At 71.1% G+C, this 113,268-nt stretch carries 113 protein-coding genes and 2 tRNA genes (1 of these 115 only partly in view); 93 read left to right on the top strand and 22 right to left on the bottom strand.

All coding sequences use genetic code 11. From position 1 onward, the window contains the following. Positions 1-462, top strand: partial view of a phosphoglycerate dehydrogenase gene (serA, locus tag AC1DX8_RS06845; RefSeq protein ID WP_477629165.1) — the 3' end only. 1,125 nt of this gene lie to the left of the window's left edge; the window shows 462 of its 1,587 coding nt (coding positions 1,126-1,587); the start codon falls outside the window, past its left edge; its stop codon occupies positions 460-462. Positions 463-551: 89 nt separating this feature from the next. On the opposite strand, the gene AC1DX8_RS06840 is transcribed toward serA, so the two are convergent. Then, the gene (locus AC1DX8_RS06840) at positions 552-1,091 is read right to left on the bottom strand and encodes a GNAT family N-acetyltransferase (RefSeq protein WP_477629164.1); all 540 of its coding nucleotides are present in this window, start codon (positions 1,089-1,091) and stop codon (positions 552-554) included. Positions 1,092-1,466: 375 nt separating this feature from the next. On the opposite strand from AC1DX8_RS06840, the gene AC1DX8_RS06835 reads away from it, so the two are divergent. The 13 genes from AC1DX8_RS06835 (at position 1,467) to AC1DX8_RS06775 (ending at position 18,575) form a co-directional block, all read left to right on the top strand. Then, positions 1,467-1,556, top strand: coding sequence for a 3-isopropylmalate dehydrogenase (locus tag AC1DX8_RS06835; protein WP_477629163.1), 90 nt, complete (start codon positions 1,467-1,469; stop codon positions 1,554-1,556). Between the two features lie 124 nt (positions 1,557-1,680). Next, positions 1,681-2,748 (top strand): 3-isopropylmalate dehydrogenase, encoded by a 1,068-nt coding sequence (locus AC1DX8_RS06830; protein ID WP_477629162.1) that lies wholly within the window; start codon positions 1,681-1,683, stop codon positions 2,746-2,748. A 105-nt stretch (positions 2,749-2,853) separates the two neighbouring features. Then, positions 2,854-3,963 carry a branched-chain amino acid aminotransferase gene (locus tag AC1DX8_RS06825; protein WP_477629161.1) on the top strand — a complete coding sequence of 370 codons (1,110 nt, stop codon included), beginning with the start codon at positions 2,854-2,856 and terminating at the stop codon, positions 3,961-3,963. Between the two features lie 165 nt (positions 3,964-4,128). Then, entirely contained in the window at positions 4,129-5,721 is a 1,593-nt protein-coding gene (locus AC1DX8_RS06820) for an amino acid permease (RefSeq protein WP_477629160.1), read from the top strand. Next, positions 5,718-6,623 (top strand): phosphotransferase, encoded by a 906-nt coding sequence (locus AC1DX8_RS06815; RefSeq protein WP_477629159.1) that lies wholly within the window; start codon positions 5,718-5,720, stop codon positions 6,621-6,623. Before AC1DX8_RS06820 ends, AC1DX8_RS06815 begins: the two co-directional genes overlap by 4 nt. Next, positions 6,620-9,094, top strand: coding sequence for a GcvT family protein (locus AC1DX8_RS06810; protein ID WP_477629158.1), 2,475 nt, complete (start codon positions 6,620-6,622; stop codon positions 9,092-9,094). The genes AC1DX8_RS06815 and AC1DX8_RS06810 overlap by 4 nt, the downstream gene beginning before the upstream one ends. A gap of 95 nt (positions 9,095-9,189) precedes the next feature. Next, positions 9,190-9,921, top strand: a complete 732-nt coding sequence (locus AC1DX8_RS06805) for a FadR/GntR family transcriptional regulator (protein ID WP_477629157.1) — start codon at positions 9,190-9,192, stop codon at positions 9,919-9,921. A gap of 43 nt (positions 9,922-9,964) precedes the next feature. Then, positions 9,965-11,332 carry a glutamine synthetase family protein gene (locus AC1DX8_RS06800; RefSeq protein ID WP_477629156.1) on the top strand — a complete coding sequence of 456 codons (1,368 nt, stop codon included), beginning with the start codon at positions 9,965-9,967 and terminating at the stop codon, positions 11,330-11,332. Continuing rightward, complete coding sequence (locus AC1DX8_RS06795) at positions 11,329-12,702, top strand: aldehyde dehydrogenase family protein (protein WP_477629155.1); 1,374 nt, start codon at positions 11,329-11,331, stop codon at positions 12,700-12,702. Before AC1DX8_RS06800 ends, AC1DX8_RS06795 begins: the two co-directional genes overlap by 4 nt. 27 nt (positions 12,703-12,729) lie before the next feature. Then, positions 12,730-13,497, top strand: coding sequence for a 3-oxoacyl-ACP reductase (locus tag AC1DX8_RS06790; protein ID WP_477629154.1), 768 nt, complete (start codon positions 12,730-12,732; stop codon positions 13,495-13,497). A 7-nt stretch (positions 13,498-13,504) separates the two neighbouring features. Continuing rightward, entirely contained in the window at positions 13,505-14,242 is a 738-nt protein-coding gene (locus AC1DX8_RS06785) for a gamma-glutamyl-gamma-aminobutyrate hydrolase family protein (RefSeq protein ID WP_477629153.1), read from the top strand. Positions 14,243-14,582: 340 nt separating this feature from the next. Next, entirely contained in the window at positions 14,583-16,163 is a 1,581-nt protein-coding gene (gene cimA / locus AC1DX8_RS06780; RefSeq protein ID WP_477629152.1) for a citramalate synthase, read from the top strand. Between the two features lie 99 nt (positions 16,164-16,262). Beyond that, positions 16,263-18,575, top strand: coding sequence for a putative bifunctional diguanylate cyclase/phosphodiesterase (locus AC1DX8_RS06775; protein WP_477629151.1), 2,313 nt, complete (start codon positions 16,263-16,265; stop codon positions 18,573-18,575). A gap of 50 nt (positions 18,576-18,625) precedes the next feature. Here AC1DX8_RS06775 and AC1DX8_RS06770 read toward each other — a convergent pair whose 3' ends face one another. Together AC1DX8_RS06770 and argG are read right to left on the bottom strand one after the other, a co-directional pair. After that, positions 18,626-19,288, bottom strand: a complete 663-nt coding sequence (locus tag AC1DX8_RS06770) for an RNA polymerase sigma factor (RefSeq protein WP_477629150.1) — start codon at positions 19,286-19,288, stop codon at positions 18,626-18,628. Positions 19,289-19,438: 150 nt separating this feature from the next. Beyond that, the gene (gene argG / locus AC1DX8_RS06765; RefSeq protein ID WP_477629149.1) at positions 19,439-20,857 is read right to left on the bottom strand and encodes an argininosuccinate synthase; all 1,419 of its coding nucleotides are present in this window, start codon (positions 20,855-20,857) and stop codon (positions 19,439-19,441) included. Between the two features lie 244 nt (positions 20,858-21,101). Here argG and AC1DX8_RS06760 point away from each other — a divergent pair, with 244 nt between their 5' ends. After that, positions 21,102-21,803, top strand: a complete 702-nt coding sequence (locus AC1DX8_RS06760) for a PadR family transcriptional regulator (protein ID WP_477629148.1) — start codon at positions 21,102-21,104, stop codon at positions 21,801-21,803. Here the strand turns inward: AC1DX8_RS06760 and AC1DX8_RS06755 are convergent. After that, positions 21,707-22,672 (bottom strand): 3-methyladenine DNA glycosylase, encoded by a 966-nt coding sequence (locus AC1DX8_RS06755; RefSeq protein WP_477629147.1) that lies wholly within the window; start codon positions 22,670-22,672, stop codon positions 21,707-21,709. The genes AC1DX8_RS06760 and AC1DX8_RS06755 overlap by 97 nt on opposite strands. Before the next feature lie 152 nt (positions 22,673-22,824). Next, on the bottom strand, positions 22,825-23,001 hold the full coding sequence (locus AC1DX8_RS06750) for a hypothetical protein (protein WP_477629146.1): 177 nt from the start codon (positions 22,999-23,001) through the stop codon (positions 22,825-22,827). A gap of 83 nt (positions 23,002-23,084) precedes the next feature. On the opposite strand from AC1DX8_RS06750, the gene AC1DX8_RS06745 reads away from it, so the two are divergent. From AC1DX8_RS06745 to AC1DX8_RS06725, 5 genes are all read left to right on the top strand, one after another. Further along, positions 23,085-24,038 carry a GlxA family transcriptional regulator gene (locus tag AC1DX8_RS06745; RefSeq protein ID WP_477629145.1) on the top strand — a complete coding sequence of 318 codons (954 nt, stop codon included), beginning with the start codon at positions 23,085-23,087 and terminating at the stop codon, positions 24,036-24,038. Between the two features lie 42 nt (positions 24,039-24,080). Next, on the top strand, positions 24,081-24,857 hold the full coding sequence (locus tag AC1DX8_RS06740) for a fumarylacetoacetate hydrolase family protein (protein WP_477629144.1): 777 nt from the start codon (positions 24,081-24,083) through the stop codon (positions 24,855-24,857). A 72-nt stretch (positions 24,858-24,929) separates the two neighbouring features. Beyond that, positions 24,930-26,459: a glutamate--tRNA ligase gene (gene gltX / locus AC1DX8_RS06735; protein WP_477629143.1), complete on the top strand. Its 1,530-nt coding sequence runs from the start codon at positions 24,930-24,932 to the stop codon at positions 26,457-26,459. A 116-nt stretch (positions 26,460-26,575) separates the two neighbouring features. Next, positions 26,576-26,647: transfer RNA gene (locus AC1DX8_RS06730), tRNA-Gln, on the top strand. Positions 26,648-26,755: 108 nt separating this feature from the next. Next, positions 26,756-26,831 (top strand) — tRNA-Glu (locus AC1DX8_RS06725). A 241-nt stretch (positions 26,832-27,072) separates the two neighbouring features. Here the strand turns inward: AC1DX8_RS06725 and AC1DX8_RS06720 are convergent. After that, positions 27,073-27,816: an IclR family transcriptional regulator gene (locus AC1DX8_RS06720; RefSeq protein WP_056922488.1), complete on the bottom strand. Its 744-nt coding sequence runs from the start codon at positions 27,814-27,816 to the stop codon at positions 27,073-27,075. A gap of 152 nt (positions 27,817-27,968) precedes the next feature. Here AC1DX8_RS06720 and leuC point away from each other — a divergent pair, with 152 nt between their 5' ends. From leuC to murA, 4 genes are all read left to right on the top strand, one after another. Beyond that, positions 27,969-29,387: a 3-isopropylmalate dehydratase large subunit gene (leuC, locus tag AC1DX8_RS06715; protein ID WP_477629142.1), complete on the top strand. Its 1,419-nt coding sequence runs from the start codon at positions 27,969-27,971 to the stop codon at positions 29,385-29,387. Further along, the gene (gene leuD, locus AC1DX8_RS06710) at positions 29,387-29,980 is read left to right on the top strand and encodes a 3-isopropylmalate dehydratase small subunit (protein ID WP_477629141.1); all 594 of its coding nucleotides are present in this window, start codon (positions 29,387-29,389) and stop codon (positions 29,978-29,980) included. Before leuC ends, leuD begins: the two co-directional genes overlap by 1 nt. 393 nt (positions 29,981-30,373) lie before the next feature. Next, positions 30,374-31,093: an HU family DNA-binding protein gene (locus tag AC1DX8_RS06705; protein WP_477629140.1), complete on the top strand. Its 720-nt coding sequence runs from the start codon at positions 30,374-30,376 to the stop codon at positions 31,091-31,093. Positions 31,094-31,181: 88 nt separating this feature from the next. Further along, positions 31,182-32,498 carry a UDP-N-acetylglucosamine 1-carboxyvinyltransferase gene (gene murA, locus AC1DX8_RS06700; protein WP_477629139.1) on the top strand — a complete coding sequence of 439 codons (1,317 nt, stop codon included), beginning with the start codon at positions 31,182-31,184 and terminating at the stop codon, positions 32,496-32,498. A 63-nt stretch (positions 32,499-32,561) separates the two neighbouring features. Here the strand turns inward: murA and cofC are convergent, their stop codons facing one another. Beyond that, on the bottom strand, positions 32,562-33,419 hold the full coding sequence (cofC, locus tag AC1DX8_RS06695; RefSeq protein WP_477629138.1) for a 2-phospho-L-lactate guanylyltransferase: 858 nt from the start codon (positions 33,417-33,419) through the stop codon (positions 32,562-32,564). A 168-nt stretch (positions 33,420-33,587) separates the two neighbouring features. Between cofC and AC1DX8_RS06690 the strand changes: the two genes are divergently transcribed. Next, a complete protein-coding gene (locus AC1DX8_RS06690) occupies positions 33,588-34,277 on the top strand; it encodes a lysophospholipid acyltransferase family protein (protein ID WP_477629237.1) in 690 nt (229 codons plus the stop codon). Next, positions 34,274-35,272, top strand: coding sequence for an NAD(P)H-dependent glycerol-3-phosphate dehydrogenase (locus tag AC1DX8_RS06685; RefSeq protein WP_477629137.1), 999 nt, complete (start codon positions 34,274-34,276; stop codon positions 35,270-35,272). Before AC1DX8_RS06690 ends, AC1DX8_RS06685 begins: the two co-directional genes overlap by 4 nt. 21 nt (positions 35,273-35,293) lie before the next feature. On the opposite strand, the gene AC1DX8_RS06680 is transcribed toward AC1DX8_RS06685, so the two are convergent. Continuing rightward, entirely contained in the window at positions 35,294-35,503 is a 210-nt protein-coding gene (locus AC1DX8_RS06680) for a DUF6582 domain-containing protein (protein WP_477629136.1), read from the bottom strand. 182 nt (positions 35,504-35,685) lie between these two features. Between AC1DX8_RS06680 and AC1DX8_RS06675 the strand changes: the two genes are divergently transcribed. From AC1DX8_RS06675 to AC1DX8_RS06655, 5 genes are all read left to right on the top strand, one after another. After that, positions 35,686-36,345, top strand: a complete 660-nt coding sequence (locus tag AC1DX8_RS06675) for a Type 1 glutamine amidotransferase-like domain-containing protein (RefSeq protein WP_477629135.1) — start codon at positions 35,686-35,688, stop codon at positions 36,343-36,345. 1,229 nt (positions 36,346-37,574) lie between these two features. Beyond that, positions 37,575-38,099, top strand: coding sequence for an alternate-type signal peptide domain-containing protein (locus AC1DX8_RS06670; RefSeq protein WP_477629134.1), 525 nt, complete (start codon positions 37,575-37,577; stop codon positions 38,097-38,099). 6 nt (positions 38,100-38,105) lie between these two features. Continuing rightward, the gene (locus tag AC1DX8_RS06665; RefSeq protein WP_477629133.1) at positions 38,106-38,696 is read left to right on the top strand and encodes a signal peptidase I; all 591 of its coding nucleotides are present in this window, start codon (positions 38,106-38,108) and stop codon (positions 38,694-38,696) included. Continuing rightward, positions 38,693-39,271, top strand: coding sequence for a TasA family protein (locus AC1DX8_RS06660; protein ID WP_477629132.1), 579 nt, complete (start codon positions 38,693-38,695; stop codon positions 39,269-39,271). Before AC1DX8_RS06665 ends, AC1DX8_RS06660 begins: the two co-directional genes overlap by 4 nt. 4 nt (positions 39,272-39,275) lie before the next feature. Continuing rightward, a complete protein-coding gene (locus tag AC1DX8_RS06655; protein WP_477629131.1) occupies positions 39,276-40,277 on the top strand; it encodes a signal peptidase I in 1,002 nt (333 codons plus the stop codon). A 33-nt stretch (positions 40,278-40,310) separates the two neighbouring features. Here the strand turns inward: AC1DX8_RS06655 and AC1DX8_RS06650 are convergent, their stop codons facing one another. After that, the gene (locus tag AC1DX8_RS06650) at positions 40,311-41,399 is read right to left on the bottom strand and encodes a trans-sulfuration enzyme family protein (RefSeq protein ID WP_477629130.1); all 1,089 of its coding nucleotides are present in this window, start codon (positions 41,397-41,399) and stop codon (positions 40,311-40,313) included. Between the two features lie 74 nt (positions 41,400-41,473). Here AC1DX8_RS06650 and AC1DX8_RS06645 point away from each other — a divergent pair, with 74 nt between their 5' ends. Further along, complete coding sequence (locus AC1DX8_RS06645; protein WP_477629129.1) at positions 41,474-42,604, top strand: D-alanine--D-alanine ligase family protein; 1,131 nt, start codon at positions 41,474-41,476, stop codon at positions 42,602-42,604. 18 nt (positions 42,605-42,622) lie between these two features. On the opposite strand, the gene AC1DX8_RS06640 is transcribed toward AC1DX8_RS06645, so the two are convergent. Continuing rightward, positions 42,623-43,051: a DUF309 domain-containing protein gene (locus AC1DX8_RS06640; RefSeq protein WP_477629128.1), complete on the bottom strand. Its 429-nt coding sequence runs from the start codon at positions 43,049-43,051 to the stop codon at positions 42,623-42,625. 338 nt (positions 43,052-43,389) lie between these two features. Here AC1DX8_RS06640 and AC1DX8_RS06635 point away from each other — a divergent pair, with 338 nt between their 5' ends. From AC1DX8_RS06635 to AC1DX8_RS06620, 4 genes are all read left to right on the top strand, one after another. After that, a complete protein-coding gene (locus tag AC1DX8_RS06635) occupies positions 43,390-43,665 on the top strand; it encodes a hypothetical protein (protein WP_477629127.1) in 276 nt (91 codons plus the stop codon). Between the two features lie 187 nt (positions 43,666-43,852). After that, a complete protein-coding gene (locus AC1DX8_RS06630; RefSeq protein WP_477629126.1) occupies positions 43,853-44,293 on the top strand; it encodes an SRPBCC family protein in 441 nt (146 codons plus the stop codon). A 151-nt stretch (positions 44,294-44,444) separates the two neighbouring features. After that, entirely contained in the window at positions 44,445-45,047 is a 603-nt protein-coding gene (locus tag AC1DX8_RS06625; RefSeq protein WP_477629125.1) for a DUF1326 domain-containing protein, read from the top strand. A 4-nt stretch (positions 45,048-45,051) separates the two neighbouring features. Further along, a complete protein-coding gene (locus AC1DX8_RS06620) occupies positions 45,052-45,876 on the top strand; it encodes a DUF2182 domain-containing protein (protein ID WP_477629124.1) in 825 nt (274 codons plus the stop codon). Positions 45,877-45,948: 72 nt separating this feature from the next. Here AC1DX8_RS06620 and AC1DX8_RS06615 read toward each other — a convergent pair whose 3' ends face one another. From AC1DX8_RS06615 to AC1DX8_RS06595, 5 genes are all read right to left on the bottom strand, one after another. Beyond that, a complete protein-coding gene (locus AC1DX8_RS06615) occupies positions 45,949-46,320 on the bottom strand; it encodes a hypothetical protein (protein ID WP_477629123.1) in 372 nt (123 codons plus the stop codon). Between the two features lie 111 nt (positions 46,321-46,431). Then, complete coding sequence (locus AC1DX8_RS06610; RefSeq protein ID WP_477629122.1) at positions 46,432-46,860, bottom strand: hypothetical protein; 429 nt, start codon at positions 46,858-46,860, stop codon at positions 46,432-46,434. 82 nt (positions 46,861-46,942) lie between these two features. Then, the gene (locus AC1DX8_RS06605; protein ID WP_477629121.1) at positions 46,943-47,743 is read right to left on the bottom strand and encodes a YqjF family protein; all 801 of its coding nucleotides are present in this window, start codon (positions 47,741-47,743) and stop codon (positions 46,943-46,945) included. A gap of 89 nt (positions 47,744-47,832) precedes the next feature. After that, entirely contained in the window at positions 47,833-48,318 is a 486-nt protein-coding gene (locus AC1DX8_RS06600) for a DUF3515 family protein (RefSeq protein WP_477629120.1), read from the bottom strand. Positions 48,319-48,331: 13 nt separating this feature from the next. Continuing rightward, positions 48,332-48,565, bottom strand: a complete 234-nt coding sequence (locus tag AC1DX8_RS06595) for an Lrp/AsnC family transcriptional regulator (RefSeq protein WP_056884115.1) — start codon at positions 48,563-48,565, stop codon at positions 48,332-48,334. A 206-nt stretch (positions 48,566-48,771) separates the two neighbouring features. Here AC1DX8_RS06595 and thiL point away from each other — a divergent pair, with 206 nt between their 5' ends. Then, positions 48,772-49,743 carry a thiamine-phosphate kinase gene (gene thiL, locus AC1DX8_RS06590; protein ID WP_477629119.1) on the top strand — a complete coding sequence of 324 codons (972 nt, stop codon included), beginning with the start codon at positions 48,772-48,774 and terminating at the stop codon, positions 49,741-49,743. 58 nt (positions 49,744-49,801) lie between these two features. On the opposite strand, the gene rpmB is transcribed toward thiL, so the two are convergent. Next, positions 49,802-49,996, bottom strand: coding sequence for a 50S ribosomal protein L28 (gene rpmB / locus AC1DX8_RS06585; RefSeq protein WP_055814433.1), 195 nt, complete (start codon positions 49,994-49,996; stop codon positions 49,802-49,804). A gap of 170 nt (positions 49,997-50,166) precedes the next feature. Here rpmB and AC1DX8_RS06580 point away from each other — a divergent pair, with 170 nt between their 5' ends. From AC1DX8_RS06580 to rsmD, 4 genes are all read left to right on the top strand, one after another. Continuing rightward, positions 50,167-51,852 carry a DAK2 domain-containing protein gene (locus tag AC1DX8_RS06580; protein ID WP_477629118.1) on the top strand — a complete coding sequence of 562 codons (1,686 nt, stop codon included), beginning with the start codon at positions 50,167-50,169 and terminating at the stop codon, positions 51,850-51,852. 2 nt (positions 51,853-51,854) lie between these two features. Further along, positions 51,855-54,101, top strand: a complete 2,247-nt coding sequence (locus tag AC1DX8_RS06575; protein WP_477629117.1) for an ATP-dependent DNA helicase RecG — start codon at positions 51,855-51,857, stop codon at positions 54,099-54,101. Between the two features lie 72 nt (positions 54,102-54,173). Next, the gene (locus AC1DX8_RS06570; protein WP_477629116.1) at positions 54,174-54,950 is read left to right on the top strand and encodes an alpha/beta fold hydrolase; all 777 of its coding nucleotides are present in this window, start codon (positions 54,174-54,176) and stop codon (positions 54,948-54,950) included. Positions 54,951-54,975: 25 nt separating this feature from the next. After that, positions 54,976-55,551, top strand: a complete 576-nt coding sequence (gene rsmD / locus AC1DX8_RS06565; protein ID WP_477629115.1) for a 16S rRNA (guanine(966)-N(2))-methyltransferase RsmD — start codon at positions 54,976-54,978, stop codon at positions 55,549-55,551. Positions 55,552-55,628: 77 nt separating this feature from the next. On the opposite strand, the gene AC1DX8_RS06560 is transcribed toward rsmD, so the two are convergent. Beyond that, positions 55,629-55,922, bottom strand: a complete 294-nt coding sequence (locus tag AC1DX8_RS06560; protein WP_477629114.1) for an iron-sulfur cluster assembly accessory protein — start codon at positions 55,920-55,922, stop codon at positions 55,629-55,631. 145 nt (positions 55,923-56,067) lie between these two features. On the opposite strand from AC1DX8_RS06560, the gene AC1DX8_RS06555 reads away from it, so the two are divergent. The 39 genes from AC1DX8_RS06555 (at position 56,068) to trmD (ending at position 96,647) form a co-directional block, all read left to right on the top strand. Beyond that, positions 56,068-56,625 (top strand): hemerythrin domain-containing protein, encoded by a 558-nt coding sequence (locus tag AC1DX8_RS06555; protein WP_477629113.1) that lies wholly within the window; start codon positions 56,068-56,070, stop codon positions 56,623-56,625. 47 nt (positions 56,626-56,672) lie between these two features. Next, complete coding sequence (gene coaD / locus AC1DX8_RS06550) at positions 56,673-57,200, top strand: pantetheine-phosphate adenylyltransferase (RefSeq protein WP_477629112.1); 528 nt, start codon at positions 56,673-56,675, stop codon at positions 57,198-57,200. After that, positions 57,130-59,310: an acyltransferase family protein gene (locus AC1DX8_RS06545; RefSeq protein WP_477629111.1), complete on the top strand. Its 2,181-nt coding sequence runs from the start codon at positions 57,130-57,132 to the stop codon at positions 59,308-59,310. The genes coaD and AC1DX8_RS06545 overlap by 71 nt, the downstream gene beginning before the upstream one ends. Positions 59,311-59,447: 137 nt before the next feature. Beyond that, the gene (locus tag AC1DX8_RS06540) at positions 59,448-60,068 is read left to right on the top strand and encodes a YceD family protein (protein WP_477629110.1); all 621 of its coding nucleotides are present in this window, start codon (positions 59,448-59,450) and stop codon (positions 60,066-60,068) included. Position 60,069: 1 nt separating this feature from the next. Further along, positions 60,070-60,264: a 50S ribosomal protein L32 gene (gene rpmF / locus AC1DX8_RS06535; RefSeq protein ID WP_056922518.1), complete on the top strand. Its 195-nt coding sequence runs from the start codon at positions 60,070-60,072 to the stop codon at positions 60,262-60,264. Between the two features lie 53 nt (positions 60,265-60,317). Then, positions 60,318-61,076, top strand: coding sequence for a ribonuclease III (gene rnc / locus AC1DX8_RS06530; protein WP_477629236.1), 759 nt, complete (start codon positions 60,318-60,320; stop codon positions 61,074-61,076). A gap of 89 nt (positions 61,077-61,165) precedes the next feature. Next, positions 61,166-62,035, top strand: coding sequence for a bifunctional DNA-formamidopyrimidine glycosylase/DNA-(apurinic or apyrimidinic site) lyase (mutM, locus tag AC1DX8_RS06525; protein WP_477629109.1), 870 nt, complete (start codon positions 61,166-61,168; stop codon positions 62,033-62,035). A 69-nt stretch (positions 62,036-62,104) separates the two neighbouring features. Then, positions 62,105-62,401: an acylphosphatase gene (locus AC1DX8_RS06520; RefSeq protein WP_477629108.1), complete on the top strand. Its 297-nt coding sequence runs from the start codon at positions 62,105-62,107 to the stop codon at positions 62,399-62,401. Positions 62,402-62,609: 208 nt separating this feature from the next. Then, entirely contained in the window at positions 62,610-62,801 is a 192-nt protein-coding gene (locus AC1DX8_RS06515) for a hypothetical protein (RefSeq protein ID WP_344131125.1), read from the top strand. Continuing rightward, positions 62,798-63,124: a chorismate mutase gene (locus tag AC1DX8_RS06510; protein ID WP_477629107.1), complete on the top strand. Its 327-nt coding sequence runs from the start codon at positions 62,798-62,800 to the stop codon at positions 63,122-63,124. The genes AC1DX8_RS06515 and AC1DX8_RS06510 overlap by 4 nt, the downstream gene beginning before the upstream one ends. Before the next feature lie 259 nt (positions 63,125-63,383). Beyond that, positions 63,384-66,956 (top strand): chromosome segregation protein SMC, encoded by a 3,573-nt coding sequence (smc, locus tag AC1DX8_RS06505; RefSeq protein ID WP_477629106.1) that lies wholly within the window; start codon positions 63,384-63,386, stop codon positions 66,954-66,956. A gap of 71 nt (positions 66,957-67,027) precedes the next feature. Beyond that, positions 67,028-67,288: a hypothetical protein gene (locus AC1DX8_RS06500; RefSeq protein ID WP_477629105.1), complete on the top strand. Its 261-nt coding sequence runs from the start codon at positions 67,028-67,030 to the stop codon at positions 67,286-67,288. A gap of 245 nt (positions 67,289-67,533) precedes the next feature. Beyond that, on the top strand, positions 67,534-70,218 hold the full coding sequence (locus tag AC1DX8_RS06495) for a hypothetical protein (RefSeq protein ID WP_477629104.1): 2,685 nt from the start codon (positions 67,534-67,536) through the stop codon (positions 70,216-70,218). 84 nt (positions 70,219-70,302) lie between these two features. Then, positions 70,303-71,526, top strand: coding sequence for a signal recognition particle-docking protein FtsY (ftsY, locus tag AC1DX8_RS06490; protein WP_477629103.1), 1,224 nt, complete (start codon positions 70,303-70,305; stop codon positions 71,524-71,526). Continuing rightward, positions 71,519-72,571 carry a hypothetical protein gene (locus AC1DX8_RS06485; RefSeq protein ID WP_477629102.1) on the top strand — a complete coding sequence of 351 codons (1,053 nt, stop codon included), beginning with the start codon at positions 71,519-71,521 and terminating at the stop codon, positions 72,569-72,571. Before ftsY ends, AC1DX8_RS06485 begins: the two co-directional genes overlap by 8 nt. After that, positions 72,568-73,395 (top strand): phosphotransferase, encoded by an 828-nt coding sequence (locus AC1DX8_RS06480; protein WP_477629101.1) that lies wholly within the window; start codon positions 72,568-72,570, stop codon positions 73,393-73,395. Before AC1DX8_RS06485 ends, AC1DX8_RS06480 begins: the two co-directional genes overlap by 4 nt. A 126-nt stretch (positions 73,396-73,521) precedes the next feature. Beyond that, positions 73,522-74,001, top strand: a complete 480-nt coding sequence (locus AC1DX8_RS06475) for a hypothetical protein (RefSeq protein ID WP_477629100.1) — start codon at positions 73,522-73,524, stop codon at positions 73,999-74,001. Then, the gene (locus tag AC1DX8_RS06470) at positions 73,998-74,975 is read left to right on the top strand and encodes a hypothetical protein (RefSeq protein WP_477629099.1); all 978 of its coding nucleotides are present in this window, start codon (positions 73,998-74,000) and stop codon (positions 74,973-74,975) included. Before AC1DX8_RS06475 ends, AC1DX8_RS06470 begins: the two co-directional genes overlap by 4 nt. 10 nt (positions 74,976-74,985) lie before the next feature. After that, entirely contained in the window at positions 74,986-75,642 is a 657-nt protein-coding gene (locus tag AC1DX8_RS06465) for a maleylpyruvate isomerase N-terminal domain-containing protein (RefSeq protein ID WP_477629098.1), read from the top strand. A 53-nt stretch (positions 75,643-75,695) separates the two neighbouring features. Next, positions 75,696-76,655 carry a hypothetical protein gene (locus AC1DX8_RS06460; protein WP_477629097.1) on the top strand — a complete coding sequence of 320 codons (960 nt, stop codon included), beginning with the start codon at positions 75,696-75,698 and terminating at the stop codon, positions 76,653-76,655. Between the two features lie 107 nt (positions 76,656-76,762). Further along, a complete protein-coding gene (locus AC1DX8_RS06455) occupies positions 76,763-78,217 on the top strand; it encodes an ammonium transporter (RefSeq protein WP_477629096.1) in 1,455 nt (484 codons plus the stop codon). After that, positions 78,214-78,552 carry a P-II family nitrogen regulator gene (locus AC1DX8_RS06450; protein WP_477629095.1) on the top strand — a complete coding sequence of 113 codons (339 nt, stop codon included), beginning with the start codon at positions 78,214-78,216 and terminating at the stop codon, positions 78,550-78,552. The genes AC1DX8_RS06455 and AC1DX8_RS06450 overlap by 4 nt, the downstream gene beginning before the upstream one ends. 282 nt (positions 78,553-78,834) lie before the next feature. Beyond that, complete coding sequence (locus AC1DX8_RS06445) at positions 78,835-81,210, top strand: [protein-PII] uridylyltransferase (protein ID WP_477629094.1); 2,376 nt, start codon at positions 78,835-78,837, stop codon at positions 81,208-81,210. A 77-nt stretch (positions 81,211-81,287) separates the two neighbouring features. Then, the gene (ffh, locus tag AC1DX8_RS06440) at positions 81,288-82,907 is read left to right on the top strand and encodes a signal recognition particle protein (protein ID WP_477629093.1); all 1,620 of its coding nucleotides are present in this window, start codon (positions 81,288-81,290) and stop codon (positions 82,905-82,907) included. After that, positions 82,904-83,728, top strand: coding sequence for an alpha/beta fold hydrolase (locus tag AC1DX8_RS06435; RefSeq protein WP_477629092.1), 825 nt, complete (start codon positions 82,904-82,906; stop codon positions 83,726-83,728). The genes ffh and AC1DX8_RS06435 overlap by 4 nt, the downstream gene beginning before the upstream one ends. A gap of 32 nt (positions 83,729-83,760) precedes the next feature. Continuing rightward, complete coding sequence (locus AC1DX8_RS06430) at positions 83,761-84,597, top strand: class I SAM-dependent methyltransferase (protein ID WP_477629091.1); 837 nt, start codon at positions 83,761-83,763, stop codon at positions 84,595-84,597. A 24-nt stretch (positions 84,598-84,621) separates the two neighbouring features. After that, positions 84,622-85,707 carry an amidohydrolase family protein gene (locus tag AC1DX8_RS06425; protein ID WP_477629090.1) on the top strand — a complete coding sequence of 362 codons (1,086 nt, stop codon included), beginning with the start codon at positions 84,622-84,624 and terminating at the stop codon, positions 85,705-85,707. A 189-nt stretch (positions 85,708-85,896) separates the two neighbouring features. Beyond that, positions 85,897-86,931, top strand: a complete 1,035-nt coding sequence (locus AC1DX8_RS06420) for a sulfate ABC transporter substrate-binding protein (RefSeq protein ID WP_477629089.1) — start codon at positions 85,897-85,899, stop codon at positions 86,929-86,931. Positions 86,932-86,934: 3 nt separating this feature from the next. Further along, complete coding sequence (gene cysT, locus AC1DX8_RS06415; RefSeq protein WP_477629088.1) at positions 86,935-87,858, top strand: sulfate ABC transporter permease subunit CysT; 924 nt, start codon at positions 86,935-86,937, stop codon at positions 87,856-87,858. Then, on the top strand, positions 87,855-88,661 hold the full coding sequence (gene cysW / locus AC1DX8_RS06410) for a sulfate ABC transporter permease subunit CysW (protein ID WP_477629087.1): 807 nt from the start codon (positions 87,855-87,857) through the stop codon (positions 88,659-88,661). Before cysT ends, cysW begins: the two co-directional genes overlap by 4 nt. Further along, on the top strand, positions 88,658-89,668 hold the full coding sequence (locus tag AC1DX8_RS06405; RefSeq protein ID WP_477629086.1) for a sulfate/molybdate ABC transporter ATP-binding protein: 1,011 nt from the start codon (positions 88,658-88,660) through the stop codon (positions 89,666-89,668). The genes cysW and AC1DX8_RS06405 overlap by 4 nt, the downstream gene beginning before the upstream one ends. Positions 89,669-89,771: 103 nt before the next feature. Beyond that, complete coding sequence (locus AC1DX8_RS06400) at positions 89,772-90,236, top strand: RrF2 family transcriptional regulator (protein ID WP_477629085.1); 465 nt, start codon at positions 89,772-89,774, stop codon at positions 90,234-90,236. After that, on the top strand, positions 90,233-91,798 hold the full coding sequence (locus AC1DX8_RS06395; protein WP_477629084.1) for an SDR family NAD(P)-dependent oxidoreductase: 1,566 nt from the start codon (positions 90,233-90,235) through the stop codon (positions 91,796-91,798). Before AC1DX8_RS06400 ends, AC1DX8_RS06395 begins: the two co-directional genes overlap by 4 nt. Positions 91,799-91,805: 7 nt before the next feature. Continuing rightward, the gene (locus tag AC1DX8_RS06390) at positions 91,806-92,846 is read left to right on the top strand and encodes a phosphotransferase enzyme family protein (protein ID WP_477629083.1); all 1,041 of its coding nucleotides are present in this window, start codon (positions 91,806-91,808) and stop codon (positions 92,844-92,846) included. 179 nt (positions 92,847-93,025) lie between these two features. Next, the gene (gene rpsP / locus AC1DX8_RS06385; RefSeq protein ID WP_477629082.1) at positions 93,026-93,619 is read left to right on the top strand and encodes a 30S ribosomal protein S16; all 594 of its coding nucleotides are present in this window, start codon (positions 93,026-93,028) and stop codon (positions 93,617-93,619) included. A 2-nt stretch (positions 93,620-93,621) separates the two neighbouring features. After that, the gene (locus AC1DX8_RS06380) at positions 93,622-93,864 is read left to right on the top strand and encodes an RNA-binding protein (RefSeq protein ID WP_477629081.1); all 243 of its coding nucleotides are present in this window, start codon (positions 93,622-93,624) and stop codon (positions 93,862-93,864) included. Between the two features lie 163 nt (positions 93,865-94,027). Further along, the gene (locus tag AC1DX8_RS06375; protein WP_477629080.1) at positions 94,028-94,879 is read left to right on the top strand and encodes an alpha/beta fold hydrolase; all 852 of its coding nucleotides are present in this window, start codon (positions 94,028-94,030) and stop codon (positions 94,877-94,879) included. 12 nt (positions 94,880-94,891) lie between these two features. Further along, entirely contained in the window at positions 94,892-95,434 is a 543-nt protein-coding gene (gene rimM, locus AC1DX8_RS06370) for a ribosome maturation factor RimM (RefSeq protein ID WP_477629079.1), read from the top strand. Between the two features lie 13 nt (positions 95,435-95,447). Continuing rightward, positions 95,448-96,647 carry a tRNA (guanosine(37)-N1)-methyltransferase TrmD gene (gene trmD, locus AC1DX8_RS06365; protein ID WP_477629078.1) on the top strand — a complete coding sequence of 400 codons (1,200 nt, stop codon included), beginning with the start codon at positions 95,448-95,450 and terminating at the stop codon, positions 96,645-96,647. Here trmD and AC1DX8_RS06360 read toward each other — a convergent pair. Next, positions 96,631-97,431 carry a ceramidase domain-containing protein gene (locus AC1DX8_RS06360; RefSeq protein ID WP_477629077.1) on the bottom strand — a complete coding sequence of 267 codons (801 nt, stop codon included), beginning with the start codon at positions 97,429-97,431 and terminating at the stop codon, positions 96,631-96,633. The genes trmD and AC1DX8_RS06360 overlap by 17 nt on opposite strands. Positions 97,432-97,477: 46 nt before the next feature. Beyond that, on the bottom strand, positions 97,478-98,236 hold the full coding sequence (locus AC1DX8_RS06355) for an ABC transporter permease (RefSeq protein WP_477629076.1): 759 nt from the start codon (positions 98,234-98,236) through the stop codon (positions 97,478-97,480). Positions 98,237-98,415: 179 nt separating this feature from the next. On the opposite strand from AC1DX8_RS06355, the gene AC1DX8_RS06350 reads away from it, so the two are divergent. From AC1DX8_RS06350 to AC1DX8_RS06295, 12 genes are all read left to right on the top strand, one after another. Continuing rightward, a complete protein-coding gene (locus AC1DX8_RS06350; RefSeq protein ID WP_477629075.1) occupies positions 98,416-99,486 on the top strand; it encodes a LacI family DNA-binding transcriptional regulator in 1,071 nt (356 codons plus the stop codon). Between the two features lie 59 nt (positions 99,487-99,545). Continuing rightward, positions 99,546-99,770, top strand: coding sequence for a hypothetical protein (locus tag AC1DX8_RS06345; protein WP_477629074.1), 225 nt, complete (start codon positions 99,546-99,548; stop codon positions 99,768-99,770). 301 nt (positions 99,771-100,071) lie between these two features. Next, positions 100,072-100,431 (top strand): 50S ribosomal protein L19, encoded by a 360-nt coding sequence (gene rplS, locus AC1DX8_RS06340; RefSeq protein ID WP_477629073.1) that lies wholly within the window; start codon positions 100,072-100,074, stop codon positions 100,429-100,431. Positions 100,432-100,503: 72 nt separating this feature from the next. After that, complete coding sequence (gene lepB, locus AC1DX8_RS06335) at positions 100,504-101,247, top strand: signal peptidase I (RefSeq protein ID WP_477629072.1); 744 nt, start codon at positions 100,504-100,506, stop codon at positions 101,245-101,247. Beyond that, positions 101,244-102,563 (top strand): signal peptidase I, encoded by a 1,320-nt coding sequence (gene lepB, locus AC1DX8_RS06330; RefSeq protein WP_477629071.1) that lies wholly within the window; start codon positions 101,244-101,246, stop codon positions 102,561-102,563. The genes lepB (AC1DX8_RS06335) and lepB (AC1DX8_RS06330) overlap by 4 nt, the downstream gene beginning before the upstream one ends. Positions 102,564-102,566: 3 nt before the next feature. Then, positions 102,567-103,298, top strand: coding sequence for a ribonuclease HII (locus AC1DX8_RS06325; RefSeq protein ID WP_477629070.1), 732 nt, complete (start codon positions 102,567-102,569; stop codon positions 103,296-103,298). Further along, positions 103,295-103,612, top strand: a complete 318-nt coding sequence (locus AC1DX8_RS06320; RefSeq protein ID WP_056922553.1) for a DUF2469 domain-containing protein — start codon at positions 103,295-103,297, stop codon at positions 103,610-103,612. Before AC1DX8_RS06325 ends, AC1DX8_RS06320 begins: the two co-directional genes overlap by 4 nt. Positions 103,613-103,822: 210 nt before the next feature. Beyond that, a complete protein-coding gene (locus tag AC1DX8_RS06315; RefSeq protein ID WP_477629069.1) occupies positions 103,823-104,194 on the top strand; it encodes a YraN family protein in 372 nt (123 codons plus the stop codon). Continuing rightward, on the top strand, positions 104,191-105,726 hold the full coding sequence (locus AC1DX8_RS06310) for a YifB family Mg chelatase-like AAA ATPase (RefSeq protein ID WP_477629068.1): 1,536 nt from the start codon (positions 104,191-104,193) through the stop codon (positions 105,724-105,726). Before AC1DX8_RS06315 ends, AC1DX8_RS06310 begins: the two co-directional genes overlap by 4 nt. Then, entirely contained in the window at positions 105,723-106,820 is a 1,098-nt protein-coding gene (dprA, locus tag AC1DX8_RS06305) for a DNA-processing protein DprA (protein WP_477629067.1), read from the top strand. Before AC1DX8_RS06310 ends, dprA begins: the two co-directional genes overlap by 4 nt. Before the next feature lie 222 nt (positions 106,821-107,042). Next, the gene (locus AC1DX8_RS06300) at positions 107,043-107,957 is read left to right on the top strand and encodes a tyrosine recombinase XerC (protein WP_477629066.1); all 915 of its coding nucleotides are present in this window, start codon (positions 107,043-107,045) and stop codon (positions 107,955-107,957) included. 134 nt (positions 107,958-108,091) lie between these two features. After that, positions 108,092-108,922, top strand: a complete 831-nt coding sequence (locus AC1DX8_RS06295; protein WP_477629065.1) for a DUF3152 domain-containing protein — start codon at positions 108,092-108,094, stop codon at positions 108,920-108,922. Here AC1DX8_RS06295 and AC1DX8_RS06290 read toward each other — a convergent pair. The 3 genes from AC1DX8_RS06290 to AC1DX8_RS06280 form a co-directional block, all read right to left on the bottom strand. Next, positions 108,904-109,545 carry a murein hydrolase activator EnvC family protein gene (locus tag AC1DX8_RS06290; RefSeq protein WP_477629064.1) on the bottom strand — a complete coding sequence of 214 codons (642 nt, stop codon included), beginning with the start codon at positions 109,543-109,545 and terminating at the stop codon, positions 108,904-108,906. The two genes, AC1DX8_RS06295 and AC1DX8_RS06290, sit on opposite strands and share 19 nt — an antisense overlap. A 124-nt stretch (positions 109,546-109,669) precedes the next feature. Beyond that, complete coding sequence (locus tag AC1DX8_RS06285; protein WP_477629063.1) at positions 109,670-110,827, bottom strand: pyridoxal phosphate-dependent aminotransferase; 1,158 nt, start codon at positions 110,825-110,827, stop codon at positions 109,670-109,672. Positions 110,828-110,884: 57 nt separating this feature from the next. Next, a complete protein-coding gene (locus AC1DX8_RS06280; protein WP_477629062.1) occupies positions 110,885-112,132 on the bottom strand; it encodes an MFS transporter in 1,248 nt (415 codons plus the stop codon). Positions 112,133-112,388: 256 nt separating this feature from the next. On the opposite strand from AC1DX8_RS06280, the gene rpsB reads away from it, so the two are divergent. After that, a partial coding sequence (gene rpsB / locus AC1DX8_RS06275) for a 30S ribosomal protein S2 (protein ID WP_477629061.1) occupies positions 112,389-113,268 on the top strand: 880 nt, incomplete at its 3' end.

The raw sequence follows: 113,268 nt of genomic DNA, 5'->3' as shown, positions 1-113,268 counted from the left end.
GTGACCGAGGACCCGGTGACCTATGTCAACGCGCCCCTGCTCGCCGAGCAGCGTGGTTGCGAGGTGCGCCTGCTCACCGACCCGACGATGCTGGACTTCCGCAACGTCACCACCCTGCGCGGCACCCTCGCCGACGGGTCGACCATCAGCGTCGCAGGCACCCTCACGGGTCCGCGCCTCATCGAGAAGATCGTGGGCGTGAACGGCTTCGACATCGAGGTCCCGCTCACCGAGCACCTCGCCTTCTTCACGTATGTCGACCGGCCGGGCGTGATCGGCACGGTCGGCCGGCTCCTCGGCGACGCCGACGTCAACATCGCCGGCATGCAGGTGGCCCGCAACGAGAAGGGCGGCCAGGCCCTGGTGGCGCTCACCGTCGACAGCCGCATCCCGGCCGACGTGCTCGACGCGATCGTCACCGAGGTGGGCGCCGACGTGAGCGTCGTCGACCTCGCCGACTGAGCGGTTCACCACCCAGCCACCCGGTATGCCGGTGGGTGCCCCTCGCGGGCACCCACCGGCATACCTGTGTGTGGGGGAGGGGTAGGGACTCAGCTGCGGGGTGGCCCGTCGTGGAGGACGAGGTTGAACAGGATGCTGTCGCGCCAGTCGCCGTCCAGGTAGAGGAAGTCGGGGATCCGCCCGACCTCCTCGAAGCCGCACCGGCGCAGGACCGACTGCGACGGGCGGTTCGCCACCATCGTGCTGGCACCCAGCCGGTGCAGGCCGAGGTCGTGACCGCGCTGCACCAGGTGCTCGACCAAGGCCGAGCCCAGGCCGCGTCGCAGGTGGGCCTGGTCGACCCAGTAGCCCAGGTCGGCCCCGAGCATGGCCCCACGCACGATGTTCTGGAGGTTGGCGGCTCCCACCACCTCGGTGTCGTGCCAGAGCAGCCAGCAGTCGAACAGGCCGAGCTCGACCTGGCGCAGCCGGCCCTCCACCACTGCGCGCTGGCCGGCTTCAGTGAAGAACGACTCGGGACGGGAGGGCTCCCAGGGGCGCAGGTGGTCGCGGTTGCGCTCGGCTGCGGCGGCCAGCGAGGCGGCATCGTCGGGGGTGAGGGGACGCAGGGCGTAGCCGTCGGGAAGCACGACGCAACCCTAGGCGGACAACGGGAATCTGGGGGAGCGGCGTGGGGCCACGTCACGCCGTGGGCCCGAGGGGCCAAGTGCACGCGAAACGCCGCGATTGCCCGCACACCATGAGACGCCGGTCACGTCCAGTCATGTCTCACTGCGTGGGAAACGGCTGTCTTTTAGTTGGACGTCCACGTAACCTCGAAGACATGACGCGGCAGGTCGTAATTCTTATTTGCCGCGGCGAGTTCCGGTAGTCAGCCCACTCGCCGCGGAGATCCCGCGTGCGTGGCTGGCAGTGGCACCCCGTTAACCGGCGAGTGCCCGGTGAGACCACCGAGAACCACCCCAAACCGAACCCTGTTGCGACACAGGGAGATCCGTAGAGGAATGATCATCATGAGCGAAGAGGCCGAGAAGGCACGTCAGGCACTGCAGGAGTCGATGGACCTGCGCGAGCAGGGTCACTCCGACGACTGACCAACGCACCACACGCCTCCGCACCGTCGTGGTGCGACGACGAACGGCTCCGAGCACCTGCTCGGAGCCGTTCGTCATGTGAGACACCAGTATCAGATCGCAAGACCGTCTTTAGGCTGGGCACATGGCTTCCGAGAGCACCGGCAACGACACCGTCAACCTCGCCGTCATCGGCGGCGACGGCATCGGTCCGGAGGTCGTCGCCGAGGGCCTGAAGGTCCTCGAGGCCGTGACGGCGGGCACCGGCACCAAGTTCCACGCCACCGACTACGACCTCGGGGCCCGGCGCTGGCACGAGACCGGCGAGACGCTGCCCGACTCGGTCCTGGAGGAGCTCCGCGGCCACGACGCCATCCTGCTCGGCGCGATCGGTGACCCCACGGTGCCCAGCGGTGTGCTCGAGCGCGGGGTGCTGCTTCCGCTCCGGTTCGCCCTCGAGCAGTACGTCAACCTCCGCCCGGCGAAGCTCTACCCCGGGGTGCTGAGCCCCCTCGCGGTCGAGCGGGTCGCGCCCGACGGCATCGACTTCGTCGTCGTCCGCGAGGGCACGGAGGGGCCGTACGTCGGCAACGGCGGCGCGCTGCGCACCGGCACCCCCAACGAGATCGCCACCGAGGTCAGCGTCAACACGAGATTCGGTGTCGAGCGGGTCGTCCGCGACGCCTTCGCCCGCGCGCAGGCCCGCCCCCGCAAGCACCTCACGCTCGTCCACAAGCACAACGTGCTCACCCACGCCGGACACCTCTGGCGCCGCACCGTCGACGAGGTGGGGGCCGAGTTCCCCGAGGTCACGACGGCATACCAGCACGTCGACGCGGCCACGATCTTCCTGGCCACCGACCCCGGACGCTTCGACGTCATCGTCACCGACAACCTCTTCGGCGACATCATCACCGACATCGCGGCCGCGATCGTCGGTGGCATCGGGCTGGCCGCCAGCGCGAACATCAACCCCGAGCGCACGGCGCCCAGCATGTTCGAGCCTGTGCACGGCTCCGCCCCCGACATCGCGGGCCAGGCCAAGGCCGACCCGACCGCGACGATCCTGTCCGTCGGCATGCTCCTCGCGCACCTGGGCCGCTCGGACGAGGCCGCCCGGGTCGAGCGCGCGGTCGAGGCAGACCTGGCCTCCCGCGGCGCCGCGGTACGCAGCACCTCAGAGGTCGGCGACGCGATCGCTTCTCTCCTCTAGAAGACTGGCTGCATCCGACGTCTCCTGCCCGGGTGGTGTGCCGGGCAGGTAATCTCGGCAGGAGGAACCGCACCCCGACCAGGGGTGGATCATCAGGAGGACTCCATGAGCCAGACCACCGCCCCGCTGACCTTCGAGGTCACCCGCCGCAGCGACCCGCGGCCGGACGCGGAGCGTGAGGCGGTACTGGCCAACCCGGGGTTCGGCACCACCTTCACCGACCACATGGTCACCGCCATCTGGCGCAGGGGGGAGGGCTGGAGCGAGGGCAAGGTCGTGCCCTACGGCCCGATCACGCTCATGCCGTCGGCGGCCGTGCTGCACTACGCCCAGGAGATCTTCGAGGGCATGAAGGCGTACCGCCACGAGGACGGGTCGATCTGGACCTTCCGCCCGGAGGCCAACGCCCAGCGCATGATCCGCAGTGCCCGCCGCATGACCCTTCCCGAGCTGCCGGAAGAGGACTTCATCGCCTCGCTGCGTGCGCTCGTGGAGGTCGACCAGGCCTGGGTGCCGTCGGGGACCAGCGGCGAGTCGAGTCTCTACCTGCGACCCTTCATGTACGCCTCCGAGGCCTTCCTCGGGGTGCGCCCCGCGGCCGAGGTCACCTACTCGGTCATCGCCTCACCCGCGGGCGCCTACTTCAGCGGCGGGATCAAGCCGGTGACCCTGTGGCTGTCCACGGACTACGCGCGGGCCGGCGAGGGTGGCACCGGTGCGGCGAAGTGCGGTGGCAACTACGCCTCCAGCCTGGCGGGCCAGCTCGAGGGCATCGAGAACGGGTGCGACCAGGCAGTCTTCCTCGACGCCTCGACGCACACGTACGTGGAGGAGCTCGGGGGCATGAACCTGTTCTTCGTCACGAAGGACAACAGGCTGCTCACCCCCGAGCTCACCGGCTCGATCCTCGAGGGCGTCACGCGGTCGTCGGTACTGGCGCTCGCGAAGGAGATGGGCCTCGAGCCGGAGGAGCGGCGCATCCCCATCCAGGAGTGGAAGGACGGCGCGGCCAGCGGCGACATCGTCGAGATCTTCGCATGTGGCACGGCCGCGGTCATCACGCCCGTCGGCGAGCTGCGGTGGGCCGGCGGCTCGTGCGACCACCGCAACGGCGTCGACTACGGCGAGGTCACCCGGTCGATCCGCGAGCGGCTGCTCGACATCCAGTACGGCCGCACCGAGGACACACACGGCTGGCTGACCCGCCTGGTCTGACCCAGACCGCCTCCCACCTCACCACCCCGCAACCTGAGCGCCCTCCAGGGCGCTCAGGTTGCGGCGTGAGGCGCGTGGCTTTTGGTTTGTGTTCGGACCATTGACAGGGCCAGCCCGCTGGGTGAAGCATTCGCTCACCTTCGTTGCGTGGACTAGGAGCTTGCTGTGTCCGATGTGCGATCACTGTCCGACGACGAGCGACGGCTCGCCGAGCTCGGCTACAAGCAGGAGCTCGACCGCTCCTGGTCCGGCTTCTCGAACTTCGCGATCTCGTTCTCGATCATCTCGATCCTGGCCGGGTGCTTCACGACCTTCGGACAGGGCTTCAACAACGGTGGCCCCGTCGCGATCTCGTGGGGTTGGCCGATCGTGGCAGCGTTCATCCTCCTCATCGGCTTCACCATGTCCGAGCTGGTCTCGGCCTACCCGACCTCGGGTGGCATCTACTGGTGGGCGAGCAAGATGGGCGGCGCGCGAGCCGGGTTCTTCACGGGCTGGCTCAACCTCATCGGCCTCATCGCGGTGACGGCCTCGGTCGCCTACGGCTGTGCCACCTTCCTCGACCTCACCCTGAGCACCTTCTCGAAGGGGTATGCCGACGGCTACTCGCTGAGCCGGGTCTTCTGGCTGTTCCTCGCACTCCTCGTGCTCGCCTCGGTGCTCAACATCTTCAGCGGCCACCTCATGGCGATCATGAACAACGTGTCGGTCTGGTGGCACGTCGTCGGCGCCTCGATCGTCATCCTGATGCTCATCTTCATCCCGGACCACCACCAGAGCTTCTCCTACGTCTTCACCGAGCGGTTCAACAACTCCGGCTACAGCGGTGGCAGCAACAGCTCGCTCAAGTACTGGTTCCTCGTGCTGCCGTTCGGCCTCCTGCTGACGCAGTACACGATCACCGGGTTCGACGCGTCCGCCCACCTGTCCGAGGAGACGGCGTCCGCCTCCAAGGCGGCCGCCAAGGGCATCTGGCAGTCGATCTTCTACTCCGCCATCGGCGGCTGGATCCTGTTGCTGTGCTTCCTCTTCGCCGTCCCCAACGGTGACGACGGCAAGCCCGACAACGCCGGCGTCGGCGGGGGTGGTGTGGCCTACATCTTCACTCACGCCATGGACAGCAAGTGGGCGGGCACCATCCTGCTCATCTCCGCGGTGGGCCAGTTCTTCTGCACCACCTCGTGCATGACCAGCGCCTCCAGGATGACGTTCGCCTTCAGCCGTGACGGAGCGATCCCCGGCTCGCGGCTGTGGTCGAGCCTGTCTGCGAGCAAGGTCCCGGCCAACGCCGTGATGCTCGTGGCCGTGGTGGCCGCGCTGATCACGCTGCCCGCCCTGAAGGAGGTCAACGTCGGCACGGACAAATCGCCGCTGATCGTGCCGGTCGCGTTCTACGCCGTCGTCTCCGTCTCCGTGATCGGCCTCTACCTCGCCTTCCTCATCCCCATCTGGCTGCGCTGGCGGATGGGCGACGCCTTCGTCCCGGGCAGCTGGAACAACGGCGCGAAGTACAAGTGGATGAACATCCTCGCCGTCCTCGAGATCGCCATCATCTCGGTCTACTTCATCCTGCCGTTCGTTCCAGCGGGCGTGCCGTTCAGTGCCGGCTTCGACTGGAAGTTCGTCAACTACGCGCCCATCCTCACCATCGGCTCCCTGATCATCCTGTGGATCTGGTGGCAGGTCTCGGCGCGCAAGTGGTTCAAGGGGCCGAAGCACACCATCGACCAGGCGGTCGTGGAGGCCTTCGGGGAGTGACCTCGGGCCTGACGCTCGACGAGGCGCTCCACAGGCTGCCCGGACTGGACCCGCCCACGGAGGTCACCGAGCTGCCCGGAGGGCTCACCAACCACAACTACCGGGTCCGGACGGCGACGCGCGACGTCGTCGTCCGGATCTCGCCCCCCGGCACCGAGCTGCTCGCGATCGACCGGCACCACGAGTGGCACAACAGCACGGTGGCGGCCGCGGTCGGTGTCGGCGCACCGGTCGTCGACTACCTCCCGGGAGAGGGTGTCCTCGTCGTCGAGTTCCTTCCGGGGCGCACCTACACGGCGGCCGACGTCGCGGCCAACCTCCCCCGGGTCGCCGCAGCCGCGCGGCGGCTGCATGCCGGGCCGCCCTTCGCGTCGCGGTTCGACATGTTCGCGGTGCAGCGCTGCTACCTGCGGATCGTCCGCGAGCGTGGGTATGCCGTGCCTGACGGCTACGACGCGCTGGCGCCGGCGGCTGCACGGGTCGAGGCCGCCCTGACTGCCCACCCTGAGCCGCTCGTGGCGTGTCACAACGACCTGCTGGCCGCCAACATCCTCGACGACGGAGGAGACCTGCGGTTCATCGACTACGAGTACTCCGGGATGAACGAGGCGTCCTTCGAGCTGGGCAACCTGGTCAACGAGTCGCAGCTCGACCACGACCACCTCGTCGAGCTCGTCGAGGCCTACCACGGGACCTGCACCGCGCAGCTGCTCGCGCGCGCCGAGCTGTGGGGCCTGGCCGGACGCTGGGCCTGGACCCTCTGGGGGGCGATCCAGCACGGGGTGTCGGACGTCGACCACGACTTCTGGGACTTCGCGCTGGAGCGCCACGAGCTGGCCCTCCCGTTGATGACGAGCACCCGCCTGGAGGACCTGCTCGACACCGCCGGTGGCCACCCATGAGCGGGGTCCCGGAGCGCGCGCGCGTCGTCGTCATCGGGGGTGGGGTGATCGGCTGCAGCGTCGCCTACCACCTGACCAAACTCGGGTGGACCGACGTCGTGCTCCTCGAGCAGGGCACCCTGTCGTGCGGGACCACGTGGCACGCCGCGGGGCTCGTCGGCCAGCTCAGGGCCAGCGAGGCCGGCACCCGGCTCGTGCAGTACTCCACCGAGCTCTACGCCAGGCTCGAGGAGGAGACCGGGCTGACGACCGGCTACCGCGTCTGCGGAGGCCTCACCGTGGCACGGACGCCCGAGCGCATGGTGCAGCTGCGGCGCACCGTCGCCAGCGCGGCGGCATACGACCTCGAGTGCGAGCTGCTCACCGCCGCCCAGGCGCTCGAACGCTTCCCCCTCATCCAGGTCGACGACCTGCTGGGGGCCATCTGGCTGCCCGGCGACGGGCGGGCCAACCCCACGGACCTGACCCAGTCGCTGGCCAAGGGCGCCCGCACGGGCGGCGCCACGATCCTCGAGCGGGTCCGCGTCACCGGCATCACGACCACGCGGGGGCGCGTCTCGGGGGTGACCACCGACCAGGGTGACATCGAGGCCGAGGTGGTCGTGAACTGTGCTGGACAATGGGCGAAGGCGGTGGGCGCACTGGCGGCAGTGACCGTGCCCTTGCACTCGGCGGAGCACTTCTACGTCGTCACCGACCAGATCGCCGGGGTGCACCGCGACCTCCCGATCCTGCGCGACCCGGACGGCTACACCTATGTGAAGGAGGAGGTCGGGGGTCTGCTGGTCGGTGGCTTCGAGCCGGTGGCGAAGCCCTGGGTGTCGCCCGACCAGATCCCGTACCCGTTCGAGTTCGCGCTGCTCGACGAGGACTGGGAGCACTTCGAGGTGCTCATGGACAGCGCGGTGCACCGCATCCCGGTGCTCGCCGACACGGGAATCCGCAAGTTCTACAACGGCCCCGAGAGCTTCACGCCCGACAACCAGTTCCTCCTCGGGGAGGCGCCCGAGCTGCCCGGGTTCTTCGTCGGCGCGGGGTTCAACTCGGTGGGCATCGCCTCGGCCGGCGGCGCCGGACGCGCGCTCGCCGAGTGGATCGTCGAGGGCGAACCCACGTCAGACCTCATCGGGGTCGACCTCAGGCGGTTCTCTTCGCTTGCCGGGAGCAACGCCTGGCTGCGGGCGCGGGTGGGGGAGGTGCTGGGGCTGCACTACGCCGTGCCGTGGCCGAACCGGGAGCTGGAGTCCGCACGCCCGCAACGCATTTCGCCGGTGCACGACCTCCTGGTCGCCCAAGGCGCCTGCCTCGGCAGCCGCAACGCCTGGGAGCGCGCCAATGTCTTCGCACCACCGGGGGAGGCGCCGGTGCTCGACTACGCGTGGGAGCGCCCGCGCTGGGTGGACTGGTCGGTGGCGGAGCAGCGAGCCACCCGCGAGGCCGTCGCGGTCTTCGACCAGACGTCGTTCTCCAAGTACGTCGTCACCGGACCCGACGCCGTTCGCGCACTGCAGTGGCTGTGCACTGCTGACGTCGACGTCCCCGTGGGCAGGGCGGTCTACACGGGGATGCTCAACCGGCGCGGCACCTACGAGGCCGACCTCACGGTGACCCGCACCTCCGCCACCGACTTCTTCCTCGTCAGCAGCGCCGCGACGACGGTCCGGGACCTCGACTGGATCCGCCGGCACGTGCCGGCGGACGCCCGCGTCGGCGTCGTCGACGTCACCGGCTCGTATGCCGTGTTCGGCGTCATGGGGCCCCGCTCGCGCGAGCTGCTCGAGGCCCTGAGCGACGACCGCTTCGACGACGCTTCGTTCCCGTTCGGCACCAGCCGTGAGGTCGTGGTGGAGACGACGCTCGTGCGCGCGACCCGGATCACCTACGTGGGCGAGCTCGGGTGGGAGCTCTACGTGCCCACCGAGCTGGCCCGGTCGGTCTACCAGGACCTGTTCCGCGCAGGCGCCGCCCTGGGTGTCGTTCCCGCTGGCTACTCCGCGATCGAGTCCATGCGGCTCGAGAAGGGCTACCGCGCCTTCGCCCGTGAGCTCACCACCGAGACCGGCCCGGTGGCGGCGGGGTTGACCTTCGCCTGCAAGCTGCGCGGCGAGGTCGACTTCCTCGGCCGAGCGGCCGTCGAGGCGGCACGGCTCGTCCCGCCGACGCGACGCGTGGTCTCGCTCGTGGTCGGCGACCCCGCGGCATACCTGTGGGGTGGGGAGCTCCTGCTGCGCGACGGTGAGCCTGCCGGACAGGTCACGAGCGCGGCGTGGGGCGCGACCGTGGGGGCCTCCGTCGGCCTGGCCCTGGTCGGTGACCGAGCCTCCGGCGCCGCGACCAAGGACTGGCTCGAGAGCGGCACGTGGTCCGTCGACCTGGCCGGAGAACGGTGGCCGGTGACGGTGTCGCTGCGCGCGCCGTTCGACCCGGAGGGGCGCAAGCTCGGTCGAGACGGGAACGGGACCACCCCATGAGCCACACCACCGCAGGAACAACACGAGGACAGGAACACCTAATGGTCCTATCCCAGACCATTGACGCGGTGAGGCCGCGGGTATTGGATCGGACGGTGAGCGCCCCCCAGCCGAGGATGTCGCTGCCCCACGTCGTCCTCCGGCCGGCGTCGGGCAACGCCTTCGAGGCGACCGTCGAGCAGCTCGCGACGGCCATCCGGCTCGGCGTCTTCACCGACGGCGAGCAGCTGCCGCCGGAGCGCGAGCTGGCCGACCGGCTCGGGGTCAGCCGCAGCACCCTGCGCGAGGCGATCGCGGCCCTGCGCGACTCGGGCCTGGTCACCACCCGGCGGGGTCGCGGGGGCGGCAGCGTCGTGACGTACGCCGGGCTGGAGCCCGGCAGCCGGGCCACCGGTGCGCCGGTGCGGACGGGCGCCGCACTGGCCGATGCGATCGACTTCCGCCGCGTCGTCGAGCCGGGGGCGGCCGCCCTGACCGCCACGCGTGCCCTGGCCGCCGACCAGCGGGCCTGGCTGGTCGAGAGCGCCAAGGCCGCCCGTGAGGCGCCCGACAACGCCGCGCACCGACTGGCCGACAGCCGCTTCCACCTCGCCGTCGCCACGCTCTCGGGCTCCCCGATGCTTATCGAGGCAGTCACGCGCGCCCAGGCGGCCCTCAACGAGCTGCTGTCGGCGATCCCCGTGCTGCCCACCAACATCGCGCACTCCAACGACCAGCACGACGCGGTCGTCCGGGCCATCCTCGACGGCGACGACACCCGCGCCCGTGCGGCCATGGAGGAGCACTGCGACGCCACGGCCGCCCTGTTGAGGGGACTCATCGGATGACCGCCACCCGCACGATGTCCATGCCAGACACCAGGAGACCCGCATGACTGCTCCACCACAGCTCACCGTCGAGCAGCTCCGAGCCGACATCGCCGCCGGGGTGGTCGACACGGTCATCGTCGCGTTCACCGACATGCAGGGGCGCCTGCAGGGCAAGCGCATCCACGCCCAGTTCTTCCTCGACTCGGTGCTCGGTCACGGCACCGAGGGCTGCAACTACCTGCTGGCCGTCGACGTCGACATGAACACGGTGGACGGCTACGCCATCAGCTCGTGGGAGCGCGGCTACGGCGACATGATGTTCGACCTCGACCTCGCCACCCTCCGCCGCACTCCGGGCCAGCCCTACTCGGCCACCGTGCAGTGCGACCTGTCGTGGCTCGACGGGAGCGGGCTCGTGCGGGAGTCACCGCGGTCGGTGCTCAAGGCCCAGGTCGACGCGGCAGCCGAGCTCGGCTTCGTCGGGCTCACCGGCACCGAGCTCGAGTTCATCGTCTTCGAGGACTCCTTCGACCAGGCCTGGGACCGGCGATACCACGGCCTCACCGGCGCCAACCGCTACAACGTCGACTACTCGATCCTCGGCGGCACGCGCGTGGAGCCGCTGCTGCGCGACATCCGCAACGAGATGTATGCCGCGGGCGTCACCGTCGAGAGCGCGAAGGGTGAGTGCAACCTCGGCCAGCACGAGATCGCGTTCCTCTACGACGAGGTGGTGCGCACGTGTGACAACCACGTCGTCTACAAGACAGCGGCGAAGGAGATCGCCGCCAACCACGGCAAGTCGTTGACCTTCATGGCCAAGTTCGACGAGCGCGAGGGCAACTCGTGCCACATCCACCTCTCGTTGCGCGGCGCCGACGGAGGCATCGTCTTCGCGGACGACGACCGCGACGGTGGACGCAGCCCGGTCTTCGAGCACTTCGTGGCGGGCATCCAGACCACCATGCGAGAGCTCACCCTCCTCTACGCCCCGAACGTCAACTCCTACAAGCGTTTCCAGCCGGGGTCGTTCGCCCCCACCGCCATCGCGTGGGGCACCGACAACCGCACCTGTGCCCTGCGGGTGGTCGGCCACGGCGCCGGCCTGCGGGTCGAGAACCGCGTGCCCGGCGGTGACGTCAACCCCTACCTCGCCGTCGCCGGGATGCTCGCAGCAGGGTTGCACGGCATCCGCGAGGAGATCCCGCTGGAGCCTGCCTTCGAGGGCAACGCGTACGCCTCCGACAAGGACCGCGTGCCGTCGACCCTCGCGGAGGCGCGGGACCTGTTCGCGGCGTCGGAGTTCGCGCGGGGCGCCTTCGGTGACGAGGTGGTCGACCACTACGCCCACGCCGCAGACGTCGAGCTCGCGGCCTTCAACGCCGCGGTGACCGACTGGGAGCGGATCAGGGGGTTCGAGCGACTGTGAGCCTGCACCAGGTCGTCAATCCCGCCACCGAAGCGGTGGTCGCCGAAGTCCCCCTCGCCGACGTCGAGCAGACCGACGCCGCCATCGCCGCGGCCGAGGCTGCGGGCGCTGCGTGGCGCGCGGTGGCGCCCGCCGACCGCGGACGCCTGCTGCGGCGGTTCTCCGAGCAGGTCGACGCCCACAGCGAGGAGCTGGCCCAGCTCGAGGTGGCCAACTCAGGTCACACCATCGGCAACGCGCGGTGGGAGGCCGGCAACGTCAGGGACGTGCTGGCCTACTACTCGGCGGCCCCGGAACGGCTGTTCGGCCGCCAGATCCCCGTGGCCGACGGCCTGGACGTCACCTTCAAGGAGCCGCTGGGCACGGTGGGCATCATCGTCCCGTGGAACTTCCCCATGCCGATCGCCGGGTGGGGGTTCGCCCCGGCCCTCGCCGCGGGCAACACGGTGGTGCTGAAGCCCGCCGAGCTGACGCCCCTGACCGCCATCCGACTCGGTGAGCTGGCCCTGGAAGCCGGGATCCCCGAGGGGGTCTTCACGGTGATCCCGGGCAAGGGCTCGGTCGTGGGGGAGCGGTTCGTGACGCACCCGTCGGTGCGCAAGGTGTGTTTCACCGGGTCGACGGCCGTCGGGCAGCGGATCATGCGGGGCGCTGCAGACCAGGTCAAGCGGATCACCCTCGAGCTCGGTGGCAAGAGCGCCAACATCGTCTTCGAGGACAGCGACCTCGAGAAGGCAGCCGCCACGGCACCCTACGGCGTGTTCGACAACGCAGGTCAGGACTGCTGTGCGCGCAGCCGGATCCTCGTGCAGCGCAGCGTGTTCGACCGGTTCATGGAGCTGCTCGAACCGGCCGTGAAGGGGGTGGTCGTGGCCGATCCCGGCGACGAGGCCACCGAGATGGGCCCGCTCATCAGCGCCGGGCAGCGCGAGACGGTGCGTTCCTACGTCGAGGACGCGACCGAGGACGTCGATGTCGCATTCCGCGGCCAGGCCCCGACCGGCGACGGGTTCTGGTACCCCGCCACCGTGGTCCTGCCGAGGGCCACGACCGACCGGGTCTGGCAGGAGGAGGTCTTCGGGCCGGTCGTGGCCGTCATGCCGTTCGACGACGAGGCCGACGCGGTCACGAAGGCGAACGACACGGCATACGGGCTGTCGGGGTCGATCTGGACCCGCGACGTGGGGCGCGCCCTGCGCGTCGCCCGCGGCGTCGAAGCCGGCAACCTGTCGGTCAACTCGCACAGCAGCGTCCGCTACTCCACCCCGTTCGGGGGGTTCAAGCAGTCGGGGATCGGGCGCGAGCTCGGGCCCGACGCCCTCGACGCCTTCACCGACGTGAAGAACGTGTTCATCTCCACCCTGAGCTGACTCAACAACTTCCTGAGAGGACATCACATGGCAGGCAGGCTCGACGGCAAGGTGGCCGTCGTCACGGGCGGGTGCTCCGGCATCGGTCTGGCGACCGTCCGCCGGTTCGCCCAGGAGGGCGCCAAGGTCGTGGTCGGAGACCTCGACGACGTTGCTGGAGAGGCGCTGGCCGAGGAGATCGGCGGCGCCTACGTCCACTGCGACGTCGCCTCCAAGGACGACGTCGACCGCCTCTTCGCCACCGCGAAGGAGCGGTTCGGGCGGCTCGACATCGCGTTCAACAACGCCGGCATCAGTCCTCCCGAGGACGACTCGATCCTCGACACCGACCTCGAGGCCTGGCGCCGCGTGCAGGAGGTCAACCTCACGAGCGTCTACCTGTGCTGCAAGGCCGCTCTGCCCTACATGCTCGAGCAGAAGTCCGGGTCGATCATCAACACCGCGTCGTTCGTGGCCGTGATGGGTGCCGCGACGTCGCAGATCTCCTACAGCGCCAGCAAGGGTGGCGTGCTGTCGATGACCCGTGAGCTCGGCGTGCAGTTCGCCCGGGACGGGATCAGGGTCAACGCCCTGTGCCCCGGACCGGTCAACACCCCGTTGCTCAAGGAGCTGTTCGCCAAGGACGAGGAGCGCGCCGCCCGGCGCCTCGTGCACGTGCCGATGGGTCGGTTCGGCGAGCCCGAGGAGATGGCCAACGCCGTGCTCTTCCTCGCCTCCGACGAGTCGAGCTTCATGACCGCCTCGACGTTCCTGGTCGACGGGGGGATCTCCGGCGCCTACGTGACCCCGCTGTGAGGCCCGCATGAGTCGACCGTTGATCGGGATCACCTGCTACGTCGAGCCGGCGAGCCGCGGCGACTGGAAGGACGTGCCGAGCGTCGTGCTGCCCCACGACTACGTCAGGCAGGTCAAGGATGCCGGTGGCACGCCGATCGTCATCCCGCCGTGGACCGATGTCGACGACGAGGCCGCGCTGGAGATCGTGGCGCGCATCGACGGGCTGGTGATCGCCGGCGGCGCCGACGTCGACCCCGCTCTGTATGCCGCGTCGGAGCGCCACCCGCACGTCCAGGAGGCCCGTCCGGACCGGGACGCGTCGGAGACCGCCCTGGCCCGCGCTGCAGCCTCGGCTGACCTGCCCCTGCTGGGCATCTGCCGCGGGATGCAGGTGATGGCCGTGGCGGCCGGAGGTGTCCTCGAGCAGCACGTGCCCGACCGTGTCGGCCACGTCGACCACTCCCCGGCGGTCGCGGTCTACGGGCACCACGTGGTCACCACCGTCCCGGGCACCCGGCTCGCCGCCCTGCTCGGCGACGAGACCGACGTGCCCAGCTACCACCACCAGTCGGTCCTGACCCACCCCGGGTTCGAGCCCTCGGCCTGGGCGTCGGACGGCACCCTCGAGGCGATGGAGGACCCGGATGCGCGGTTCCGGCTCGGGGTGCAGTGGCACCCCGAGGTGGGCGACGACCCGAGGCTGTTCGAGGCCCTGGTGGCAGCGGCTCGCGAGCGCCGCGACTCCACCGCCCGGTCGATGTAAACCCGCCGGAGATCACCGGCGGGTTTACATCGACCGAAGGAGGCCGGTGCAGTTTTGACCAGATGGCGGACCTGGGGTTCAGTCGGTGGACCGGACCTGCCACAGTGGTCCCGTGACCTCCTGGCACATGGCTACCACCATGGTGATTATCGACTAGCGCGACGAGACTCCCTCGTCGCGCAGACCTCCCACACCCGGGGGGTCTTTTGCTTTGTGTGGCGCTGCCTCGTGCAGCCGACACGACGCCAGGGCAGCTGCCGGCACAACCCAGCCGGACAGAGGGGCGCGATGACGGGGAGAATGACCACCAGGACAGATGACGACTCGGCGAGGAATGACGATGAGCGACCTGCACGTCTACGACACCACCCTGCGCGATGGCGCGCAGCAGGAGGGGCTCAACCTCTCCGTGTCGGACAAGCTCGCCATCGCCCTGCACCTCGATGAGCTCGGCGTCGGGTTCATCGAGGGCGGCTGGCCCGGCGCGAACCCCAAGGACACCGAGTTCTTCGCCAGGGCCCAGACCGAGCTGCGGCTGCGCAACGCCACGCTCGCGGCCTTCGGCGCGACCAGGCGGGTCGGGGGCCAAGCGGCCACCGACCCCCTGGTGCGCGCCCTGCTCGACAGCCAGGCCCCGGTGGTGACCCTCGTGGCGAAGTCCCATGTGCGCCATGTCGAGTCGGCCCTGCGGACCACCCTCGAGGAGAACCTCGCCATGGTGCGTGACACCGTGTCGTTCCTCGCCGGGGAGGGGCGCCGGGTCTTCCTCGACGCCGAGCACTTCTTCGACGGGTATGCCGCGAACCGCGACTACGCGCTGGAGGTCGTGCGGGCGGCGATGGAGTCGGGAGCCGAGGTCGTCGCGCTCTGCGACACCAACGGGGGCATGCTGCCCGACCAGGTCGCCGACGTCGTCGCCGATGCGGTCGCGGCCACGTCTGCGCGGGTCGGCATCCACTGCCACAACGACACCGGGTGTGCGGTCGCCAACTCCATGGCAGCCGTCGATGCCGGCGCGACGCACGTGCAGGGGACCATCAACGGCTACGGCGAGCGCACGGGCAACGCCGATCTCCTCACCGTGGTCAGCAACCTGCAGATCAAGCGCGGGCTGCCGCTGGTCGAGACCGACCGGCTGCGCGAGGCCACCCGCATCGCCCACTCGATCAGCGAGATCACCAACGTGCCGCCCTACTCCCGGCAGCCGTACGTCGGGGCGAGCGCCTTCGCGCACAAGGCCGGACTGCACGCGAGCGCGATCAAGGTCGACCCCGACCTCTACCAGCACACCGACCCGCAGCACGTCGGCAACGACATGCGGATGCTGGTGTCCGACATGGCCGGGCGGGCGAGCATCGAGCTGAAGGGCCGCGAGCTCGGTTACGACCTGTCTGACGACAACGACCTGCTCACCCGGGTCCTGGCCCGCGTCAAGGAGCTCGAGCTGCGCGGCTACACCTTCGACGCGGCCGATGCGTCCTTCGAGCTGCTGCTGCGCCGCGAGGTCGAGGACGGCGGCTACGACTTCTTCGAGGTCGAGTCGTGGCGGGTCATCACCGATGCCCGGGGAAACGAGGATGCGCTGTCCGAGGCGACCGTCAAGGTCGTCGCGGGCGGCGAGCGGGTGGTGGCGACGGGCGAGGGGAACGGTCCGGTCAACGCCCTCGACCACGCCCTCCGCCGTGCCCTGGCGCCGGCCTACCCCGAGCTCGACAAGCTCGAGCTGATCGACTTCCGGGTGCGCATCCTCGATGCCGCCCACGGCACCGACGCGGTGACGAGGGTCCTCATCGAGACCTCGGACGGTTCGACCTCGTGGGAGACCATCGGGGTGGCCGGCAACATCATCGAGGCTTCGTGGCAGGCCCTCGTCGACGGGGTCACCTACGGGCTGGTCCGGGCCGGGGTGCCGGTCCGGTAGCCGAACCTCCCCCGAGTCGCGCGTAATGCGCGGCCCTCCCAGAACGTCTCAACACGTGGAGATCTCTGGCAGCGGACGAGGGGGGAGGGGTGGACGCCGGTGAGCGGTGCAGAGGTCTCGGGCACCCACGGCATGAAGGAAGAGGTCTTCAGCCGCCAGGTCACCGCGGCCATGCGAGTGGCCTCGCCGGCGAACCTGGCCAACGCCGCGAGCATCATCACGCTGGCGCTCTACGTCGCCCTGCCGGGGCACCCCGTCGTCGCCCTCGTGTGGATGGCGCTGGCCCTGCCGGCGGCAGCCCCGCGAGCCGCGGTCTGGTGGCTGGGGCAGCGCCGCCTCGCGAGGCCGCAGGGTGCTGCCCTCATCCGCCGCTACTACCGCATCACGATCCTCGAGGTCGTGCTCCAAGGCGTGCTCAACACGGTCCTGGTCGGCTACCTCCTGCCCCGGGTCGACACGGGCCGTCAGGTGGTCCTGGTGGCCAGCTTCGCCGGCATCCTCGGCGCGGGGACGGTCGCCCTCTCGACGGTCCGGTCGGTCGGCATCGTGTGGGTCGTCATCCACGTCCTCGGTGCGGTGCCGACCTTCCTGGCCATGGACCGCCCGGCCTACGACGTCCTGACCGCCCAGCTCGTCGTCTACGGCGCCGTCCTCGTCGTCGGCGGCGTCTACCTGGCCAACTCGTTCCGTCGGCGGTCGATCGCCGAGATCGACGCGCGGCACGCGCAGCAGCTCGTCGAGCTGCTCCTCGACGACTTCGAGGACGGTTCGCGCGACTGGCTCTGGGAGACCGACGCCGACGGCGCCCTGACCCACGTGTCGGAGCGCCTCGCCGAGGTGTCGGGGTACTCCGTGGGCGAGCTCCGTGAGCTGGGGCTCGTGGAGGTGTTGGCCCGTCTCGCCCAGCCGTCGGACGACGGTCGGCGGTCCGTCGAAGCGCTGCAGGACCAGCTGGATCGAGGGGTCGACATCCGTGAACACCTCCTGCACGTGCAGGTGCAGGGATCCGATCGGTGGTGGGCCGTCTCGGCGAAGCCCAGGCGGGGTGAAGACGGGGCGGTCATCGGTTGGCGCGGTGTCGGGGCGGACACGACGCAGGCGCACAACCACGCCCAGGAGCTGGTGCGCCTCGCGCAGACTGATCCGTTGACGGGCCTGGCCAACCGGCGACTCTTCCAGGACACCCTCGAGTCGCTGCTCCGTGCCGACCGGTCAGCCGGTGAGGTCCACCTGGCGATCTTCGACCTCGACAACTTCAAGGCGGTCAACGACACCCTGGGGCATTCCGTGGGTGACGAGCTCCTGGTGATGGTCGCCTCCCGCCTGGCCGCGCACCGCAACGGCGACTTCGTCGCCCGGCTGGGTGGTGACGAGTTCGCCGTCGTCACCCAGCCATCGACCCAGCCGGAGTTCCCGGAACTGCTCTTCGCGCCCTACCAGGAGCTTTTCGTCGAGCCCTTCACCGTGCGTGGCAACCGTCTGACCGTGAGCGCCAGCGTCGGCTGCGCCCACGCCGCCCCGCGCAGCATCCCCGCGGACGACCTGGTCGGCATGGCCGACCTGGCCCTCTATGACGCGAAAGCCCTCAGCCCAGGGCGGTTGAGCTCGTTCACGACGGTGATGAGCCTGCGGGCCCGTCAGCGGGCCGCCCTCCTCGCCGACCTCGCTTTGGCCATCCAGCGGGAGGAGTTCCTGTTCTACTACCAGCCCCAGCACGACCTCGTCACCGGGAAGGTGGTCGCCACCGAGGCGCTCCTGCGCTGGCAGCACCCGACGCGCGGCCTGCTCTCCCCGGTCGCCTTCCTCGACGTGGCGGAGGAGTCCGGCCTGCTCGTGTCCATCGGCAGCCTCATGCTCCGCCAGGCGTGCCGGAAGGTGTCGACGCTGGCCGGCGACGTGCGGCTGGCGTTCAACGTGTCGCAGGTGGAGCTGAGTGCGAGCGACTTCCTGGAGGACCTGGACCGCGCCATGCAGGAGTTCGAGGTCGCGCCGGGTCGTCTCGAGCTCGAGGTCACCGAGTCGGCTGCGGCCACTCCCCAGACGGAGGCCATCCTCCGGGAGGTGCAGCAGCTCGGGGTGCGGATCGCCATCGACGACTTCGGGGTCGGCTACTCGTCGTTGGCCCGTCTCCAGCGGATGCCGGTCGACGTGCTCAAGGTCGACCGGGGCTTTGCCGCGGCGTTGCGCTCGACCACTGCGCGCTCGAGCGACGCAGCGCTGGCGATCATGAAGTCGGCCGTCGACATCGCCGCTGCCCTGGGCATCCAGGCCCTCGCCGAGGGCATCGAGGACTCTGCCCAACTCGGACAGGTGCGCAGCCTCGGTTTCGACCTGGCGCAGGGCTACTTCATGGCGACGCCGGCCCCGGACGTCACCCGCCACCTGCGACTGGTCGACCCGCCGCAGGGCTGAGCCTCGGGGCTGACTCGGGGCTGGCTCGGGGCTGGCTCGGGGAGACCGGTTCAGGCGGACCCGCGCGCCGACCTCCGCCCTTCGCGGCCGCCGTCCTCCTCGTCCGAGGTGCGAGCGAGGTATGCCGTGCGCAGCCCGCCCCGGGCGCGAAAGCTCAGCGCCGYAGCGGCATTGGCGTTGAGTCCCATCCGCGCGCCGGCGACGGCCAGCGGTTCCCCGACGATGATCGTGCGCCACAGGATCTCGCGCCACCGGGGTGGCAGCGAGGACAGCACCTCGATCACCAGGTCGTCCTCGAGGACCAGGTCGGCGGCGTCGGCTTGCTGCCGGTCGAGGACCTCGGGGTCTCCGACGAGGAACTCGTGGGCCTCCTTGCGGATGCGGTCGACGTAGAGGTGGCGGATCGTCGTGGCGAGGTAGGGCCGCAGCAGGCGGTCGGGGCCGGAACCGTGCAGCACCGAGGTGAAGACCCGGGAGAACGCATCGCTGACCAGGTCGTCGGCGAGGATCGGCCCGCAGACCCCCCGCGCGGTGCGCAGCGCGGAGGAGTAGTGACGCTCGTAGAGCGCCGACATCGCCGACACGTCGCCCGACCGGAGCGCTGCCAGGAGCACGAGGTCTTCCTCTGTCGCGGGGTCGGCAACGGGCGACGGGCTGGTCTTGACGGCGTCGTCGTGCGACATCGCGCGCACGGGGACCTGCATTCCCTCCATGCACGGTTGACGCATGAAAGGGGGAACTGTGACGCGGGTCACGCCGACCGTGCGGTGGGGAGTCCGGTGGCGCACTCCCGGCGGCGCGCTCCCGACGGCGCACTCCCGACGGCGCCGACCCGGGGTCAGCGTCGGCCGGGCGACGCTCGGTCAGTCGGTGCCGGACTCCATCGCCGCGCGGTCGAGCGCGTCGTCGTCCGCGTCCTGGGCCCTCGGGTTCGACGAGATCGCCGTGGCGCCGCCGGGCTCGAGGTCGCCCACGAGGTCCTGGTGACGCGCGACCAGCTGGCCCTGCGCGGCATACAGCTCGAGCTTGGCGCGCGAGTCGGCGATGTCGAGGTTGCGCATGGTCAGCTGACCGATGCGGTCGACCGGGCCGAACGCGGCACCCTCGGTGCGCTCCATCGAGAGCTTCTCGGGGTGGTAGCTGAAGGCGGGGCCCGTCGTGTCGATGATCGAGTAGTCGTCACCGCGCCGCAGGCGCACGGTCACCTCGCCGGTGACGACGGAGGCGACCCAGCGCTGCAGCGACTCGCGCAGCATCAGCGACTGCGGGTCGAGCCAGCGGCCTTCGTAGAGCAGGCGGCCGAGTCGGCGGCCCTCCGCGTGGTAGTTGGCGATGGTGTCCTCGTTGTGGATCGCGTTGAGCAGGCGCTCGTAGGTGATCCACAGCAGGGCCAGGCCGGGGGCCTCGTAGATGCCGCGGCTCTTCGCCTCGATGATGCGGTTCTCGATCTGGTCGGACATGCCCAGGCCGTGGCGGCCGCCGATGGCGTTGGCCTCGTCGACGAGCGCGACCGCGTCGGGGAAGACCCGACCGTTGATCGCCACCGGTCGACCCTGCTCGAAGCGGACCGTGACGTCCTCGCTGGGGATGGCCACGGACTCGTCCCAGAAGGGCACGCCCATGATCGGGTCGACGATCTCCATGCTCTCGTTGAGGAACTCGAGCGTCTTCGCCTCGTGGGTGGCGCCCCAGATGTTCGCGTCGGTCGAGTACGCCTTCTCGGTGCTCGAGCGGTAGGGCAGGTCACGGGCCTGCAGCCACTCGGACATCTCCGTGCGCCCACCGAGCTCGGTGACGAAGTCGGCGTCGAGCCACGGCTTGTAGATGCGCAGTGCCGGGTTGGCCAGCAGGCCGTAGCGGTAGAAGCGCTCGATGTCGTTGCCCTTGAAGGTGGATCCGTCGCCCCAGATGTCGACGCCGTCGGCCTTCATCGCGCGCACCAGCAGGGTGCCCGTCACTGCCCGGCCCAGGGGAGTGGTGTTGAAGTACGTCTTGCCGCCGCTGCGGATGTGGAAGGCCCCGCACGCGATGGCGGAGAGCCCCTCCTCGACCAGCGCCGAGCGGCAGTCGACCAGGCGCGCGAGCTCGGCGCCGTACGCACCGGCGCGGTCGGGCACCGTGTCGATCTCGGGCTCGTCGTACTGGCCCAGGTTGGCGGTGTAGGTGCAGGGGATCGCCCCCTTCTCCCGCATCCAGGCAACGGCGACAGAGGTGTCCAGACCGCCCGAGAAGGCGATCCCGACACGCTCACCAACAGGCAGGGACGTCAGAACCTTCGACACGGTAGGTCAGCCTACGGGCCGCCCGACGGTCGCGTGCACGGGTCCGCTCCGTGGCTGCTCCCGTCCGCAACCTGAGCGCCCCCCAAGGTGCTCAGGTTGCAGGAACGGGGACGGCGGGCTTGACATCGATATATCGATGAGGGCATGATTCGATATATCGACAACAGACTGTCGACCGTGCGAGAGAGAGCCGCCCGACCAGAGCGACGGCCCCCGCACCACCAGACTTCACAGGAGTGACCCCATGAACCGCATGAACCTGAACATCCAGATGTCCCACCCCCGCCGAGGACGCGGCGCCTCGGTCAACGGGCCCGGCGCCGGCTTCGGACCCGGGGGCGGCTTCGGCCCGGGCCACGGCACCGGTTTCGGTCCGGGATTCGGCGAGGGCCGCGGTCCTCGTGGCGGCGGCCGTGGCCCGCGTCGCGGGCGCCGCGGTGACGTCCGCAGGGCGATCCTCGCGCTGCTCGCCGAGGAGCCGATGAACGGCTACGGCATCATCACCGCCATCGCCGAGCGCTCCGACGGCTCGTGGCAGCCCGGTCCCGGATCGGTCTACCCCGCGCTGCGCTCGCTCGACGAGGAGGGGCTGATCGCCCCCGATGAGTCCGACGAGGACCCGCGCCGCAAGGTCTTCGCCCTCACCGACGACGGTCGCGCGTACGCCGAGAACCATGGCGACGAGCTCGCCCGGGCCTTCGCCGACGCGACCACGCCGCGGCGCGGCTTCCGCGAGATGCGCCGCGAGATCGGTCAGCTCGTCGTCGCGGTCGAGCAGGTCGTCGTGGCCGGGCAGCCAGCCCAGATCGAGGCGGCACAACAGGTGCTCGCCGAGGCCCGCCGCTCGCTCTACCGCATCCTCGCGGAGGACGTGCCCGTGACCGGGACCTCCGCCGAGTCGCCCGAGTCCACTGCGTCCCGCGAATCCACCGAGTCCGCCGAGTAACCACCGTCGACCGCGTCCAGGGCCTGCAGGAGTCGCTCCCGCAGGCCTTGTCCGCGTGCAGCGAAGTCGCGCTGCGCAGCGGCATACTCGGCCCGGCCCTGCGGGGTCTCGATGGCGACGGGCAGGTAGCCGAGGGCGCTGAGGTCGTACGGCGACGCCCGCATGTCGAGCTCGCGGATCTCCCTGGCGAGCTCGAAACAGTCGAGCACGAGGGCGCTCGGCACGGCGGGCACGAGCTTCATGCACCACTTGTAGAGGTCCATGCCGGCGTGGAGGCATCCCGGCTGCTCGAGGGCGACCTGGTCGTCGCGGGTCGGCTGAAGGACGTTCAGCGACCTGGCGGGTGGTGTGTAGAACCGGAACGCGTCGAAGTGGGTGCACCGGATCTGCAGTGCGTCGACGACACCGTCGGTGCCGGTCGGCCCGAGCCGCAGGGGCCAAGCGGCGTGCCGCACCTCGTCGGGCGACTGGCGGTAGACCATGGCCCACTCGTGCAGCCCGAAGCACCCGAGCTGCGCCGGCCGCGCGTGGGTCGCCGACACGAGTCGTCGCACGAAGGCGACGGTCGTGGCCCGCGCCTCGAGGTATGCCGCCGTGTCGAGCACGCTGCCGCCGTCCAGGTTGCGGTAGAACCGCCACGACCCGCGGTCCAGCTGGGCGGCACCCGCGAGGACCACGTCGGGTCCCGGGTGCCAGCGACGCAGCTGGGACGGCTTGAACGGGTAGTAGGTGAAGAGGAAGTCCTCGACCGGGTGGGCGGTGCTCGTCTGGCGACGGGCCCGGTGGCCGGCGGTGGCGGCGTCGACGCGGTGGGCGTGGTCGGCCTCGAGGGCCTGCCACGCCGACTGCTCGAGCACCGCGGCGACCATGGGCACCAAGGCTAACCGCGCGGCATACCGCTCAGTGTCCGGCTCCGCGCCGGAGGACAGCGGCCGCCGCAGGCAACACGGCCGTTGCTCGATGRAACGGGATCTGTGGACGCCGTTTCGTCGAGCAACGACCGTCTTGCGGGCGCGGGCGGTCACGAACGGGCGGTGACGTCGTGCAGGACGCGGTCCCAGTCGTGGTCGAGGTCGCTGAAGGCGATGGTGGAGTCGGCTCCGTGCGGTGCGTGGGGGAGCGACCAGGTGCGGCGGTGGTGACGCTCGATGGCGAAGACCAACGCAGTGACAAAGGCGATGAGAACGATGATTTCCATGTCTGTAATCATGCGCTCACCCGAATGCAGCCACGAGTGGCAGAACTGACGCGAGGGGCGGTTTTTCTGCCATACTGCCGTGCATGGCCCTGTCCACGATCGCCGCACTCATCACCGACCCCGTCGCCATGTTCGAGACCGCCATCGCGTGCGAGGTCTTCGGGTTGGACCGCACCGACGACGGGGTGCCGCCGTTCACCTTCATGATGTGCGGCGAGACTGCCGGTGCGCCCGTCCCGACGACCAGCGGCGGCGCCCTGACGCCGACCCACCAGTGGCAGGACGCCCTCGACGCGGACCTCGTCGTGATGCCCGCCGGTGGGGTGCGCGACTCCTACCCGGAGGAGCTGCTCGACGTGATCCGCGGAGCCCACGCCCGCGGTGCCACCATCCTGTCGATCTGCACGGGGGCGTTCATCCTCGGCGAGACCGGACTGCTCGACGGGCTGACCGCGGTGACGCACTGGCGGTATGCCGAGTCCTTTGCCCGGCGCTTCCCCAAGACCACCGTGTCGATGGACGTGCTCTACCTCGACCACGGGCAGATCGTCACTGGCGCCGGCACGGCGGCGGGCATCGACGCGGTGCTCCACCTCGTGCGGCGCGAGCTCGGCTCGACAGTGGCCACACGGATCGCGCGCCGGATGGTGGTGCCCCCGCAACGGGACGGGGGCCAGCGCCAGTACGTCGAGGCGCCTTTGCCCGAGACCGACTGCGAGAGCATGCAGCCGGTGCTCAACCACATCACCGAGAACCTCGACGCTCCCCACACGGTGCCCGAGCTGGCCCGCCTCGCGATGATGTCCGAACGCACCTTCGCCCGCCGGTTCGTCGCCGAGACCGGCACGACGCCGCACAAGTGGCTCGTCCAGCAGCGGGTGCTGCGCGCGCGCGAGCTGCTCGAGTCGACCGACCTGCCGGTGGAGTCTGTCGCGTCGCACAGCGGGTTCGGGTCGGCAGCGTTGCTGCGCACCCACTTCCAGACCGTCGTGGGCACGTCACCGCAGCGCTACCGCCGCGAGTTCTCGGCCCGCTGAGGGTGTGCCGCAGCGGACCCGGAGCCCGGATAGGCTCCACGGGTGCGCATCGCGAGATACACCACCGGTGAGGACCCCTCCTACGGCATCGTCGAGGGGGAGCCGGGCCGAGAGTTCATCGCCCAGGTCCAGGGCGACCCGCTCTACCAGCCGATCGTGCTGACCGGCGAGACCGTGCCACTCGAGGAGGCCCGACTCCTCGCACCGGTGATCCCGCGCAGCAAGGTGATCGGCATCGGTCGCAACTACGCCGACCACGCCAAGGAGATGGGTGGCGAACCCCCGGCGCAGCCGTTGATGTTCCTCGTCCCCAACACCGCGGTCGTCGGTCCCGGAGACCCCATCGTCATGCCTGCCGGCGCCCAGGAGATCTCCTACGAGGGCGAGCTCGCCGTCGTCATCGGCCGGATCGCCAAGGACGTCCCTCGCGAGCGGGTGTCAGAGGTCGTCTACGGCTACACCTGTGCCAACGACGTGACCGCGCGTGACTGGCAGCGCGGCGACGGACAGTGGGCCAGGGCCAAGGGTTTCGACACCTCCAAGCCCTTGGGTCCCTGGATCAGCACCGACCTCGACGTCTCCGACCTGCGCATCCAGAGCCGGATCGACGGCGAGACCCGCCAGGACGGCCGCACCGCGGACATGATCTTCGACGTCGAGACCCTGGTGTCCTACGTCAGTGCGGCCTTCACCCTCCTGCCCGGTGACGTGATCCTCACCGGCACGCCGGCGGGAGTCGGGCTCGTCGAGCCGGGCCAGCGGGTGGACGTGGAGATCGAGGGCATCGGCACGCTCAGCAACACCTTCGTGCGCCGCTGAGCGGAGGTATGCCGCGCGGCCGGCCACGCGGCATACGGCACCTGTGTGCGTGGTCCCTAGAATCGGGGCACCATGACTGAGACGCCCGCCACCGCACCCCGCCTCCGCGTCGCGCCGTCACCCACGGGTGACCCGCACGTCGGCACCGCCTACATGTCGCTGTTCAACCTGGCTTTCGCGCGACAGCAGGGCGGGTCGTTCGTGCTGCGCATCGAGGACACCGACCGGGCGCGGTTCCGCGAGGACAGCGAGAAGCAGGTCTTCGAGACGCTGCACTGGCTCGGGCTGCAGTGGGACGAGGGCCCGGACGTCGGCGGTCCCTACGCGCCGTACCGGCAGTCGGAGCGGCTGGACACCTACCGTCCCTACGTCGAGCGGCTGCTGGCCGACGGTCGTGCGTACCACTGCTGGTGCTCGACCGAGCGCCTCGCGCAGATGCGCGACATGCAGCAGAAGCTCAAGCAGCCCACCGGCTACGACCGGCTCTGCCACGGCAAGACCCGCGAGGAGCGGGCCGACCTGCCGGGCTTCAACGAGACCCCCGTCGTGCGGATGCTCATCCCCGAGGACGTCGAGCTGACCTTCGACGACCTCATCCGTGGCCGTGTCTCCGCTCCGCGTCCTGACGACCAGGTGATCCTCAAGGGCGACGGTTTCCCGACCTACCACCTCGCCGTCGTCGTCGACGACCATGAGATGGGGATCACCCACGTCGTGCGCGGTGAGGAGTGGATCTCCAGCACTCCCAAGCACATCCAGCTCTCCAAGGACCTCGGGCTGGAGCCGCCGAAGTTCGCGCACATGCCGCTGCTGCGCAACACCGACAAGTCCAAGATCTCCAAGCGCAAGAACCCCGCTGCGCGCCTCACGTGGTTCAAGGAACAGGGCTACCTGCCCGAAGCCTTGGTGAACTTCCTTGCGCTGCTTGCCTATCCGCCGAAGCAGGGCCCCGACGGCGAGGACGTGGAGATTTTCACGTTCGAGGAGTTCAGCCAGGACTTCGACTGGAAGAAGGTCAACCCGGTCGGCCCGATCTTCGACCTCAAGAAGCTCGACTGGCTCAACGGTGTGTACGTCCGAAGCCTCGACGTGGGGGAGCTGGCCTCACGGTTGCTGCCGTTCCTCGAGTCCGACGGGGTGCTCGGTGACAACCCGAGCCTGGGTCAGCTCGCCCGGCTGGAGAAGGTCACGGAGCTCATCCAGACCCGAATGGTGCTGCTCACGGAGGCCAGCGCACTGGTGCGGCCGTTCTTCATCGGTGACGACGAGATCGAGGTCGCCGAGGACGCTCGGGCCCAGCTCAAGGACGACTCGGGTGCGGTGCTGGCGGCCGCGCTCAAGGCCCTCGAGGACGTCGACGACACCCGCTCCGGGGTGCTCGGGTCGGACAGCGGCTGGACCGCCCCCGCCATCGAGGCAGCCCTGCGCGCGGCGATCGTCGAGGAGATGGGCATCAAGCCCAAGTTCGCGTTCGGGCCGCTGCGCACCGCGGTCTCCGGCCAGCGGATCAGCCCGCCGCTCTTCGAGTCGATGGAGATCCTCGGCAAGACCTCGACCCTGGCCCGGCTGCACCGGCTGCACGACGACCTCGCCGGTTCCTGACCGTCCGCCCGGCGGGGCGACGGAGCCGATTTGGGAACGCGACCGGCGGGCCGGTAGTATCGCGTCTCGGTTCACTCCCATGAAGGCCTTCGGGCGCGCTGGAAGTGATACCCCCTTGGGGTATGGTGTAATTGGCAACACTACGGTTTCTGGTACCGTCATTCTAGGTTCGAGTCCTGGTACCCCAGCTCAGGCGCAAGCCCTTGTGGCACACGCCGATTCGGAGAAATCCACTTCCTGCCGGTATGGTTCTCTCCGCTGCCCGCGCACTGCAGAGTGCACGGGCAACCAGCTAGGGCCCCGTTGTGTAGCGGCCTAGCACGCCGCCCTCTCAAGGCGGTAGCGCGGGTTCGAATCCCGTCGGGGCTACCAGTAGAAGCCTCCGTCCCCGGACGGAGGCTTCTCCCATGTCCGGCCCCTGAGGTCCCGGCCCCGGCCCCTCGCGTCTTGTTGCGCGCAGGTCGTCACCGACCACGACTTTCGGGGCGTCGCTGGCCACCGCTGGGCAACAAGTCGCAAGGGTGGGGGCAGTGGTATGCCGCGTGGCCGGCTGGGGCCACGCGGCATACCTCCGGTGGTCGTCGAGGGTGGGACGGTGCGCCGCGGGATCGGGTCAGGCGTGGTTCTGCTGCTGTTGCTGTGCGTGGTGACGGGCGAGCACCTCGGTCAGCTTGTTCGCGCCCGCGATCACGGTCGCGGCGTGCAGGCGACCGGGCTGGCGGGAGAGCCGCTCGATCGGACCCGAGATGGACACCGCGGCGACGACGCGGCCGGACGGGCCACGCACCGGCGCGGACACGGAGGCCACTCCCGCCTCGCGCTCGCCGACGCTCTGTGCCCAGCCACGGCGGCGGACGCCGGAGAGCGTCGTCGCGGTGAACTTGGCGCCGTGCAGGCCGCGGTGGAGGCGGTCGGGCTCCTCCCAGGCGAGGAGCACCTGGGCGGCGGAGCCGGCGAGCATGGACAGCGTCGCGCCGATCGGGATGGAGTCACGCAGGCCCACCGGCCGCTCGGCGGCGGACACGCAGATGCGGTGGTCGCCCTGGCGCCGGAACAGCTGGGCGCTCTCGTTCGTGTGGTCGCGCAGCGCTCCGAGCACCGGGCCGGCGGCAGCCAGCAGGCGGTCCTCGCCCGCGGCGGCAGCGAGCTCGGCCAGCCGGGGGCCGAGCACGAAACGGCCCTGGAGGTCGCGCGTGACGAGGCGGTGGTGCTCGAGGGCGACGGCCAGCCGGTGGGCAGTGGGGCGGGCCAGGCCGGTGGCCGTGACCAGCTGGGCGAGGGTCGACGGACCGGCCTCGAGGGCGCCGAGGACGATGGCTGCCTTGTCGAGAACGCCGACTCCACTGGTTGTGTCCATGGCTTGATATTGACGTCTCATTCGCTGAGACGCAAATCCGTGGGCGTGTCTCGCGTGCGAACCTCGGATTGCAGCACAACGCCGTGCTCACGACAGGGCACGACCACGGCCGTGCCCAGATGGGCCGCAAACAGGACAAGAGGGTGGAAGACGTGTCAGGAACGCTGGCCGAGAAGGTCTGGGAAGCGCATGTGGTGCGGCGCGCCGAGGGCGAGCCGGACCTGCTCTACATCGACCTCCACCTGATCCACGAAGTCACCTCGCCGCAGGCCTTCGACGGGCTCCGGCTCGCGGGCCGCACGGTCCGTCGTCCCGACCTCACGCTCGCGACCGAGGACCACAACGTCCCGACGACACCCGGCCCGATCACCGACCTGGTGAGCAAGACTCAGGTCGACACGCTCCGCCGCAACTGCGAGGAGTTCGGGGTCCGCCTGTTTCCCATGGGCCACGCCGAGCAGGGCATCGTGCACGTGGTCGGGCCGCAGCGCGGCCTGACCCAGCCCGGCATGACGATCGTCTGCGGCGACTCCCACACGTCCACGCACGGCGCGTTCGGCGCGCTGGCCTTCGGTATCGGCACGTCCGAGGTGGAGCACGTGCTGGCCACCCAGACGCTGCCGCTCAAGCCGTTCCGCACGATGGCCGTCAACGTCGAGGGCGAGCTCCAGCCCGGCGTGACGGCGAAGGACATCACGCTCGCCGTCATCGCCAAGATCGGCACGGGTGGCGGGCAGGGGTACGTCCTGGAGTACCGGGGGAGCGCCATCCGCGCGCTGTCCATGGAAGCCCGGATGACAGTCTGCAACATGTCGATCGAGGCGGGTGCCCGCGCGGGCATGATCGCGCCCGACCAGACCACGTTCGACTACCTGCAGGGACGCGAGCACGCCCCGACGGGCACGGACTGGGACGCCGCCGTCGCCGACTGGAGCACGCTGCGCAGCGACGACGATGCGGTCTTCGACGCTGAGGTCCACCTCGACGCAAACACGCTGACGCCGTTCGTCACCTGGGGCACCAACCCCGGTCAGGGGCTGCCGCTCGGCGAGTCGGTGCCCGACCCCGAGACGATGGGTGACGACAACGAGAAGGCCGCTGCCCAGCACGCCCTCGACTACATGGGGCTGACCGCAGGCACCCCGCTGCGCGAGATCCGGGTCGACACGGTCTTCGTCGGCTCCTGCACGAACGGGCGGATCGAGGACCTGCGCGCCGCGGCCGAGGTGGTCAAGGGTCGCAAGGTCGCCGACGGCGTCCGCATGCTCGTCGTCCCGGGCTCGGCCCGGGTGCGGCTGCAGGCCGAGGAGGAGGGCCTCGACCAGGTGTTCACCGACGCCGGGGCCGAGTGGCGCCTCCCGGGGTGCTCGATGTGCCTGGGCATGAACCCCGACCAGCTCGCCCCCGGTGAGCGCAGTGCCTCCACGTCCAACCGCAACTTCGAGGGCCGGCAGGGCAAGGGTGGCCGCACCCACCTCGTGAGCCCGCTCGTCGCCGCGGCCACCGCATTGCGCGGCACGCTGTCGAGCCCGGCCGACCTCGTCGACGCCACCTCCGAGGGGAGCAAGTGATGGATGCCTTCACGACCCACACCGGCATCGGTGTGCCGTTGCGCCGCAGCAACGTCGACACCGACCAGATCATCCCGGCCGTCTACCTCAAGCGGGTGACCCGCACCGGGTTCGAGGACGGCCTCTTCGCGGCCTGGCGCAAGGACGAGACCTTCATCCTCAACCACCCCTCGTATGCCGCGGGGTCGGTGCTCGTCGCCGGCGCGGACTTCGGTACGGGGTCGTCGCGCGAGCACGCGGTCTGGGCGTTGCTCAACTACGGCTTCCGGGTCGTGCTGTCGTCGCGCTTCGCGGACATCTTCCGCGGGAACAGCGGCAAGCAGGGGCTGCTCACGGCCCAGCTCGCCCAGGACGACATCGAGCTGATCTGGAAGTACCTCGAGAACGAGCCGGGCGCCTCGGTGACGGTCGACCTCGTGTCGCGCACCGTCACCGCCGGCGACATCGTGGCCCCTTTCGAGGTCGACGACTACACCCGGTGGCGGTTGCTGGAGGGCCTCGACGACATCAGCCTGACCCTGCGCCACGAGCAGGACGTGACGGAGTTCGAGAGCCACCGACCGGCATACAAGCCCTCCACGACGGTGGCTTGAGGCGCGCGGCGCGCCGATGAGCGGAAAAATCGCCGAGAACCACCACCCGGCCCCTGCCGGGCGGGCCCCCGACGCACGGCGTCGGGGGCTTTTCCACTTCTGGGGTGGTTTGATCGCCTTGGAGCCCAACGAAAACCCCTGTGCTGCAACGGATTCCACCATCAATGCCGACGCGCCCCAGAAGTCCCCGGCGTGCCGGGTTTGGCCGCGCCAGGCTGTCCAGAGAGCCTCGTGACGCGCCGCAATCCGTTGCGACACAACAGATCGGGCGCCGAGATGGTGGACTCGCAAGCACAACCGCCCTAACGTCAGACCCAAGTCGAGCACTGGCTCGGCCGCTCACCCTCGTCGGGCTAAGGGGTCCGGCATCACCAACCCTATGAAGGGGAAGACGTGAACAAGGCAGAACTGATCAAGGAGCTGGAGAGCCGCCTCGGCAGCCGGAAGGCAGCCAGCGACGCACTGACGGCCGTCGTGGACGTGGTCATCCGCGAGGTGGCCAAGGGCGGCAGCGTCGCCATCACCGGCTTCGGAACGTTCGAGCAGGCCGCCCGTGCAGCTCGCACCGGCCGCAACCCGCGCACCGGTGCCAGCGTCAAGATCAAGAAGACCGTGGTGCCGAAGTTCCGCGCCGGCTCGGCCTTCAAGGAGGTCGTCAAGAACCCGCGCTCGCTGCCGAAGGCTGCCGTTGCCGGCGCCCGTGCAGCTGCGGGCACGGCCACCAAGGCTGCCGCCGTCGGTACCAAGAAGGCGGCTCCTGCGAAGAAGGCCGCTCCGGCCAAGAAGGCTGCTCCCGCGAAGAAGGCGGCACCGGCCAAGAAGGCTGCTCCCGCGAAGAAGGCGGTCGTGACCAAGGCGGCACCGGCCAAGAAGGCGGCTCCCGCGAAGAAGGCAGTCGTGAAGAAGGCGGCTCCCGCGAAGAAGGCGGTCGTGAAGAAGGCCGCCCCGGCCAAGAAGGCGGCCCCCGCGAAGAAGGTGGCGCCGGCCAAGAAGGCCGCGCCCGCGAAGAAGGCAGTCGCGAAGAAGGCGGCACCGGCCAAGAAGGCGGCTCCCGCGAAGAAGGCGGCACCGGCCAAGAAGGCCGCGACGAAGCGCGCGGCAAAGAAGGCCTGAGTCACACCAGCCCCATCACGGAGGCCGGCACCCGATCGGGTGTCGGCCTCCGTCGCGTGGCCGGAGCGCGGGGTGGGATGCTTGGCCCATGGCAGACATCCTCACCGTGAATGGCGGCGTACCGCTGGTCGGCGACCTCGAGGTCAGGGGTGCCAAGAACCTGGTCTCCAAGGCGATGGTGGCCGCGCTGCTCGCGGAGGGACCGTGTCGGCTCCGAGGGGTGCCCGAGATCTCCGACGTGAAGATCGTGTCGGGGCTGCTGGAGCTCCACGGCGTCAAGATCGACTCGACCGACCGGGACGGCGAGCTGCTGCTCGACCCCACGAACGTCGAGCAGGCGCACGTGGCCGACATCGACGCGCACGCCGGATCGTCGCGGGTGCCGGTGCTGCTCTGCGGTCCGCTGCTCCACCGGCTCGGCGAGGCGTTCATCCCCGACCTCGGCGGGTGTCGCATCGGCGAGCGACCGATCAACTACCACCTCGACGTGCTGCGCCAGTTCGGCGCCGATGTCCAGAAGCGTCCTGAGGGACTGCGCCTGACCGCCGCCAACGGGCTCAAGGGCACCCGCATCAAGCTGCCGTACCCCTCCGTCGGAACGACCGAGCAGGTGCTGTTGACCGCGGTCCGCGCCCAGGGCGTCACCGAGCTGCGCAACGCCGCCGTCGAGCCCGAGATCCTCGACCTCATCGCGGTGCTCCAGAAGATGGGGGCGATCATCAGCGTCGAGACCGACCGGGTCATCAAGATCGACGGGGTCGACCAGCTCGGGGGTTACGACCACCTGGCCATCCCCGACCGGATCGAGGCGGGTTCGTGGGCCTGCGCGGCACTGGCGACCAAGGGCGACATCTACGTCCGCGGCGCCCAGCAGCAGGCGATGATGCCCTTCCTCAACGTCTTCCGGAAGATCGGGGGCGACTTCGACATCGACGACGAGGGCATCCGCTTCTGGCACGCCGGGGGCACCCTCAACTCGCTCGTGCTGGAGACCGACGTGCACCCCGGGTTCATGACCGACTGGCAGCAGCCACTGGTCGTCGCCCTGACCCAGACCACGGGGCTGTCGATCGTCCACGAGACGGTCTACGAGAACCGCCTGGGGTTCACGGAGGCGCTGGGGGAGATGGGCGCAGTCGTGCAGCTCTACAAGGAGTGCCTGGGTGGTTCGCCGTGCCGCTTCGGCCGGGCCAACTTCCGCCACAGCGCCGTGATCTCCGGCCCCACGCCGCTCAAGGGAGCGGAGATCACGGTCCCCGACCTGCGCGGTGGGTTCAGCTACCTCATCGCCGCGCTGGCCGCCGAGGGGCAGTCCAAGGTGCACGGCATCGAGCTGATCTACCGGGGTTACGAGCGGTTCTCCGAGAAGCTCGACTCCTTGGGGGCCGACTACGAGGTCGGCTGAGCCGCCTCGCCCGATCGCGGCCCACACTGGGGCCAGACGACGGTGGGCTCACACGACTGGTGTTCAGCCGATCGTCTGGTCGTCGCCGATGCCCACGATCCAGAGCCGGTCGACCGTCGTGCCCTCACCGAGGTCGATGCTGAGCCGCTGGCCGACCCGCAGGTGCCTCAGGGCGCTGGCTGCGAAGACAGCCGAGCTGAAGCGCACCTCGCGCCCGTCGTCGAGCAGCGCGGAGCCGGCGCCGGTCTCCTCGTCGAAGCTGTGCACGCTCGCCTGCATGGGCGGCAGCGTAGCCGGGGCCGCCGCGAGGACGCCCGCGGTGGCCGCCCCGACCCCGAGCGCGAGGGCGGCTCGGAGGGCCCGGTCGTCGTCGACGTCGGTGCGCAGCCGGGGCAGGGCGAGCTCCAGGCGGTGGTGCCCGGCCGCCTCGTGCCGGGCCGCGGACCCCTCACCGAACGACGGCTGCAGGGACGTGCCCTCCACGGCAGTCAGCAGGACGGTCCCCGTCCCGGACGCGTCCGGCACCAGTGCCAGCGGATGCGCCACGGCGACCGCGAGTGCGGACACGAGGTCATCGGGTCGCAGCGACGGCAGGTCTCCCAGCAGCACCGCCACCGGCCCCTCAGGATCCGTGGCGACGGCCTGGTCGCGACCCGCCACCACGGCGGCGTCGAGGCCCGCACCCGGGTCCGCGACGATCCTCGCGCCCAGCCCACGAGCCACCGCTCGCACCCGCTCGTCGGAGGTGACGACGAGCACCCGACCCGGCGGCATACCGGCGCAGCAGGCGGTGAGGCAGTCGGTGGCGAGGGCCAGGGCAAGGTCCTCGCGACCGACCCCGGCAGGGGGGTGGAGGCGCGACTTCGCGCTCGCCCCGCCCTTGACGGGGACGACGAGGTGCCAGCGGGCGGGAGAGGTCATCGCGACGATCGTCCCAGTGCTGGCGCGCTTGCTCGACACCGACCCCGCGAGCCGGGAGGATGCTCACTCACCCGCTCCCGTCGAGATGGAGGACACGTGACCGCCCGCGGCGCACGCGCTCTGCCCTTCGCCTACCGATTCGTGGTGGCGATCCTGCGGCCGCTGCTGATGGTCATCACCAAGCGCGACTGGAGAGGCGTGGAGAACCTGCCGGCCTCCGGTGGTTTCGTCGTCGCCCCCAACCACCTCTCGTACGTCGACCCCCTCGCCTTTGCGCACTTCCTCGTCGACAACGACCACCCGCCGTTCTTCCTCGGCAAGGAGGGTGTCTTCCGCATCCCCGTGGTGGGGGCCATCCTGCGCGGCGCCGAGCAGATCCCGGTCTACCGCAACACGGGGCAGGCGGCCGATGCGTTCCGTGCGGCCGTCGCCGCGGTCGAGAGCGGCAAGTGCGTCGCGGTCTACCCCGAGGGCACCTTGACGCGCGATCCCGACATCTGGCCGATGGTCGGCAAGACCGGCGCCGCCCGCATCGCCCTGGCGACGCGGTGCCCCGTCGTGCCGGTTGCCCAGTGGGGCCCGCAGGATCTGCTCGCGCCCTACGGCAAGCGGCTGCGGCTCTTCCCGCGCAAGACCATGCACGTCACGGCGGGACCGCCGGTCGACCTCAGCGACCTCTACGACAAGCCCGTGACCGGGGCCCTGCTCCGCGAGGCGACCGACCGCATCATGGCCGCCATCACGACGGAGCTCGAGACCATCCGTGGCGCCAAGGCGCCTGCCGAGCGGTTCGACTCCCGCAAGCACGGGCTGCCCGAGACAGGGAACTTCCACCGCAAGCAGGGAGAAGGCGCATGACGACGGCTGCGGTGTTCGGGACGGGCAGCTGGGGCACGGCGTATGCCGCGGTGCTGGCTGACGGCGGCACGACCGTCCGCATGTGGGGCCGCCGCCAGGCAGTGGTCGACCAGATCAACGCGGGGAGCAACGAGGACTACCTGCCCGGCATACCGCTCCCGTCTGGCATCACGGCCACGACCGACCCGGCAGAGTCCGCCGAGGGCGCCGACATCATCGTGCTCGCAGTGCCGTCGCAGACCTTGCGGGCCAACCTCGCGAACTGGGGCGCGGTGCTGCCCTCCGACGCCGCGATCGTCTCGCTGATGAAGGGTGTCGAGCTCGGCACCACCAAGCGGATGAGCGAGGTGATCGCCGAGGCCGGGGGAGTGGATGCCGGGCGCATCGTGGTCGTCTCGGGCCCCAACCTGGCCAAGGAGATCGCCCTGAAGCAGCCGGCCGCCAGTGTGGTCGCGTGCATCGACGAAGCGGTCGCAGCCAGGGTGGCAGAAGCCTCGAACCCGCCCTACTTCCGCCCGTACACCACGACGGACGTCGTCGGCGCCGAGCTCAGCGGAGCAGTGAAGAACGTCATCGCGCTCGCGGTGGGCATGGCCGAGGGGCTGGGCATGGGCGACAACTCCAAGGCCTCGATCATCACCCGGGGTCTCGCCGAGACGACGCGCCTCGGCATGGCGCTCGGCGCCGACCCGGTGACGTTCTCGGGGCTGGCTGGCGTCGGCGACCTCATCGCAACCTGCATGTCGCCGCTGTCGCGCAACCGCACGTTCGGGCTCAACCTCGGGCGCGGGATGGACGTGGCCGAGGTCATCGCGGTGACCAAGCAGACGGCTGAAGGCGTGAAGTCGTGCGAGTCGATCCTGCAGCTCGCGCACGACCACGGCGTCGACGTGCCGATCATCGAGCAGGTCGCGGCCGTCGTGCACGACGGCCGGCGCGCCGAGGACGTCGTCGGCGCGCTGATGGGACGCAGGCTCAAGAACGAGGCGCGCTGAGCGCCCGTTCGCGCCAGCGGGTCAGTCGTCCTTCTTCAGGCTCGGGTACTTCTTCTCCACGGCGGCCCGGACCTTCTTCTGCTCGGCCTCGGAGCCATGCTGTGCCACCCGGGCCAAGGCGTTCCGAGCGTGCTCGATGTCAGGGATCGGGTACTTCTCCTCGTCGGGCAACGCGAACGACGACTTCTTCAGGTTCTTGCGGTTCTTGCTGTCACTGAGATCCTTCGACATCGCGGTCTCCTTCCGTGAGGGTGTGCCTGGGTCCTACCCACTCGGGGCCTCGGCCAATCGTCAGGTGCGGCCCACCGAGCCATCGGGTGCCGCTGGTTGGATTGGCGCCTGGGACAGCGATGACCCAGCCGCGCGCCCCGGGTCTGTACCTCGAACCCACAAGACACATTTCGGGAGGCACTGTGAAGCTTCTTCTCACGTCCGGCGGCGTCACCAACGGGAGCATCCGCGATGCGCTGACCGACCTGCTCGGCAAGCCGATCGCCGACTCCGACGCCCTCTGCATCCCCACGGCGCAATGGGGCCACCCCCAGTGCGGCCCGGCCTCGGTGCGAGGTTTCGTCAGCGGCCTGCCGCCGTGGGGTGGCATGTCCACCCTGGGCTGGAAGTCGCTGGGCGTGCTCGAGCTCACCGCCCTGCCCAGCATCGGCGAGGAACGTTGGGTCCCCTGGGTCCGCGATGCTGACGTCCTGCTGGTGGACGGCGGGGACGCGACGTTCCTCTGCCACTGGATGCGGCAGTCAGGCCTGGCCGACCTGTTGCCATCGCTGCCCGAGCTGGTCTGGGTGGGAGTGAGCGCCGGCAGCATGGTGATGACTCCGCGGATCGGTGACTACTTCGTGGAGTGGCCGTCTGCGCCGGACGACAGGACGTTGGGTGTCGTCGACTTCTCGATCTTCCCGCACCTGGACGTGTTCCCGACCAACACCCTGGCCAACGCACAGTCGTGGGCGGAGGGCATCGCGGGTCCGGCCTATGCCATCGACGACCAGACCGCCATCAAGGTGGCCGACGGCACGGTGGAGGTTGTCAGCGAGGGGGAGTGGCGGCGCCTCGCGTAGCCGCCTGTGGAAGACTCCGCGGCGTGCAGACGGCCTCAACAGCGCGGGTGTCCGACGTCGTCGAGTGGTCCGTCGATCCGACTCCTGCTCGTGTGCGCTTCGCCGGGGCGGTGCAGCTTGTCGGTTTCACCACACGTGCCGTCATCAACCCGACTGGCTCTAGGGACGTGATGTCATCGTCCCGCTCACGGGGCTACGGGTGATGAGGGGGCAGGCCAAGCACCGACTCAGCCGGGGCCGCCACGCCACGGCCCAATGGGTGCTCGAGCTGGCAGGCGACCGTGAGCGCATCACGGTCACAGGCCCGTGGCTCACCTTGGCATGGATGGGACACCTGGCCGGATGGCCTGAGCCCTCGCTCTAGTGGCCCTCGGAGACCAGGTCATTCGCCGAGATGGACAGCCGGCACAGCTCACGCTGTGAAGTCGGTCCACGTGCGCCCGTTCCAGAAGCGCCATTGGGCCTCACGCCAAGGGTCTGGGGGCTACAGGGGCGTACTGGAATGGCGAGGAAGGGTGGCCCCGCCTCCACAGTGCGACGACGACCGCTCCGCCGCCCGCCACCAGCAACGCCACGCCGCCCATCAGAGCTCGCTGCCCTACTGCCAGAACTGCCAACCATGAGGCGCCCGAGGCAGCTCAAGCGGCGGAACCCATCCCCTGGGTGGACTCCACCTGTGGGGCGGCTGCGGCCAGTTCGGCGGAGCGCAGAATCGGTAGCTCCGGTCCCGCACGTGCCAGAACATGGACCACGCGGCGGCGACCCCGGCTACGAGGAGCAGTAGCAGCCCGACCCCGGCCACCGTCGTTGGCTCCGGCCCGCACTGGGCGTCGCCGGGCACACAGGGGTCCGACGGAACACCCAACGCCATGACCCCGAGCAGGCCGAAGAACGCGAGGACGCCGGCAAGGACCCATCCCGACACGATCAAGGCTGTGTGCCGCGGCCGGTCGTCGTACGCATGAGCCGTGCGCGGATCAGGCGGCATGCTCTCCATCGCCGAAGTACATCAGCGACGCCGGGCCGAGCCGAGGAGGAGAGCCTCGCTGCGACGCAATCGTGACCGGCGTCTCTGGCGGCATCAGGTCGGCGGGCGTCCGCTCCTTGCGGCGATTCGGGTGGTGTGTCTTCCACTGCGTAAGGACTGCGGCGTGTGCGCCGTCTTCACGGGGACGGATCAACGCGATGCGGCCCGCTGGTAGCGGCTGGCCGCTTGGGAAGGGACCACCATGAAGAAGTCTACGAAGGGCGCACTGGCCACCGCGGCCGCAGCGGTGCTGCTGCTCGGAGGAGCCGGGACACTGGCGTACTGGAACGACAGCGGCACGGTGCCCGGAGGCACGATCGCGAGCGGCCGGCTGGACCTGGGGACACCGGACTGTGGAGCAGGCTGGACGCTGGACGGCGGGGCCGCCTTCACCACGCAGCTGCTCGTCCCCGGTGACACGTTGACCAAGGTCTGCACGGTCGACCTCGTGGCAACGGGTGCACACCTCGGCGCCGACCTCGCCGTGGACACGCCCTCGTGGGCTGCCACGAACCCCCTCACCAGCGAGCTGACCGCCTCGGCGACCTTCATGGTCAACGGCGTCGCGAAGTCCCACGTCACGTCCGCCGACGACACCGGCACGGGTGAGATCCAGGCTTCGGTGGTCGTCGTCTTCGACGGCCCGGCGGCAACGGACGCGAGTCAAGGTCTCACGGCGACGCTCAACGGGGTCAACCTCGTCGCATCGCAGACCCACGACGGCTGACCGTCGGTGACCGACCGGCCGGTGGTCGAGGCGAGCCGTCCCCTCCGGACCAGCCCCCGAGGCGCGTCGGGGTTCGTCCTGGCGGCGCTCGCCTGGGGAGTCCTGTTCGCCGCGGGCGGTGCCCTGGTCGTGGCGGTCATCATCCCGCGAGTGTTCGGCGCCACCCCGTATGCCGTGCTGACCAGTTCGATGAGCCCGTCCCTGCCCGCAGGCACGTTGGTCGTGGTGCGACCGGTGCGGCCGGAGTCGATCGGGGTCGGGGCGGTCATCACCTATCAGCTGCGGTCGGGCGAGCCCGAGGTCGTGACGCACCGGGTCGTCGCGCAGGCCGTCGATGGTGCGGGCGCCCGTTCATTCCGGACCCGCGGGGATGCCAACGACGTCACCGACCCGGGCTGGGTCAGACCCGTGCAGGTCAAGGGCGAGGTCTGGTATGCCGTGCCACAGCTCGGACGGCTCTACGCCGCCCTGAGCGGGCGGGAGCACCAACAGCTCGTCTATCTCGCGGCGGCGGCCCTGCTCGCCTACGCGGCCGCCATGTTCGCCGGATCGCTCCGGGACCGATCGCGGAACACGACTGATGGGGGAGACGCATGACCGAACCACGCCATCGCAAGTCCGTCCGGGCCCGGGCCGCGCTCGGGTTGGGCGCCGTCCTCCTCGTCGGGGTGAACGGCACCTACGCGCTCTGGAGCGACACGGTGCCGGTGACCGGCGTGACCATCTCGTCCGGCACCCTGGACCTCACGGTCAACACCCTCGACTCGGTGCCGTCCTACACGGACCTCAGCCTGAGCGGGATGGTGCCGGGCAACACCGTTGCGGGCGTCCTCACCGTGCGCAACGCCGGCACTGTCCCGTTGACCTACTACGCGACGGCCGCCGCCAGCAACGCCGACGGCAAGGGCCTCGGTGCTGCCCTGGTCGTCAAGGTGACCGCTGACTCCGCCGTGACCGGCACTGCCCCGGCCCGCACCTGCGCCGGCACCGCGCTGGCCCAGACCGGCACCGCCTTCTCGGGGAACCTCGTGGGCGCCCCGGCGACCCAGCGATCCCTCGCGGTCGGGGCGTCCGAGACGCTCTGCGTGCAGGCGACGTTGCCGAGCACGGCGGCCAGCTCACTGCAGGGCGCCACCACGAACGTCTCACTCACCTTCACCGCGAGCCAGTGAGCCGATGAGCTCTCGACAGTTGTTCCACCGAGCGGGCGACCTCGCGCTGACCATCGGTGCGGGCATCGGATGCCTGTGCCTCCTCATGGTGCTGGCCGGTGCGGTGTGCGGGCTGCGCCCCGTGGTCGTGCTGTCCGGGTCGATGTCCCCATCGATCCCGGCGGGCAGCCTTGCCCTCGTCCGCCCCGTGTCGGCGGCAGGGCTGCATACCGGAGACGTCGTCACCGTCGCGGACGGCGACCACCAGGTCACCCACCGCATCGTCTCCATCAGCCGCCACGCAGCGTCGGCGACGCTGCGGCTGAAGGGGGACGCCAACGCGCGCGCCGACGAGCAGTCGTACGAGGTCCGGTCGGCGCCGCGCGTGGTCGCCTCCGTGGCCGGAGCCGGTCGCGTCATCGCGTGGCTCTCGCGCCCGCCGGGCGTCTTCGTGCTGGCGGGGTATGCCGCGCTGCTCCTCACGATCCTCACGAACCGACCCGGCGCGGGCGGGGTGGGAGACGGCACGCGAGGTGGGTCTGCTGGCACCCCCGAGAGGGCTCGGCTGGTCCCTCGGGGCAGGAGGACCTTGGGCAGCCGACGGATCCCTGAACACCTCGCGCGCGGGGTGCGTCGGGCCTGCGTCGGGGTCGTGGTCCTCGGTCTCGGGGCCGTCCACGCAGCACCTGCGCGGGCGGCCTGGGGTGATGCCGTGGCGGTCTCCGGCAGCACGGTGAGCACCGCCACGGTCCCTGCTCCGGCCACCTTCACCTGCGGCACCCTCGGCGTGCTGTCCGTGACGTTCAACTGGACCGCTGTCGCCGGGGCCACGAGCTACACCGTCCACTACGGCTCCGGAGGCTCCCAGACGACCACCGTTGCCGGGACCTCCACGACGATCGTCACTGCCATCGCCGGTGGCACGGCCTGGGTGCAGGCCAACCGCAACTACGGTGCGACGACGTGGACCTCGACGGCCTCGGTCACCCGCTCCTACACCGTGGCCGTCGTCAGCCTCTGCGCCTGAGCTGGTCGGCCGGCCACGCCGGGGAGGCGGGTGTCAGGTGGCAGCCGTGCCGTTCCCGAGGGCGCGGTCGAGGTCGTACCAGAGGTCGTCGACGTCCTCGATGCCCACCGACAGGCGAAGCAGGGCCTCGGGAACCGTGGCTGGCTCCGCGGGGTGGCGGCGGCGACGTTCGATCTGCGACTCGACCCCGCCGAGACTGGTCGAGTGGGTCCACAGCTCGGTGGCGGCAGCAACGCGTTCGGCGCCCTCCGCCCCACCGGGCACCTCGATGGCGATGATGGCGCCGAAGCCGGGGTACCGGGTGGTCTCGACACCGGGGTGGCCGGCGAGGCGCTCGGCCAGCTCGCGGGCGTTGGCCGTCGCCCGCTCGAGGCGCACGTGCAGGGTGCGCAGGCCGCGCAGGGCGAGCCACGTCTCCATCGGGCCGGCGATCGCACCGTTGAGCAGCCGGGCCGTGGCGAGCCGGCCGCCGAGCTCGCGGCCGGCATCGGTCGCAGGCGTGACCAACGCGCCGAGGATGACGTCGGAGTGGCCCGACAGGTACTTGGTCACCGAATGGAGCACCACGTCGACGCCGTCGCTGAGCGGCTGCTGCACCAACGGCGTGGCGAAGGTGTTGTCACACACGGTCAGCGCGCCAGCCTCGCGCGCCATCGCGGTCAGGGCGCGGACGTCGGAGACCTCGAGCATCGGGTTGGTGGGCGACTCGACCCACAGCATCGCCGCGCCCTCGAGGGCTGCGCGCACCTGCTGCTGGTCGGTCGGGTCGACGCGGCGGACGACCGCGGCGCCGGTGGAGGCGAGCTGGTCCAGGAGCGCCGTGGTGCCGTTGTACGCGTGCGACGGGACCACGACCGAGCCGCCATGCGGCACCAGCGTGAGGGCTGCCGAGACCGCTGCCATGCCCGACGCGAACACCAGGGCGTCCCCACCCTCGAGACTGCCGAGCGCCTCCTCGAAGGCCGACCACGTGGGGTTGCCCCCGCGCGCGTAGTTGACCGGGCCGTCGGCGAGGTAGGTCGAGGTGAACTCGAGGGGCGCGTTGACGCCCGCACCCGGCATACGAGGCTGGCGGCCGAGGGCGACGACGCGGGAGGCGGGGGAGAGGTGCTCGTGGCTCACGCTGCCAGCGTAGGCGGGGGGCCGTGCGAGCCGTGCGAGGTGCCCGACGAATGGGCGGGATACGCTCGTCGGCGATGAGCACTGACCAGCCCGCGCCCTCCAAGCCTCGCGTCGCCATCGTCTTCGGTGGCCGCTCGTCGGAGCACGCCGTGTCGTGCGCCACCGCAGCAGGGGTGATGCGGGCCATCGACCGCGACGCCTACGACGTGATCCCCATCGGCATCTCGCGGAACGGCCACTGGGTGCTCGCGGACGGCGACCCAGACCTGCTCCAGCTGACCTCGGACAGCACTCCCGAGGTCTCGGGTGAAGGAGCTGCCGTCGTGGTGCCGCTCTCGACCACCAACCGCACGCTCACGACCCTGGAGCCGAGCCAGGTGCCCGAGTCGCTGGGGGAGGTGGATGTCGTCTTTCCTTTGCTGCACGGGCCTTTCGGTGAGGACGGCACCATCCAGGGGATGCTTGAGATGGCGGACATCCGATACGTCGGCTCGGGGGTGTTCGCCTCGGCTGCGGGAATGGACAAGCACTACATGAAGGTCCTGTTCGCTGGTGCCGGGCTTCCCGTCGGCCCGTATGTCGTGATCACCGACTCCCAGTGGCAGCGGGACAAGGCGGCGGCGATGGACGCGGTCGGAGCGCTCGACTACCCGGTGTTCGTGAAGCCGTCGCGGGCCGGGTCGAGCATGGGGATCTCGCGCGTGTCCTCGCCGGAGGCGCTCGAGGCAGCAATCGAGTTCGCGCGTGAGCACGACCGCAAGGTCATCGTGGAGCAGGGGATCGTGGGACGCGAGATCGAGTGCGCCGTGCTGCAGGGTCGCGGCACGGACGCGCCGAGGGTGTCGCACGTCGGTGAGATCGAGGTGACGGCTGAGGGTGGGCACGAGTTCTACGACTTCGAGGCCAAGTACCTCGACGACGGCGCCGTGCTGTCGTGCCCGGCGAACGTGCCCGACTCGGTGTCAGCGGAGGTGCAACGGCTCGCCGCCGCGGCGTTCGAGGCGCTGGGCTGCGAGGGACTCGCGCGGGTGGACTGCTTCTACACCGACACCGGTGACGTGATCATCAACGAGATCAACACGATGCCCGGCTTCACCCCGCACTCGATGTACCCCCAGATGTGGGAGGCGACCGGCTTGCCCTACCCCGAGCTGATCGACGAGCTCATCCAGCTCGCCCTCACCCGCCCCGTCGGCCTGCGCTGAGTCGCTGGCGCCGAGCGCTCACAGCGTTCCGAGGATCCGCGCCCGCTCCACCACTGAGTCCAGCTCGACGCCGTAGGCCGGGCGCCCCGTCGCCGCAAACGCGTCGAGCCGCTCGGCTGCGCGTGCGAAGAGCCGATCCGCACCGACCTGGTTCCCGCGGGCTGCATGCGTCATGGCGACACAGACCTGGGCAAGTCCCTGCCACAGGTCCCGTTCCTCGGTCGGCCCGGCCTTCCACCGTGCCTCCAGGACCTCATGGGCGGAGAACGGTCGGCCTGCGCCCACGAGCTCCCGGGCTGCCGCCAGGGTCGCTTCCGGGGGCAAGGGCTCTTCCGACACCGGCTCGACACCCTCCGCGCCGTAGGGGAGCGGGCGCCCCAGAGCGTCGCGGGGCCTTGCCTGGCGAGCCCGGCCCCCGGTGTCCCGGTCGCGATCAGGTCCTGTCATGCGACCAGTCTCCCCACTGATGCCACCGGACGGCCATTCGGCCGTGTGGGGCCGTCCAGCAGTGAGTGCCGCTGCGCACCACTTCAATCGAGGGGCGCCGTCGACCCGGTCGGCCGGACGCGCAACCAGCCCTCGGTGCACGTCGACCAGGACGGGGACGTGGCGGCGGTGCTCCGCAAGGTGCGCCTGCAGGCCACCGTGCTGGGCGACGACCGCAGCGTGCCCCGCTCACGGGCTCGTCCGTTCGTCGGGAGAGTCCAGCCCATCACCCGATCAACGGCAGCGTCCGACCGGGGTTCCATGGAGGGAGTGACACGACCTCCGGAAGGGCGGACCCGATGTTCGACTCGACACCCGAGCAGTCCATTGACCCGGTGGCTGCCTGCACCGTCGACGCGGTCCATCGACGCGACCACCACCATGACGCTGACACGGTCTGCCACCCGCACCTGATCGAGGTCGTCCACCTTGGTCTGCGCGCAGTGGCGGTGTGCCACGACTGTTGCCGGGACTCGGGCTTCCTCCCCGAGCGCGACGCCGACCGGCTTGCTTCAGTGCACCGAGAAGAGACGGCGGCAGACGGGCACTTCGCCTTCCCTTCCCGCGTGGCGTGAGGTCTGCCGTACCACACCTCTGAGGGCCTGGACCAATTCCACGACGGGGGCGCGCAGTCCGGTGCGGGCCCAGGTGTGATGGCGAAGGGCCCCAGGGCCGGCTCGACGGGACGGACGGACCTCGTGTCGCGGCGCTGCTGCGTACGCTGGTGGGAGTCGGCGTCTCGCGTGACAGGAGGCGGAGCGCATGGGTGTCCTGAGGTACTCGGTCTGGATCGAGGCCACGCCGGTGCAGGTCTGGCGCTCGTACGTCGACCCGACCAGCATCCCGGACTGGCAGACGGGGAGGCCGGTGGTCGAGGACGTGCACGGGCCTCCGGGAGCACCGGGATCCAGTTACGTCTCCAAGCGGGGCCCGTTGGCCGCTCGCACCACCGTGCTGAGCGCCGACGCCCCTCACGAACTGGTGACGAGGACAGAGGCGTACTTCGGTCTGCACCTCGAGGTGACCTCACGGCTCAGCGCGCGCTCCGGTGGCACCGACCTGCACCTCAGCGCAGCCACGCACTGGCCCCGCGGCTTCGGTCCCGTCGGAAGGATCGTGGAGATGGCAGTCCTCAGTCCCGGTGAGGCCCGCAAGGAGCTGGCGAATCTCAAGGCGCTCGTCGAGCGACGGGCCTCGGCGTGAGCGCCCTCGACCCGGCATACCGGCACGCCTGATCCCATGGTCCGGAAGGCAGGGACTTCCCCCCACCTCCGGCGTCGTGAGCGGGGTCCGTGGCCGTTGACGCTCATGGGTTGTGGCGGGAGACTTCTGTCGAGGGGTCAAGGGAGATGTGATGTCCTGGAACCTGGCTGGTAGTTATGTCGAGACGTGCTCGTGCGAGCTCATGTGCCCGTGCAACCTGTCGCTCGATCACGGTGCCACCTACGACTTCTGTCGTGTGACGCTCGTCTTCAACATCCGTGAAGGTGCCGTCGACAGCACCGACATCGGGGGATGCAAGGTCGCGTTGATTGCCGACACACCCAAGGTCATGACCGAGGGCAACTGGCGAGTGGGCGTGTTCGTCGACGACCGCGCCACCGATGCCCAGTTCGAGCAGCTCGTCCAGGTCTTCAGTGGACAGCTGGGTGGGCCGATGGCAGGACTCGCACCACTGATCGGCGAGATGCTGGGCGTCGAGCGGGCCACGATCGACATCGAGGACGACGGGCTGCGGCACAGCGTGCGCATCGGGAGCTCGATCGACTTCGAGATCGCCGACGTTGTTCCGTTCGGGGTGGAGTCCGGGGAGCCGGTGAAGTTCTCAGGCATGTTCCACCCAGTCGGTTCGGACCTGACCATGGCGGAGGCCAAGCGGTCGCGGATCAGCGCCTTCGGCATCGAGTACGAAGGGAAGACGGGGCTGTCGAAGTCTGACTTTGCGTGGACCGCCTGAGGCCATGACCGACATCAGGTCGGCGCCCCCCGGAGCCCGCGGAGGTCTGCGCCCTGCGCTTCTCGCCAGCCGCGCGCAGTGGGGACTCGTCGTGCTCCTGTTCCTCCTTGCCGCCGCAGCCTGGTGGTGGTCGGTCAGGCTCATGCGCGGCATGGACAACGGCCCCTGGACGGCCCTCGGCTCGTTTGGTTGGTTCGTCAGCGTCTGGGTGGTGATGATGGCGGCGATGATGTTCCCGTCCGTCGCTCCGACGATTGCCCTGTACGCGCGGATGAGCAGGAAGTCGCGCCTGATGCCGCTGGTCTTCGCCGGTGGCTACCTCGTGACGTGGGTTGCTGCCGGTGTCGTCGCCTTCCTGCTCGGGTGGGCAGCCAGCCGTGTCGCAGGCGGCGAGCTGTCCTGGGACCGCGCCGGTCGTCCCATCGCGGGCGCAGTGCTGATCCTGGCTGCTGGCTATGAGCTGACACCGCTGAAGAACGTCTGTCTCGGCAAGTGCCGGAGCCCGCTCGGCACCCTGCTCGGGTCGTGGCGCGGTGGATGGTCGGGCGCCCTGCGCATGGGTGCCGCCAACGGTGCGTGGTGTGTGGGGTGCTGCTGGGCCCTCATGGCGTCGTTGTTCGCTCTGGGGGTCATGAGTGTCGTCTGGATGGCGGTCGTGGCGGGTTTCATCGCGATCGAGAAGGTCCTGCCGTGGCGCCGAACGGCCACGTACGGCACAGCGGTCGTCCTGCTCGTCCTCGGGGTGGTCGTCCTCGTCGCACCGGATGCGCTGCCCGGCCTCACGGTTCCCGGAGACGACCCCATGCTCGTGACGCCCTCCATGAGCTGAAGAACGCGGTCGACCGGACACTGTCGCCCCAGAACGCGGCGGCTCGATGAGCCAACGGTCTCACGCCTTGCGTCACGACCCGGATACCAGCGTCACGGTCGCCAGCACCACCATCCAGATACCCAGGACCGCACCCAGGGCAGCGGGCAGGACTCCTGCCGGGCGGCCTTCCGACCGGGCCCTGCTGCCGTACCTGACTGCCGCTGCGCAGGGGAGGAGGAACAGAAGAATCCCCGGCACGTTCGCGACCAAGCCCACCCACAACGGCACGACCGCGTCCTCGGGCTTGTATCCGAGCAGTGCATAGAGTCCCTGGCCCACTGCGAACGCCACGAGAAAGGCGACGGGGATGAGCCCAACCGAGGTCCAGGCCCGTGCCAAGGCCGCGCCCTCACCTGCTCTCCCTCGTGAGGGACTCGGTGCGAGCTGCTTGTCGGTCTTCATCACATGCCTCCGTCGTGTGCTTCCAGCCTCTGCCGTGCACCTCGAGACCGGGAGGGTCTTTGGTCCGACTGATGCACGTCCGTCTCCTTCGCGTCCGCCTGCTGCCCATCGCTAGTCGCTCGCGCGACGGCGCAGCGCGTAGTACAGGACCGCGCCGACCACGGCGGCACCGACGAACCCGAAGAGGCTCACCATCAGCGTGTACGCGACGAGCGTCAGCGCGAGGAAGGCGATCGACACGATCCGTGCCGCCTTGGCCGACCGTTCGCGAGCGTGCTCCGCACGGACGGCCAGGATGACAGCGGAGGTGGGAGCCACCAGGGCGATGAGGGTCGACGTGCATCCGAGGAGCAGTCCCTGGACCACGCTGATGTGGGCAGCCCCCCGAGCCGGGAGAAGGTCGACGCCCCACGAGGTGGCCAGCGCGAAGAGGGCGCCCACGGACACGGCAAACCCGACTGGGATCAGGGCCACGCAGAGCCAGGCCCACACCACACCGCGCCGCTGTGCGACGGGCTTCGCTGCCAGGCGAGTTGTCATGGTGACCGCCTTGGTTGTCCACCGTGGGTGTGGTTCCAACCTGAGCCTTGCCGGGCTCGACCTGGTCAGACAGGGGCGAAGGTCACCACTCGTCGGGCCGGCTCTCGCCATCCGTACGAGCACGTGGCTCAGTCCGCCGGCGAGGGCGGGCCGCGTCCCCGGGGTAGCCGAACACCGTGTGCACCCCGGGGCTGAACGCCACATGATCGGGCGGCCGCGTCGTCAGGCCGGGTAGACCCGCCGACCTCACCAGAGCGTCATCGAGCGCCAGCACCTGCGCGTCGTGCACCGGCCACGCTTCGTGACGGTTGGGGACGTAGAGGGTCCGACCCCACCAGTGCACGTGCAGGCCCCACCGGGCGCTGAGGAAGTCGTCGAGCGCCGTGCTCTCGCGAAGCGCCCCCACGCGGACCACCACATGGCTTCTCGTCGGACGCGCAGAACGCAGCCGTAGGTCATACGTGTGCACGTCACCGTTCACCTCGTGGCTCATCCGCGCCCAGCGGTAGGGGAGCCCGAACGTGAGCCGCGCACCGATCACCACCGCGGCTCGATCGGCGTCGAGGCTGAGGAACACGATGCCGCGGCGGCCGGTCTCGTCGACCGAGTAGAGCCGGACGTTGGTCTCGAGGAATGACCCCAGGTACGGGACTCCGGGACCACCGCCGATGCCGGCACCGACCATCCGGAACGGAATGAGGCCGACGTACGTCACTCCGTCGAGCGTGTCCGGGCGCACGCCGGGCGGCATCAGGGGGGCGACCGCAGCCGGGTCGACGGCCCAGTGCAGAAAGGTCAGGTCTCGCCAGCTCTGGTTCATCAACAGCGGGCCGCGGAGCTCGGGCGCGTCCCTGGAGACCGGCTCGACGCCGAAGTGGCTCACGTGGCCACCCTAGGCGGAGGCCCGTGGTGACGCGCCCACGACCGACCGCCCGCGGCCCAGTCGCTGCTCAGGCCGGGGCCAGTCGCCGCTCAGTCGCACCTGCGGCCGTTGGTGGGCAACGCCTTCGCGGCGGCTCCGAACGCAGGGAGCAACAGCGGCTCCGGCGCATAGGCATGGGGGACCAGGACCTCGATCGCGGGCTCCCGACCGAAGGTCGTGAACCGCACCCCGTCACTCAGCGACTCGACCACCCAGTAGACGCCGTCGACGTCGAGGCACTCCTTGTCGGTGGGTCCGAGCGCGGGCCAGCCGCAGGTGGCGATGATGGCCGGGTCACCCCAGGCGGCCGCGTCGCCCTTCACCCCGCCGTTGACGTCGACGCCGCGCGGCGACCGACCACCCACCGTGGCCGGCCAGGCCGAGGCGACCGACTCGCACTGGCTCGCGTGCTCCGGGGGAGTGACGTGCACGAGGCTGGAGCAGCCAGAAAGCAGACCACCGGCCACCCCGAGGACGAGGAGGCCGGTGGTCGTGGAGCGCAGTGGGCGCGCTGCCCTCAGGCGGGCGCGGCACACGTCGGTCGAACGCTCAGACGTGGACGACGGTGCAGGTCAGGGTGCGGGTGATGCCCGGCACGTCCTGGATCTTGGCGATGACGAGCTTGCCCAGCTCGTCGACGGTGTTGGCCTCGACGCGCGCGATCACGTCGTACGGACCAGTGACGTCCTCGGCCAGCACCACACCGGCAATACCGGCAATGGCCTCGGCAACGGACGCCGCCTTGCCGACTTCGGTCTGGATCAGGATGTAGGCCTGGACCACCACGTGGCACCTCACACTCTCTGTCAAAGGTTCAGCTGTTACCGGTACGAATGACTGCTGTACGGATCACTGCGGTACGGACTGGGTCTGCACAGGACGTGATGTCCCGCGAGAACTGCACGGCCGGGGCGCGCCTCGGCCACGCCAGACGCTACCGTGCCCGTGTCCCGCCCGTCTCCCCCGACCCGTCACGAGGAGGTCAAGTCATGGTCACGGCAGCACGAACCCTCGCCGATGTCTCCGAGTCCGAGCTCCTGCGACAGATCTTCCCGTTCTTCCCGGCGTCGTCGGCGGTGTCGGTCGGGCCAGGTGACGACGCCGCCGTCCTGCGCACGGGGCCCACCACGGTCGCGACCACCGACTCCATGGTGCGCGGGCGCGACTGGCTCGATGAGTGGTCGAGCGCGGGAGACGTGGCGACCAAGCTGCTCACCCAGAACCTTGCTGACATCGCCGCCATGGGCGCGACCCCGACCGCGATCCTCGTGTCCCTCGTCGCAGACCCCGCGACCTCGCTCGACTGGGCCGTGGAGTTCGCGCGGGTGCTGGGGGAGCGGGCCACCGCCGCCGGCGTGGCCGTGGCGGGTGGCGACCTCTCGTCGGCGCCCGCGGGCGTGCTGATGGTGTCCGTGACCGCGCTGGGCGACCTCGGGGGTCGTCAGCCGGTGCTGCGCAGCGGTGCACGCCCCGGCCACGTCGTCGCGGTCAACGGCTCCCTCGGCCGCTCTGCCGCCGGGCTGGCCCTGCTCCACGGTGGCGCTGACCCCGGCGCCGTCGCCGACGGCATACTCCGCTCGTGCCTGGCCCACCACCTGCGTCCGGTCGCGCCACTGGCAGCCGGGCCCGAGGGGGCGCGGGCTGGCGCCAGCGCCATGATCGACCTGTCGGACGGGCTGCTGCGCGACGGTCACCGCATCGCCGAGGCGAGTGGCGTGCGGCTCGCGTTGTCGCCGACCGGCCTCTACGACGACCAGGCTGCCCTCGAGCCCGTCGTCGGCGGGGCGGCCTGGGAGTGCGTGCTCGCCGGTGGTGAGGAGCACAGCCTGCTCGCCACCTTTCCCGGAGACGTCCCCGACGGCTGGCGCACCATCGGCGTCGTGGAGGCAGGCGACGGCGTCACGCTCGACGGGGTGGTCCAGCAGGCGCGGGGCTGGGACCACTTCCGCAGCCAGACATGAAAGAAGCCGACCTCCCGGCGGGGAGATCGGCTCGTTTCGGTATGCCGCGGGGGCAGGGTCAGCGCTTGACCTTGCCGGCCTTGAGGCACGAGGTGCAGACGTTGAGACGCTTCGGGGTCACACCCGCGTCGCCCACCAGCGCCTTGACGCGCTGGATGTTGGGGTTCCAGCGACGCTTGGTGCGGCGGTGCGAGTGCGAGATGTTGTGACCGAAGCTCGGTCCCTTGCCGCAGACGTCGCAGTTGGCAGCCACGGGTGTTCTCCTGAAATCGATTGGTACAAGAATGGGGTGGTCCCTGGTGTCTCCTCGCGCGGGCACAAGCCAGCGACGTAGAGGTCCACGGGAACCGGTCAAGCGTAGCCGAGGTGTGCCGCAACGGCCAAAACGGGGCTGCTGACGGCGTCTGCGGCTAGCCTGCCACCGTGCTCGAAGCCCTCACCGCCGTGGACGCGAGGCGATGGGCCGTGCTCACCCGCGCTGCCTTCGCGGCACGGCGGGCCGAGATCGACGCGCTCAATGTCTTCCCCGTCCCCGACGGCGACACGGGCACCAACCTCTACCTCAGCCTCGACGCCGCCCTCGACTCCGTGCGCACCGAGCACGAGAAGGCCGGCATCCTCGGGGCGGCCACGCTCGAGCAGGAGTGCTCGGCCCTGGCGCGCTCGCTCCTGCTGACCGCTCGCGGCAACTCCGGGGTCATCCTCAGCCAGCTGGTGCGCGGGTTCGCCGAGGCGATCGCCGAGTCGGGGCTGGAGCAGGCCGGGCCTGAGATCATCGCCGACGGCATGGAGCGGGCGAGCCAGCGTGCCTACGCGAGCGTCACCCGCCCCGCCGAGGGCACGATCCTGACCGTGGCCCGCGCCGCTGCCGAGGCTGGTGCCGCAGCCGTCGGGCACGGGCTGGCCGCGGTGGCCGAGGCCGCCCTCGACGCCGCCACCGAGGCCTTGCGCGCCACGACTGCCCAGCTTCCCGCGCTCGCGCGGGCCGGGGTGGTCGACGCCGGTGCGGCCGGCTACCTGCTGCTGCTCGAGGCGCTCGCCCGGGTCGTGCACCAGGACGGCACCCACGTGGGGGAGCGGATGGAGGTCTTCGCCGACGACTCGATGCGCCGCCGCGAGGACTGGAGCCAGGTCGGCGGAGTGGTCGAGCCGACCGGTGCCGCGGGGGGAGCGCCCACCGGTGAGGGCGACCTCATCCTCGACGGCCCGGCCTACGAGGTCATGTACCTGCTGCGCGACTCCGATGAGGAGCGGGTGGCCACCCTCACCTCGACCCTGGACGGGCTCGGTGACTCGCTGCTGGTGGTCGGAGGCCCCGAGCTGTGGAACGTCCACGTCCACGTGGACGACGTGGGGGCAGCCATCGAGGCGGGCATCGACGCCGGTCGTCCCTACCGCGTGCGCGTCACCCACTTCGAGGACCAGGTCGCTCGCGTGACGCCGGCCGCCAACGTGGCCGTCGTCGCCTGCGCTGCCGGCTCCGGGCTGRCCGAGGTGTTCCAGGAGGCCGGCGCCGTCGTGGTGGCGAGCGGTCCCGGGCGGCGCGCCTCGGCCGGGCAGCTCCTCGATGCCGCACGGTCGGCCCATGCACTGGAGGTGGTGGTCCTCCCCAACGACGGCGACACCGTGATGGCGGCCGAGGCCGCGGCCAGCGCCGCCGAGCAGGAGGGCATCACCCTGCACGTCGTCCGCTCGCGGACCGCCGTGCAGGGCCTGGCTGCGCTCGCGGTCTTCGACGCCGCGGCTTCCGGCTCCCGCAATGCGACCCAGATGTCCCACGCCGCAGCAGCGACCCGGCATGGCGCGGTGGCCGTCGCCAGCAAGCAGGCCCTCACGAGCGCCGGCCCGTGCGAGCCGGGTGACGTGCTGGGTGCCGTGGCCGGCGACGTCGTGATCGTGGGGTCCGACCTCGAGGAGGTGGCCATCGACGTGGTGGCGCGGCTCCTCAGCAGCGGCGGCGAGCTCGTCACCGTGATCGGCGGCGCCGATGCGCCCGAGGGCCTGGCCGAGGCGCTGGGGGAGCGCATCGAGCGGGGTCACCGCGACGTCGAGGTCAGCGTCATCGACGGGGGCCAGCCGCACTACCCACTGCTGCTCGGGGTCGAGTAGGCGTGGTCGACGAGCGCACCAAGCTCGACAAGGTGCTCGGCGTGCGGACTGCCGGCAACCTCGCCAAGCACCGCGACCTCGTGACGGTCGGCGACCTCCTGGAGTTCTGGCCGCGCCGCTACCTCGAGCACACCTCCGACCTGTCCGACCTGCACCTGGGCAAGTACGTCGTCGCCGTCGCCGAGGTGAAGACCGCGGCGACGCGACGGCCCAAGAGCGGGCGCGGCGAGATGCTCACGGTGACGATCACCGACGGTCGCAACGAGGTCGACCTCGTGTTCTTCAAGGCGTGGGGACACAAGGATGCGCTGGTCCCGGGTGTCCGTGCGGTGTTCGCCGGCACGGTCGGGATGTACGGCAAGAGGTGGCAGCTCGCCCATCCCGCCTACCAGAAGGTGGACGGTGACCTCGGCGTGGCCGCCACCGAGCGCGGGCCGATCCCCGTCTACCTCCAGGTCAAGGGGCTGCAGAACTGGACCGTCGCCGAGTGCGTGCGGATCGTCTTCGACCACCTCGAAGACGTGCCCGAGCCGTTGCCTGCCGACCTGCGTAGACGGCACGGGCTCCCCGGCCGGCTCGAGGCCCTGCGCGGCATCCACGTCCCCAAGGCCTACCCCGAGGTGCAGCGGGCCCGGCAGCGCCTGCGCTACGAGGAGGCGCTGGTCTTCCAGACCCTCCTCGCCCAGCGGCGCGCGCGGCAGGCCGCCGACCGCACCGTGGCGCGCACTCCGCGGGCCGGTGGGCTGCTCGCTGCCTTCGACGCCCGGCTGCCGTTCGAGCTGACCGACGGGCAGAAGGCTGTCGGGGCGACCCTCGCCGAGGAGCTGGCCAGGGACGTGCCCATGAACCGTCTGCTGCAGGGCGAGGTCGGCTCGGGCAAGACCATCATCGCGCTGCGGGCCATGCTCGCAGCTGTCGACGCCGGCGGTCAGGCAGCCCTGCTCGCGCCCACGGAAGTCCTTGCGGCGCAACACCATCGCTCGATCACGACGATGCTGGGCGACCTCGCCGAGGGTGGCCTCCTCGGAGGCAGCGACATCGGCACACGCGTCGCCCTCCTGACCGGCAGCCAGCCCACGGCGGCTCGCCGCGCGAACCTCCTCCAGGCAGCCAGTGGCGACGCCGGCATCGTCATCGGCACCCACGCGCTCATCCAGGAGAAGGTGCAGTTCCAGGACCTCGCGCTGGTCGTCGTCGACGAACAGCACAGGTTCGGAGTTGAGCAACGAGATGCATTGCGGGAGAAGGGTTCTCAGCCTCCGCACGTGCTCGTCATGACCGCTACCCCCATCCCTCGCACCGTCACCATGACAGTTTTCGGCGACATGGAGACCTCGACCCTCGCCGAGCTCCCCCGCGGTCGGTCACCCATCGCCACGCACGTCGTGCCCGCCGAACGTGAGGCGTGGGTGCAGCGCACGTGGGAGCGCATCGCCGAGGAGGTGCGCTCCGGTCGCCAGGCCTACGTCGTCTGCCCGCGCATCGGTGACGGCGACTCGCAGGCCGCCGGCTCCGCCGCGTCTCCCGACGAGGAGGAGATCTCCGACGTCTTCGTCCCGTCCGGCGAGGACGGCGAGGACGGCGAGGAGGGCGAGGTCACCGCGCCGCCACGCGAGATGGCGAGCGTGTATGCCGTGGAGTCGGTCCTGCGCGCGAACCCGGCCCTCGCGGGGCTCACGATCGCGGTGCTGCACGGGCGGATGGCTCCCGAGGACAAGGACGCGGTGATGAGTGCGTTCACGACGGGCCAGATCGACGTGCTCGTCTCGACCACCGTCATCGAGGTGGGGGTCGACGTCCCGAACGCCACGGTCATGGTGATCGTCGATGCCGACCGGTTCGGGGTCTCGCAGCTGCACCAGCTGCGCGGCCGCGTCGGTCGTGGGGTCCACCCCGGGCTCTGCCTGCTGATGACGTCGTCCGCGGCAGAGGCGTCGGTCGAACGGCTGCAAGCCGTGGCGGCGACCAACGACGGCTTCGAGTTGGCGCGTCTCGACCTGGAGCTGCGCGGCACCGGTGATGTGCTCAGCGGCCGGCAGAGCGGAGGGGGGCGGTCAGGTCGGGCGATGGGACGCGGGAGCTTCCGGTTCCTGTCGCTGGTGCGTGACGAGGAGGTGATCCTGCAGGCCAGGGAGGACGCCGCCGAGCTGGTCGCCGCCGACCCCGAGCTGGTCGAGCACCCCGAACTCGCTCGGGCGGTGGCCGAGCGGGTCGACGCCGAGCAGGCAGCCTTCCTCGACCGCGGCTGATGCTCCGCCCGTACGCCGGTGCCTCCGAGACAAGGGGGAGCGCTGTCGTGTGGGCGGCAATACGCTCAGTGGATGCTGCTCTCCCATGATGACGAAGGTGCTGGTCCGGCAGTCGTGTTGCTGCATGCGGGGGTGGCTGATCGACGGATGTGGGACGCGATCACGCCGGCGTTGGCCCACACGTTCAGGGTGATCAGACCGGACCTGAGGGGGTTCGGGCAGACGCCACAGCCACCGGGCGCCTACGCGGACGCCGACGACGTGGATGCGCTGCTCCAGCAGCTCGGGGTGACTGACGCGGCGGTCGTGGGCTCGTCGTTGGGGGGCCGCGTGGCGATGGAGCTGGCCACACTGCACCCGGCGCGGGTGTCGTCGCTCGTGCTGTTGTGCGCCGCGTACCGCGGACTGGAGCCGACCGAGTCGGTCAAGGCGTTCGGTGCCGAGGAAGAGCGACTGCTGGAGGCGGGAGATGTCGACGGGGCGGTGGAGCTCAACGTCCGCACGTTCCTGGGGCCGGAGGGTGATGCCGCGGCGCGGGCCCTGCTCACGCTCATGCAGCGGCACGCGTTCGACGTGCAGATCGCGGCCGACCAGGCCGACCCGGGTCCGGAGCCCCGTCGCGTCGAGGTCGACCCGGCGAGCATCGCGGTGCCGACGGTGGTGGTGTCGGGGGCGCACGACCTCGACCACTTCGGCGAGGTGGCCAGGCTGCTGGCCGAGCAGATCCCGGGAGCGGAGCTGGTCGAGCTCGACTGGGCTGGGCACCTGCCGGCTCTGGAGCGCCCAGACACGGTGCAGGCGCTGCTGCTCGACGTGCTCCGCGACGACCCCACGGTGCACGCACCCTGAGGGTTCTCGCTGCTACCTTGCCGCCGTGACGCGGATCATCAGCGGCCGGGCCGGAGGCATGCGGCTGGCCACCCCGGGCGGCTCCGGCACGCGACCCACGAGCGACCGCGTGCGCGAGGCGTTGTTCTCGCGCCTCGAGCACCTCGAGGTGCTGGTGGGTGCCAAGGTCGTTGACCTGTATGCCGGTTCGGGCGCCCTGGGACTCGAAGCCGCCAGCCGCGGTGCGGTGACCGTCCTCCTGGTGGAGTCGGACAAGGCGGCGGCGAAGGTGACCCGACAGAACGCCGACACCCTCGGCATACCGGGGGCAACGGTGCGGCACGCGACGGTGCAGCGCGTCCTCGCCACCCCGCCCTCCGAGCCGCAGACGCTGGTCTTCCTCGACCCGCCCTACGACCTCAGCGAGGAGGCGCTCACCGCTGACCTCACGGCGCTGACGACGGGCGGGTGGCTCGCCCCCGACGCCCTGGTCGTCGTCGAGCGGTCGGCGCGGTCGCCCGAGCCGGCGTGGCCGGACGTGCTCGAGCTCGAGGGTGAGCGCCGCTACGGCGAGACCAAGATCTGGTTCGCCGGGCCGCGGATGCCTGACGTCGTCGCCTGACCCGGGCACGATCACGCCCACACGCGAAGGAGCCCGACCGCGCTGCGGTCGGGCTCCGTCGTCGGTACGCTGGTCGGTCAGACCGCCGGCGCCGAGGGCAGCAGGCTGAACTGCACCCCGCCGGTCTCGTCGACAGCGGCGTCGAGCACCTGGTCGCCCAGCGCCACGGCTGCAGTCTCGTCGAGGTAGACCTTGGCGCCGTCCTGCTCGACGACGGCGTCACCGGGCAGGCCCTGCTCCGCGGTCGTGACGGTCAGGCCGCCGGAGTCGACGCCCTCCTGGCTGAACCGCAGACCGGCGTCCTCGGTGCTGAGGTTCTGGTCGACGAGGGTCTTCACGATCGTGCTGGCGTTCTCGGTCAGGGTGAGCATGTGGCTCTCTCTCCGATGGAGGTCAGGACCCCTCCACCGTGTCGCACCTGTCGAAGGAGACCAAAACGGGTGTCCGATGGGTGGGACCAGCCGCTCCGCCCACTCCCGAGATGTGGCATCAGCGCAGGTGGAGGAGGGTATGCGCATGACGCACTACGAGATCCCCCGCCCCATCGACGGTGACATCGTCGAACTGATCCTCGACGACCACCGCTTGTTCGAAGCCCTCCTGCGTGACCTGCGCGACGCCACCGCCGACCGCGAGGCCGCCCGCACCGCGCTGTCCGCCGTGCTCATCGCCCATGGGGAGGCCGAGGAGGAGAAGGTCTACACGCAGCTCAAGAGCAAGCGCGCGATCACCGCCCACGAGGCGGAGCACGGTGAGGAGGAGCACGCGGAGGGCAACGAGGCCCTGCTGGCGCTCCTGGAGTGCAAGGGCACCGACACCCAGAAGTTCGACGACGCCGTGGAGGAGCTGGCCAAGGCCCTCAACCACCACATCGGCGAGGAGGAGCAGACGATCCTCAACCCGGCCCGTGAGGACGTGTCGGAGAAGGTCCGCCAGGACCTCGGTGTCGCGTGGGCGACCCGCCGGAACGAGCTGCTCGACGAGGGGGCCGGGTCGATCACGAACGTGCGCAAGATCGTGGTCTGCGCCCACAAGGAGGGACTGCTGCCCGCCAGCGAGGAGGAGGACGAGTAGCCGGCACGCGAGTCCGACGGCCACGCACGCGCTGCTAGCGTTCCCGTGTGACCAGTGCTGAGACCACGCAGGCGGGACCCGGGCAGGTGGGGGCCCGCCGCTGCGTGTGCCCGGGCTCCTACGACCCGGTGACGCTCGGGCACGCCGACGTGATCCGGCGAGCCGCGGCCCTCTACGACGAGGTCGTCGTGGCGGTCCTGCACAACCCGGCCAAGCGCGGCACCTTCACCCCCGAGGAGCGACGCGACCTCATCGTCGACTCGTGCGGTGACCTCGACAACGTCCGCGTCGAGCTCTTCGCCGGCCGCCTCCTCGTCGACGTCGCCCGAGAGGTCGGCGCGAGCGCGATCGTCAAGGGCCTGCGCGGCGGCACCGACTTCGCCTACGAGCTGCCGATGGCCCTGATGAACCGCCACCTCACCGGGATCGAGACCGTCTTCCTCCCCGGTGACCCGAGCCTCGAACACATCTCGAGCTCGCTGGTCAAGGAGGTCGCGGCCCACGGTGGCGACATCTCGGGGCTGGTCAGCGATCGCGTGCGGGACGCGCTGCTGGCCCGCCTCCAGGAGCGGTGACCTGACCTCGACGGACCCCCGGACGCCCCGCTTCCGGCCCGACATCGAAGGGCTGCGCGCCGTCGCCGTCCTGCTCGTGGTGCTCTACCACGCGGGACTGCCGCTCCCGAACGGCTTCCTCGGCGTCGACGTCTTCTTCGTCATCTCGGGCTTCCTCATCACGGGCATCCTGGTGCGTGAGCTGGTCACGACCGGCACGATCCGCTGGACCCGGTTCGTCGGCCGACGCATCCGCCGCCTGTTGCCGGCCGCGATCCTCGTCCTGGTGGTGACCGCGCTGGTGGCGTGGTTCGTCGTGCCCGGGCTCCGGCGCCGCGACATCGGCTCCGACGTCGCCGGGGCCGCGCTCTACGTCGTGAACTGGGTCTTCGCGCACCGCGCCGTCGACTACCTCGCCTCCGACAGCATCCCCTCGCCGGTGCAGCACTTCTGGTCGCTCGCGGTGGAGGAACAGTTCTACGTCGTGTGGCCCCTCGCCCTGATCGCCCTGGCCCTGGTCCTGAGGCGGCTGGGCCGGCGACCCGGGCCGGCCGTCGTCGGCGGGATCCTGGGCGCGATCGCCGTGCCGTCCTTCGCGTATGCCGTGTGGCTGGGTCAGGTCGACCCCGACAGCGCGTACTTCGTGACCACGACGCGGGCCTGGGAGCTGGGCGTCGGTGCGGCGCTCGCGGTCTGGTGCGCAGTGCGGGAGACGAGCAGCCGGCACACCGACGCCCCGTCAGGCGGGGGAGGCGGCCCTCGCCCGGTGCCGTGGGCCGTGCTCGGCTGGGTCGGGCTCGCGGCGGTGCTCGGGTCCACAGCCTGGCTGCCGGCAGGCGCGACCACTCCGGGGCCCTGGACGCTCGTGCCGACGCTGGGGGCGGCGGCCGTGCTCCTTGCCGGCTGGTCAGGGGCGCCCGGCGGGCCGGTGCGGGTGCTCGGCAGCGCGCCGATGGTCTGGCTCGGGGCTCTCTCGTACTCGATCTACCTCTGGCACTGGCCGGCAGTGGTGCTGACCGAGTGGGCGTTCGACGGGATCACGACCACCCAGCGTGTGCTCGTGCTGGCCGTGTCGCTGGTCCCGGCCTGGGTGAGCCACCGGTTCCTCGAGAGCCCGATCCACCACAGTCGCGCGCTTGCCGCGCGCACCCGTCCGGTGCTCGCCCTGGGGGTCGCGCTCTCGGCCGTGGGCGCGCTCGCGGCGCTGCCGCTGGTGCAGGCGTCGTCGCCGTTCCGCACCACGCCCGTCGCCGGTGCGCGCCCCTCGGTCGACAGGTTGGGTGCCTCGACGCTCTCGTCACCGCCGAGCACCGATCCCGCGAGGTATGCCGTCGACGACTGGGAGTGGCTCACCCCCGACCCCCAGCTCGCGGGCGAGGACCGCCCGTCGGCCGACGTGGACCGGTGCCAGGTGGACCGGCTCGCGGAGGAACCGGTGGCCTGCGAGTTCGGGGTCGCCGACGGCCCGACCACGGTGGCGCTCGTGGGCGACTCCAAGGCCATGCAGTGGCTGCCGGCGCTGGAGCGGCTGGCTCCCGGCCGCGGCTGGCGGATCGTGACGTACGGCAAGTCCTCGTGCGCATGGGCGGCGGGGCACGCCCAGAACGAGGGCCGCCCCTACCCGGCCTGCGACGAGTGGAACCGGCGGGTCTTGGACCGGTTGCGCGCCGACCCACCGGACCTCCTGCTGACCTCCGGGTATGCCGGGTCGGCGTGGGACGGTGCGCATGCCACCCGGGCGGCCCTGGTCTCCGGCCTCGCAGCCCGCTGGTCACAGCTGCGCGACGCCGGGGTGCCCGTCGTGGCGCTGGGGGACAGCCCCCTGTCGCCCGATGACCTCGACGTCTGCACCGCCCGCCACCCCCACGAGCTGAGCCGGTGCGCCTTCGACCGCGACCCTGCCGTGGCCGGGAGCGGGCTGCCCGCCCAGCGCGCGGCCGCGGCGTCGTCCGGGACCCCGCTGGTCGACCTCACGGCGTGGATCTGCCCGGTGGCGAGCTGCCCGGTGGCCATCGGCAACGTGTCGATCCACCGCGCCGGTGACCACCTCACCGCCACCTACGTCCGCACCCTGGCCCCGGTGCTGGGGGAGGCCCTCGAGCGCGCCGTCCCGTCCGTTGTGACACGCTGAACCCACCGGCACGGGCACACCCGACGGCGGCGGCATACCCGCGCATTTGGGGGAGTGGCCCGCGCTCCGGTAATCTCGTGCGTCGGTCTTGTCCTCGCCCGAGGTGAAGTCCGAGTCACTCGACGTCTGCTGGAGCCATGGAACACCTGAACCCCCGATCGCCGCTGGTCTTCGACACCACGGACCTCGGTCGGCGACCCGGTTCCATGGAACGCCTCCAGCGCACCGTCGAGGCACCTGCCGACTTCGGCACGGACGTCATCGCGGTCCCGGAAGGGTCCCCGATCGAGCTGGAACTGCGGCTCGAGTCCGTCGTTGAGGGCGTGCTGGTCACCGGCTCGGCCCGAGCCACGGCAACCGGCGCCTGCGTGCGGTGCCTGGATCCCGTCAGCCACGAGGTTGACGGCCAGTTCCAGGAGCTGTTCGCCTACGCCGATCGCGCGGCCCACCACCGTGAGGTGGGCGCGGACGACGACGAGACCGAGGAGCACGTGCTGGAGGGCGACCTGTTCGACCTCGAGCCCGTGCTCGTGGACACGGTGGTGCCTGCACTGCCGTTCCAACCCGTGTGCCGGGAAGACTGTCCGGGCCTGTGCTCCGAGTGTGGGGCCCACCTGGCTGACGACCCCGAGCACCACCACGAAGTGCTCGACCCCCGATGGGCCGCGCTCACCGCGCTGTCCGCCGAAAGCACCCCCAGGCCGGGCAACACCGGTCTGGGCGACCACCAGAGCAACACCGAAGAGAAGAGGAACTGACGTGGCTGTCCCGAAGCGGAAGACGTCGCGCTCCAACACCCGTTCGCGTCGTGCGAACTGGAAGGCGACGGCGACCACGCTCACCACGTGCCCCCAGTGCAAGGCTGCCATGCAGCCGCACATCGCCTGCCCGTCCTGCGGCACGTACAAGGGTCGGCACTACACGCCGGCCGAGCGCACCGAGCACCAGGGCTGAGCCGGTCTGATCCTCGCGTGAGTGCCACTCAGTCCCCCAGTGGGGACAGCGCGATGCGGCGGCCCGTCGACGACTTCGTCCAGCACCTCACCGAGGTGGTGGACGGAACGATCGACGAGTCGCTGCTTCTGCGTGCCCTCACGCACCGCTCGTACGCGTACGAGAACGGCGGCCTGCCCAACAACGAGCGCCTCGAGTTCCTCGGCGACTCCGTCCTCGGGCTGGTCGTCACCGACACCCTCTACGCCACGCACCCCGACCTGCCCGAGGGCCAGCTCGCGAAGCTGCGCGCCGCGGTGGTCAACATGCGTGCGCTCGCCGACGTGGCCCGCACCCTGGGCCTCGGGGACCACGTGATGCTGGGCCGTGGTGAGGAGAGCACGGGAGGCCGCGACAAGGCCTCGATCCTCGCCGACACCATGGAGGCCGTCATCGGGACGGTCTACCTGTCGTGCGGCATGGCCGCCGCCGCGCGCCTGGTCCACCACCTCCTCGACCCGCTGATGGCCGCGAGCGCCACCCTCGGCGCCGGGCTGGACTGGAAGACGAGCCTCCAGGAGCTCTCGGCCGCGACGGCCAAGGGTGTGCCGGAGTACCGCGTGGACGAAGAGGGCCCCGACCACGAGAAGACCTTCCACGCCCGCGCCGTCGTCGGCGACGAGGTGCTGGGGGCCGGCAGCGGCCGGTCGAAGAAGGAAGCCGAGCAGCGCGCGGCCGAGCTGGCCTGGCGGGCCCTCACTGCGCGGGCCACCGACCTCGCCCACGCGCCGGCCGCGGCCGACGAGGACGCCGTGGCGGGTTCGCCCTCGTAGGTGAGACCCCGGCATACCGACCTCGGTCGAGCCGAGTGGCAGGGATGTCGGCCTCGCATGCTTGAGTTGCCCCATGCGTGAGTGGCCCCATGCCTGAGCTCCCCGAGGTCGAGGTGGTGCGGCGCGGTCTGGCCGACCACGTGGTCGGGCGCACGATCGCGGTCGCAGAGTTCCGCGGCGAGCGGGTGGCCCGCCGGCACCTGCCCGGTCCGCTCGACCTCGCCGCCCAACTCGCGGGCAACCACATCGAGGAGGCGCGTCGACGCGGCAAGTACCTGTGGCTGGTGCTGCGTGCCCCTGACGGCCACCGCCAGGGCCTGATCGCGCACCTCGGCATGAGCGGTCAGCTGCTCGTCGAGGGGTCGGACGCGCCGGAGGAGAAGCACCTGCACGCGCGGTTCACCTTCGCCGACGACGGGCTCGAGCTGCGGTTCGTCGACCAGCGGACGTTCGGCGGGATGGCCCTGGCCGAGCTCACCGACGACCTCGTCCCGGAGACCATCGCCCACATCGCCCCCGACCCCTTCGAGGCGGCCTACGACCAGGCCGCCGTCGTGCGGCGGATGAAGTCGCGCGACTCCGCGGTGAAGCGGGCGCTGCTCGACCAGACCCTCGTCGCCGGGATCGGCAACATCTACGCCGACGAGGCGCTCTGGCGGGCACAGGTGCACGGCGAGCGGCTCTGCTCCTCGCTGACCAAGCCGACCCTGTCACGGGTGCTCGACCACGCCCACGACGTGATGCTGGCGGCGCTGGGGGAGGGCGGGACGAGCTTCGACGCGTTGTACGTCAACGTCAACGGGGCCTCCGGCTACTTCGACCGGTCGCTGCACGCCTACGGGCAGGAGGGTCGCCCGTGCGACCGCTGCGGCACGCTGATCCGCCGCGAGGCCTTCATGAACCGCTCGTCGTTCTCGTGCCCGCGGTGCCAGCCGCGGCCCCGTCCGCGTCGCGGCTGACCCTCGTGCGCCCCGCGGCTGACAGCAGGGGGCCAGCGGTTGTACAACTGAACCGAGAGGGTGGTGCAGATGGATCACAACGGTCCCGTCCGGGCGGTCGTCTGGGTGCACGGTCGGGTGCAGGGCGTCGGGTTCCGCTGGTGGACCCGCGCGAGGGCGCTGGAGCTCGGGCTCGTCGGCCACGCCCGCAACGCCGGTGACGGCCGCGTCGAGGTGGTCGCCCAAGGAGACGAGGAGCGCATCCGTGAGCTCGTCGCGCTGATCGAGGAGCGCCCCTCTCAGCACCTGCGCCCCGGCGACGTCGAGCAGTGCGTGACCACGTGGGGTTCTCCCAGGGACGGTCTGGTCGGGTTCGTGGAGAAGTGATGGCCCCGAGAAGTGACGGCGTCGAGAAGCGACGGCGGAAAGGCGTCGGCTGGAGGTGACCCGGGTCGGGGCGGTTTGCGCCCAGTGGCATTGACCGGCTGTGGTCCGGATGTCACTCTGAGAGATGCCCGGACCTGAAGCCGGATGAGATCCCGGCACGGGCACCCCGCACGACGCGACCCCCGACGTCTGCGGAGAAGGAGTCGACATGGCCAAGGCCCTGGTGGGCTATCGCGTGGCGTCTGACCCGCGACTGATGCTCGAGACCATCGAACTGCGTCGCCGGGTGCGGGACCTCGAGTTCCTCGTCGACAGGCTGCAGCGCGACAACGACAAGCTGCGTGAGGAAGTGAGACAGCCCGACGCCGTCGCGGCGGGCGTGCCTACGATTGCCGGGTGAGCTCGACCGCACCGACGCCCGGTTCGCCTCGTTCGACCGGTTCGACCCCTGACGATCTGTTGCGCCTTCGCGCGAGCATCGACAACATCGACGCGGCCCTGATCCACCTGCTCGCCGAGCGGTTCAAGTGCACCCAGCAGGTGGGTCAGCTGAAGGCGCGCGAGGGTATGCCGCCCGCTGACCCTGCGCGCGAGGAGTCCCAGATCGCGCGGCTGCGCGACCTCGCCGACCAGGCCGGGCTCGACCCGACGTTCGCCGAGAAGTTCCTCAACTTCGTGATCGCCGAGGTCATCCACCACCACGAGGCCATCGCCGGCTCCTGACGCCCGGGACTTGTTGCGTCCCGGTGGTCACCGGCCCGCCGGATCGGGGGTCCGGTGACGACCTGCGCGCAACAAGTGCGGGAGGGGCGCTCGCGGCATACCTCTGGCGCCACTTCTGTCACACGAAGCACAGGCAACGCAGGGCGACGGAAGGTGCCGGGGGCACGCACGGACCGCGGGTAGGGTGGCCCACGCACAGACAGCCCCGGCAGCCAGCCCGCCGGACAGCCCCCGCATCTCACCAGGAGCCGACCCGCTCGTGTACGTCAAGAGCCTCACCCTGAAGGGCTTCAAGTCCTTCGCCTCGGCGACCACGATGCGTCTCGAGCCGGGCATCACCTGCATCGTCGGGCCCAACGGCTCGGGCAAGTCCAACGTCGTCGACGCGCTCGCGTGGGTGATGGGGGAGCAGGGCGCCAAGAGCCTGCGCGGCGGCAAGATGGAGGACGTCATCTTCGCCGGCACGTCCGGTCGGGCACCGCTGGGCCGCGCCGAGGTCGCGCTCACCATCGACAACACCGACGGCGCGCTCCCGATCGACTACACCGAGGTCACCATCGCGCGGACCATGTTCCGCAACGGCGGCTCCGAGTACGCCATCAACGGCACGTCCTGCCGGCTGCTCGACGTCCAGGAGCTGTTGTCCGACTCCGGCATCGGGCGCGAGATGCACGTCATCGTGGGCCAGGGTCAGCTCGACGCCGTGCTGCGGGCCACCCCCGAGGAGCGTCGCGGCTTCATCGAGGAAGCGGCGGGGGTCCTCAAGCACCGCAAGCGCAAGGAGAAGGCGCTGCGCAAGCTCGAGTCGATGGAGGCGAACCTCACCCGGGTCAACGACCTCACCGGCGAGATCCGCCGTCAGCTCGGCCCGCTCGGGCGCCAGGCCGAGGCGGCTCGCAAGGCCGCCGTCATCCAGGCCGACGCCCGCGACGCCCGCCTCCGCCTCCTCGCCGACGACCTCGTCCAGCTGACCTCGACCCTCGAGCAGGAGGTCGCCGACGAGACCGCCCTGGTCGCCAAGCGCACCGAGGTCGAGGAGGGGCTGGCCACGTTGCGCAGCCGGCTCGCCACCCTCGAGCAGCAGGCCCAGGACGCCGCGCCCGAGCTGGCCCGGGCGCAGGAGCGCTGGTTCAGCCTCCAGCAGCTGCGCGACAAGCTGACCTCCACCGAGTCCCTCGCCGCCGAGCGGGTGCGGCTCCTCAGCCAGGACACCAACGACGAGCAGACCTCCGGCCGCGACCCCGAGGAGCTGCGTGCGCAGGCCGCCGAGGCCCGCAAGCAGGAGGAGGCCCTGCTCGCCGAGGTCGCCGAGGCCAAGGCCGAGCTCGCGCTCGCCGTCGCGGCTCGCGAGGCCGCCGAGCAGGCGTATGCCGCGGAGCAGCAGCGCCTCCAGCGCCTCGCCCGGGCGGCTGCTGACCGTCGGGAAGGGCTGGCCAAGCTCGCCGGGCAGGTGGGTGCCCGCCGCAGCCGCCTCGAGGCGGGGGAGGCCGAGATCGGCCGTCTGCGCGGGGTCATCGAGCAGTCGCTCCAGCGGGCCGCCGCGGCCGAGCAGGAGTTCCGCACCCTCGAGGCCTCCGTGGCCGTCGACGAGGAGGGGGAGGAGGGACTCGACTCCGCCTACGAGAAGGCCGCCGCCGTCCTCGAGCAGGTCGAGGCCGAGGTCGAGCAGCACCGCGAGGCCGAGCGCCTCGCCGAGCGCGACCGCACCAGCGGCACCGCCCGGCTCGAAGCCCTGGAGCTGAGCCTGTCCCGCAAGGACGGCGCCGCCACCCTGCTGGCCGCCGCCGACTCCCGCCACGGGATCGTCGGCTCGGTCGCGTCGCTGCTCCAGGTCAAGGGCGGCCACGAGGCCGCCATCGCCGCGGCCCTCGGCTGGGCCGGCGACGCCCTTGCCGTCGAGTCCGTCGACCACGCCGCCGCCGCACTGTCCACCTTGCGCGCAGACGATGCCGGACGCGCCGCGTTCCTCGTCGGGCAGACCGCCAGGTCCAGCGACCCGTCCACGTGGCCGGCGCTCGAGGGGTCGGCGGTCTGGGCCCGCGAGGTCGTCGAGGCCCCCGCCACCGTGCGACCGGCCGTCGAGCAGCTGCTCGACCGGGTCGCGCTCGTCGCCGACCCGGCCCTGGCGGCTGCCCTGGTGTCCCGCGGCGAGGGGATCACCGCCGTCACGACCGACGGCGACGTGTTCGCGCCCGGCTTCGTCCGTGGTGGCAGCAGCAGCGCCCCCAGCCTCATCGAGATCCAGTCGGCGGTCGACGAGACCCGCGACCGCGTGGCGGACGCGACGCGTCGCGGCGAGCAGGCCCGGTTCGCGCTCACCGCAGCCCAGGAGCGCCACCGCGCCGCGAACGAGGACGTGGAGGCCGCCCTCGAGCGGCTGCACGACTCCGACGCCAAGATGGCGGCCGTGGCCGAGCGCCTCGGCCACCTCGGAGCCACCGTCCGCTCGGCCAAGGCCGAGGCCGAGCGCACTGAGCGCACCATCGCCGACGCCACGGCAGCCCTCGAGAGCGACCGGGTTGAGCTGGCCGAGCTCACCGAGCGCCTCGAGGAGGCCAGTGCGGAGCCGACCGAGTCGCAGGACCCGAGCACCGACGAGCGCGACCGGCTGGAGCTCGAGGCGAGCCGCGGTCGCACCGCGGAGACCGAGCTGCGCCTGACGCTGCGCACCAAGGAGGAGCGCGGCCGCGCCCTGAAGGGTCGTGCCGACTCCCTCGAGGGAGCGGCCCGCAACGAGCTCGCCGCCCGTCAGCGGCTCGCCGCGCGTCAGGAACGCCGCAAGCGTGAGGCCACGGTCGCCGAGGCCGTGCGCCGTGGGGCTGCCTACGCGTCGACGCTGATCGCCGACGCGCTCGACACCGCATCACGTCAGCGCGCCAGGGCGGACCAGGAGCGCACGGAGCGCGACCAGGCGCTGACCCAGGTGCGCCGGGAGGTCTCCGTCCTGCAGGACGACCTGCGCGAGCTCACCGACACCGTCCACCGTGACGAGGTCGCCCGCACCCAGCAGCGGCTGCGGATCGAGGCCATGCAGGCCAAGGCCGTCGAGGAGCTGGGCATCGACCCCGAGGCCCTGATGGAGGAGTTCGGCCCGCACCAGCTCGTCCCGTTCGTGGCCGGACCGGACGACGACCCCGACGCCCTGCCCGAGCCGGCGCCGTTCGTGCGCGACGTCCAGGAGAAGCGGCTCCGCAAGGCCGAGCGTGCCCTGGGCGCCCTGGGCCGCGTGAACCCGCTCGCACTGGAGGAGTTCGCCGCGCTCGAGGAGCGCCACAAGTTCCTCACCGAGCAGCTCGAGGACCTCAAGAAGTCGAAGCGTGACCTGCTCGACATCGTCCGCGAGGTCGACGAGCGGGTCGAGCGCGTGTTCACCGAGGCCTTCCACGACACGGCTGCCCAGTTCGAGCAGGTCTTCGGCCGGCTCTTCCCCGGGGGCGAGGGGCGCCTCACCCTGACCGACCCGGGCAACATGCTCACCACGGGCATCGAGGTCGAGGCCCGGCCGCCCGGCAAGAAGATCAAGCGCCTGTCGCTGCTCTCCGGCGGCGAGCGGTCGCTCGTGGCGGTGGCCCTCCTGGTCTCGATCTTCAAGGCTCGGCCCAGCCCCTTCTACATCATGGACGAGGTGGAGGCGGCGCTCGACGACGCCAACCTCGGGCGCCTGATCACCCTCTTCGAGGAGCTGCGCGACTCCAGCCAGCTCATCGTCATCACCCACCAGAAGCGCACCATGGAGGTCGCCGACGCCCTGTACGGCGTGTCCATGCGTGGTGATGGTGTGACCACTGTGGTGTCGCAGCGCATCCGGGACGTGGCCGCCCAGAGCGCGTAGCGCCGCCAGAGGGCAGCGCGGGGGCGCGCGTCGATTTGAGCATTCAGGGGCAGGCAGGGCACCCTTGAAGCATGGTCCCCCTCATCATCGGCATGCTCATCTGCGTCGCACTGGCGGTGGCCGTCGTCGCGGTGGTCGCCATCCCGGCGCGACGCGAGGGTCGAGAGCTGCTGTCGCCGCAGGGCGAGGAGCTCGTGGCCGTCGTCAAGGAGAAGACCGCCTCGACGCTCGAGACCACCAGCGAGGCGATCGTCACCGCCAAGGACAAGGTCGCCGACACCATCACCCCGGGCGCGTCCGCCGACGAGATCGGCAAGCACCGCGCCAGCTGACGCCCACCTGTCGGCGCCGCCGCGCCGCGCGCCGCCCCCCACGCCGCCCTCCCACGTGAGCCGCTCCCCGACGACGGGGCGCGGCTCTCGTCGTGGTGTCTCCGCAGGTCAGTGAACGTGTTAACAGCCGACCCATGACATTTGTCATGGGTCGGCCCTGCGCCGACGACCATGCTGAGCGACAGCCCCGAACCGGGGCCCTCTGGCCCCGAACCGGGGGCCCTTTTCATGAGGGAGTAACGCGGATGGCATCACTCACGTCCCGCACGCGCCGCATCATCGCCGGTGGCTGCGGACTGGCCCTGGTCGTCGGCGCTGCCGGCGGGTTCGTCGGCCGACACGAGCTCAACGAAGCCTGGCTGAAGTACCAGTGGCGGGATCGGCACTACAACGCCGCCGTCATGGAGAAGGCCCTGATGATCGCTGGGGGCAACCCGACCGAGGCCCAGAACGAGTCCAAGGAAGCCGTGACGATCGCGGAGCAGTTCGCGCAGGCACGTACTGCTCCCGGCATCGTCGCACCCGGCGCGTACGGCAACGCCTTCACCCAGATCCAGGGGCTGAGCCACTCGCCCGGCACCTGGAAAGAGGTCACCCGCGTCCCCTACAACGCCGACGACCCGCGCTACCGCGACTACTACTCGAACTCCTCCGGCGGTGCCGGCCACGTGACCGGCCGGGTGACCGGCCTGGCAGCCGACAATGCCGACCACGTGTATGCCGCGGGGGCCGACGGCGGCGTGTGGCGTTCCTCCCAGGGCGGCGGCGCGTGGACCTCGATCGCCGACACCCTGCCATCGCTCAGCGGCGGCGACCTCCAGCTCGCCGGCGACGGCTCGCTGTGGTTCGCGACCGGGGAGTCGAACACGGGTGCCACCTCGTTCGTGGGCGCCGGGGTCTACCGGCTCGGCACCCCGACCACCTCCTCGTTCGCCCCGACCGACCGGGTCGGTGGCAAGGAGCTCGAGTCCACCACGATCGGCCGGATCCGGTTCGGCGGCTCGACCGTCTTCGCCGCGACCAACCGCGGCATCTGGTACCACGCCGCCGGGACCAAGGCCGGTGCCTGGACCTTCGGCTTCGCCCCCAACCCCTCGTGGATGCCGGAGATCAAGGACGACGCGGGCAACGTGCTCGTCCAGCCCGGGTCGAACTGGGGAGGCGACACCGCCTCCGGACCCACCAACGCGGCATACAAGAACATCGTCAACGACATCGCGGTGGACCCGAAGAACCCCAAGCACGTCGTGGCGGCCATCGGCTGGCGCTCCGGTGACACCTACAACGGGTTCTACGAGACCAATGACTTCACCACCGGACCCTCGGGCTGGCACAAGCTCTCGGTGACCCTCGGCGGCATCACGAACACCTCCGACGTGGGCTACACGACGTTCGCGTTCAGCAAGACCGGTGACCGGCTCTATGCCCTCGTGCAGCAGCCGAGCAAGATCGCCGGCTCGTCCTCGCTGGCCGGCATCKTCGTCTCCAAGACCGGGTCACCCACCGGGCCGTGGAACAAGATCGCTGACGCCGCGCAGCTGCACAACAGCGGCTCGGCGCTCGACCGCAAGGGCTACGGCGTGGGCGTGCAGGCCTGGTACAACCAGTTCCTCACCGTCGACCCGGCGAACCACGACCACGTGTGGGCCGGGCTGGAGGAGGTCTTCGAGACCAAGGACGCCGGCAGCCACTGGTCGGCCGTGTCGCCGTACTGGAACTTCGGCTTCCCCTGCTGGAGCTACGACGACTCCGCCAACAAGTGCCCTCTCGCGGGGCACCCCGACCAGCACTCGGTCGCAGTAGGCACCCGCGACGGCGTGCCGGTCGTGTTCTTCGGCAACGACGGCGGTGTCTACCGCCGCCCGGTCAACGGCAGCGTCAACGCCAACGGCAACGCCACCGACCTCGAGTCAACCTCGACCGACGGCACGCTCGACGCGCTGCAGTACTACTCGGCCTCCGTCGGCCGGGACACGCAGGGCGGCATGGTCGTCTCTGGCGGGCTCCAGGACAACGGGGTCTCGAACCTCCGCAAGGTGGCTTCGAACGGCACCAACGGTGACACCGAGATGGGCTCGAACTTCGGCGGAGACGGTGGCGACGGCGCGGCCGACCCGCGTCAGGGCTGCAACCAGCTGCAGGAGTACGTCTACCTGGCCGTCGAGGTCACCAACAACTGTGCGACGAACCCCAACTCGACGATCAACCAGGGCACGGCCACGACGTGGTCGATCGACCCGGGTGACCCCAACCCGCGGTTCATCGCCCCCGTCGCCCTCGACGCTGGCAACCCGGACACGGCCATCCTCGGCGGGCAGTACGTCTACACCGTCCCGAACGTCTGGGCCGCGCGTGACGCCTCGGCGGTCAAGAAGGCCTTCGACCTCGGTGCGGGACACTCGGCCACGGCCGTCTCGATGCAGGACGGCATCGCCTACGTGTCGTGGTGTGGACCATGCAACAACGCCGGGTTCACCCGGGGCATCGCGACCAACGCGGGCGGGCAGTGGCACCAGCTGACGCTGGCGTCGAGCTTCCCGAACCGGTTCGTCCAGGGCCTGACCATCGACCCGACCAACACTCAGCACGCGTATGCCGCGATCAACGGCTTCTCGCGCAGGTTCACCGAGGGCCCGGGTGCCGGAGTCGGACACCTCTACGAGACGACCGACGGCGGAGCCAACTGGACGGACACGAGCGGCAACCTGCCGGACGTGCCCGCGAGCTCCGTCAAGCAGCTGGCCAACGGAGGGGTGGTCCTCGGCACCGACCTGACCACCTTCTACCGCGCCAAGGGTGCGACGACCTGGCAGGTGCTCGGCACCGGTCTTCCGCTCACGGTCGTGATGGACCTCGAGTCCGCACCTGACGGCAACCTGTACGCCGCCACGCACGGACGCGGCATCTGGAGCATCCCGGCGCCGCAGTAGCGGGAACCTGATGGTCGAGGTGGGCGTGCCCGGGTCGCGGGCGCGCCCACCTCGAATCGTGTCCGGGGGCCGTGATGGGGGAGGATGGCGCGCGTGATCGATCAGCTGTGGGAATGGATTGCCGTCGCCGTCGGGCTCCTCGTCATCCTCGGAGGGGTGCTGCTCGGCCTCGTGCGAGGTCGTGGGGGCCGGACGAAGTCCGCACCGGCACCGACGACGCCGACCCGTGACCGGGACGTGCTGCCCGGGGTGGGCGACGACGCCGAACCGCCCCGCGACGCTCCCAAGCGGTCCATCGAGGACGCCGGTTCGGTCGACACCCTCCCCGTCCCGGCCGACGAGGACCTTCCGTCGCCCACGCCCACCCCGACCCTCGACCGTCCTGACGCGCCCGCCGGCCGCCTCCAGCGACTGCGCGCGCGGCTGGCGCGCTCCAACACCGCCCTCGGCCAGGGCCTGCTTGCCCTGCTCTCGCGTGGCCGCCTCGACGAGGAGGCCTGGGAGGAGGTCGAGGACACCCTCATCGCGTCCGACCTGGGCGTCGAGGCCAGCACCGAGCTGGTCGAGTCGCTGCGGTCGCGGGTCAAGATCGAGGGCACCACCGACGAGGCGACGGTGCGCGGCTGGCTGCGCGAGGACCTCCTGCGGCTCGTCGACCCCACGATGGACCGCACCGTGGTCAGCTCGCGCGTCGACGGCAGGCCCGCCGTGGTCATGGTCGTCGGCGTCAACGGCACGGGCAAGACCACTACGGTCGGCAAGCTGGCCCGCGTGCTGGTCGCCGAGGACAAGGACGTCGTGCTCGGCGCCGCCGACACCTTCCGGGCCGCAGCGGCCGACCAGCTCGAGACCTGGGGAGCCCGCGTGGGGGTCCCCACCGTGCGCTCCGACCGGGACGGTGCAGACCCGGCGGCCGTCGCCTTCGACGCCGTGAAGGCGGGGGCCGAGCTCGAGGCCGACGTCGTGCTCATCGACACCGCCGGGCGGCTGCACAACAAGGTCGGCCTCATGGACGAGCTGCGCAAGGTCAAGCGCGTCATCGAGAAGCAGAGCCCGATCGACGAGGTGCTGCTCGTGCTCGACGCGACCACCGGCCAGAACGGCCTGCGCCAGGCCGAGGTGTTCGCCGAGGTCGTGGACGTCACCGGCATCGTGCTCACCAAGCTCGACGGCACGGCCAAGGGCGGGATCGTCGTCTCCGTGCAGCGCAAGCTCGGCGTGCCGGTGAAGCTCGTGGGACTGGGCGAGGGACCGGACGACCTCGCGCCGTTCGACCCCGAGGCCTTCGTCGACGCCCTTCTTGCCTGAGCTCCGCGCGCTCGCCACCGCGCTGCTCGCCGCGGCGGCAGTGGGTGGGCCGGGTGTCGTTGCCGTGGCGGCAGAGGCCCCGGTCGACTTCCGGTTCGAGGATGCGCGCATCAGCGAGTCCTCAGGTCTCGCCCTCAGCGTGCGCCACCCCCACACGGTCTGGACCGTCAACGACTCCGGTGACTCGGCGCGGGTCTTTGCCGTCGACACCCGCACCGGGGCGACGGTCGGCGTGCACACCTTCGGCGCGGAGGTCCGTGACGTCGAGGCGCTCGCGATCACCTCACAGGGCCGGATGCTCGTGGCTGACATCGGTGACAACCGCGCCTCCCGTGACGTGGTGCGGATCTTCTGGTTCGACGAGCCCGGGCTGGGGAAGACCTCCGGACCCCGCGGCGCCTCGTGGGAGCTGGCCTACCCCGACGGACCGCACGACGCCGAGGCGCTTGCGGTCGACCCGAGGACAGGCCGGGTGCTCGTCGTGACCAAGGGCCAGCCGGGCAGCGTCTACGCCCTCCCGACGTCACCGAGCCGCGAGGGCGTCAACCGGCTGACCCGTGTGGGCGCGGCACCTTCCACGGTGACCGACGCGGTCTTCCTGCCCGACGGCTCCGCGCTCGCGGTCCGCACCTACACCTCGCTGCACCTTCTCGACGCCCGGAGCTGGACCGACCCGGTCTCGACCCTGCTCCCCCTCCAACCCCAAGGGGAGACCGTCGCGCTGGCGCCGGGAAGGACCGCCCTGCTCATCGGCAGCGAGGGCAAGGGCTCCCGCGTCCAACAGGTTCCGCTACCCACCCTGCCGGGCGCGACGGCGGGGTCGACCACCTCGCCCGCCCCAGGGTTGCCCGCGGGCTCGACCCCGGCGACCACCCGGCTCTCCAGCGCGCCTGCGGTGGCCACGACATCGGGGTCCCGCACCGGTGGTGATGCCGCGGCCCCCGTCGTCAACCGCGGGGAGCTGTTCGCCGRACTGGGCGCCAGTGCGGGTCTCGTGCTGCTGGCCTTCCTGGTCGTGCGCCTCGTCGGTCGGCACCGGCGATGAGCGGTCAGTCTGAGCGACCCAGCGCCGAGGTGCCCTTGAGTGGGGGCAACACCGGGGTCGTCGTGCGCGTCGGCGACACCGTGCGCCGACAGAGTGGGCACTGGACCCGGGCCGTGCACGCCCTGCTCGACCACCTGGAGTCGGTCGGCTTCGACGCCGCGCCCCGCGCCCTCGGCACGGATGCGCAGGGACGCGAGGTCGCGACATACCTCGAGGGCGTCGCGGGCACGCTGGGACCCGACGTGCTCGCCCCGGCGTTCCGCACGGTCGAGGCCTGCCTCGCCATCGGGGCGTGGCTGCGCGCCTTCCACGACGCCCAGGCGGGCTTCGAGCCGGACCCTGTCCTGCCCTGGCGGGTGGTGCCCGGTCGACCCCTCGCGGCGGGTGAGGTGGTGGTGCACCACGACGTGGGCACCTACAACACGGTCCTGCGCCCCGACGGCTCGTTCGCGGTCATCGACTTCGACTTCGCCTCGCCCGGGCGGCCGGTCGAGGACCTCGCCTACGTGCTGTGGTCGTGGACGCCGCTCTGGCACGACGAGGCTGCCGTGCGCCGCGAGATGGGCGGGGTGTCGCTGTCGGAGCGGCTGCACAAGTTCGCGGCTGTCCTCGACGGGTATGCCGCGGATGCCGACCTGCGTGCGCAGGTGCCGGACGCGGTGCTCCGCTGCATGCTGGACCATTCCCAGACCCTGGAAGACCTTGCGGCGCAAGGAGATCCCGCGTTCGTGCGCATGGTCGCAGAGGGACATGCCGACCGGCCACGCCTCGACGTCGCCTGGTTCGCCCAGCGGCGCGACCTGTTCGCCGCGGCGATCGCCTAGGTCAGACGCGCGCGGCGCACGTCACCAGTGCGAGGACGCGCGTCACCAGCGACCTGGCGCCCGGTGTGGGCCGCCGGCGCGTGCGGTCCGACCGCCGCTGGCGGCCGGAGGGCCTAGCCTGTGCGGGTGGAAACGGAGGTGGAGAGCGCAGAGCGGGTCAATCGTCTTGGTCGCCTCGCCAAGACGTGGCGGGCAGCCGTGGTGCTCGCGCTCACGGTGCTGTTCTGCGCTGGCTCCCTGGTGGGCGACGACCACTGGTGGCCGTTCAGCCCCTGGCGGATGTTCTCGACCTCGCAGGCGGCCACGGGGTCGGTCTGGTCCACCGGTATCGAGGTGCAGACGGCCGACGCCCCGGGGAAGTGGGTGCGCGCCCCCCTGACACCCGAGAACGTCGGACTGAACCGGGCCGAGGTCGAGGGGCGCATCCCGCAGATCGAGGCCGACCCGTCGCGGCTGGGCACCCTGGCGCGGAGCCACTCCGTGCTGCGACCGACCTCGGCGGAGTGGACCGCCCTGCGCGTCGTCCGCCGGCTCATCGTGGTCGTCGACCGCAAGCCCACCGGTGAGGTGCGCACCGAGGTGCTCGCCCAGTGGGAGGCGCCGTGAGCACCGCACCGGCCGTCAGCGGCCTCGGCGCCGGGCTGGTGCGGCGGTGCTCCGGCTGGCTCTTCGCGCCCATGCCGCTGTCGCGGGTGGCCGCGCTGCGCATCCTCGTCTTCGCCTTCGTCATCATCGACGTCGTGCTCCTGCACACGTCCGGTTGGTACCACGGCTACGCCGACCCGGTCTGGTACGAGCCGCTGGTCATGGGCAGGGTGCTGCACCTCCCCGCGGCCACCGTGCTGTTGGTCCAGCTGCTGAAGTGGGGCTGCGTCCTCGCTTCCCTGGCCGCCATGACGGGACGCGCCCCACGGGTGCTTGGCTGGGCCGTGGCGGTCGGGTGGGTCTGGTACCAGTACGTCGCCTTCTCCTACGGCAAGGTCGACCACGACCGCGCCGACTTCGTGGTGGCCCTCGCCCTGCTGCCGACGATGGGCTTGGCACACCTGTCCGACCAGCGACGCAGCGAGGCCGCCGGCTTCGCCCTGCGTGCCGTGCAGCTCGCTGCGGTGGCCACCTACTTCCTGTCCGCCTGGGCCAAGGTGCGCTTCGGGGGTTGGGACTGGGTCAACTCGGCGACGATGGTCCGCGCGGTCGTGCGCCGCGGCACGCCGATGGCGCAGTGGCTGCTCGACGTGCCGTGGACGTTGCACTGGTTCCAGTGGGTGCTGATGGGGGCCGAGCTCACCTCGCCGGTCATCTTCGTCCTGTCGGAGAAGTGGCGGCGCCGGGCGGTCGGCGGCTGGTTCGTCTTCCACGCCATGACCTACGGCGCCATCACCATCGCCTTCTGGCCGCACCTCGTGATGATGCTGGCCTTCCTCCCGCTGGAGCGGTATGCCGCGGGGCTGCGCGACCGGTTCGCTCGCGTCCGCGGCGGGTCACCTCCAGCACCCTCGGCCCCGACCGATCCGGACGGCCCACCGGCCGCGCCGGGTGCGGACCGTTCGAGCCGCGACGCCGTCGGTGCTGCCGGTTAGGGTTCGTCGCGTGAGCCGATCCGAGCACGCCGCCGCCTTTCTCGCCGCCGTCGACCTGTCCCTCGGGCTCGCAGGCCGGCCCGAGGTGCGCGAGGCCTGGGGCCGCGAGAGCGCCTGCGACGGGGTGACCGTGGGCGGGCTCGCCCACCACCTGCTCAAGCAGGCGGGCAACACGGTGACGGGTCTGCGAGCGCTGCCCGACGCCGCTCCCCACGATGCGCCGGTGATCGCGCTCCAGGAGCACTACGCGCGAGCCGCGTGGGTCGAGGCCGCCCCCGACGACGACGTCAACGTGTCGATCCGCGAGGGCGACAACGAGGCGGCGCAGGTCGGCCCCGACGTGGTGCTCGAGCTGGGGCACGAGTGGGCGGCCGACCTGCCGGCTCTGCTGGGCGCCCCTCGCGAGCCCGACACGATCTTCATCCCGTGGCAGGGGTGGTCGCTGTCCACCGAGGACTTCCTCACGACCCGGATGATGGAGATGGTGGTGCACGGCGACGACCTCGCCGCCAGCGTCGGGGTCGACACCCCGACCTACCCCCACGACGTGATGGAGCCGGTGCTCGGCCTGCTGACCGGGGTGGCCGTGCGGCGACACGGACAGGCGGCCGTGGTCCGGGGCCTCAGCCGCCCCCAGCGCGCTCCCCGCTCGATCTCGGCCTTCTGACGCGAGGCCGCCACGCGGCATACCCCGGTGGACGTCGCGCTAGGGTCGCAGCCGTGCAGCCGGACGAAGCCCACCTGCCCGCCGCCGTGCTCGCCGAGGCGAGCGCGCCGCTGCCCACGGACATCGCGGGGTTCCACGACGCCCTCATGCAGGCGGCCGACGCGCACGACCCGATCCGGATGGACCACCTCGTGCACGGATGGGCGCAGGCCCGCGCCGAGCTGCTGCCCGTGACCGAGCCCGCCGAGCTGACCATGCAGGCGGTGCTCGACCGGCGCCTCGGCCAGATCCTCTTCGGCGCCGGACACCCCGCTGCGGCCCAGGTGCTGTCCGACGCCCTGGGCGCGGCCGTGCTCGCCGACGCCGAGGTCGAGGTGCTCCGCTGCCACGTCGCGCTGGTGCCCGTGGAGGTGCTGCTCGGCGACCCCGACGCGCTCGCCGCCGGGCGCGGTTACGTCGAGCAGCTGCAGGCGCTGGGTGCGCCGGGCCACGCCGCCGGCGGTCTCATGGGGCTGGCGCAGGTCGCTCCGCCGGACGAGGGGCCGGTGCTGGTGCTGCGCGCCTCGCACCTCTACGAGCAGGCGGGCGACGGCGGCTGGGCAGCCGAGGCGGCCGTGCTGGCCGCCCGGGCCTTCGCCGCGGCGGCAGACCCCCGCGCACCCGACGTCCTGGACCGTGCGCGACGACTCGTCGACGCGCACGTGACCGTCGAGCTCCGCGTGGCGCTGGCCGAGGTGGAGGCCATCGTGCTGTGGCAGGGCGGCGACGTCGAGGCGGCTGCGACCCTGCTGGGGGAGGCCATCGAGGCGTCGGAGCGCACGGGACGGCCGGTCGCCCCAGACCTGCAGATCCTCCTGTGCGACATCCTCGTGGAGAGCGAGCAGTGGGAGGCGCTGCGGTCGCCGGCCTCCCCGGCGCGTGCGCTCGTGCGGCTCGGTGAGCTCGTCGAGGACGACGAGCTCACATCGCTCGGCCAGCGGTACCTCGCACGAGCAGCGACTCCCACGATGTGAGACGTTGAACATCCGGTTACCTGATGCTTACCGGCGTGAGGATCCGCTAACACGCCCGTAACACGTCGCGGCCCTGCGCGAAATCCGCCCCCGGCATGGTTCTCCGCATGAGCGCTATAACTTTCGTGGCGGCCGACGTGCCGTTCACCGACAGCGGGAACACCGCCTGGGTCCTTGCTGCGGCGGCCCTGGTGCTGTTCATGACACCGGGCCTCGCCCTCTTCTACGGAGGGATGGTCCGCACCAAGAGCGTGCTGAACATGATGATGATGAGCTTCATCACCATGGGCACGGTCGGCACTGTGTGGGTCCTCTGGGGTTACAGCGAGACGTTCGGCCCGGACGTGGGCGGCGGCATCGTGGGCAACCCCTTCACGCACTTCGGACTGAAGGGAACTCTCGACCAGATCTACGGCTACGTCGCTGCCGACGCGGCCACCGGCACGGCAGCCGCAGGTGGCATCCCGGCTCCGGCGTTCGTGGCGTTCCAGGTCGTCTTCGCGATCATCGCCGTGGCGCTCGTCTCCGGTGCGATCGCGGACCGCGCCAAGTTCACCGCCTGGACGGTCTTCACCGTCGTGTGGGCCACCCTCGTCTACTTCCCTGCCGCCCACTGGGTCTTCGCCTTCAGCGGGTACGCCGCTGAGACCGGTGGCTGGATCGCCAACAAGGCGGACGGGCTGCTGTTCGGCGGCGCCGGCGCCTACGACTTCGCGGGTGGAACCGCGATCCACATCAACGCGGGTGCGGCCGGCCTCGCCCTGGCCATCGTGCTCGGCAAGCGCATCGGGTTCGCCAAGGAGCCCATGCGTCCCCACAACCTGACACTGGTCATGATCGGCGCGGGCATCCTGTGGTTCGGCTGGTTCGGCTTCAACGCCGGCTCGGCCCTCGGTGCCGGCACGCAGGCTGCGGGCGTCTGGGTCAACACCCTGGCGGCCACCTGCACGGCCATGCTCGGCTGGCTGGTCGTGGAGAAGTTCCGTGACGGCCACCCCACGTCGCTCGGCGCCGCCTCCGGCGTCGTCGCCGGCCTGGTCGCCATCACCCCGGCCTGTGCCACCGTCTCGCCGATCGGTGCCCTGATCGTCGGCCTGGTCGCCGGTGCCGGCTGTGCCCTCGCCGTGGGCCTGAAGTTCCGGTTCGGCTTCGACGACAGCCTCGACGTCGTGGGTGTCCACCTCGTCGGCGGTCTGATCGGCACCCTGCTGATCGGTCTGCTGGCCACCAAGGGCAGCCCCACCGGTGCTGCCGGTCTGGACGTCAACGAAGGCCTGTTCTACGGCGGCGGGCTCTCGCAGCTCGGGGCCCAGGCCCTCGGTGCCTTCGTGGTGCTGGTGTTCTCCTTCGTGATGACCTACCTGATCGGCCTGGCCATCCACAAGACCATGGGCTTCCGTGTCGACGAGACGCAGGAGTCGCAGGGCGTCGACCTCTCCGAGCACGCTGAGAGCGCCTACGACCTCAGCGGTCTCACCGGTGGACGCTTCGGCTCCGCTGCTGCAATCTCGACCACGTCATCCGGCAAGCCTGCCAAGACCCACGAGGGAGCATCGGCATGAAGCTCGTCACCGCCATCATCAAGCCCCACCAGCTCGACGAGGTGAAGGAGGCCCTGGAGGCCTACGGAATCTCGGGCATGACCGTCAGCGAGGCGTCCGGCTACGGCCGGCAGCGCGGCCACAGCGAGGTCTACCGCGGCGCCGAGTACACCGTCGACTTCGTGCCGAAGGTGCGGGTCGAGGTGCTCGTCGACGACATCGACGCCACCTCCGTGGCCGACGTCATCCTCAAGGCAGCCCAGACCGGCCGGATCGGAGACGGGAAGATCTGGACCGTTCCCGTCGACGACGTGGTCCGGGTGCGCACCGGAGAGCGTGGAGTCGACGCTCTCTGACCGACCAGCCGCACCGTCGGTGCCCGGGACTGCGCGCGCGGTCCCGGGCACCGTCGCGTCCCAGCGCCACCACCCCCGAGCTCTGGCCACGTGTGCCGCACCACGAGCGAGAATCCGGGGTGGGGTGCGTCACCAGTGGCCGCAAGTCGACACGACATCGGCGGCAGGCACAGGCTGCCGCACGTGAACCGGTGCGAATCCCAGCACATGAACGCAGACGTCTAACACGGGCGTAACACGAAGGCTCACCTTCGGAAACGTCGAGAGGGCACGGTGGTGCACGTGACGATCGAGCAGAGCGACCTGGCGGCCCGTCGCCTGGACCTGGCGGGGGCGCGGGGCTTCGAGGCCCCCGGAGCCGGCCAGGCCCGGCGCGACGCCATCGCCAGCCTGACCCGCGACTGGCTCGGCCAGGTGTGGACCCAGGCCCTGGACGGCAAGCCCACCGACGGCATCGCCCTGGCGTCCGTCGGCAGCCTCGCCCGCGGCGACGCCGGCCCGCTCAGTGACGTGGACCTCGTCCTGCTGCACTACGGGCGCTCGCTGAGTGGCGACGACCTGAGGGGGCTCGCCGACCGCGTCTGGTACCCCGTCTGGGACGCCGGGGTGAAGCTCGACCACGCCGTCCGGACCGTCAACCAGTGCCGCACCGTCGCCTCCGGTGACCTGGCGGCGGCGGTGGGGCTGCTCGACCTGCAGTGTGTCGCCGGCGACCCCGAGGTGGTGGCGGCTGCGCGCTCGACCGTCTCGCACGACTGGCGCGCGAACGCCCGCCGTCGGCTGCCCCAGCTGGTCGAGAGCCTCAAGGCGAGGCATGCCCGCCACGGCGAGCTGGCCCAGAGCCTCGAGCCCGACCTCAAGGAGGCCCACGGGGGCCTGCGCGACATGACGGTGCTCGGCGCCCTCGTGGCAGCGTGGCTCACCGACCGTCCGCACGTCGGCGTCGACGAGGCGCACCTGACGCTGCTCGACGTGCGCGACGCCGTCCACGTCGTCACCGGGCGCGGACGCGACCGCCTCACCCGCGAGGACCACGACGCCGTCGCAGCCCTGCTCGGGCACACCGACTCCGACGAGCTGATGACCTCCGTGGCCGACGCCGGCCGCACCATCGCCTACGCGCTCGACGGCACGGTCCGTCGCGCCGGCCAGTCGCAGCGCGCCCGCACCCTGCGGGTCGGCCCGCGCCGTCCGCAGCTGAACCCCCTGGGCTTCGGGATGTACGAGCACGACGGCGAGGTCGTCCTCGGGCCGCGCAGCACGCTCTCCACCGACCCCCTGCTGCCCCTGCGCGCCGCGGTGGTCGCGGCGCGGGCCAACCTGCCGATCGCCCCGACCACGCTGGCCAACCTCGCCGGGCAGGCGCCGTCGCTCGAGGAGCCGTGGCCGGAGATCGCGCGCGACCTGTTCGCGGACCTGTTGGCCACCGGTCCCGGCCTCATCGGGGTCTGGGAGGGGCTGGACCAGGCCGGCATCATCGACCGCTGGCTGCCGGAGTGGGCGGCCGTCCGGTCGCGCCCACAGCGCAGTGCCGTCCACCGGCACACCGTCGACCGACACCTCATCGAGACCGTGGTCCTCGCCGGCGGCCTGGTGCGCAGCGTCACTCGGGCCGACCTGCTCCTCCTTGCCGCGTTGCTCCACGACATCGGCAAGATCCGCGGGGCCCACGACCACTCCGCCACCGGCGCCCCACTGGCGAAGGCGATCGCGACCCGCTTGGGCTACCCCGCGGCGGACGTCGACGTCGTCACCACCCTCGTGCGCGAGCACCTCACCCTCATCGACCTCGCCACCCGACGCGACCACCAGGACGCCGGCACCGTGACCGCCGCGCGCGCCGCGGTGGGTGGCTCGCGCGAGGTCTTCGACCTGCTCGTCGCGCTGACCGAGGCCGACGCGAGCGCCGCCGGACCGGCGGCGTGGACCGACTGGCGGGCGACTCTCCTGAGCCAGCTCGCCGAAGCCGCCCGCAAGGGCTGGGAGGAAGGCGCCGTGCCACCGCCGGCCGAGACCGCGACCGTCGACGAGGACGACCTGCGCGCCGTGGCCGCAGGCGATCCCCGGGTCGTGATCAGGCCGCAGGGCGGGTCCTACCGCATCGACGTCTTCGACCGTGACCGGCTGGGACTCTTTGCCGACACCGCAGGGCTGCTCGCGGCATACGGGCTGGTCGTGCGCACCGCGATCCTGCGCACCATCGACGGGGTGGCGGCCAACGAGTGGCACGTCGAGAGCCCGAGCGGCGAGCCGCCGCACGAGGAGCGGATCGTCCGCGGCCTCGAGCGTCTCGCGCAGGGCGACCGAGCGCCGTTGGGGCTGCTCGAGCGCCGCCGCCAGTTCGCCGCCCGGCCGAGCGGCGAGTCGGGCACGGGTTCGCCGGGACAGGCGCGTGCCCTCGTGGTGCCGCACGCCTCCGAGGAGGCCACGGTGATCGAGGTGCGCGCGCAGGACCGCCCCGGGTTGCTGCACGAGCTCGGCATCGGGTTCGCCAAGGCTGGACTCTCCGTGCGCTCCGCGCACATCGCCACGTATGCCGGGCAGACCTTGGACACCTTCTACCTCACCGAGTTCGGTGGTCGCCTCCTGTCGCCGGCCAAGGTCGCGCAGACGGTGGCCATGGTGATCGACACCTGTGACGGCGCAACGCCCAGCTGACCACCGAGCCGTGGGCGCGAGGCCGCGCCATGGCGCCGCGTCAGGCACACGACCTCTGGTCGATTAACCTTGGGCCCGTGTTCACCTCACTCTCCGACCGCCTGACAGCCACCTTCAAGAACCTCCGGGGCAAGGGGCGGCTGTCCGAGTCCGACGTCAACGCGACGGTCCGTGACATCCGGCTCGCGCTGMTCGACGCCGACGTCTCGCTGCCGGTCGTCAAGAAGTTCACCTCGGCGGTGCGCGAGCGCGCCCTCGGGGCCGAGGTGTCCGCCGCGCTGAACCCGGCCCAGCAGGTCGTGAAGATCGTCAACGAGGAGCTCGTCGGCATCCTCGGCGGCTCGACCCGCACGATCCAGTTCGCGAAGAACCCGCCCACCGTGATCATGCTCGCGGGTCTGCAGGGTGCCGGTAAGACCACGCTCGCAGGCAAGCTGGCCAGGTGGCTGAAGGAGCAGGGCCACACCCCGATCCTCGTGGCTGCGGACCTCCAGCGCCCCAACGCCGTGACCCAGCTCGAGGTCGTCGGTGAGCGGGCCGGTGTGCCGGTGTTCGCGCCCGAGCGCGGCAACGTCGGCGGGCACGACGCCGTGGGCCCGACGGGGGAGGGGACCCGCTCGTTCGGCGACCCGGTCTCCGTCTCGCGCGCCGGCATCGAGCAGGCTCGCAGGGCCCAGCACGACGTCGTCATCGTCGACACCGCCGGCCGCCTCGCGGTCGACGCGAACCTCATGCAGCAGGCTGCTGACATCCGCGCCGCGATCTCGCCCGACGAGGTCCTGTTCGTCATCGACGCGATGATCGGCCAGGCCGCCGTCGACACGGCCCTCGCGTTCCAGGAGGGGGTCGACTTCACCGGAGTCGTGCTCTCCAAGCTCGACGGCGACGCCCGCGGTGGTGCTGCGCTCTCGGTCGCCTCGGTGACGGGTCGCCCGATCATGTTCGCGAGCACCGGTGAGGGCGTGAAGGACTTCGAGGTCTTCCACCCCGACCGCATGGCCTCGCGGATCCTCGACATGGGTGACGTGCTCACGCTCATCGAGCAGGCGGAGAAGGCTTTCGACGCCAGCCAGGCGCAGGAGATGCACCGCAAGTTCCTCGCCGAGGAGGACTTCACCTTCGACGACTTCCTGCAGCAGATGTCGGCCCTCAAGAAGATGGGCGGGATGAAGGCGATGCTCGGCATGATGCCGGGCATGGGCCAGATGAAGGCCCAGCTGGACAACCTCGACCCGCGCGAGTTCGACCGCATCGAGGCCATGGTGCGCTCGATGACGCCGTTCGAGCGCACGCACTCCAAGCAGATCAACGGCTCCCGCCGGCTGCGCATCGCGAAGGGCTCGGGCGTCGAGGTGTCCGAGGTGAACGCGTTGCTCGAGCGGTTCACCGAGGCGCAGAAGATGATGAAGCAGCTCGCCCGGGGCGGCGGCCTCCCGGGGATGCCCGGCCTGCCCGGCATGGGTGGTGGCAAGAAGGGGCGCCAGCAGCAGCCGCAGCGCAAGAAGTCGAAGTCCGGCAACCCGGCCAAGCGCGCCGCCGAGGAGCGGGCCGCGGCCGAGAAGGCATCGGCGGCCAAGGCAGGTGGCGGCGGCTCGGCGTTCGGTGGGGCTGGAGGCGGCGCCGGAAACGGCGGCATACCGGCCGACCTCGACCCCAACCAGCTGCCCGCGGGCTTCGAGAAGTTCCTCGGCAGGTGAGCCCGGCAGCCCCGCTGCACACCCTCTCGATCGGCACGGCAGGTCCGCGGATCGCGTTCCTGCACGGGCTCTTCGGGCAGGGCCGCAACTGGTCGCAGATCGCCAAGGCGCTCGCGGGCCCCGACGGCACCGGTGCGCGCAGCACGCTCGTGGACCTGCCGGACCACGGGCGGTCGCCGTGGTCGCAGGAGTTCTCCTTCGAGGGGTATGCCGCGGCCGTCGCCGACACGTTGCGGGCCATCGACCCGGAGACCCCATGGGTCGTGGTCGGCCACTCCCTGGGCGGGAAGACCGCCATGCTCCTCGCGCTGCAGCACCCGGAGCTGGTGTCGCGGCTGGTCGTCGTCGACATCGCGCCCAAGAGCTACGGCAGCCTGGAGCGGTTCAGCGGCTACATCGAGGAGATGCAGCGGCTCCCGCTCGGCGAGCTGACCAACCGCGCCGATGCCGAGGCGCGGTTCGAGGAGCTCAACGCCGGGGTCAAGGCCTTCCTGCTCCAGAACCTGCGGCGCGACGGTGACTCGTGGCGCTGGCAGGCCAACCTGGAGCTGTTCGCCGCGGATGCGGCCAAGGGGACGGGCTCGGTGATCGCTGCGTGGCCCGAGGTGGCCGGCACGCTCCAGCCTTTCTCGGGGCCGGTGCTGTGGGTCGCCGGGTCGGACTCGAGCTACATCACCGACGAGGACCTCCCGGCCATGCGCGCGTTGTTCCCGAAGGTGCGACAGCTGACCGTCAAGGGCGCCACGCACTGGGTGCACACCGACGCACCGCAGGTCGTCGTCGAGGCGCTGCGCCGGTTCGCGCACACCGGTCCCGCCTAGCGGGTCAGGGCCTGCCGCGCCACACTCTGTGCATGACTCGAGCCGAGGGGGGAGCCGCCCCGAGCGCGGTGGCGGCGCTGTTCGACGCACTGGCCGACGACTACGACCAGACCGGCATCGACTTCTTCGCCCCGATCGCCGCGGGCCTGGTCGACGCCCTCGACCCACGCAGCGGTGAGTCGTGCGTCGACCTCGGCTGCGGACGCGGCGTCGTGACGCTCGGCCTCGCGGAGCGGGTACTGCCCGAGGGCGCGGTCGTGGGGTTGGACGTCAGCAGCGGGATGATCGCCCACGCGCGGCAGCTCCTGTCCGCCCGAGGCTTCGACGTCGACCTGCTGGTGGGTGACGCGTCGGACCCGCCGCTGCCGCGCGGCGCCGCCGACGTCGTGGCCGCGTCCCTCGTGCTGTTCTTCCTCCCCGACCCGGCGGCAGCGCTGGCGCGCTGGGTCGACCTCCTCGCGCCCGGGGGCCGGATCGGGCTCGCGACGTTCGGCGACCAGGACCCGGTCTGGGACGCGGTGGACCGGGAGTTCGAGCCGTGGGTGCCGCCGATGATGCGCGACCCGAGGCTGGTCGGTCCAGACAGCCCCTTCTCGTCCGACGCGGGCATGGAGCAGATGCTGGCCGATGCTGGTGCCGTCGACGTGCGCACCGTCGGCTTCCGCCTCCAGGTGCGGTTCGGCGACGTCGACGGCTGGGAGCGGTTCTCGCGGTCCACGGGACAGCGGGCGGTCTGGTCCCGCGTGCCAGCCGACGAGGTCGCGGGTCTCGTGGCGAGGGTCGGGGAACACCTCGAGTCGGCGCGGGACGAGAACGGAAGCGTGGTGGTGTGGCAGGACATCCGCTACACCCTGGGGGTCGCTCCCTAGCGTCGGCGCCTCTAGGGTCGGCGCATGGCATCGGTGCTGCACCTGCAGGGTGAGGTCCTGGTCGGACCCGAGGACGTGCGACCCGAGGCGTGGGTGATCGGGGGTCGGCTGACCTTCGAACGCCCGACGGCGCCCGGCAGCGACGTCGAGAGCCTGCGTGGGTACGTCCTGCCCGGCTTGGTCGACGCCCACTGCCACGTCGGCCTGGACGCCCACGGTGCGGTCGACGACGCGACCGCCGAGGCGCAGGCCCTGGCCGACCGTGAGGCAGGCACCCTCCTGATCCGTGACGCCGGGTCGCCCGCCGACACGCGCTGGATCGACCAGCGCGACGACCTGCCCAAGGTGATCCGGGCGGGTCGGCACATCGCCCGCACCCGGCGGTACATCCGGAACTTCGCCCACGAGATCGAGCCCGACCAGCTCGTGGAGCGCGTGCGGCTCGAGGCCCGCGCCGGTGACGGCTGGGTCAAGCTGGTGGGCGACTGGATCGACCGCGACGCCGGCGACCTCACGCCGTGCTGGCCGGTCGACGTCCTCACCGATGCCATCGCGGCGGCCCACGAGGAGGGGGCCCGGGTCACCGCGCACTGCTTCGGGGAGGCGTCGCTCTACGACTTCGCCGCGGCGGGCACCGACTGCATCGAGCACGCGACCGGGCTGGAGGCCGAGACCATCGCCCAGTTCGCCGAGCAGCAGATCGCGATCGTGCCGACGCTGGTCAACATCGCGACCTTCCCCGCCCTCGCCGAGCCGGCCAAGGAGAAGTTCCCCGACTACCACCGGCGGATCCTCGCGCTGCACGAGCGCCGCTACGCGACCATCGGCGCAGCCCGGGACGCCGGCATACCGATCTACCTCGGCACCGACGCCGGAGGCTCGCTGCGGCACGGACTGGTGGCCGAGGAGGCGCTCGAGCTGACCCGGGCCGGGCTCTCCACCGACGAGGCCCTGCACGCAGCCACCTGGGGAGCGCGGGCCTGGCTCGGGCGGCCCGGGCTGGAGGAGGGGGCTGACGCCGACCTCGTGGTCTACGCCGCCGACCCCCGGCGCGAGATCCGCGCACTGGCCGCTCCCGAGCACATCGTGCTCCGCGGCGTCACCCTCTGACGGCCCCGACCCCCGGGTGGCGGGGGAGGGGGAGGGGGAGGGGGCGGCATACGGCGCGGCCCTTCCACGATCTGAGACATAAGGCGGCGTTATTTGACCGATAACCAAATGCTATCCAAACTCCTAGTTGTCACATAGGAGATGCGCACCCGCGCCACCCCCGCCCTCCGGGCGACGAAGGAGCCCTCGATGAGCCGTCACACCCGCCTCGCACTGGCCGCAGCCGCGACCGTCGGAGCCCTGGTGATGACGGCCTGTGCGGGCGGCGGAGCGAGCGACACGGTGGGCGCCGACGCCGAGAACGCCGCCGCCAGGACCAGCACCATCAACCTCTACGCGTATGCCGTGCCCAAGGTCGGCTTCGACAAGGTCATCCCGGCCTTCACCAGGACCGCGGCCGGCAAGGGCGTGCAGTTCCAGCAGTCCTACGGCGCCTCCGGTGACCAGTCGCGCAAGGTCGCGGCCGGGGCCAGCGCCGACTTCGTGAACTTCTCGGTCGAGCCCGACATCACCCGCCTCGTCGACGCCGGACTGGTCGCCAAGGACTGGAACTCCAACCAGTTCAAGGGGATCCCCTTCGGTTCGGTCGTCACCATGGTGGTCCGCAAGGGCAACCCCAAGGGCATCAAGGACTGGGACGACCTGCTCAAGCCCGGCGTCGAGGTGGTCACCCCGAACCCGTTCAGTTCCGGCAGCGCGAAGTGGAACCTGCTCGCCCCGTATGCCGCGAAGAGCGACGGCGGGAAGGACCAGGCTGCGGGGCTCGCGTACATCGAGAAGCTCGTCACCGGGCACGTCAAGGTGCAGCCGAAGTCGGGTCGCGAGGCGACCGAGACCTTCCTGCAGGGCACCGGCGACGTGCTGCTGAGCTACGAGAACGAGGCGCTGTTCGCCGAGCGCAGCGGCGACCCGGTCGAACACGTCACCCCGCCGACGACCTTCAAGATCGAGAACCCCACCGCGGTCCTCTCGAACAGCAAGAACCTCGCGACGGCCAAGGCGTTCAACGACTACCTGTTCACGCCCGAGGCCCAGAGGCTGTGGGCCCAGGCCGGGTTCCGCCCCGTGGACCCGACCGTGGCCAAGGAGTTCGCGGCGGACTTCCCGCAGCCGGCCAAGCTGTGGACGATCGACGACCTCGGTGGCTGGAAGAAGGTTGACGGCACGCTGTTCAAGAAGGAGACCGGCGCGATCGCGGTCATCTACGACAAGGCCACGTCGTAGGAGATGACCACGACCACCCACCACGCGCGCAGGGGCGACACCTCGACCACCGAGGCGTCGTCCCTGCCGGCGCGCCCCGGCCAACCCGCTGGTGACGGCATCGAGGCCCAGAGCCCAGATGCTCCCCGGCGTCACACGAGCGTCGCCCGTCCGCTCGGGGTCGGCCTCGTCGGCCTCTGGCTCAGCGTCCTCGTGCTGCTTCCGCTGGCCGCACTCACCGTGACCTCCCTCGGGCACGGGGTCGGCGGTTTCTGGGACGCTGCCACTGCGCCCGTCGCCCTCGCCTCGCTGAAGGTCACTGTGCTCGTGGCCGCAGCCGTCGCCCTGGTCAACGCCGTCATGGGCACGCTCATCGCCTGGGTGCTCGTGCGCGACGACTTCCCGGGCAAGCGTGTCGTCAACGCCTTGATCGACCTGCCCTTCGCGCTGCCCACGATCGTCGCCAGCATCGTGCTGCTGTCCCTCTACGGACCCAACAGCCCGATCCACGTGCACCTCAACGCCACCCAGCCGGGTCTGCTGGTCGCGCTGGCCTTCGTCACGCTCCCGTTCGTGGTGCGCTCGGTGCAGCCCGTCCTCATCGAAGCCGACCGCGAGGTGGAGGAGGCGGCCGCGTCGCTCGGGGCCTCGAACTGGACGACGTTCCGCCGGGTGGTGCTGCCGACGCTCGCCCCGGCGGTGATCAGCGGCACCGGCCTCGCCTTCGCCCGGGCCATCGGCGAGTACGGCTCCGTCGTCCTCATCGGCGGCAACATCCCGCGCCGGACCCAGGTCGCCTCGCAGTACATCCAGCAGCAGATCGAGATCGACCGACCACTCAACGCCGCCGCCGTCTCGGTAGTCCTGCTGGCGATCGCGTTCGTCACACTGTTCGTCCTGCGGCTCCTCGCCGGTCGCAGCCTGCGCCGTGAGGAGGAGGCCCAGTGAAGACCTCCACGACCGCCCGCATCGGCCTGCGCACCGTCGCCCTCGGGTACCTCGTGCTGCTGATCGGCGTGCCGATCGTGCTGATCCTGTGGCGCACGTTCGGGGAAGGGGTCGGTGCGTTCCTCGCCTCGGTCCGCACCCCGGCGGCGATCTCTGCGCTCAACCTGTCGCTGCTCATCGTGGCGATCGTCGTGCCCCTGAACGTCGTGTTCGGCGTGGGCACCGCGCTGGCCCTGGTGCGTGGGAGGTTCCGTGGCCGTGGACTGGTGCAGGCGGTCGTCGACCTGCCGTTCGCCGTGTCGCCCATCGTCGTCGGTGTCTCGCTCATCCTGCTCTGGGGGGTCGACGGCTGGTTCGGAGGTCTGGAGCGGCTCGGCATCAAGGTCATCTTCGGCCTGCCGGGCATGGTGATCGCGACGCTCTTCGTCACCCTCCCGTTCGTCGTGCGGGAGGTCGAGCCCGTCCTCCACGAGATCGGCACGGAGCAGGAGCAGGCCGCGTCGACCCTCGGGGCCAGCACCTGGCAGACCTTCTGGCGGATCACCCTCCCCGCGATCCGCTGGGGCCTGACCTACGGCGTCGTGCTGACCATCGCCCGCGCGCTCGGCGAGTTCGGCGCGGTGATCATGGTGAGCTCCGGCTTCCCCGGGGTGTCCCAGACGCTCACGCTGCTCGTCCACTCGCGCTACATCGACGACCACAACACCTACGGCGCGTATGCCGCGGCCACCCTCCTCATGGGGCTGGCCGTGCTCACCCTGCTTGGCATGACCGCCTTGGACCGCAAGAGGAGAACGACATGATCAGCGTCATCGGAGCCCGCAGGAGCTACGGCGACTTCGCCGCGCTCGACGACGTCACCCTCGACATCCCCGCCGGGTCCCTCACCGCCCTGCTCGGACCCAGCGGGTCGGGCAAGTCCACCCTCCTGCGCTCGATCGCCGGGCTCGAGCAGCTGGACGGGGGTCGCATCGTCATCGGCGGCCGCGACGTGACCGGCGTCGCCCCGCAGAAGCGCGGCATCGGGTTCGTGTTCCAGCACTATGCGGCGTTCAAGCACATGACGGTGCGCGACAACGTGGCGTTCGGCCTCACCATCCGCAAGCGCCCCAAGGCCGAGATCGCCCGCAAGGTCGACGACCTGCTCGAGATCGTGGGCCTCGACGGGTTCCAGCACCGCTACCCGGCCCAGCTCTCGGGCGGCCAGCGCCAGCGGATGGCCCTGGCCCGGGCGCTCGCGGTCGACCCCGAGGTACTGCTCCTCGACGAGCCGTTCGGTGCCCTCGACGCCAAGGTGCGGGCCGACCTGAGGCAGTGGCTGCGACGGTTGCACGACGAGGTCCACGTCACCACCGTCCTGGTCACCCACGACCAGGAGGAGGCGCTCGACGTGGCCGACCGGATCGCGGTGCTCAACAAGGGCCGGATCGAGCAGGTGGGCGACCCCGTTACCCTCTACGACCGCCCCGCCAACGACTTCGTGATGTCGTTCCTCGGCTCGGTGGCCCGCCTCGGCGGCGCCCTCGTGCGCCCGCACGACATCGCCCTCGACCGTGACCCGGAGCGCGCCCGCGCCGCGGATGCCCGTGTGGGTGCCTCGCCCGGGGTCGTGGAGGCGGTCGTCGAACGCGTCGTGCGTCTGGGCTTCGAGGTGCGGATCGACCTGCGGGCCGACTCCGGCACGCGGTTCGCCGCCCAGGTGACCCGCGCCGAGGCTGACGCCCTCGGCCTCGAGGTGGGGGAGACGGTGTACGCCCGGGCCACGACTGCGCCGGACGCCGCCGAGATCCACCCCGCGCTCGCCATCTGAGGTCACCGCAAGGACCACGACCACCGACAGAAAGACCACGGCCACCCACAGACAGGGGTATGCCGCGTGCCCCAGCACCGCGACGGTGCGACACAATGCGCACGTGGACATCTCGGCGCGCACGGAGTACGCGGTCCGGGCCATGCTCATCCTGGCGGAGGCCGCGACGACCTCAGCTGGCCCGGTGAGCGTCGAGACGTTGTCCTACCGACAGACCCTCCCGCGCAAGTTCCTCGAGGCGATCGTCGCCGACCTGCGCACGGCCGGGCTGGTGAAGAGCACCCGCGGCGCCCGCGGCGGCTACTCGCTGGCCCGCGAGCCGCGCGACATCTCGCTCGGTGACGTGTTCCGGGCCGTCGACGGGCCGCTCGCGGAGGTGCGGGGGCTGCGGCCGCACGAGACGGCATACGAGGGGGTCGCCGCTCACCTGCCCACGGTGTGGGTGGCGCTGCGCGCGAGCCTGCGCTCGGTGCTCGACGAGACCAGCCTCGCGGACGTGCTGTCGGGGGAGCTGCCCGACCGGGTGGCCACGCTGGCTGCGGACCCCGAGGCGTGGCGCAGCCGATGAGCGGTGCCACGCCGACCCATCAGGCCCCGGCCGTCGGCACCTCGGCAGAGGGCGCCCCGGCCGACGTCGGACCTGGGATCGACCCCGACGACCTGGCCACCGCACTGCGGGTGCTGGAGCAGCTCGCCGAGCTCGACGGCGACCACCCCGACATCCAGACCGTCAAGCGGGCCACGGGGCGGATGTACAAGCGCGTGCGCAAGGCCCGTCGCCGTGAGGCCAAGCAGCCGCAGATCGACCACGACGAGGCCATCCTCGCGCAGACCGCCACCGGCTCACCCATGCGGATCGACGACGAGACCAAGGGGATCCCACTCGTGTCGACTGCGCGAGGCGCCCATGCCGGCGAGCTCATCAACCCGCGCAACTGCTACATCTGCAAAGCGGAGTACCGGCTCGTCGACGCGTTCTACCACTGGCTGTGCCCGGACTGCGCGGCCCTCAGCCACACCAAGCGCGAGCAGCGCACCGACCTCACCGGCAAGCGGGCCCTCCTCACCGGTGGGCGCGCGAAGATCGGGATGTACATCGCGCTGCTGCTGCTGCGTGACGGCGCGCACCTGACGATCACCACCCGCTTCCCGCACGATGCGGCCAGACGCTTTGCAGCACAAGAGGATTCGCACCTCTGGATCCACCGTCTCAAGGTGGTCGGCATCGACCTGCGCGACCCCACCCAGGTCGTCGCCCTGGCCGACGAGGTCGCCGCCGCGGGACCGCTCGACATCCTGGTCAACAACGCGGCGCAGACCGTGCGTCGCACGCCCGGGGCCTACTCCCACCTCGTCGAGGGCGAGTCGGTGCCGCTCGAGGCGGGCGTCGCCTACCCCGAGCTGGTCACGTTCGACCGCATCAGCGAGGCCCACCCCGCCAACCTCCTCGGCACCCTGCGCGAGCAGAAGGTCGCCCACCACGAGGGCGAGTCCGAGCAGGCGGCGGCGCGCGCCCTCGCGCAGCGGTCGGCGGCGAGCATGACCTCGATGGCGCTGTCCGCGGGGCACGCCAGCCTCGAGGCCCACCTGGCCGGCACGGCGGTCGACGCCGGCGGGCTGCTGCCCGACACCCAGGTCAACAACTCGTGGACCCAGAAGGTCGAGGAGGTCGACCCGCTCGAGCTGCTCGAGGTGCAGCTCTGCAATGCCACCGCCCCGTTCATCCTCGTCTCCCGGCTCCGCCCGTCGATGCGAGCCGCGGTCGCTGCGGGTGCCCGACGCGCCTACGTCGTCAACGTCTCGGCCATGGAGGGCCAGTTCTCGCGGCGCTACAAGGGAGCCGGCCACCCGCACACCAACATGGCCAAGGCAGCGCTGAACATGCTGACCCGCACCAGTGCCGGCGAGATGTTCGAGACCGACAAGATCCTCATGACGGCGGTCGACACCGGCTGGATCACCGACGAGCGGCCGCACCACGAGAAGCTGCGCATCGCTGCCGAGGGCTGGCACGCACCCCTCGACCTCGTCGACGGCGCCGCCCGCGTCTACGACCCCATCGTGCGTGGCGAGGCCGGCGAGGACCTCTACGGCTGCTTCGTCAAGGACTTCGAACCCAGCCCCTGGTGATGGCGCCATGGACGGGCTGACCGCCCACCTCATCGACGCCTTCGGCCTGGAGGGCCGAGGCAGCGTCGGGGACGGGGCTGCCCGCCTCACCTTCGTGGCCCGTGGTGCCGACGGTCAGGTCAGCCTCCTGGAGCTCAACGGCCTCCGGTATGCCGTGAAGCAGCCGTTCGAGGTCCCCGCCGGTCTCGCTGAGCTCGCGGCGGGTGACGAGGTGGTGCGGCGCGAGGCCGGGCACCTCGAGCACTTCGCGCAGGCCGGCATACCCGTCCCCGTTCCCGTGCCCGACCGGGAGGGGCGGTTCCTCGTGCCGTTGCCAGAGCGCCTCGGTGGGGGACTCGTGCGCCTCAGCACCTGGGTGGACGCGACCGCGCCTCGCGCCGACTTCGTGCCCGGTCTGCACGCCACCGAGCTCGGGACGCTGCTGGGTCGGCTGCACGCCGTGGCGCCGGCGACTGACGACGCCATCGGCGCGTGGTACCGAACCGTGCCCGACGCGACGGTCTGGGCCGACCTGGTGCGGCGGGGTGCCGGGCAGCCGTGGCACGAGGCCCTGGCGGGACGGGAGGCCGAGCTCAACCGGCTGGGCGACCTGGTGCGCGGCGTCCCCGCGCCGACCGGCGGGTTCGTGGTGGGCCACCGCGACCTGCACCCCGAGAACGTCCTGGTGACGGCCGCCGGTGAGCTGGTGCCGGTCGACTGGGAGGACGTCGGCCCGGTGCTCCCCGACCGTGAGCTGGCCAAGGCGCTGGCCCAGTGGCACGTCGACGGTGACGAGGTCGACGCGTCGGCCGTGCGCCGCACCGTGACCGCCTACCGCGCGGCCGGCGGCACGGGTGAGGTGCGTGGGCTCGACTCGTTCACGATGCTCCTCAGCGGCGAGCTCAACTTCCTCGCCAGCCAGGCCGCTGCGTCGCTCGACCCCGCGACCGCGGACGGCCACCGGGCGCACGCGGTGGCCGAGGTGCGGGAGTGCCTCCTGTGGCTGCCGTCGTCCAGCACGCTCCAGCACGTGCTCGACCTCGTGCTCGACCTGATGGCTGCGGGCTGACTGCGCGTGGTCGGGGCACCCGCGCAGATCTGGCAGAATGGTCGGCTGTACCCGTCCAGGCACGGGCCCGGTCATGCCGAGGCCTCCTGGCTGGAACGCCTACACCGAGTTCCGGTACCCCGCGTGAATCCTGCGCGGTCTCGCCGTGCTCACAACCAGAAACAGGAGACACCACCACCGTGGCCGTCAAGATTCGTCTGAAGCGCATGGGCAAGATCCGTGCACCGTTCTACCGCGTCGTCGTCATGGACTCGCGCGCCAAGCGCGATGGCCGGGCCATCGAGGAGATCGGCAAGTACCACCCCACCGAGGAGCCCTCGGTCATCGACATCAACTCCGACCGTGCGCAGTACTGGCTGGGCCAGGGCGCGCAGCCGACCGAGGCCGTTGCGGCACTGCTCAAGGTGACCGGCGACTGGCAGAAGTACAAGGGCGAGCCGGGCGCCGAGGGCACCCTCAAGGTCAAGGCCGCCAAGCCGTCCAAGAAGGAGCTGTACGACGCGGCCATCGCTGCGGCGGGCAAGTCCGAGGCCGGCACCGACGGGGCGACCACCCCGAAGAAGCGCGCTGCCAAGAAGGCCGACGAGGCCCCGAAGGCTGACGAGGCCAAGGCCGACGAGGCCCCGAAGGCCGAGGCCCCGAAGGACGAGGCTCCCCAGGCCGAGGCTCCCGAGGCTGTCGCCGAGGCGCCCGTCGCCGAGGCGACCGAGGCCAAGGCTGAGACCGAGGAGGCCCCCGCGGCCGCCGAGGCCGACGCCGCGGACAAGGCCTGAGCGTGCTGGAAGAGGCGCTCGAGCACCTCGTCAAGGGCATCGTCGACCACAAGGACGAGGTTGTCGTGCGACGCAAGGAGCTCCGCCGTGGTGAGGTGCTCGAGGTTCGGGTGCACCCCGAGGACCTCGGTCGCGTGATCGGTCGCTCCGGTCGCACGGCGAGCGCCCTGCGCACTGTCATGGGTGCGCTGGCCGGCGGCCAGAACGTCCGCGTCGACATCGTCGACACCGACAAGGTCCGCTGAGCGCTCACCCGCAGGACATCACGAAGGGCCACCGGGCATCCCCGGTGGCCCTTCGTCGTTCCCGACGAGAACTCGTTCAGCTGCAGGCTCGTTCAGCTGCTGGCTCGTTCGGCTGCTGGCTCGTTCGGCTGCGCCGGGCGCGGCTCGGGAGTACGTTCCGCGGATGGAGCGGATGACCTTCAGCGTGCCGGCCGGGGCGGGCCACCTCGACGGGTGGCACGCTGGAGCCGGGCCGCCCGTCCTGCTGCTCCACGGCGGGCCGGGGCTCTCCTACGGGCACCTCGACGCCCTGGCGCAGGAGCTTGCGTCCGGGTACGACGTGGCGTGCTTCCAGCAGCGGGGACTCGAACCCTCGACGACGGACGGACCGTTCACCGTCGCGCAGGCCGTCGCCGACATCGGCTCGGTCCTCGACGGCCTCGGCTGGGAGCGGGCCTGGCTCGTGGGCCACAGCTGGGGTGGCCACCTGGCTTTCCACGCCGCCGTCTCGATCCCGCAACGGCTGCTCGGCGTCCTGAGCATCGACCCGCTCGGGGCTGTGGGTGACGGAGGGGCAGCGGCGTTCGGCGCAGAGATGATCCAGCGCGTGCCGGAAGCGCTGAGGGCACGGGCACAGGAGCTGGACGACAAGGACACCGAGGGCACCGCCACCGAGGCCGAGGAGCAGGAGATGCTCGACATCGTCTGGCCCTCCTACTTCGCGACGCTCGCCGCCGCCACCCCGCGCCCGCCCTTGGCCATCTCGTCGGCGGCGCACCTCGGGCTGTGGGAGGACCTCGTGGTGCAGCTCCCCACGCTGGAAGCGGCGTTGCCGTCCATCGGCGTCCCGGTCGGTGTGCTGTCCGGGGGCGACAGCCCGATGCCACCCGAGGTGGCGGCGAGGGCCACGGCCCACCGAATCCCGAACGCCTGGGTGCACGTGGAAGTCGGCACCGGTCACTTCCCCTGGCTCGAGCGCCCGGGCTGTGCACTCGCTGCCCTCGACCGGCTGGCGCACGGCACTCCCCAGACCTGAGAGGATCGGCGCATGCCTGCCGACCCCAGACTGCTCGTCGCCCGCATCGGCAAGCCGCACGGCCTGCGCGGTGAGGTGACGGTGCAGACCCACACCGACGACCCGGAGGCGCGCTTCGCCCCCGGCGTCGCCTACGCGACCGAGGCGGCACCCGGCTCGGGTGTTCCTCGCTCGCTCACCCTGCGCACCGCCCGGTTGCACCAGAAGACCTGGCTGCTCGGGTTCGAGGAGATCCCCGACCGCACCGGCGCCGAGTCCCTGCGCGGCACCCGCCTGTTCATCGATGCCGAGGCCGCGGCTGCCGCCGACGAGGACGACGCGTGGTACGAGGACGAGCTCGTCGGCCTCACCGCCGTCGACCCGGCCGGCGCCACGCTCGGCGAGGTCACCGGCCTGCGCACGGGAGCGGCCCAGGACCAGCTCGTCCTCCGGCTGGCCGGGGGCACCGAAGCGCTGGTGCCGTTCGTCGAGGCCATCGTCCCCGAGGTCGACGTCGAGGGCGGCCGGGTCGTCGTCGACGCCCCGCCCGGGCTCCTCGAGCTCAACGCCGACTGACGGCGGACCACTGGTGATCCTCGACGTTGTCTCGATCTTTCCCGAGTACCTCGCCCCGCTGGACCTGTCACTGATCGGCAAGGCCCGCCGTGACGGGCTGCTCGACCTGCGGGTCCACGACCTGCGCGCGTTCACCCATGACCGGCACCACTCGGTCGACGACACACCGTACGGCGGTGGCGCCGGCATGGTGATGAAGCCCCAGCCGTGGGCCGAGGCGCTCGCCCACGTGGTCGCCTCAGGGGTGGACGGTGCCCGTCCGCGGCTGGTCGTCCCCGGCCCGGGCGGTATGCCGTTCACGCAGGCACTGGCGCGCGAGCTCGCCGCCGAGCCGTGGCTCGCCTTCGCCTGCGGGCGTTACGAGGGCATCGACGAGCGCGTCTACGAGTACGCCGCGGAGGACCTCGGGCTGGAGGTCTCGGTGGTCTCGCTCGGCGACTACGTCCTCAACGGGGGAGAGGTGGCGGTGCTGGCCATGGTCGAGGCCGTCGCCCGGCTGTTGCCCGGCGTCATCGGCAACGCCGAGTCCCTCGTGGAGGAGTCGCACGAGGACGGCCTGCTCGAGTACCCCGTCTACACCAAGCCGGCGGCCTGGGAGTCGAGCCCGGGCGTCACCCGCGCGGTGCCGCCAGTGCTGTTGTCGGGCGACCACGGGGCGATCGCCGCGTGGCGTCATCAGCAACGCCTCGACCGCACGGCCTCGCGCCGGCCTGACCTGCTCCACCCGTCGGCCGTGCTCAAGGCGGACGGCCTGGACATCACGGTCGCCCAGCCCGCAGACGTCGGGGAGCTGACCACGCTGCAACGGGCCTGCTGGGTGAGCGAGGGGCGCGCCAATGACACGCACGACATCCCGCCGCTGCTCGAGTCCGTGGACGAGGTGGCACGGGGACTGCAGGAGTGGCAGACCTGGGTGGTCCGTGCGGGAGGCCGGCTGGTCGCCTCCGTGCGGGCGCGGTCGCACCCCGACGACCCTGCCGTGTGGCAGATCGGCCGGCTGATGGTCGCCCCCGACCTGCAGGGCCGTGGCCTCGGACGCGCCCTGCTCGCGCACGCCGAGGCACAGGCGCCGGCGGGCACGGCGGCATACTGGCTCAACACCGGGACGCGCAGCGACCGCAACCTGCGCACCTACCGCAAGGCCGGGTACCGCGTGCAGCCCGGGGAGGGCGCCTTCCCCGGCACCGTGGACCTGCTCAAGCCACGTCGCTGACGCGCTCGCTGGCGTAGAGACGGTAGAGCGCGTAGGCGGCCACGGCGCACAGCAGGTGCCAGGCGGCGTGGCCCTGGAGCAGCGAGTCGGGATGGCAGAGCGGCGAGCCGTCCTTGGCGAGGTTCCAGATCGCGAAGGCCAGCGCGAGGGCACCGGCTGAGGCCAGGCCCCACCCCGCCTGGCGTCGCGCGCTGCCGCGGCGCCAGAGGACGGCCTCACCGGCCAGGGCTGCCAGCAGGAAGGAGCCGAACGCGAGGTTGGCAGCGATGTCGACCACCGGGACGTGCCCCGGGATGCGTTCGACGAGCTCACAGACGAGGACCACGGAGACGAACACCACGACGAAGAAACCGGTGTCGCGGCGCACCACGCGGGTCCACGCGTACGACGAGGCGAAGGCCGCGATGAGGTACATGCTCAGCAGGTCGAGGTGCCCTCCGAGGGCGCTCTGGGTCGCGTGCATCGCCGCACTAGCCGGACCCAGCAGCACCACGACCACGCCGTAGGCCGTGGCGAGGCGCGGGTTGGCCGCGATCGTCGTGCGGGGCGCGCCGGCCCGCCACGCGATCGCCAGCCCGGCGAGCACGAACCCGGTGTTGCTGACGGTGTTGGCGGGCTGGCGGACGACGGCTTCCCGCGCCGCTTCGCAGAACCGGGCTCCCCGGCCGACGTCCGGCCCGAGCCAGCCGTGCACGATGGCCAGCCACAGCAACCCCACCGAAGCGGCCGCGACTGCGGCGGCGATCCCGAACGGGCGGAGGTCGCGAGGGGCGCCGGTGGGCATGGAGGCGAGTATGCCGCCGGGGCCCACCGCTGGGTGGGGTGTCGTGCTAGTCCACCAGGCTCGTGACCAGGTCGTCGGGGAGCAGGAGGCGACCGGCGAGCAGGTGCTCGGCGACCAGGACGGTGATGGTCTGGGCGGCCATGATCCCGAAGAGGACCAGCACCTGGGCCGTAGCCGCCTGCGCGGGTGTGCCGCCGCCGAGCATGACCCCGATGAAGGCACCGGGCAGCGTGACCACGCCCGTCGTCTTCACCTGGTCGAGCCCGGGCAGGAGTGCCTCGGGAGCGCGGCGGTGGACGATCTCGCGGATCGCCTGGCGGGGGAGGAGGCCCACCGAGAGGCTGGCTTCGTACTGGCTGTGCTCCTCGCGCAGGGCGGCGAACGCGCGCCGGCCGACGAGCGTGTGGGCGGTCATCGCGTTGCCCACGATGATGCCCGCCACCGGGATGACAGCGATCCCGGTCAGCGGGATCGTGCGCGTGGCCAGCACGATCGCCAACACGGGAAGCACTCCCGAGGCCATGGCCAGCGCAGCCCACCACCATGCCCTCGGTGCCTCGACCCGGCGTGAGGTCGTCAGGACGCCCATCCCGAACATCACGCAGACCAGGGCCACCGACCACGGCAGGCTGTCGACCACGGCGGCGATGAGCACCGCGGCGAGCCCGAGCTGGACGATCGCGCGCACCGCCGCGACGAGGACGGGGCGCTCGAGGCCGTAACCAGCGAACCGGTGCGCGGCGAGGGCCACCGCCAGCAGCAGCGCGAGGGCGATGCCGACGGGCCATCCGGGGTCGATGCTCACAGGCGCCACCGTATGCGGCGGGCGGACGGGGAGCGCGAAGACCCCTCGGCCGGGCTGCGCAGAAAATTGTCTGGCCGGCCGGGAATGTTTTCTGTATCGTTTTTCTTGAACGATTTAGTACAACGATCCAGAACCGCGATCCGAATCGCGGTCCAGCACCCAGAAGGAGGGCCGAGGTCATGGGGAACGTCACCCTGAGGTCCGTCGCCGAGGCGGCCGGTGTCTCCGTCTCCACGGTCTCGAACGCCTACAACAAGCCCGACCAGCTGTCGGCCGAGGTGCGCCAACGCGTGCTCGAGACGGCCAAGGCGCTCGGGTATGCCGGGCCCAACCCGGCCGCGCGCAGCCTGCGGTCCCAGCGCGCCCGGGCCATCGGGCTGGTCTTCACCGAGCGGCTCAGCTACGCCTTCTCCGATCCCTACTCGGTCGGCATGCTGGCCGGGCTGGCCGAGGTCGCCGAGCAGTTCCAGACCGGGCTCCTGCTCATCCCGCTGCGCCCGTTCGACCCCGAGCGGCCCGAGGAGGTCGAGGCGAGTGCCGAGGCCATGCGGGCCGCCGTCGTCGACGGCCTCTTGGCCTACTGCCTCGACATCGACCACCCGGCCCGCGAGATCGCCATCGACCGCGGGCTGCGGATGGTCGCCACCGATGACAAGGACCCGCGGATGGACGGGCTCGTCCTCATCGACGAGCGCGGAGCCGCACGGCAGGTGGGCGAGCACCTCCGCCGCCTGGGCCACCGCAGCGTCGGCATCGTGGTCGACAGCAAGGTCGACTCGCCCGCCGTGGTGGAGGTCGACGACGTGCAGCACCGGTCGATGTCGTTCTCGTGGGACCGCTACGACGGCTTCCGCGAGGGGCTCGGTCCCGACGTCACGGTGCGAACCGTCGCGCCCCCCGGTCACAACTCGGTCGAAGCCGGCCGCGCGGCCGGTGCCCACCTGCTCGACCGGCAGGACCGACCCACCGCGATCATCACGGTGAGTGACGTCCTGGCCCTCGGGGTGCTCGACGCGATGCGGCAGCGTGGCCTCACCCCGGGGCGGGACGTGTCCCTCTCGGGCTTCGACGACGTGCCTGCTGCGGCCGACGCCGGACTCACCACCGTGCGCCAGCCGATCGCCGAGCGCGGCCGCATCGCCGGTCGGATGCTCCTCGACCCCGACTACACCGAGCGACGCATCGTGCTCCCCACCGAGCTCGTCGTGCGGTCCAGCACCGGACCGGCCACGACGCCACAGACGCGCTGACGAACCCGCCAGCGTCCACCGCAAGACCCTGCACCCCGCCATCTCGGAAGGAGAAGGACATGAGCGACTACATCGCCCTCACCATCAACAGCAACGCAGGCGCCGCCCTGGCCCGGTCGGCCCGCCCGGACGCCCCCGTCGTCGACGACGGCCTCAGCACCCGTCCGGCTCGGCGGCCGGTGCGTCGTTCGCTGGCGACCACGCTGCGCAGCGCCGCCGCCGGCCAGCGCCGCCTGGCCGACCGGATCGACCCGGCCTGCCGTCCGGCCCACGCCGGCGCCTGACCGCCCTCTTCGCAACCTGAGCGCCCCCCGGGGCGCTCAGGTTGCGGACAATGGGGAGCTGGGGGGCGGAGGTGGGTATGCTGCCGCGTGGCCCGGCCACGCGGCATACGATTTCGTCGCGGCCCTGGTGCGTGGCAGAATGGCTCCTCGCGCCCGCGTGACCAGCGGCCCCTGCCACAGGGGGAGTGTCCGGGCAGTGCCCGGCCACGTGGTCGGTCCACGCACACGGCGCGAACCACCATCAGCAGCACCACCCAACACCCTGGGCGACCTGTGGCGCCGAGAAGGAAGCGATTCAGCCATGCAGCGTTTCGACGAGCTCGACAAGGCCTCCCTCCGCGAGGACATCCCCGCCTTCCGTGCGGGTGACACCGTCAACGTCCACGTCAAGGTGGTCGAGGGCACGCGCTCGCGCGTCCAGGTCTTCAAGGGCGTCGTGATCCGTCGCCACGGTGGCGGCATCGGCGAGACCTTCACGGTCCGCAAGGTCTCCTTCGGCGTCGGCGTGGAGCGCACCTTCCCGCTGCACACCCCGATCATCGACCACATCGAGGTCGTCACCCGCGGTGACGTCCGTCGCGCCAAGCTCTACTACCTGCGCGACCTGCGCGGCAAGGCCGCCAAGATCAAGGAGAAGCGCGAGACGACCCCCGCCAAGTAAGGCGGAATCATCTCCCCCTCAGCGCGTCCCGGCGCTCGTCGCCACAGCCCTGAGGGTTAGGCTCCGGATGCGATGAACCCCGGACCGGAAGCACCCCAGCAGGACCCGCCCGCTGCAGCAGTCGAGACTGACGCTGCGGGCGAGCCCGAGCGCCCCCGAGGCGGCCCTTCGTGGCTGCTGCTCGGCGGTGTCGCCCTGCTGGTGATGCTGCTGGTCCGGGGTTTCCTCGTGCAGTCCTTCTACGTGCCATCGGGGTCCATGGAGCCGACGATCGAGCCGGGCGACCGCATCCTCGTGAACAAGCTGGCCGACGGTGACTCCGTGCGACGCGGCGACGTCGTCGTCTTCGACGGGACCACGAGCTTCGCCGTCGCAGAGCGCGCGCCGCACCAGGACGATGGCGCCATCGGGAAGGCCCTGGCCGGGGCGGCGTCGCTGGTCGGCATCAACCTCGGCGAGCAGGACTTCGTCAAGCGCGTCATCGGCCTGCCCGGCGACCACATCGTCTGCTGTGACGACCAGGGCAGGCTCACCGTCAACGGCAAGGCCATCGACGAGACCTACCTGATGCCCGGCGACCACCCGAGCGACCTCGACTTCGACATCACCGTGCCCGCAGGGCGGCTGTGGGTGATGGGTGACCACCGCAGCGACAGCGCCGACTCGCGCTCCCACCTCGGCGACCCCGGCGGTGGGACAGTGCGGCTGTCCGACGTCATCGGCCGCGCAAGCGCGACGTACTGGCCGCTGTCGCGCCTCGGCGGCTTCGAGCGTCCCAAGGCGCTCGCCGACGTCCCCCGAGCGGGCCAGCCGTGAGCGGCACACCCCGCGACGGTGACGCCGGCTGGCTGAGGTACGAGGGCGACGAGTCCGCCGATCGCGCATCCTCCGAGCCCGCGTCCACCGACCCGACCACGGACTCGGCGGCCACCGACCGGGGCGCCACGGACCCGGGCGCCTCGGACTCGGGCGCCACGGACTCGGCGGCCACCGACGCCGCGACCGCGGACCAGCGGGTGGCACCAGCCGCTGCCACCGACGCTGCGTGGCTGCGCCACGACCTGCCCGATCCGAGCGCGGCGGCCGCGACCGAGCACCCTGGTGCCGCGGCCCCCGGGACCGCCCACTCGTCGGACTCCCCGTGGCTGCCGGCCGAGCTCGAGGTGGCGCGGTCCGCGCGGACGCCCTCGACGCCGCAGGCCCACGACACCGGCGTCCCCCCGACCCTGGTGGCCGGGGCCGAGGAGGAGACGCCGTCTCACGTGTCGTCGGCGACCCGGCCCCTCCCGGCTGTCGCGAACCCCGAGGACCACGAGCGCCCTGTCGACGACGAGGAGGAGCCGGTCGGCGGACTGGCCGTGCTCGGCGCGGCGATCAAGGAGTTCGCCATCGTCGTGGGGATGGCGCTCGTGCTGTCCTTCATCGTCAAGACCTGGCTGCTCCAGGCGTTCTACATCCCCTCCGGGTCGATGGAAGACACCTTGGTGCTCAACGACCGGGTGATCGTCAGCAAGCTGACCCCCGGTCCCATCGACCTCAAGCGGGGCGACATCATCGTGTTCGCCGACCCCGGCCAGTGGCTCGACGAAGCCCCCCCAGCCAAACAGGGCCCCGTCGCGACGATCGTCACCGAGACACTGACGTTCGTGGGCCTGCTGCCCGACAACTCCGAGAACCACCTCATCAAGCGGGTCATCGGGCTGCCGGGCGACCACGTCGTCTGCTGCGACGAGGGTGGTCGGATCACCATCAACGGCTCCGCGATCAAGGAGCCCTACCTCAAGCCCGGTGACGCGGCGAGCGAACAGGACTTCGACATCACCGTGCCGAGCGGGCGGGTGTGGGTGATGGGCGACCACCGCTCCAACTCGGCCGACTCCCGCGCCCACGACGCGCCGCAGAACAACGGCAGCCAGGGCTCGGTCGACGAGCGCCTCATCGTGGGCCGAGCCGTCGCGCTGGTCTGGCCCCTCGACCACCTGACCTGGCTGTCCAACCCGACCTCCACGTTCGCCAAGGTCCCTGCCCCCTCCGCTGGCAGCGGCAGCGCCCCGCAGGGCACGGGCGGCACCGGTCAGGGTGAGGGTGGCGGCGAGGTGGGCGGCACCGACACCCCGACAGGATCGGGCTGACCGATGGCCCAACCCGTGCGCAGCCGCAAGCCCAACCTCCGGGTCGAGCGCCAGCTCCAGCGCGACGGCCACCGTGTCCTCGCCGGGATGGACGAGGTGGGGCGAGGTGCCCTCGCTGGGCCCGTGACGGTGGGGGTGGTGCTCATCGACGAGACCTGCCGCAGCGCCCCCACCGGGGTCAAGGACTCCAAGCTGCTGACGCCGGCTGCGCGGGTCGCCATGGTGCCGCGGATCCGGCGCTGGGCCATGGCCTACGCCGTCGGTCACGCCTCGCCGCAGGAGATCGACGAGATCGGCATCATCGCCGCGCTGCGGCTGGCCGGGTGTCGCGCCCTGGCGGCCGTCGACGTCGTCCCGGACCTGGTCATCCTCGACGGCAACCACGACTGGCTCACCGCGCCCGACGAGGTCGGGCTGTTCGCGTTCACGTCGGAGTCCGCGCCCGTCACGCCGCCGGTGACGACCATGATCAAGGCCGACCTCAAGTGCTCCTCCGTCGCCGCCGCGTCGGTGCTGGCCAAGGTCGAGCGCGACGCGATGATGGTCGACGTCGCGCCGGAGCACCCGGCCTACGGTTGGGACGAGAACAAGGGGTATGCCGCGCCGGAGCACCTCGCAGCGCTGGAGGCCTTCGGGGCGACCGACCTGCACCGACGGTCGTGGCGGCTGCCGGGAGTGACGATGGATGATGAGAGCGTTCGGCAGGGTGAGCGACCGGAGATGAGCACGCGATGAGTTCTGAGGACCTCGAGAAGTACGAGTCGGAGATGGAGCTCCAGCTCTACCGCGAGTACCGCGACGTGGTGGGCCTGTTCTCGCACGTGGTCGAGACCGAGCGCCGGTTCTACCTGTGCAACTCGGTCGACGTGAAGGTGCGTTCCGATGGTGGTGAGGTCTACTTCGACGTCACCATGCAGGACGCCTGGGTGTGGGACATCTACCGTCCGGCCAGGTTCGCCAAGCAGGTGCGCGTCGTGACGTTCAAGGACGTGAACGTCGAGGAGCTCGCGAAGGCAGACCTCGAGCTGCCGAAGGGGCAGGGCTTCTAGCTCTCCACCAGGCCTGCCGCCTGGGTGGTGGCCTTCCCCGGGCCGCTGCCCGGAGCGCCGCTGTGGCGGCGCTGCAGCGGCGCTGCAGCGTGGCCGTGACGCCGCCGTAGCGGCGGCCGTCGTCCACACGTCGGCGGCCAGCCGAAGAACCTTCCACAGGCGTGACGTCGCGAGGTGTCGCCCCCCGACCCCGCAGGCTTGGGTTGCGGCATGGCAGACACGGCGGACCCGCGCAGGGCGCTGGGGGAGTATGGCGAGCGGCTCGCCGAGAGGTACCTCATCGACTGCGGCCTGGCGGTCGTCGACCGCAACTGGCGGTGCGCTCGGGGCGAGCTGGACCTGGTGGTTCGAGACGGTGACTGCCTGGTCTTCTGCGAGGTGAAGACGCGTCGCACGGAGCGCTTCGGCTCGCCTGTGGAGGCGGTCCACCCCCGCAAGGCGGCGCGGTTGCGCCGGCTCGCCTCGGCGTGGCTGCAGGAGCACCAGGAACGCCCTGCCCGCATCAGGATCGACGTCATCGGCATCCTCCGCCCGGCCGATGGCCCGGCCCTCGTCCGCCACCTGCAGGGGGTGGGGGCATGACCTTCGGGCGCACCAGGTCGGTCACGCTCGAGGGGCTGGCCGGCACCGTGGTCGAGGTCGAGGCTCACCTGTCCGGAGGGTTGCCGGCGTTCATGCTCGGCGGCCTGCCTGACACCGCGTGCGCGCAGTCACCCAACCGGGTCAAGGCTGCGGCTGCGAGCATCGGGCGGTCGTTGGCGCAGGATCGGATCACGGTGAACCTGTCGCCGGCCTCGATCCCGAAGAACGGCAGCGGCTTCGACCTGCCGATCGCGATCGCCGTAGTGACTGCCCTGGGCATGGTCCCGCCCGAGCGGATCCGCGACGTGGTGCACCTGGGGGAGCTGGGTCTCGACGGCTCGATCCGGCCGGTTCGCGGCATCCTGCCGGCCGTGCTCTGCGCCGCGCGAGGCGGGTGCCAGGACGTGGTGGTCCCGATCGACAACGCCGCGGAAGCGAGCCTCGTGCCGGGCATCCGGGTGCATGCCGTGGCGCACCTGGCCGACCTCATCGCAGCGCACGCGGCTGGAGCGACGTCGTTGGGAGTGAGTGACCTCGGACCGGTGCAGCCGCCGCTCGCCCCGAAGACCCCTCCTGACCTCGCCGACGTCGTGGGCCAGGAGGAGGCCCGGACGGCGCTCGAGCTGGCGGCGGCAGGCGGACACCACCTGTTCCTCCTCGGACCTCCCGGCTCGGGCAAGACGATGCTGGCTGAACGCCTCGTGTCGATCCTGCCGCGCCTGACCCGGGAGCAGTCGATCGACGTCCTCGCCGTGAAGTCCCTGCTCGGAGTGACGTCCGCCGAGCTCTCACTCGAAGGACTTCCGCCGTTCGTGTCGCCGCACCACAGCGCCACGCAGGCGGCCATCATCGGCGGTGGGAGCACGGCAGTGCGCCCCGGGGCGATCACCCAGGCCCACCACGGGGTGCTGTTCCTGGACGAGGTCCCGGAGTTCAAGGCGTCGGCCCTGCAGTCCCTGCGCCAACCGCTGGAGTCCGGTCAGGTCGTGGTGTCCAGGGCCCGGGCCAGCGTGTGCTTCCCCGCCCGCTTCCAGCTGGTCATGGCGGCGAACCCGTGCCCCTGTGGCCTCGGCTTCGGCAAGGGCGTGGGCTGCTCGTGCACCCCCCTCGCCAAACGGGGCTACCTCGGCCGGTTGTCCGGTCCCCTGCTCGACCGGGTCGACCTGCAGGTCCAGGTGCCCGCGGTGACCAGGTCGTCCCTGGCTGGCACTGCGGGTGAGAGCAGCTCGACGGTGGCCGCTCGGGTGGCGGCCGCGAGGAAGGCCCAGGCCGAGAGGTGGGGCCAGACCCCGTGGGCGCTCAACAGCCAGGTGCCCGGGGCGACCTTGCGTCGCGGGCGTTGGCGCCTGCCGCCCGCGGTCACCACGGACATCGACCGTTCGCTCGACCGCGGCCAGCTGACCCTGCGCGGCTACGACCGGGTGATGCGGGTCGCCTGGACGCTGGCCGACGTCGCCGGCCGGGTGAGCCCGACCCGCGACGACCTGGGCAATGCCCTGACGCTGCGCAACCAGGGCCCGGTGGCGGCATGACCGGGCTCCGTACCGTGCGAGGAGAGCGCGCGGCGCGGGTGGCCTGGGCGCGGCTGGCCGAACCGGACGACGCGGCGGTCGCGGCACGGATCTCGGCAGTCGGCGCCGAAGCGGCCCTCCACGCGGTAGGAGCCGACTCGACCCAGGCTGCCCGGATGGCAGCGAGGGTCGCAGAGCTCGACGTCGACCGCGATCTCGCGATCGCCCGGCGCCTGGGCGCCAGGCTCCTCGTGCCCGGGGACGAGGAGTGGCCGCACGGCCTGGACGACCTGGCCGCTCCGCCGTTCTGCCTCTGGGTGCTCGGTGCCGCCCGACTGGGCGATGCGGTTGCGCGCAGTGTGGCGGTCGTCGGTGCCCGTGCTGCGACGGGATACGGCGTCCACGTGGCCAAGGAGCTGGGGGCCGGCCTGGCCGAGCGTGAGTTCGCCGTGGTCTCGGGAGCCGCCTACGGCATCGATGGAGCGGCGCACGAGGGTGCGCTGGCCGTCGGCGGAGTGACGATCGCCGTGCTCGCTGGGGGGATCGACCGCCCGTACCCCGCGGGGCACGCCGGGCTGCTCCAGCGAGTGCGGGAGGACGGTCTGGTGCTGAGCGAGGTGCCCCCGGGCTCGGCCCCGACCAGATGGAGGTTCCTCAGCCGCAACCGCGTGATCGCCACGCTCACCCGGGGCACGGTCGTCGTCGAGGCGGGGCTGCGTAGCGGTTCGCGCAACACGGCCCGCCTCGCGGGTGACCACCTCAGGGTCGTCTGTGCGGTCCCCGGACCGGTCTCGTCAGCGGTGTCAGCGGGATGCCACGAGCTCATCCGTGCCGGTGCGACGCTTGTCACCGATGCGGCCGAGGTGGCAGAGGCGGTGGGGTCGATCGGCGAGCTCGCCCCGCCCAAGCGAGGGGAGGTGCTCCCGGGTGACGACCTGGCGCCGGGTCACCGGACGGTGCTGGCAGCGCTGCCTCCCCGCAAGGCGGTGACCCCGGAGGAGCTCGCGCGCAGCAGCGGGCTCAGCGGCGCGGAGGTTCGGGGCGCACTGGGGGTGCTCGATGTGGCAGGGCTCGTGCAGAGAGAGGGGGATGCCTGGCGCAGGGTCAACGGTTAGCACCGTCTGAGGGTCGGGGCCCAGCGCCGAGTCGAGCTGGCCGGTCGAGGTCAGGCGGGGACCGAGGGGCGAGTTGAGGAGGCGGGGACCGAGGGGCGAGTTGAGGAGGCGGGGACCGAGGGGCGAGTTGAGGAGGCGGGGACCGAGGGGCGAGTTGAGGAGGCGGGGCGAGGTGCGGGGTGGCGGCTTGTGCGCGGCCGCCCGGTTTGCGACGGTGACGGCGTGACCGAGTCCGCTGCGCAGACCTTGGCTGCTTTCGAGCGCCACCTGCGCAGTGAGCGTGGGCGTTCCGAGCACACCACGCGCGCCTACCTCGGTGACCTCCGAGGGCTCCTGGGCTTCCTCAAGGACGACTGCGGCATCGTCGACCTGACCGAGGTCGGACTCCGTGAGCTCCGGGGGTGGCTCGCAGCCCAGGCAGACTCCGGCGCGGCCCGTTCCACCATCGCGAGGCGGGCTGCAGCGGCGCGCACGTTCCTCGGCTGGGCGGCCAGGACCGGCAGGATCGCCCAGGACCCGTCGTTGCGCCTCGCCGCTCCCAAGCGTGCCGGTCACCTGCCCGAGGTGCTGCGACAGGACGACGCGACGGCCCTGATGGACCTCGCCGCCGTGGCCAGCGACGACCAGGACCCGATGCACCTGCGTGACCGTGCTGCGCTGGAGCTCTTGTACGCCAGCGGGATCCGGGTCGGTGAGCTGACGGCCCTCGACATCGACGACCTGGACCTCCCGGGCGGGGTCGTGCGGGTGATGGGCAAGGGGGGCAAGGAGCGCACCGTGCCCTTCGGGGCGCCGGCCCGCGAAGCGGTCGAGGCCTGGTTGACCCTGGGCCGTCCACAGGTCGTGGTGGCGGGGAGTGGTCCAGCGTTGCTCCTCGGCCGGCGCGGCCGACGAGCCGACGCCCGGCAGATCCGCGCCGCCGTCCATGAGCTCCTCTCGCACCTCCCCGACGCCCCTGACCTCGGGCCGCACGGACTACGGCACAGCGCAGCCACCCACCTGCTCGAGGGTGGCGCGGACCTTCGGCTCGTCCAGGAGCTGCTCGGTCACGCGTCCTTGGCCACGACCCAGATCTACACCCATGTGTCTGTCGACCGGCTCAAGGCGTCCTACCGTCAGGCACACCCCCGTGCCTGAGTACATCGACGGCGCGTCGATGGGGGTCGTCTGGCGTGCCGTGCCCCGACTGGCTGCCCGAAGGGGGAAGATGGACGCCGAAGACGTTCGTCGGACCCACTCGGATCCGCCACCGGAGAGGAGCTGTGCAGCGCGTGCGTGAGGACCTGCCGGCAACCCGCCGGGCGCGCCGACACCGTCGTCGACCCAGCCGACAGGTGCGCCTGCGCCGGACCATCGCGGGCACGCTCATCCTCATCCTTGCCACTGTCGTGACTGTCAGGCTGACGACCACCGACGATGAGCCCATGGTCGATGCCTCCCGGTCAGCGGCGCTCCCGACGACGTCGAGGCCCACCACCCCCAGCGCGACCCAGACGCCGAACAACGAGGACGGCTCGTCGACCACCGAGACCGCGACCACGGGTGCCGCCACGGTGCCCCAGAACGGCACCGGCAAGCTCACCGTCGTGTCGGTCCCCCGGGCGCACGTCGCGACGAGCGGTCGGACGGTCAAGTACACCGTGGAGATCGAGGGTGGCCTCGGGGTGGACGCCGAAGAGGTCGGGGCCACCGTGACCTCCGTCCTCCTCGACGCCAAGGGCTGGCAGAAGGTCGACGGCGTCCGGTTCGTCAACGTCACGCCGGCGCAGGAGGCCAAGGGCGCCCACGTCGACATCCGCGTGACCCTGGCGAGCCCCGGGCTGACCGACAAGCTGTGCGCCCCGATGCGGACCCTCTCGCAGGTCTCGTGCTGGAACGGCGAGCGGTCGGTGCTCAACTACCGCCGCTGGGCCCTGGGCGACGACAGCTACGGCTCCGACGTCGCGCTCTACCGCGTCTACCAGGTGAACCACGAGGTTGGCCACGGCCTCGGCCACCAGCACCGGACCTGCCCGGCCCAGGGCAAGCGGGCCCCCGTGATGGTGCAGCAGACCCTCGACCTCGGGGGCTGCACACCCTGGCCCTACCCGTCCGGCGCCTGAGCCAGCGGGAGCAGTCGCACCGGACGCCGACCCGCGAGGAACACCATCGGGTCCAGGTAGGTGTGGTCTCGCAAGGCGCCGAGGTGCAGACAGGCCGGTCGGCAGTGCGAGCCGGTGGCCTCGAGCTCGCCGAGCCGGGACCCCCCGGCAACGACCTGGCCGAGCGTGACCGTGGCCACGACCGGCTCGTACGTCGACCGCACCCCCGACGGGTGCAGGATGGTCACCGTGCCGCGTCCGGCGATCCGGCCCACGTGGGCCACGGTGCCCGCCTCGACAGCCAGCACCTCCTGACCGGCCGACGCCGCGAGGTCGATGCCCCGGTGACCGGCGCCGTACGCGGTGGTGGGCTGGACGAAGGGCCGCACGACCGTCGGCCGTGGCGCGAGTGGCCACGTCCAGCGCCCCCGGAGGCGCAGGCCCGAACCCCCGTGGTCGAGGGCGGTGGACCGCTCCGTGACCTGGGCGGACGCCGACGGTGTGGGGTCAGTGAAGCCGCCCCCCGACGTCACCTGCTCGTGCCCGGACGCGGCGCCAGCCTGCACGGCCTGCGACGCGGGTGGCGCCAGGCCGACCGAGACGACGAGTGCGGCCGAGAGCGGGAGCAACAGCAAGGACCTCATCCGGCCACCGTGCCGTGCGCACCGGGGATGTGCGGCGCGTCGCCTGACTACCTGTGGATCGAAGCGGCGACCTCCAGCGCCTGTGGAGCGACCGCGCCGATTCCGGTGCCTGGCTCGTCGGCGGTCAGAGTCGGCTGAGCCGACCCACGGCGTCCCGCAGCACCTCGTCGCGCTTGCAGAAGGCGAACCGCACCAACGTCCGGGCCGCGTCCACGTCGTCGTGGAAGACCGAGACCGGCACCCCGACGACGCCGGCCCGTGCGGGCAGCTCCCGACAGAAGGCCAGGGCGTCCACCGCYCCCAGGGGGGCCGCGTCCGCGACGACGAAGTAGGTCCCCTCCGGGACCGACACCTCGAGCCCGGCGGACCGCAACCCGTCCACGAGCAGATCCCGTTTGGCCTCCAACGAGCGGGACAGGCCGGCATACACGGAGTCGTCGAGACCGAGGGCGACGGCGACGGCGGGCTGGAACGGGCCTGACCCGACGAAGGTGAGGAACTGCTTCACCGCCCGCACCGCCGCAACTGCGGCAGCCGGGCCGCTGACCCAGCCGACCTTCCACCCCGTCGCGGAGAAGGTCTTGCCGGCCGACGAGATGGTCAGCGTGCGCTCCCTCATCCCGGGCAGCGTCGCGACCGGCACGTGCGCCGCAGCGCCGAAGACCAGGTGCTCGTAGACCTYGTCGGTGACGACCCAGGCGTCGAACTCCCTTGCGAGGGAACAGATCAGGTCGATCTCCGCCCTGCTGAACACCTTGCCCGTGKGGTTGTGCGGGGTGTTGAGCAGCACCATGCGCGTCCTGGCCGAGAACGCCCCCCGCAGTGACTGCTCGTCGACCGCGAAGTCCGGGAAGCGCAGGACCGAGGTCCGTCGCCTCGCGCCGGCGAGGGCGATCGACGCGGCATACGAGTCGTAGTAGGGCTCGAAGGTGACCACCTCGTCGCCGGGCTCGCACAGCGCGAGGATGGTGGCGGCGATGGCCTCGGTGGCCCCGACCGTGACCAGCACCTCGCTGCGCGGGTCGACGTCCAGCCCGTAGAAGCGCGACTGGTGCACCGAGATCGCGTCGAGGAGCTCGGGTACGCCGGGGCCGGGCGGGTACTGGTTGCGGCCGCCATCGATGGCAGCCTTGGCGGCCTCGAGCATCTCGCGGGGTCCGTCGGTGTCGGGGAAGCCCTGACCGAGGTTCACTGCGCCGTGCTGCGTGGCCAGTGCGGTCATCTCGGCAAAGATCGTGGTGCCGAAGGGGGCCAGTGCGGGTTTGCCGGGTGGACGAGCCATGCGCCCGAGCGTATGCCGGGCGGCCTGCTGTGCGCCGACAGCGCAGTCGTGCTCCGTCTAGCCGAGGTCTGCCGTGTGCCGTTCGTCGGCGTGGGCGATGTGCCCGAGCTGACGCCACACCAGCCCGAGGGTGAGGCCCGAACCCACGAACGCGAACCAGAAGGGCGCGGCCGCTCCGAAGCGCGTCGCGATGAGGCCACCGAGCAGCTGGCCCACCAGCAGCCCGACGATGAGGCCCACCCAGTAGACGCTGCCGACCCGACCCTGCAGCTCGCTCGGTGTGGCCCGCTGCCGCACGGCGGACGACAGCGACCCCCAGACGAAGGCGTAGCCGCCGAAGACGACCATGATCGCCATCGCCACGGCCGGGATCGTCGTCAAGGCCAGGGACAGGTGGGTCAGGACCTCGAGGGTCAGGCAGATCTTCATGAGGCGTGCCAACGGGACCCTGGCCTCGAGCCGGCCGTACGCCAGGACGGCCGCGACCCCTCCCACGGCGGAGCAGGTCGTCAGGAGGCCGAAGCCGACGGCCCCCACGCCGAGACGCTCCTGTGCCCAGTAGACGAGGACCCCCCACGGTGCGCCCCACGTGACGTTGAAGATGAAGATGACGAGGGTCAGCGTGCGAATCGGTGCGTTGCCCGCGATCCACCGCAAGCCGTCCAGGATGTCGTGGCCGATGTGTTGCTCGGGGCGCGCCGCGGCCTGGTCGCGGGGCAGTCGCACCCGGCTGAACAACACGGCCGCCAGCAGCAAGGCGCTCGCCTGCACCCCGAACGGAAGCGCCGTCCCCACCGCGAAGAGGCTCGCCCCCAGGGCCGGACCGACGAACTGGTTGGCCACGAGGAAGCCGGACATCTGCCGGGCGTTGCCGATGCCGAGGTCTGCCGGCGGCACGATCATGGGCAGGACCGCGCGCCACCCGGTGTCGGCGAAGAGCTCGGCCACCCCGACCGCGAAGAGCACCCCGAGGAGCAACGCGATCGTCACGGTCCCACTCGCGATGACGACCACCAGCACGGCCAGCACCACCACGCGGATGACGTTCGCGAGGAGGACCAACTGGCGACGGTCGACGCGGTCGGCCACGGCGCCGGCGTACAGGCCGAACAGCAACGTGGGCACGTGCTGCACCATGGCTGCTGCGGCGATGAGCGTCGGGTTGCGGGTCAGGGAGGCGACGAGCAGGGGGCCGGCGGCGAGCGCGATGCCGTCGCCGAGCTGGGCGACCCACGACGAGGCGAGGTTCCACCGGAAGGGTGTACCCATCCGGGGCGGCGCGATGACGTCCAGAACCCTGCTCACAAACGGGCGAGCCTACCCGGGTCCGCGATTTCTCGATCAGCGCCGTGAGCACGTACGATGGTCGGCGGTCCACGTGTGCTCTCACACACGGACCTAATTCGCGCGTCTTCCGCCCGCTGACTCGGCTCGCCGACGAAACGGGGGCGCACCACAGCAGTCCGGTGAGTATGCCGGTGGGGTGCGTTGCAGGCGCCAGGCAGGTGGCCGTACCTACGCAGCCACCGACGTAACTGACAACGACCCAAGGAGACACGGCATGGCCGTCGTTACCATGCGCCAGCTCCTCGAGAGCGGCGTCCACTTCGGGCACCAGACCCGTCGCTGGAACCCCAAGATGAAGCGCTTCATCATGACCGAGCGCAATGGCATCTACATCATCGACCTGCAGCAGTCGCTGACCTACATCAACAACGCCTTCGAGTTCGTCAAGGAGACGGTGGCCCACGGTGGGTCGATCCTCTTCGTCGGCACGAAGAAGCAGGCCCAGGAGCCCATCGCCGAGCAGGCGACGCGCGTCGGGATGCCCTACGTCAACCACCGCTGGCTCGGTGGCATGCTCACCAACTTCAACACGATCTCCAAGCGGCTCACCCGCCTCAAGGAGCTCGAGGAGCTCGACTACGACAACGTCGCGGGCTCGGGCTACACCAAGAAGGAACTCCTGATCTTCAAGCGGGAGAAGGACAAGCTCGAGAAGACCCTCGGCGGCATCCGCAACATGGCCAAGGTCCCCTCGGCCGTGTGGATCGTCGACACCAAGAAGGAGCACCTCGCCGTTGACGAGGCTCGCAAGCTCGGCCTGCCGGTCATCGCGATCCTCGACACCAACTGCGACCCCGACGAGGTCGACTACAAGATCCCGGGCAACGACGACGCCATCCGCTCCGTCACCCTGCTGACCCGTGTCATCGCCGACGCCGTCGCCGAGGGCCTCATCGCCCGCAGCTCCGGCAAGTCCGGCGAGCCGGCCGAGGGTGTCGTCGCTGGCGACGAGCCGCTGGCCGAGTGGGAGCGCGAGCTGCTCGGTGGCGACGCCGCCCAGGCCGCTGAGTCCGCTGCCCCGGCTGCCGGCGAGACCGCCGCTGCCGACGCGACCGAGGCCGCCCCGGCCGCTGCCGACGCGACCGAGGCCGCCC

The organism is Pedococcus sp. P2_A3, from assembly GCF_056405035.1.
This window is presented reverse-complemented; position numbering and strand designations above follow the sequence as displayed.

Coding starts and splice junctions, on each gene's coding strand:
- AC1DX8_RS06835 (WP_477629163.1), top strand. CDS start 1,467: ATGATCATCATGAGCGAAGAGGCCGAGAAGGCACGTCAGGCACTGCAG.
- AC1DX8_RS06830 (WP_477629162.1), top strand. CDS start 1,681: ATGGCTTCCGAGAGCACCGGCAACGACACCGTCAACCTCGCCGTCATC.
- AC1DX8_RS06825 (WP_477629161.1), top strand. CDS start 2,854: ATGAGCCAGACCACCGCCCCGCTGACCTTCGAGGTCACCCGCCGCAGC.
- AC1DX8_RS06810 (WP_477629158.1), top strand. CDS start 6,620: ATGAGCGGGGTCCCGGAGCGCGCGCGCGTCGTCGTCATCGGGGGTGGG.
- AC1DX8_RS06800 (WP_477629156.1), top strand. CDS start 9,965: ATGACTGCTCCACCACAGCTCACCGTCGAGCAGCTCCGAGCCGACATC.
- AC1DX8_RS06790 (WP_477629154.1), top strand. CDS start 12,730: ATGGCAGGCAGGCTCGACGGCAAGGTGGCCGTCGTCACGGGCGGGTGC.
- AC1DX8_RS06785 (WP_477629153.1), top strand. CDS start 13,505: ATGAGTCGACCGTTGATCGGGATCACCTGCTACGTCGAGCCGGCGAGC.
- cimA (WP_477629152.1), top strand. CDS start 14,583: ATGAGCGACCTGCACGTCTACGACACCACCCTGCGCGATGGCGCGCAG.
- AC1DX8_RS06760 (WP_477629148.1), top strand. CDS start 21,102: ATGAACCGCATGAACCTGAACATCCAGATGTCCCACCCCCGCCGAGGA.
- AC1DX8_RS06755 (WP_477629147.1), bottom strand. CDS start 22,672: ATGGTCGCCGCGGTGCTCGAGCAGTCGGCGTGGCAGGCCCTCGAGGCC.
- AC1DX8_RS06750 (WP_477629146.1), bottom strand. CDS start 23,001: ATGGAAATCATCGTTCTCATCGCCTTTGTCACTGCGTTGGTCTTCGCC.
- AC1DX8_RS06745 (WP_477629145.1), top strand. CDS start 23,085: ATGGCCCTGTCCACGATCGCCGCACTCATCACCGACCCCGTCGCCATG.
- gltX (WP_477629143.1), top strand. CDS start 24,930: ATGACTGAGACGCCCGCCACCGCACCCCGCCTCCGCGTCGCGCCGTCA.
- AC1DX8_RS06720 (WP_056922488.1), bottom strand. CDS start 27,816: ATGGACACAACCAGTGGAGTCGGCGTTCTCGACAAGGCAGCCATCGTC.
- leuD (WP_477629141.1), top strand. CDS start 29,387: ATGGATGCCTTCACGACCCACACCGGCATCGGTGTGCCGTTGCGCCGC.
- murA (WP_477629139.1), top strand. CDS start 31,182: ATGGCAGACATCCTCACCGTGAATGGCGGCGTACCGCTGGTCGGCGAC.
- cofC (WP_477629138.1), bottom strand. CDS start 33,419: ATGACCTCTCCCGCCCGCTGGCACCTCGTCGTCCCCGTCAAGGGCGGG.
- AC1DX8_RS06690 (WP_477629237.1), top strand. CDS start 33,588: ATGGTCATCACCAAGCGCGACTGGAGAGGCGTGGAGAACCTGCCGGCC.
- AC1DX8_RS06685 (WP_477629137.1), top strand. CDS start 34,274: ATGACGACGGCTGCGGTGTTCGGGACGGGCAGCTGGGGCACGGCGTAT.
- AC1DX8_RS06680 (WP_477629136.1), bottom strand. CDS start 35,503: ATGTCGAAGGATCTCAGTGACAGCAAGAACCGCAAGAACCTGAAGAAG.
- AC1DX8_RS06670 (WP_477629134.1), top strand. CDS start 37,575: ATGAAGAAGTCTACGAAGGGCGCACTGGCCACCGCGGCCGCAGCGGTG.
- AC1DX8_RS06660 (WP_477629132.1), top strand. CDS start 38,693: ATGACCGAACCACGCCATCGCAAGTCCGTCCGGGCCCGGGCCGCGCTC.
- AC1DX8_RS06655 (WP_477629131.1), top strand. CDS start 39,276: ATGAGCTCTCGACAGTTGTTCCACCGAGCGGGCGACCTCGCGCTGACC.
- AC1DX8_RS06645 (WP_477629129.1), top strand. CDS start 41,474: ATGAGCACTGACCAGCCCGCGCCCTCCAAGCCTCGCGTCGCCATCGTC.
- AC1DX8_RS06640 (WP_477629128.1), bottom strand. CDS start 43,051: ATGACAGGACCTGATCGCGACCGGGACACCGGGGGCCGGGCTCGCCAG.
- AC1DX8_RS06635 (WP_477629127.1), top strand. CDS start 43,390: ATGTTCGACTCGACACCCGAGCAGTCCATTGACCCGGTGGCTGCCTGC.
- AC1DX8_RS06630 (WP_477629126.1), top strand. CDS start 43,853: ATGGGTGTCCTGAGGTACTCGGTCTGGATCGAGGCCACGCCGGTGCAG.
- AC1DX8_RS06625 (WP_477629125.1), top strand. CDS start 44,445: ATGTCCTGGAACCTGGCTGGTAGTTATGTCGAGACGTGCTCGTGCGAG.
- AC1DX8_RS06620 (WP_477629124.1), top strand. CDS start 45,052: ATGACCGACATCAGGTCGGCGCCCCCCGGAGCCCGCGGAGGTCTGCGC.
- AC1DX8_RS06615 (WP_477629123.1), bottom strand. CDS start 46,320: ATGAAGACCGACAAGCAGCTCGCACCGAGTCCCTCACGAGGGAGAGCA.
- AC1DX8_RS06610 (WP_477629122.1), bottom strand. CDS start 46,860: ATGACAACTCGCCTGGCAGCGAAGCCCGTCGCACAGCGGCGCGGTGTG.
- thiL (WP_477629119.1), top strand. CDS start 48,772: ATGGTCACGGCAGCACGAACCCTCGCCGATGTCTCCGAGTCCGAGCTC.
- AC1DX8_RS06570 (WP_477629116.1), top strand. CDS start 54,174: ATGCTGCTCTCCCATGATGACGAAGGTGCTGGTCCGGCAGTCGTGTTG.
- AC1DX8_RS06560 (WP_477629114.1), bottom strand. CDS start 55,922: ATGCTCACCCTGACCGAGAACGCCAGCACGATCGTGAAGACCCTCGTC.
- AC1DX8_RS06555 (WP_477629113.1), top strand. CDS start 56,068: ATGACGCACTACGAGATCCCCCGCCCCATCGACGGTGACATCGTCGAA.
- AC1DX8_RS06540 (WP_477629110.1), top strand. CDS start 59,448: ATGGAACACCTGAACCCCCGATCGCCGCTGGTCTTCGACACCACGGAC.
- rnc (WP_477629236.1), top strand. CDS start 60,318: ATGCGGCGGCCCGTCGACGACTTCGTCCAGCACCTCACCGAGGTGGTG.
- mutM (WP_477629109.1), top strand. CDS start 61,166: ATGCCTGAGCTCCCCGAGGTCGAGGTGGTGCGGCGCGGTCTGGCCGAC.
- AC1DX8_RS06520 (WP_477629108.1), top strand. CDS start 62,105: ATGGATCACAACGGTCCCGTCCGGGCGGTCGTCTGGGTGCACGGTCGG.
- AC1DX8_RS06515 (WP_344131125.1), top strand. CDS start 62,610: ATGGCCAAGGCCCTGGTGGGCTATCGCGTGGCGTCTGACCCGCGACTG.
- AC1DX8_RS06500 (WP_477629105.1), top strand. CDS start 67,028: ATGGTCCCCCTCATCATCGGCATGCTCATCTGCGTCGCACTGGCGGTG.
- ftsY (WP_477629103.1), top strand. CDS start 70,303: ATGGCGCGCGTGATCGATCAGCTGTGGGAATGGATTGCCGTCGCCGTC.
- AC1DX8_RS06480 (WP_477629101.1), top strand. CDS start 72,568: ATGAGCGGTCAGTCTGAGCGACCCAGCGCCGAGGTGCCCTTGAGTGGG.
- AC1DX8_RS06455 (WP_477629096.1), top strand. CDS start 76,763: ATGAGCGCTATAACTTTCGTGGCGGCCGACGTGCCGTTCACCGACAGC.
- AC1DX8_RS06450 (WP_477629095.1), top strand. CDS start 78,214: ATGAAGCTCGTCACCGCCATCATCAAGCCCCACCAGCTCGACGAGGTG.
- AC1DX8_RS06430 (WP_477629091.1), top strand. CDS start 83,761: ATGACTCGAGCCGAGGGGGGAGCCGCCCCGAGCGCGGTGGCGGCGCTG.
- AC1DX8_RS06425 (WP_477629090.1), top strand. CDS start 84,622: ATGGCATCGGTGCTGCACCTGCAGGGTGAGGTCCTGGTCGGACCCGAG.
- AC1DX8_RS06420 (WP_477629089.1), top strand. CDS start 85,897: ATGAGCCGTCACACCCGCCTCGCACTGGCCGCAGCCGCGACCGTCGGA.
- cysT (WP_477629088.1), top strand. CDS start 86,935: ATGACCACGACCACCCACCACGCGCGCAGGGGCGACACCTCGACCACC.
- AC1DX8_RS06405 (WP_477629086.1), top strand. CDS start 88,658: ATGATCAGCGTCATCGGAGCCCGCAGGAGCTACGGCGACTTCGCCGCG.
- AC1DX8_RS06395 (WP_477629084.1), top strand. CDS start 90,233: ATGAGCGGTGCCACGCCGACCCATCAGGCCCCGGCCGTCGGCACCTCG.
- AC1DX8_RS06390 (WP_477629083.1), top strand. CDS start 91,806: ATGGACGGGCTGACCGCCCACCTCATCGACGCCTTCGGCCTGGAGGGC.
- AC1DX8_RS06375 (WP_477629080.1), top strand. CDS start 94,028: ATGGAGCGGATGACCTTCAGCGTGCCGGCCGGGGCGGGCCACCTCGAC.
- rimM (WP_477629079.1), top strand. CDS start 94,892: ATGCCTGCCGACCCCAGACTGCTCGTCGCCCGCATCGGCAAGCCGCAC.
- AC1DX8_RS06360 (WP_477629077.1), bottom strand. CDS start 97,431: ATGCCCACCGGCGCCCCTCGCGACCTCCGCCCGTTCGGGATCGCCGCC.
- AC1DX8_RS06350 (WP_477629075.1), top strand. CDS start 98,416: ATGGGGAACGTCACCCTGAGGTCCGTCGCCGAGGCGGCCGGTGTCTCC.
- AC1DX8_RS06345 (WP_477629074.1), top strand. CDS start 99,546: ATGAGCGACTACATCGCCCTCACCATCAACAGCAACGCAGGCGCCGCC.
- rplS (WP_477629073.1), top strand. CDS start 100,072: ATGCAGCGTTTCGACGAGCTCGACAAGGCCTCCCTCCGCGAGGACATC.
- lepB (WP_477629072.1), top strand. CDS start 100,504: ATGAACCCCGGACCGGAAGCACCCCAGCAGGACCCGCCCGCTGCAGCA.
- AC1DX8_RS06325 (WP_477629070.1), top strand. CDS start 102,567: ATGGCCCAACCCGTGCGCAGCCGCAAGCCCAACCTCCGGGTCGAGCGC.
- AC1DX8_RS06320 (WP_056922553.1), top strand. CDS start 103,295: ATGAGTTCTGAGGACCTCGAGAAGTACGAGTCGGAGATGGAGCTCCAG.
- AC1DX8_RS06315 (WP_477629069.1), top strand. CDS start 103,823: ATGGCAGACACGGCGGACCCGCGCAGGGCGCTGGGGGAGTATGGCGAG.
- AC1DX8_RS06310 (WP_477629068.1), top strand. CDS start 104,191: ATGACCTTCGGGCGCACCAGGTCGGTCACGCTCGAGGGGCTGGCCGGC.
- dprA (WP_477629067.1), top strand. CDS start 105,723: ATGACCGGGCTCCGTACCGTGCGAGGAGAGCGCGCGGCGCGGGTGGCC.
- AC1DX8_RS06290 (WP_477629064.1), bottom strand. CDS start 109,545: ATGAGGTCCTTGCTGTTGCTCCCGCTCTCGGCCGCACTCGTCGTCTCG.